This is a genomic window from Streptomyces sp. NPDC058985 (genome assembly GCF_042740985.1).
Lineage (GTDB): Bacteria > Actinomycetota > Actinomycetes > Streptomycetales > Streptomycetaceae > Streptomyces.
Map to the genome: position 1 here is coordinate 1 of NZ_JBHYJX010000028.1, position 107881 is coordinate 107881.

A 107881-nucleotide genomic window follows, 5' to 3' on the forward strand; every position below is an offset into this window, starting at 1 on the left:
GGCCAAGGCCACGCACCCCGCCCGTCGCCGTTCGATCTACCCGTCGGTAGCATCCTGGTCATGGCAGACACGCAGCAGGTGGACACGCAGCAGGGGGACCCGAAGGCCGACCGGCGCGCCGAGCGCCGCGTGGCGCGCCTCGCCCGGTCGATCGACTCCTTCTCCAAGGCGCACGGCGGCGCCGAGGCCCAGGTCGCCTACCTCGGTGAGCGCGGCGCCCGGATCGTCCTGGTGGGCGAGGACGGCGCCTGGGGAGACCTGGTCGCGCGCTCCCACGAGACGGCCCGGCAGGCCGTGGAGAAGTCCGGACTCACCGTCCACGAGGACTTCGACGGCGAGTTCGCCGCGAAGGTGACGACGGGCCGCTACGAGTGGTCGCGCATGGCCGGCATCCAGGTCGGCGGCCCGAGCAACACCTGAGACCGGGTTCCCCCGTTAGGACCGTAGGAAGCCGCACGGCGCACGAGCCGTGACGGCCCGCGGTCCCGTCACGGGGGAGTCCGGATGATCGAAACGCCGTCCCTGGTGGACCAGTACTGCCACGGCGTCCTGAGAACGGAGCTGGGCCTCGGCACCTTCGAGGCCCAGCTGGCCCGCACCGAGGGTCCGCCCGCGCCGGGCACCACCCTCTTCGACACCCAGACCGGCTTCGCGGTACGCCGCTGGTGCCCGCCCCTGCTCGGCCTGGAACCGCACTGCCCGCCCGCCCGCTACCTGGCCCGGCGCCGGGAGCTGGGCGTCATGGAGGCCGACCGCAGGCTGCTGCGCGGCAGCGGCATCACGACGTACCTGGTGGACGCGGGGCTGCCCGGCGACCTGACCGGGCCGGGGGAGATGGCGTCCGCGGCCGACGCCGCCACCCACGAGATCGTGCGCCTCGAACTGCTGGCCGAACAGGTCGCCGACACCTCCGGCACCGTCGAGTCCTTCCTCGCCAACCTCGCCGAGGCGGTGCACGGGGCCGCCGCGGGCGCGGTCGCCTTCACCTCGGTCGCGGGCGTACGGCACGGACTCGCGCTCGCCCCCGAACCGCCCGGCCCCGGCGAGGTGCGCGGGGCCGCCGGGCGCTGGCTGAGCGGGCGCGAGGTGGGCGGGGAACTGAGCGACCCCGTGCTGCTGCGGCACCTGCTGTGGATCGCCGTCGCCTCCGGACTGCCGCTCCAGCTGCACGCGGGCCTCGGTGAGCCGGGCCTGCGCATCGACCGCACCGACCCGGTCCTGCTCACGGACTTCGTCCGGGCCACCGCGGGCCTCGGCACCGACCTGGTCCTCCTGCACGGCTACCCGTACCACCGCCACGCCGCCCACCTGGCGGGCGTCTTCCCGCACGTCTACGCCGACTCCGGCGCCGCGCTGGTGCGCACCGGCGCCCGCGCCGCGACGGTCCTCGCGGAGATCCTGGAGCTGGCCCCCTTCGGCAAGATCCTGTTCTCCAGCGGCGCCCAGGGCCTGCCCGAGCTGCACGTGGTGGCCGCCCGCCTGTTCCGCGAGGCCCTCGGCCGGGTGCTGGGCACCTGGGTGGCCGAGGGGGCGTGGTGCCTGGGGGACGCGCAGCGGGTGGCCGCCATGATCGCGTCGGGGAACGCGGGCCGCGTCTACGGACTGGAGGCGGCCCCGCCGAGCCCCGTCAGGCCCGGGTGAGCGTCGCCTCCGCCGCGGGACCCGGCACCCCGGCCCCCTGCCCGTCGGCGCGCTCGCGCACCGCCAGCAGCACCCGCAGCACCGCGATCCACACCAGGCACGAGCCGAGCATGTGCAGCCCGACCAGGACCTCGGGCAGGTCGGTGAAGTACTGGACGTAGCCGATGACGCCCTGGGCGAGCAGCACCAGGAAGAGGTCACGGGTACGGACCAGCGGCCCCTTGGGCGCGTCGACCGCCTTCAGCACGAACCACAGGGCGAACGTCAGCGTCACCACGATCCACGCCAGCACGGCGTGCGCCTTGCTCACCGTCTCCCAGTCGAGCGGCATCCGCGCGACCTCGCTGGAGTCGCCCGCGTGCGGCCCCGCGCCGGTGACGACCGTGCCGACCGCGATCAGCAGCACGGAGACGACGGTCAGCACCCACACCATCTGCTGCACGGGCTTGCCGACCAGGGGCCGCGGTGCCGCGTCGCCCTCCCGGGTGCGCTGCCACATCACGGTCGCGACCGCGATCAGCGCGCTGGACAGCAGGAAGTGCGCGGCGACCGTGTACGGGTTGAGACCGACCAGGACCACGATGCCGCCGAGGATCGCGTTGCCCATCACGATCCAGAACTGCGCCCAGCCCAGCCGGGTCAGCGAGCGCCGGAACGGTTTCCGCGACCGCGCGGCGACGATCGCCCAGCCGACCGCCGCGCACAGCACGTAGGTCAGCATGCGGTTGCCGAACTCGATGACGCCGTGGACGCCCATCTCGCTGGTGTTGGTCAGCGAGTCCTCGGTGCACTTCGGCCAGGTCGGGCAGCCGAGGCCCGAGCCGGTCAGGCGCACCGCGCCGCCGGTGACCACGATGACCACCGACATGGTCAGGGCGATGAGGGCAGCCCGCCGGACGGTCCGGGGATCCGGGGTCCAGCGCGCGGCGATGAAGGCGAGCGGGTTGCGCACGGCGGCTGCGGCGTCGGCGCGGGTCACGTTTGGCACGCCGTCCATCGTAGGGGGCCGCTTGTGCACGCTTTCACGAGGGTCGCTCCGGGGCGTGCGGCCCTACTCCCAGCGGAAGAACTTCCCGGCGGCCGCGAGCCCCGCGACCGCCCACACGGCGAGGATCGCCAGGTTCCCCCACGGCATCCCGGCACCGTGCTGGAGCACGTCGCGCAGCCCGTCCGACAGGGCGGAGATGGGCAGCAGCCCCAGCACGTCCTGCGCGGCGTCCGGGAACCTGTCCAGCGGCACGATCACCCCGCCGCCCACGAGCAGCAGCAGGAAGACCAGGTTGGCGGCGGCCAGCGTGGCCTCCGCCTTCAGGGTGCCCGCCATGAGCAGCCCGAGCCCGGAGAAGGCGGCCGTGCCGGCGACCAGGAGCAGCAGCACGGAGGCCGGGTTGCCGTGCGGCGACCAGCCCAGCGCGAAGGCGATCACCGTCAGCAGCACGATCTGGAGCACCTCGGTGACCAGCACCGACACCGTCTTCGCGGCCATCAGCGCCCAGCGGGGCAGCGGCGACGCGGCCAGCCGCTTCAGCACCCCGTACCGGCGCTCGAAGCCGGTGGCGATGGCCTGTCCGGTGAACGCCGTGGACATGACGGCGAGGGCGAGCACGCCGGGGGCGAGGAAGTCGACGGCCTCCTCGGTGCCGGTGTCGACGATGTCCACGGTGCTGAACAGGACGAGCAGCAGCGTCGGGATGATCACCGTCAGCAGCAGCTGCTCGCCGTTGCGCAGCAGCATCCTCGTCTCCAGCGCCGCCTGCGCCGCGATCATGCGTCCGAGGGGGGCGGCGCCGGGCTTGGGCGCGTAGGTGCCCGTGGTCGTCGTCATGAGCGCAGTTCCTTGCCGGTCAGCTCCAAGAACACGTCCTCCAGGGTGTGCCGCTCCACCGAGATGCGGTCCGGCATCACCCCGTGCTGGGCGCACCAGGAGGTCACCGTCGCGAGCAGCTGCGGGTCGACCTTGCCGACGACGCGGTAGGAGCCCGGCGTCAGCTCCGCCGCCGCCGAGTCCGGGGGCAGCGCCTTGAGGAGGGAGGCCACGTCCAGTCCCGGCCGGCCGGTGAACCGCAGGGTGTTCTCGGCGCCGCCGCGGCACAGGTCCTCGGGCGATCCCTGGGCGATGACCCGGCCCGCGTCGATGATGGCGACGTCGTCGGCCAACTGCTCGGCCTCGTCCATGTGGTGGGTGGTGAGGATGACGGAGACGCCGTCGCCGCGCAGGTCCCGCACGAGGTCCCAGGTGGCGCGGCGGGCCTGGGGGTCCAGACCGGCCGTCGGCTCGTCCAGGAACACCAGCTCCGGACGTCCGACCACCGCCATCGCCAGGGCGAGCCGCTGCTGCTGCCCGCCGGAGAGCCTGCGGTACGTCGTCCGGCCGCACGACCCCAGGCCGAGCCGCTCGATCAGTGCGTCGACGTCCAGCGGATGGGCGTGCAGTTTCGCGACGTGGCGCAGCATCTCGTCGGCCCGGGCGCCGGAGTAGACGCCGCCGGACTGGAGCATCACCCCGATCCGGGGCCGCAGCTCGGCGCCCTGTCCGACCGGGTCGAGGCCCAGGACGCGCACCGTTCCGGAGTCCGGCCTGCGGTATCCCTCACAGGTCTCGACGGTCGTCGACTTGCCCGCTCCGTTGGGGCCGAGTACGGCGGTGACGCCCGCATCGGCCACCAGGTCCAGGCCGTCCACCGCGGTCTTCGTGCCGTACCGCTTCACCAGGGCCTGCACCTGGACCACGGGCTCGCTTCGCATGGGTCACGAGTCTAGGGAGACGGCGCGGCGCCCGGGCGCGGGGGTACGGGATCTCCCCCGCACGGGGCGGGGGCGGTGCGCTTCCAGGGCGGTGGGGTGCGCCGCCCGGCGGCGCGCCGGGCCGTCAGTCGCGGGGGCGGTGCACGGGCAGCCACCGTTCGGCGTAGGCGACCGCGTCCGGCAGCGGGAACAGGCGTGCGGGGGCCGCGCCGACGGTGGCGCGGGTGACCGGCCGGTCGCGTTCGAAGTCGTGGCCGAGTTCGTCGAAGCGGTCCGAAGTGATCGACACCTCGGTCACCCGTTCCCAGCCCACAGGACCCGGGCGCCCCACCTCCACCGTAGGGGAGGGGATCCGGTATTCGGCCAGGTGGACGGCGGTGCACGCCTCGTAACCCGCGCCGAGCAGCAGGACCCGGGCGCCGAGCCGTTCCAGCGTGGCCAGCGGGCTGCGCTCGCCCAGCCGGCAGTCGGTCGCGTGGCCCTCGACCACCTCGGCGGCGCGCGCCCCGAGGGCCGCGAACGAGGTCTGCGGATGGGCACTGCGCAAGGCGCCGGGCCAGGTGCGGACGGTCTCGGGGATCACCCCGACGCCGCGCGAGGGTGTGATCAGCGGGTCGTAGGCGGGCGTCGCCCTGCGCACGGTGTCCCACCACTCCTCGGGCACCGGAGGGCTGGTCCACAGGGCCGGGTCCGACAGGTCGCCCGTCTGCGTCGGGACCACCAGCGTGCCGACCGGGCCGAGGGCGTCGAGCAGTCCCTGGACCACGGCGACCGGCCCTCCGCAGACCCAGCCGAGTGAGCTGAGGGAGGTGTGCGCGAGGAGGGTGTCACCGGTCCGCACACCCAGCTCGCGCAGCCCCGCTGCGATGGTGCCGCGGGTGACGAGTGGGCCGGTCGGAGGGGGTGTGGGCATGCCGGGGAGTGTCCCGCAGGCCCGCCCGGGGCGCCACCGAATTGATCGATCAAAGATCGTTTCCGCAGGTCAGATTAGGTATACCTAAGTGACGCAGGGCACCGTCGGAAGATCCGGACGCGGCTTGCCCGCCTCCGAGGAATTACGCAACAATGGCGTTGTGAAAAACGTTGGCGAGGCTCCGCAGGAGGAACTCGCGACCGGTGAGCGGTCCACCCGCAACCGTGTCGCGCGCTCCATCCTGGACCACGGGCCGTCGACGGTCGCCGAACTCGCCGGGCGCCTGGGCCTCACCCAGGCGGCGGTCCGGCGCCACCTCGATGCGCTGGTCGCCGACGACGTGGTCGAGGCGCGCGAACAGCGGGTCTACGGCACGCGCACGCGCGGGCGCCCCGCCAAGGTCTTCGCGCTCACCGACTGCGGCCGCGACGCCTTCGACCAGTCGTACGACAAGCTGGCCGTGGACGCCCTGCGCTGGATCGGCGAGCGAGAGGGCGGGGAGCAGGCTGTCGCCGCCTTCGCCCGGGCCCGGATGGCCGCCCAGGGCGGCGCCTACCGCAAGGCGGTCGAGTCCGCCCCGCCCGAGCAGCGCACCGAAGCGCTGGCCAAGGCCCTGAGCGCGGACGGGTACGCTGCTACCGCGCGGAGCGCACCCCCTCCGCAGCAGGGCGAGCAGCTGTGCCAGCACCACTGCCCGGTCGCCCACGTCGCGGAGCAGTTTCCGCAGCTGTGCGAGGCGGAGACGGAATTTTTCGCCGAGCTGCTCGGTACACATGTACAGCGGCTCGCGACCATCGCGCACGGCGACGGGGTCTGCACCACGTTCATTCCGAAGACCTCGCACGCGCCGCCCGCGGCGCACACGTCCAAGAACACCGCTAACGCATCTGCAAGCACGGCCGGGAGGAACCCCGCATGACTCTCCCCACGGAGACTGCCCACCCCGAGCTCGAGGGCCTGGGCAAGTACGAATACGGCTGGGCCGACTCCGACACGGCCGGCGCCTCTGCCAAGCGCGGCATCAACGAGGACGTCGTCCGCGACATCTCCGCGAAGAAGAACGAGCCGGAGTGGATGACCAAGCTCCGCCTCAAGGGCCTGCGCCTCTTCGAGAAGAAGCCCATGCCGAACTGGGGCTCGGACCTGTCGGGCATCGACTTCGACAACATCAAGTACTTCGTGCGCTCCACGGAGAAGCAGGCGGAGTCCTGGGAGGACCTGCCCGAGGACATCAAGAACACCTACGACAAGCTCGGCATCCCCGAGGCGGAGAAGCAGCGCCTCGTCGCCGGTGTCGCCGCGCAGTACGAGTCGGAGGTCGTCTACCACCAGATCCGCGAGGACCTGGAGGAGCAGGGCGTCATCTTCCTGGACACCGACACGGCCCTGAAGGAGCACCCGGAGCTCTTCAAGGAGTACTTCGGGACCGTCATCCCCGTCGGCGACAACAAGTTCGCCTCGCTGAACAGCGCGGTGTGGTCCGGCGGCTCCTTCATCTACGTGCCGAAGGGCGTGCACGTCGAGATCCCGCTCCAGGCCTACTTCCGTATCAACACGGAGAACATGGGCCAGTTCGAGCGGACCCTGATCATCGTCGACGAGGGTGCCTACGTGCACTACGTCGAGGGCTGCACCGCGCCGATCTACAAGTCGGACTCGCTGCACTCCGCGGTGGTCGAGATCATCGTCAAGAAGAACGCCCGCTGCCGCTACACGACCATCCAGAACTGGTCGAACAACGTCTACAACCTGGTCACCAAGCGCGCCGTGGCGTACGAGGGCGCGACCATGGAGTGGATCGACGGCAACATCGGCTCCAAGGTGACGATGAAGTACCCGGCCGTCTACCTGATGGGCGAGCACGCCAAGGGCGAGACCCTGTCCATCGCCTTCGCGGGCGAGGGCCAGCACCAGGACGCCGGCTCCAAGATGGTCCACATGGCGCCGAACACGTCGTCCAACATCGTCTCGAAGTCCGTGGCGCGCGGCGGCGGCCGTACGTCCTACCGCGGTCTCGTCGAGATCGGCGAGGGCGCCCACGGCTCCAAGTCGAACGTGCTGTGCGACGCGCTGCTCGTCGACACCGTCTCCCGCTCCGACACGTACCCCTACGTGGACGTCCGCGAGGACGACGTGTCCATGGGCCACGAGGCGACCGTCTCCAAGGTCTCCGAGGACCAGCTCTTCTACCTGATGAGCCGCGGTCTGAGCGAGTTCGAGGCGATGGCGATGATCGTGCGCGGCTTCGTCGAGCCGATCGCGAAGGAGCTGCCCATGGAGTACGCCCTCGAACTCAACCGGCTGATCGAGCTGCAGATGGAAGGCGCGGTCGGCTGAGGCCCGTCCTTCGCAGCACTCCCCGATTTCTTGACGCAGGAAGAGAGCAGACCGACAGCCATGGCTGAGGCTCAGAACATCCCCGTGGGGTCCACCACCGCGGGCCAGATCGCGGTGGCCGCCGAGTCGACCGTCGCCACGCGCATGAGCGCGCCCGCGTCCTTCGACGTGGCGGACTTCCAGGTCCCCCACGGCCGCGAGGAGGAGTGGCGGTTCACGCCGCTGGAGCGGCTGCGCGGGCTGCACGACGGCACCGCGGTCGCCACCGGCGACGGCGTGAAGGTCGACGTCGACGCGCCCGAGGGCGTCGTCGTCGAGACCGTCGGTCGCGACGACGCGCGCATCGGCCGGGCCGGCACCCCGGTGGACCGGGTCGCCGCCCAGGCGTACTCGGCGTTCGAGAAGGCGGGTGTGATCACCGTCCCGAAGGAGACGGTCCTCACCGAGCCGATCCGCATCGCCGTGCACGGCGAGGGCGGCACCGCCTACGCCCACCAGGTCGTCGAGCTGGGCGCCTTCGCCGAGGCCGTGGTCGTCATCGACCACACCGGTGACGCGGTGCTCGCAGCCAACGTCGACTACGTCCTGGGCGACGGCGCCAAGCTGACCGTCGTCTCCGTCCAGGACTGGGACGACAAGGCCGTGCACGTCGGCCAGCACAACGCGCTGATCGGCCGCGACGCCGGCTTCAAGTCCTTCGTCGTCACCTTCGGCGGCGACCTGGTCCGGCTGCACCCGCGCGTCGCGTACGCGGGACCCGGCGGCGAGGCCGAGCTGTTCGGCCTGTACTTCACCGACGCCGGCCAGCACCAGGAGCACCGCCTCCTGGTCGACCACAACGTCCCGCACTGCAAGTCCAACGTCGTCTACAAGGGCGCGCTCCAGGGCGACGACGCGCACGCGGTCTGGATCGGCGACGTGCTGATCGAGGCCGCGGCCGAGGGCACCGACACCTACGAGATGAACCGCAACCTCGTCCTCACGGACGGCGCGCGGGTCGACTCGGTGCCCAACCTGGAGATCGAGACCGGCGAGATCGTCGGCGCCGGCCACGCCTCCGCCACCGGCCGCTTCGACGACGAGCAGCTCTTCTACCTGATGGCGCGCGGCATCCCCGAGATCGACGCCCGCCGCCTGGTGGTCCGCGGCTTCTTCGCCGAACTGGTCCAGCAGATCGGTGTCCCGGACATCGAGGAGCGCCTGATCGCCAAGATCGAGGAAGAGCTGGAGGCGTCGGTCGCATGACCTTCGTACGCGTCTGTGGAGCGGACGAGCTGGAGGAGGACACCCCCAAGAGGGTGGAACTCGACGGCACGCCGATCTCCGTCGTGCAGACCGAGGGCGAGCTGTTCGCGATCCACGACATCTGCTCGCACGCGAACGTCTCCCTCGCCGAGGGCGAGGTCGACGACTGCCACATCGAGTGCTGGCTGCACGGCTCGCGCTTCGACCTCCGTTCCGGCAAGCCCGACAGTCTTCCGGCGACGCGCCCCGTCCCCGTTTACCCCGTAAAGATCGAAGGGGACGACGTGCTCGTCTCCCTCACCCAGGAGTCCTGAGGCACCCATGGCAACGCTTGAAATCCGAGACCTGCACGTCACCGTCGAGGCCGACAACGCCACGAAGGAGATCCTCAAGGGCGTCGACCTCACCGTGAAGCAGGGCGAGACGCACGCCATCATGGGCCCGAACGGCTCCGGCAAGTCGACCCTCGCCTACTCCCTCGCCGGTCACCCCAAGTACACGATCACCAGCGGCACCGTTCTGCTCGACGGCGAGGACGTCCTGGAGATGTCCGTCGACGAGCGCGCCCGCGCCGGCCTCTTCCTCGCCATGCAGTACCCGGTCGAGGTCCCCGGCGTCTCGGTCTCCAACTTCCTGCGCACCTCCGCCACCGCCGTCCGCGGCGAGGCCCCCAAGCTGCGCACCTGGGTGAAGGAGGTCAAGGAGGCCATGCAGAACCTCAACATGGACCCCGCCTTCGCCGAGCGCAACGTCAACGAGGGCTTCTCCGGCGGTGAGAAGAAGCGCCACGAGATCCTCCAGCTGGAGCTGCTCAAGCCGAAGGTCGCGATCCTCGACGAGACCGACTCCGGCCTCGACGTCGACGCCCTGCGGGTCGTCTCCGAGGGCGTCAACCGCGTCCGCGAGACCGGTGAGGTCGGCACCCTGCTGATCACGCACTACACGCGCATCCTGCGCTACATCAAGCCCGACCACGTCCACGTCTTCGCGAACGGCCGCATCGCCGAGTCGGGCGGCCCCGAGCTGGCCGACAAGCTGGAGGCCGAGGGCTACGAGGCATACACGAAGGGTGGCGCATCCGAGTGACACAGCTGCCGGGCCTCCTCGACACTGAGGCGATCCGCAAGGACTTCCCCATCCTGGACCGCCAGGTCCACGACGGGCGCAAGCTCGTGTACCTGGACAACGCGGCGACCAGCCAGAAGCCGCGACAGGTGCTGGACGCGCTCAGCGAGTACTACGAGCGCTACAACGCCAACGTCCACCGCGGCGTGCACGTCCTCGCCGAGGAGGCCACGGCGCTGTACGAGGGCGCGCGCGACAAGGTCGCGGAGTTCGTCAACGCGCCCTCCCGGGACGAGGTGATCTTCACCAAGAACGCCTCGGAGTCCCTGAACCTCGTCGCCAACATGCTGGGCTGGGCCGACGACCCGTACCGCGTGGACCACGAGACCGAGATCGTCATCACGGAGATGGAGCACCACTCCAACATCGTGCCGTGGCAGCTGCTCGCGCAGCGCACCGGTGCGAAGCTCCGCTGGTTCGGCCTGACCGACGACGGCCGCCTCGACCTGTCCAACATCGACGAGGTCATCAACGAGAAGACGAAGATCGTCTCCTTCGTGCTGGTCTCCAACATCCTGGGCACCCAGAACCCGGTCGAGGCGATCGTGCGCCGCGCCCAGGAGGTCGGCGCGCTGGTCTGCGTCGACGCCTCCCAGGCCGCGCCGCACATGCCGCTGGACGTACAGGCCCTCCAGGCCGACTTCGTGGCCTTCACCGGCCACAAGATGTGCGGCCCGACCGGCATCGGCGTCCTGTGGGGCCGCCAGGAGCTGCTGGAGGACCTCCCGCCGTTCCTCGGCGGCGGCGAGATGATCGAGACCGTCTCGATGCACTCCTCCACGTACGCCCCGGCCCCGCACAAGTTCGAGGCGGGCACGCCACCGGTCGCTCAGGCGGTCGGCCTGGGCGCGGCGATCGACTACCTGCGGTCGATCGGCATGGACAAGATCCTCGCGCACGAGCACGCGCTGACCGAGTACGCGGTCAAGCGGTTGCTCGAGGTCCCCGACCTGCGCATCATCGGCCCCACCACGGCCGAGGAGCGCGGCGCGGCGATCAGCTTCACGCTCGGCGACATCCATCCGCACGACGTGGGCCAGGTCCTCGACGAGCAGGGCATCGCGGTCCGGGTCGGCCACCACTGCGCCCGGCCCGTCTGCCTGCGCTACGGAATTCCTGCGACCACGCGAGCGTCGTTCTATCTGTACTCCACGCCGGCCGAGATCGACGCACTGGTCGACGGTCTGGAGCACGTACGGAACTTCTTCGGCTGACGGGACGAGCGAAGAGCATGAAGCTGGACTCCATGTACCAGGAAGTCATCCTGGACCACTACAAGCACCCGCACGGGCGGGGCTTGCGGGATGGCGACGCCGAGGTCCACCACGTCAACCCGACATGCGGCGACGAGATCACCCTCCGTGTGAAGTACGACGGCACGACGATCAGTGATGTCAGCTACGAGGGTCAGGGCTGCTCGATCAGCCAGGCGAGCGCCTCCGTGCTGAACGACCTGCTGGTCGGCAAGGACCTCGCCCAGGCGCAGCGGATCCAGGAGACCTTCCTGGAGCTGATGCAGTCCAAGGGCAGGATCGAGCCCGACGACGAGATGGAGGAGATCCTGGAGGACGCGGTCGCGTTCGCCGGGGTCTCGAAGTACCCGGCCCGGGTCAAGTGCGCCCTGCTGAGCTGGATGGCCTGGAAGGACGCGACGGCCCAGGCGCTGGACGGCGCCGACGCCGAGAAGGAGACGACGGCATGACTGAGACCGTGGAAATGAAGCCTGCCTCCGAGGAGGAGGTCCGCGAGGCCCTGCTGGACGTGGTGGACCCCGAGCTGGGCATCGACGTCGTCAACCTGGGCCTGATCTACGGCGTCCACATCGACGACGCGAACATCGCGACCATCGACATGACCCTGACGTCGGCGGCCTGCCCGCTGACGGACGTGATCGAGGACCAGGCCAAGTCCGCCACGGACGGCCTCGTCAACGAGCTGCGCATCAACTGGGTCTGGATGCCGCCGTGGGGCCCGGACAAGATCACGGACGACGGCCGCGAGCAGCTGCGGGCGCTCGGCTTCAACGTCTGAGCCGCACCGCTCCTCCAGAACGGCGACGCCCCTCGGGCGTCGCCGTTCGCGTGTCGTCGACCCTCCGTTATGTACGCTCGTACACATGGGATATCTGCTCCTGGCCGGAGCCATCGCCGCCGAGGTCGCCGGAACCACCGCCATGAAGTACAGCGAGGGCTTCAGCAGGCTGTTCCCCTCGCTGCTGACGGCGCTCGCCTACGTGATCTCCTTCACCCTGCTCGCCCAGACGCTGAAGACCCTCAACGTCGGCACCGCGTACGCCATCTGGGCCGGCGTCGGCACGGCGGCCATCGCCGCGATCGGTGTCGTGTTCCTGGGGGAGGGGATGACCGTGGCCAAGGCCGTCGGCATCGCCCTGATCATCATCGGGGTCGTCGTCCTCAATCTGGGCGGCGCGCACTGATGTCCCGCCGCCACGACCCCGAGCGACGCCAGCGCCTCATCGACGCGGCGATCCGGGTGGTCGGACGCAAGGGCATCGCCGGCCTCAGCCACCGCACGGCCGCCGCCGAGGCGGACGTACCGCTGGGCTCGACGACGTACCACTTCGCGACCCTGGACGAGCTGCTGGTCGCCGCCCTGCGCCAGACCAACGAGGGCTTCGCCAAGGTCGTGGCCGCGCACCCGGGCTTGTCCGACCCCGACACCGACCTGGCGGGCGAACTGGCCCGCGTGCTCGGCGAGTGGCTGGCCGGTGACCGCACGGGCGTGGAGCTGGAGTACGAGCTGTACCTGGCCGCGCTGCGCCGCCCCGCCCTGCGGCCGGTGGCGGCCGAGTGGGCCGAGGGCGTCGCCGACCTGCTCTCCCACCGTACGGACCCGCTCACGGCGCGGGACCTGGTCGCGCTGATGGACGGCGTCTGCCTCCAGGTGCTGCTGACGGACACGCCGTACGACGAGGAGTACACGCGAGAGCTACTGGCCCGGATGATCCCACCGACCCCACCGGGCCGGTGACCGCGGGGCGAGACGGCCGCGGGGTCGGCTCGCATCGGTGGGCGGCGGCCGGTTAGGTTGCCCTCATGACCGACACGACTGCTCCCCGCACCACCGGCGCCGTGGCCGCCGGGCTCGCCACCATCGCCGCCGACGGCACCGTCCTCGACACCTGGTTCCCGGCCCCCGAACTGTCCGCCGAGCCGGGCCCGTCCGGCACCCAGCGCCTCACTGCCGAACAGGCCGCCGACCTGCTCGGCGGCGGCGCGACCGCCGCGGTCGGTCCGGACGCCCGCCGCGGCGTCGAGGTGGTCGCGGTCCGTACGGTCATCTCCTCGCTGGACGAGAAGCCGGTCGACACGCACGACGTCTACCTGCGCCTGCACCTGCTCTCCCACCGCCTGGTCAAGCCGCACGGCCAGAGCCTGGACGGCATCTTCGCCCACCTCGCCAACGTCGCCTGGACCTCGCTGGGCCCGGTCGCCGTCGACGACGTCGAGAAGGTCCGCCTCAACGCCCGCGCCGAGGGCCTGCACCTCCAGGTGACCTCGATCGACAAGTTCCCGCGCATGACGGACTACGTCGCCCCCAAGGGCGTGCGCATCGCCGACGCCGACCGCGTCCGCCTCGGCGCGCACCTCTCCGAGGGCACGACCGTGATGCACGAGGGCTTCGTCAACTTCAACGCGGGCACCCTGGGCACCTCGATGGTCGAGGGCCGCATCTCGGCCGGCGTCGTCGTCGGCGACGGCTCCGACATCGGCGGCGGCGCCTCCACCATGGGCACCCTCTCCGGCGGCGGCAACGTCCGCATCGTCATCGGCGAGCGCTGCCTGGTCGGCGCCGAGGCGGGCGTGGGCATCGCGCTCGGCGACGAGTGCGTGGTCGAGGCCGGCCTCTACGTCACCGCCGGCACCCGCGTGACGATGCCCGACGGCCAGGTCGTCAAGGCCCGCGAACTCTCCGGCGCCTCCAACATCCTCTTCCGCCGCAACTCGGTCACGGGCACGGTCGAGGCCCGCCCGAACAACGCGGTGTGGGGCGGCCTGAACGAGATCCTGCACAGCCACAACTGACCCGGCCCGGTCACCGGGCAGCGCCCCCGCGGATGGTCTCCGGGCCGTTCGGGAGGGCGCTCTCGTGGTTCTGGGGGAAGCGTCGGCCGGGGCCGGGGTCCTCTGGGAGGATGTGACGTCCGGTCACATGGGGGAGGGGTGCGTGAAGGAGGAGACGGGTTCCGGGGCGGATTGGACCGCCGCCTACTCGGCGGTGCGGAACACGTACGAGCGGTACTGCGAGAAGCTCCAGGATCTGCTCGCGCTGGTGCTGGAGACGTACGGCATCGAGTACGTGCAGATGGAGGGCAGGGCCAAGGACGTCGCGAGCTTCACGGAGAAGATCCAGCGGAAGGGCGGGAAGTACGGCGATCCGCTGGCCGAGGTGACGGATCTGGCGGGGATCCGCATCATCGCGTACTACGTCGAGGACGTCGAAAGGATCGCGGGCATCATCCGGCAGGAGTTCTCCGTGCTGGAGGAGCACAGCGGTGACAAGCAGGCGGAGCTGGCGGACAACGAGTTCGGGTACGCGTCGTTCCATCTGGTGCTGGAGCTGGCGGAGAAGCGGAGTTCGCTGCTCGAGTGGCGGGAGTTCGCCGGCCTCAAGGCCGAGATCCAGGTGCGGACGGCGCTCCAGCACGCGTGGGCCGCGGTCAACCACAAGCTGGACTACAAGAAGTCCCAGGACAGCCCCAGGGAGCTGCGGCGGCGCCTGTTCCGGCTCAGTGCCCTCTTCGAGCTGGCGGACGAGGAGTTCTCGAAGATCAGGCTCGAGGGGGAGCGTATCTCCGCCGACTACGTCCGAGAGGTGCGCAGCGGCACCTACGACCTGGAGGTCAACGTCGACTCCGTGACGGCGTGGATCCGTGAGGATCCCCTGGTGGCGCGGGTGCGGCAGGTCGCCCACCGGATCGGCTGGCCGCTGCTCGGCGACTCCGACCCCGTACCGCCCGTGGACCGCAGGGACCTGGTGCACTTCCTGAACACGCAGGACATGACCCGCATCGGTGACCTGCGGGACGCCCTGGACCAGGGCGAGAACCTGATCGAGCCCGTCCTGAGACGGTTCATCGACGACGAGGAGGAACCGCTCCCCACCTCCATGGAGGACCTGATGACCCAGTTCCTCCTCGTGTACAAGAAGGTCCCCGTAGAGGTCTGGAACGCCTATTACGTGCCCACGGACGCGTTCTCGGCGGCGCGCGACCTGGTGCCGTAGGGACGGCCGTCTCAGATCACGACGCTCACCGCTTCAGAGCCCGGTACCGTTTCAGCAGCGCGGTGACGCGGGCTTGGTCGGCGGCGCCGTTGAGTTCGGTCAGGAGGTCGTCGGGGCACAGCTCGTAGAGGTCGCCCCACCAGCGGCGGCCTCGGTTGTCCCAGACTCGGTATCCCCCGGGGACGCCCCGGGCCACGTAGCGCCTTCTGCTCATCGCGACGAGCGTGGGGAGCGGGGGCGCGGATCGCCAGCGCGTTTGGGGCGCTCGCGCACGTACGGATGATCTCCCGTGACCTTTCGGTGGTCTTGGCGGATGAACGGGTGGACGCAGAGTCCGATCAGACGCCGATCCGACGAGACGAGGGCCTGGTATGACGAACGAGCGGGCGAGGGGCATGGCGCGTTGGCTGGCCGGGGCTGGGGCCGCCGTGCTGGTGTGCTGGGTTCCGGCGGGGGCCGCGCACGCCGACGAGACGACGACCGGTTCGCACAACGGCCCCCGGGTCGGGCTCCTCAACGTCCACGTCGGGCAGATCGACGACCCCGCCGAGGACGTACTGGAGCACACCCTGCTGTTCGGCGACGGCTACGCCTGGAACTGAGCCGCCCCGGACGTCAGTCCCCGGTATGCCGCCAGCAGTGCGGCGGTCGTCTCCCGGTCCGCGGCCCGCAGCGGTGCGCGGACCGGGCCGGACGGCAGGCCCAGCGCGCCGAGCAGCGCCTTCGCGGTGACCGCGCCGGGCAGGCCCGCCGCCATCATCGGCTCGATCAGGGCGAGCGCCCGCCGCTGGAGGAGTGCGGCCGCCTTGGTGTCCCCCGCGTCGAAGGCGTCGAGGAGGGCGCGGAACAGCCCCGGGACGACGTTCGCGACCGTGCTGACGTACCCGGTGGCGCCGATCGCGTACAGGGCGAGGATCTGTTCGTCGCAGCCCGCGTAGTACGCCAGGGGCGCGCGGGACAGGACCTTCTGGGCGCCCAGCAGGTCGTAGGAGCAGTCCTTGACGGCGACGATGCGCGGGTGGCCGGCGAGGCGGACGAGGGTGTCGGGCTCGATGCGGGTGCCGGTGCGGCCGGGGATGTCGTACAGGGCGAGGGGGAGTCCGCAGGCGTCCGCGACCTCCCTGAAGTGCGCCTCCAGGGCGTCCTGCGGAGGTCGGCTGTAGTACGGCGCGACCACCAGCAGTCCGTCCGCGCCGGCCTTCTCCGCGGCCAGGGCCAGCTCGACGGTGTGCCGCGTGTCCGCCGTGCCCACCCCGGCGACCAGCGCCGCACGGCTGCCGACCGCCTCCCGCACCGCCGTCACCAGCGCCGACTTCTCGGCGTCCGTGGTGGTCGGCGACTCGCCCGTGGTGCCGGACAGCACCAGGCCGTCGCAGCCCGCCGCCACCAGCCGGTCGGCGAGCCGCTGGGCGCCGTCGAGGTCCAGTGCCCCGGATTCGCTGAAGGGCGTGATCATCGCGCACAGGGCACGGCCGAAGGGGGGAGGAGCGGGTCGGGCGGCGTCTGTCGTCATGGGAGTAGTGTCGGCAGCCCGACACTGTAGCTCCACTTAATTTTTCTACGAGGTATGTGTAAGGAATGGTGTAGGGATGGGGTGCGGACCGGCCGGGGACCAGGGCAGGGGTAGTGCCCGGCGGCGCGGGGTACCCGGGGTGCTTCCAACCGAGAGGAGGAGGTACACCGTGACCGGAACCATGCACACCAGGCCGGTGCACGACGAGCACCACTCCGTGGGCGAACTCGTCGGTCAGGCCACTGAGCAGCTCTCCCGGCTCGTGCGCCAGGAAGTGTCCCTCGCCAAGCTGGAGCTGGCGGAGAAGGGCAAGCGCGCGGGGCGCGGCGGCGGCATGCTCGGTGCCGCGGGCGCCGTCGCCTACGTCGGCCTGTTCGCCCTCGCCGGCACGGCCACCGCCGCGCTCTCGCTGGTGTTGCCCGTGTGGGCCGCGGCGCTCATCGTCACGGCGGCGCTCTTCGTGATCGCCGGCATCCTCGCCGCGACCGGTCGCGCCCAGCTCCGTCGAGCCGTACCCCCCAAGCCGGAGGAGGCCCTCGGCAGTGTCAGGGCCGACGTGGACCAGATCAGGGAAAGGGCGCATCGATGACCGACGCGACGAGCGGGGACCGCCCGAGGACCGGTTCCACCGCGCAGCCCACCACCGGGGCCAAGGGCCCCGACGAACTGCGCAGGCAGATCGAACAGACCCGCAGCCAGCTCGGCGACACCGTGGAGGAACTGGCGGGGAAGGCGGACGTGAAGGGCCGCGCCAAGGCCCGGGCCGCCGACCTGCGGGACAAGGCCGGCGCCATGACCGTGCAACTGCGCAGTTCCGCCGCGCACGCGGGCCACACCGCGCAGGACAAGGCGGGCCGGGCCGGTCACTCCGCCGAGGAGCACGTGCCGGACCGGGCGCGCGGCGCCGTGCGGACGGGGCTGGGGCATCCGCGGGTGCTGCTGGCCGTCGGCGCGGCCGCGTGCGCCCTGGCCACGGCGGGTGTGCTGCGCCACCGCCACCAGGGGCACCGCTGAACCACGGCACACGCGGACGCGACGCACGCGAGCGACGAGGGACACCGCCCACGGGTGCCCCTCGTCGCTCGCGTCGTACCGGCCGTCGTGGCGGCACCGGGTCGCACTTGACCTCAATCAAGGTCGAGGTCACAGGGTGGTGCGTGCACCCGACGACCACCGACCCGTGGAGGCCGGCATGACCCGCCGTACCGACGCACACCCCGTACTCGACCGCCCCGACGTCCGGGCGCCCCTCTTCAGCACGTGGCGGGTGGGCACTCCCGAACGGCAGCGCCTCACCGTCGACGCCATCGCCCGCACCTGGGAGCGCCGGCCCTGGCCCGCCGACGGCCTGCGGGGCTACCACGTCTACACGGGTCATGACGGCAGCACACTGCTCCACCACTCGCAGTGGGCGAGCGAGCACGCCTACGAGGCCTTCACGAAGACCCACCGCCAAGAGCGCGTCGACGAGATCGACACCGCCGTGCCGGGCATCGAGCGGGTCGGCCTCGACCGGTACCGGCGTTACCGCAGCGGAACCCGTGAGAACGGGACCGCGCCCGCCCCGGGGTGCGTCGTGATCGTCGACATCGAGTTCGAGAGCCCCGACCCCGACCGGCAGCGCGCCTGGGTCGACGCCGTCTTCGAGGCACTGGAGAGCGATCCGGAGCAGCACCCCGGCGGCATCTCCGCCCACTTCCACCTCAGCACCGACGGCACCCGCGTCCTCAACTACGCGGAGTGGGAGAGCGCCCAGGCCCACATCGACGCCCTCGCCGCACCCGGCGAGGGGATCGGCTCGGCGACGGCCGCGTGGCGGCGGGTCCAGGAGTGGCCGGGCCTGAAGAGCAGTACGGTCGCCCGCTACGACCACGCCCTCGGCCTCGTACCCCGCTGAACCCGCCCCACCACGGCTCAGGTCACGGACGGAACCGCAGCACCTGCGGGTCGTGGTCGCTGACCTGGTCGTGGAACTCGGCGTTCACGTGCACGCTGTCGTACGACAGCCGCCCGGCCCACCGGATCGACGGGCTGACCAGGATCTGGTCGAGGACCTGGCTGTTGCCCTGGTAGACGTACGAGTAACGCTCGCTCCTCGGCAGCGACTTGACCGCCGACCACAGGGCGCCGCCGTCCTCCAGGATGCGCGCGGTCCTCGAGAACTCGAAGTCGTTGACGTCGCCCAGCGCGACCACGTCGGCGTTCCGCTGCGCGGAGAGGATGTCCTTGACGAAGGTGTTCACGGCCTTCGCCTGGAGGTGGCGCTGGGTCTCCGAGGAGCGCGACGGCGGCTGGTACTGCGCCGTCAGGCCCTGGTCGCCGCCCTTGGAGTTGAAGTGGTTGGCGATGACGAAGACGGTGCGGCCGCGGAAGACGAACTCGCCCGCCAGCGGCTTGCGGCTGTTCTCCCAGGCCGGGTTCGCCGGGTCGACACGCCCCGGGGAGTGCGTCAGCTCCGCCTCGCCGCGCACCCTGCGCACGCCCGTCGCGGTGATCGCGTCGCCGCCCGCGCGGTCCGTGAACGAGACCCGCTCGGGGTTGAACAGGAAGGCCTGGCGGATGTTGCCGCCGGGCTCGCCGCCGTCCGCCTTGTCGACGGGGTCGATGCCCCGCCACTCGTAGCGCGGGCCGCCGGCCGCGGCGATCGCGTCGATCAGCCTGCCGACCGTCGCGTCGGCGGCCACCGTGCCGTCGTCCGTGGCGCCGTTGTTGTCCTGGATCTCCTCCAGGGACACGATGTCGGGCGACTTCAGGTGGTGCACGATCGCGTCGGCGTGCGCGGCGAAGGTGTCGTCCGACGGGTCGAGGTTCTCGACGTTGTACGTCGCCACCGCCAGTTCCCGGCCGCTCTGCCGACGGGTCGACTCACGCTCGGTGCCCCCGCTCTCCAGGGCGCCGATCTCGCTCGCCACCAGCGTGTAGCCGCCGTACTGGTTGTAGTCGAGCGGCCCCGCGGTGGTGCCGGCGAGGGTGTCGCCCACGTTGGCGTCGGGGAAGTCGGCCGGCTTGCCGAGCGACTGGATCTGCAGCCGGCCGGTGTTCTGGGCGTCGTAGGAGCCGTAGACGGCGCCGCCGCGGCGGTTCCGGTTCTCCCACGGCTTCACCGTGACCCACAGCTCGGTGTACGGGTCGGAGGCGCCGACCACCCGGGCGTCGGCGACCCGGACGGTCATGCCCTCCAGCGACTCGTAGCGGTCCAGGGCGTACCGGTCGGGGCGCAGCCGCATGCCGTTGACGGACCCGTTCGCCGCTGGGTCGCCCTCGGGGGCGTACGCGCGCGGCACGGAGCGGGCCGAGACGGTCGTCGCCGCGGGGAGCGCGTTGCCGCCGGAGACGACGGTGACCGTCGGGCGGGTGATCTCCGTCAGCGACTGGTTGCCCGAGGACGTGCCGCCCGGGACGTACTCCGAGACCGTGCCCGAGACGGTGACCGCGTCACCCACGGCGACCGCCGGGGCCGCGTTCGTGAAGACGAAGACGCCCTCGCTGGTGGCCGGGTCGGCGTCGGGCCGCGGATCCTGGATCCAGAACCCCTTGGAGGAGCCGTAGCCGCGGACGCCGGTGACGATTCCGGCCACGTCCGTGACCTGCTTGCCCGCGTACGGCGACAGACGGGTGCTGCCCTGGATGTCGTGGACCCGCACCGGGCCTTCGGATGCGGAGCCGGCCCGCGCGGGCGAGGTGAGGACGACGGTGGACGCCGCCGAGCACACTGCGGCGACGGTGAGCGCGGCGAGGCGCGTGGAGGACTTGCTGGCCAACGGGATCCCTCCGGGGACGTGACGTGGCGCCGGGACGAGGGTGGACGGCGGGGGACCACAGGGCGCACGGACCCGCGTCAACACGTGTCCCCCCGCTCTTCCCCCGCTTTCTACGCGCGTCAATCTCGTGCCTGCCCACGCGCGTTGTCAAGGTTTCGGCCATGTACGCCGTCCGACGGGGAGATGAACCGGGCGGCATGGGTGGAAACCCGTCTAGGCTGGGCCGTCGAGCCGTACGGCATCCGGATTCGGCCGTACGGCGGTCAAGGCGCGCGAGGAGAAACAGCCGATGTCAGACAGCTCCACCCTGCCGCCCGCACGGCTGCGCACCGAAGCGGAGCTGGCCCGCGAGGCACTGTCCACGCCGGTCCTCGCCCGGGCCGCGCGGCTGGCCCGCTGGGCCGGGGCGGACACCCGCGTCGACGCCGGGGGCGGACTCGTCGAGGAACAGCTGCCGGCCGCCGCCGAGCACCTCGGACTGACCGGCGACGACGCCGCGGCGTACGCGAGCGAGGCATGGCGGATCGCCGTCGACACCGGGCTCGTCGAGATCACCGACGAGGAGGCGGGCACCGTCGCCGCGGGCGAGGACCTCGCCCTGCTGACCGGCGGCTCGCCGCAGGACGTGCTCGGGCTGTGGGTCACCGCCCTGGAGGCCGTCCTCGCCGACGCGAGCGTCCCCGACCTCGACGACCTGGTCGACGCCATGGCCGAGGGCGGCGAGGTCGACCTGTCCTCCCTCGACTGGGACCCGGAGGCCGAGGCCGAGTTCCTCGACGGCGTGCTCGGCAACCTCTACCTGCTCACCGTCGGCGAGGACGGCCCCGGCGAGGCCCCGGTGCCGCTGCCCGCGCTGGCCGCCTCCGTGATCGTGCCCAGCGACATGGGCGAGCCCAGCAACGAGGTCCTGGAGCAGGTGTCGGACGCGATGATGCGCCTGGACGACCAGTTCCGGCTGCTGGAACCGGTCGGGCTCGTCGAGTACCAGCCGGTCGACGAGGCCCTGATGGCCGACGCCGACGAGGAACCCGCGGCACCCGTCGACGAGACCGACGTCGCCCGCTACGGCATGGTGCGGCTCACCCCGCTCGGACTGTACGGACTGCGCGCCCGGCTGCTGGACGCCGGCTTCGACGCACCCGCCGTCGGGGACCTGGCCGACAAGGGCGCCGACGCGCTCCTCGACGGCACCGCGCCCTTCCCGCCGGCCGCCGCACACGCCGAGACCGAGCTGTGGCTGGCCGGGCGGAGCCCGCTCGACGCCGCCCGCGAACTGCTCGCGGCGGCCCGCGGTTCCGACCCCGGCGCACCCCTGCGCCGGCTCCGCTGCCAGCAGGCCCTCTCGCTGGTCGGCACCGAGGCCGAACCCGCGCTGCGCGAGGTCCTCGACGACGCCGAACTGGGCGGCCTCGCCCGGGTGTGGCTCACCGAGCACGGCGCCCGGGACGTGCCGGCCCCGCCGCAGGAGATGGTCTTCTGGCTGACCGTCGACACCCTCGCCGCACAGCTCGCGGCCGAGGGCAACTCCGAGGAGCTGCGGGCCCTGGTGGAGGGCCTGGCCCGGCAGCACAGCGGGTTCTTCGACACGGCCTGGCGGGTCGAGCACCCCGCCACACCGGACGTCCTGGAGGCGATGGGGCGGCTGCACCCCGACAAGAAGATCGCCAAGGAGGCCCGCAAGGCGGCGTTCAAGGCGCGGTCGCAGCAGGGCGGCTGAGCGGCACGGCGCGGGCGTGCGGGGGAGAGGTCTCCGCCAGTTCAACTCCCGTTCAGGTACGGGCGGGATCCGTGTTCAGGCACGGGCGGAACCGTGACGCCGGACCGAGGTCCGCCACCCTCCACGGCACGCCCACCGTCACAGGAGACACCATGTCGCTCACCCGCAGGGACTTCGCCAGTCGATCCGCGCTCACCGGCGCCGGAGTCGCGCTGGCGGGCAGCGTCGGCGCCCTCGCCACCGCCCCGAACGCCCTCGCGTCCACGGAGGCCGAGAGCGCGGCGGACGAGCACGGCAGCGGGCACGACCACGACCACCACCACGGCGGCGTCGGCTACGGGCCGCTGATCCCCGACCCCGACGGCATCCTCGCGCTGCCCGCCGGCTTCCGCTACGAGATCATCACCTACTCCGGGCGGACCAGGCTGGAGTCCGGCGAGTACACCCCGTCCAACCACGACGGCACGGCCGCCTTCGACGGCCCGCGCGGCACCACGCTCCTCGTCAACAACCACGAACTCGGCGGCCACCGCGACGACTGGCCGCACCCCGTCCCGCTCACCGAGGGCCTCGTCTACGACCCGGCCGCCGCCGGCGGCTGCACCGTCGTCGAGGTCCGGCGCGGCGGCCACGTCGCCGAATGGGTCGGCATCGCGGGCACCGCCACCAACTGTGCCGGCGGCAGCACCCCGTGGGGCACCTGGCTGACCTGCGAGGAGACCGAGGACAGGGCCGGCGAGGAGGGGATGACCAAGGACCACGGCTACGTCTTCGAGGTCGACCCCGAGGACCGGCGCGCCAACCGGAACCCCCGGCCGATCAAGGCGCTCGGCCGCTACGCCCACGAGGCCGTCGTCATCGACCCCAAGCGCGGCCACGCCTACCTCACCGAGGACGCCTCGGGACCCAACGGCCTGCTCTACCGCTGGACCCCGCCGGAGCACTTCCGGCACGGCCGGGGGCGGCTGCGCGGCCTCGCCGACGACGCCGGGGCCCTCCAGGCCTTCAAGTGCTTCGACTCCGGTGGCAGGTTCGTCGACGACCTCTCCCGGGCGACCAGGACCGGCACGGTCTACGGCGTCGACTGGGTCGACGTCCCCGACCGCGACGCGCGGACCACCGCGGTGCGCAGGCAGTTCGCCGCCGGTGAGGTCACCCGGGCCCGCAAGCTGGAGGGTATGTGGTGGGCGGACGGCGGCACGTACATCGTCTCCTCCTACGCCCGTGACGAGAGCCCGGGCCGCCCGCACGACGGGCAGGTCTGGTTCTACGACCCCAAGCGCCGCACCCTGACGCTGAAGGTCCTCCTCGGCGTCAACGCCGACCCGTCCGCCGACGGCGCCTTCGACGGCCCCGACAACATCACCGTCTCCCCGTACGGCGGCCTGGTCATCGCCGAGGACGGCGAGGGCGTCCAGCACCTCTTCGGCGCCACCGACAGCGGGCGCACCTACCCCATCGCCCGCAACGAACTGAACATCGGCGACGAGGACGACCCGTCGTACAGCGAGTTCACCGGCGTCACCTTCTCCCCCGACGGCCGCACCCTGTACGCCAACATCCAGACGCCCGGCATCATGCTGGCGATCACGGGGCCTTGGAAGCGGCAGCGTCGTTAGAACTAGGGGTCGCACGTACGAGTGGCCCTGTCCGATTCTGAAGACGGCCAGGGGTACTGGACATACCGTTCAGCCATGTCCAACTTCGAGGGTCTTGCGGAGGGAACCCCGGTATGGCTTCCGGATGGCACCGTTGCACCCGTGGAGCGTGTTGTAGCGGAAGAGCTCGCAGTACTCGCGTTTGACAAGGAGTGGGACCTTCGGGCGGCCAAGCCCGGGCGGCCGTATCCACCACGGGACCAGACGGTCGGCAACCTGGCTGCTGCACTTCCGGAGCGCTGGATCAGCGACGGGCCGAAGCCTTGCCTCGCCGTCCGGCTTGCTTCGGGCCGGCTGATCGAAGCGACAGGGAACCATCGATGGGCGGTGCGGAGTCGTGAGGGCTCCCGCCGCCCGACCTGGCAGACGACGTCAGAATTGGTGCCGGGGTGTTCCATCCCTGCGCCGCTGACCGCGTCCTTCTTCGGGACTCTCGGTGACGAGTGGGATGGCTGGTTTGTAGGATCGATGCTCGGAGACGGCAACATGACCGGACGTACTCCGACCTGGACGGGGCATGATGACGGAACCCTCCAGCAACTCCGCGACTATGCCGATAAGCATGGCTGTCAAGTCCGAGTGGAAGACAACGGTACCTGGCTGCGAATTCGTCTCACCGATCCCGAGTGGCATCGCAACGCGTTGCGCGACATTCTTGCCGAGCACCAGGTGTGGGGCTTGAAGGGCGAAGAAAAGCGAGTAGCCGGCCTGCCGTACAGTCAGACGTTCGTCTGCGGTCTTACGGCCGGGTTGTTCGACAGCGACGGTTCGGTAGGACTGCGTCAAGTCGAGTTTGCCAACATCTCGGAGCGTCTCGTCCGTCAACTCGGCGACATGCTGCTGCGACTGGGTATTCAGAGCAGCATCAGTAGCAAGAAAAACAACCACAGCCCGAAGCCACTCTGGCGACTTCGTGTGGCTGACGGCCGCTCCATTGCACGATTCGGTGAAATGGTGAGCTTGCGGGCTGACCACAAGGCTGCGGCATTGACATCGTTGGCGGCGCGAGGACGAGCTTTCCGTCGATCCGCGACCGGTCCCCGCGGCTATGCCAGCACCATCATGTGGGATCGCGTCGTCTCCGTTTCGGCGGCTGGTGTGAGAGGGGTCTACGGCATCAAGATCAACCCATCTCATCTGTACATTGCAAACGGTGTTGTGACTGGCGCTTTCGTGTGAACTCCTCTCGAAGGGACCCGAGCCACGCGGTAGGGTGCGGCGACGAACGTCTGTGTGCAGGGAGTACCGGGATGGCGCAGGTCCGGCCTATGCGTGCGGACGCCCGGCGTAATCGGGAGCGATTGCTCGAAGCCGCGGGCGTGGCCTTTGGGGAGTACGGTGAGGGTGCCTCGCTGGATGACATCGCCCGGCGGGCGGGGGTGGGGGTCGGGACGCTGTACCGGCACTTCCCGACGCGGCAGGCGTTGCTGGAGGCTGCCTATCTCGACCGGATCGAGGCGATCGCGGCGCGGGCGGACCCGATCGCCGCCGAGCGCCCGCCGGGTGAGGCGTTGCAGGCGTGGCTGACCGAGCTGGGCGTCGGGATGATCCAGGTCCGCGGGATGAAGGCGTTGCTCGGCACCGCCGTGGACACGGCGTGCGGTGAGTGTGTGCGGGGCGCTGCGGACCGGCTGGTGCGCGCGGCGCAGGAGGCGGGGACGCTGCGCCGGGACGTCGAGCCGATCGAGGTGCTGCGGCTGGTGCACGGCGTGGTGACGGCGGCCGAGTCCGCGGGTGGGGAGGACGGCCCCACGCCCGTCAGGCGGTATCTGTCGCTGCTCATGGAGGGGCTGACACGGCGGTAGGGGGGCGCCCCGCGGACGGGCGCCCCCTTTGCCGTGTGGGCCGCTACAGTGCCTGGCCGGCCGGCTTCACCATGCCCCGGACCGTGCGGGACTTGACGAAGTCGCCCATGGCGGTCATCTCCCACTCGCCGGAGTACTGGCGGATCAGCTTCGCCATCATCACGCCGGTCTGCGGTTCGGCGCTGGTGAGGTCGAAGCGGACCAGCTCCTCGCCGCTCGCGGCGTCGATGAGGCGGCAGTAGGCCTTGGCGACCTCCGTGAACTTCTGGCCCGAGAAGGAGTTCACCGTGAAGACGAGGCCGCTGACCTCCTGCGGGAGCCGGCCGAGGTCGACGACGATCACCTCGTCGTCGCCGCCGCCCTCGCCGGTCAGATTGTCGCCGGAGTGCTTGATCGCGCCGTTCACGATCGAGAGCTTGCCGAAGTAGCAGCTGTCGATGTGGTTGCGCTGCGGGCCGTAGGCGATGACGGACGCGTCCAGGTCGATGTCCTTGCCGCGGTACGCCGGCTCCCAGCCGAGGCCCATCTTGACCTGGGAGAGTACCGGCCGGCCGCCCTTGACGAGGGACACGGTCTGGTTCTTCTGGAGGCTGACCCGGCCCTTGTCCAGGTTGATCTTCCCGGCGCCGGGGGCGGGGGCGGGCGGTGCCGGCGGTGCCGCGGGCGGAGCGGCGGGCATCGTGGGCGCGGCGGCGGGCGGGGGCGGCGGGGCGGCCGCCTGGGGCTGGGCCGGGGGAGCGGCCGGGGCCGGCTCCTCCACCGTGACGCCGAAGTCGGTGGCGATGCCGGCCAGGCCGTTGGCGTAGCCCTGGCCGACCGCGCGGGCCTTCCAGGCGCCGTTGCGCAGGTAGACCTCCACGATCACCAGCGCGGTCTCGGCGCCGAGCTGCGGGGGCGTGAAGGTGGCGAGGACGGACTGGTCGTCGGCGTTGCGGATGGTGGCGGTCGGTTCGATGCCCTGGAAGGTCTGGCCCGCGGCGTCCGGGCTCGCGGTGACGACGATCTTCTCGATGCCCGGCGGGACGGCGGAGGTGTCGACCACGATCGCGTCCGGGGCGGTGCCGCCGCCGGAGCGGTAGGTCACGCCCTGGCCGGCGGGCTGGTTGTAGAAGATGAAGTCGTCGTCGGAGCGCACCTTGCCGTCGGCGGTGAGCAGCAGGCCCGATACGTCGAGCCGCACGGGAGCGGCGACGTCCACCGTCACGCGGGCGGCGGCGAGGGGGATGTTCGAGCCGGGGGTCATAGCTGTCATGCCGGGTGAACGAGCGAGCGCGTTTTACCGTTCCCTTACCCGGCGGCCAATCGGGTCAGCGGCGGTTGCGGGGGTGGTCGCGGGCCGTGCGTTCGTTGCCGCGCTTGTAGTTTCCCGTCCAGCGGGCCATGACCAGCTGGGGGTCGCCGGAGGTGACCTCTTCGAGGAAGCGGGCGGCTCGGGAGCCGCCCAGGGTGGTGGCGGGGCGGTTGTGGTGGGTGATGTGGACGGTGCCGTTCGCAGTGGCGGTGTAGGCGAAGCTGTGGGGTCTGGGCATGCGGGGGATCGTACGGTGGCGTGGGGCGGCCGGCCCAGGGGATTTCGCCCCCGCCGCCCCTTCCCTTCCCGTCCCTGGGGGCTGCGCCCCCAGACCCCCCTTTCGGCCTTCGGCCTCGTCCTCGAACGCCGGACGGGCTAGATGGTCACGGGACGACTACGATCTTGCGGCCCACTCCTGCCGCGAACTGCTCCAGGGCCTGGGGGTAGCGGTCCAGTTCGATGCGGTCGCTGATGAAGACGTCCGGGTCGAGGACGCCGTTCGCGAACAGCTCCGCCGCGCGCTCGTAGCTGTGCAGGACGGCCATCGAGCCGGTGATGGTGATCTCCTGGTTGTAGACGCGGTACGGGTCGATCTGCACGCGGGTCGCGTAGTCGGCGACGCCGAACTGGAGGAAGGTGCCCGCCTTGGCGACCCGGTCCAGGCCGTCCTGGATGGCGGCCGCGTTGCCCGTGGCGTCGATGACGAGGTCCCAGCCCTGGGGGCGGTCCAGCTCGTCGGGCGTCGCGGCCGACCCCGTGACGCCGAGGCCGCGGGCCGTCTCCAGGCGGGCCGGGTTGAGGTCGACCATGTCGACGCTGGCCGCGCCGGTCCGCTTGGCCAGCTCCAGCATCATCAGGCCCATCGTGCCGGAGCCGTAGATCAGGACGTGGGCGCCGAGGCGGGACTGGAGGACGTCGTAGCCGCGGACCGCACAGGACAGCGGTTCGATCAGGGCCGCGTCCTGGGTGCGGACGTGCTCGGGGAGCTTCACGCAGTTCGCCACGGGGGCCACCGCGTACTGCGCCGCGCCGCCCGCCGTCGTGACGCCGATGGCGGCCCAGCGTTCGCAGAGGTTGTTGTGGCCGTTGCGGCAGTAGCGGCACTCGAAGCAGTACAGGGAGGGGTCGACCGCCACCTGGTCGCCGACGGACACCTCCGTGACCTGGGCGCCGACGCCGACCACCTGGCCGGCGAACTCGTGGCCGGGCACGATGGGGAGCTTGGGCGCGAACTCGCCCTGGAGGATGTGCAGGTCGGTGCCGCACAGGCCGCAGGCGGCGACCTCGACGACGACGTCCCGGGGACCTGGCGTCGGGTCCGGGACCTCGGTGACGACGGCGCGGCCCACGGACTCGATGACGGCGGCCTTCATTTCACGGCTCCCAACGACAGGCCCTGGACCAGCTTGTCCTGGGCGGCGAACCCCGCGGCGAGCACCGGCAGGGAGATGACGAGCGACGCGGCGCACACCTTGGCCAGGAAGAGGCCCTGGCTGGTGATGAAGCCGGTCAGGAAGACGGGGGCGGTCTCGGCGACCACGCCCGTCAGCACCCGGGCGAAGAGCAGTTCGTTCCAGCTGAAGATGAAGCAGATGAGGGAGGTCGCGGCGATGCCCGGCAGGGCGATCGGGGCGACCACGCGGACCAGGATCGTGGGCAGCTTCGCGCCGTCCACCCGGGCCGCCTCGATGATCGCGACCGGGACCTCGGCGAGGAAGGACTGCATCATCCAGACCGCGATCGGCAGGTTCATCGAGGTGTAGAGGATGACCAGCAGCCAGATGTTGTCCAGCATCCCGGTGTTCTTGGCGAACAGGTAGATCGGCAGCAGGCCGGCCACCACCGGCAGCATCTTGGTGGACAGGAAGAAGAACAGGACGTCCGTCCACCTCTTCACCGGGCGGATGGACAGGGCGTAGGCCGCGGGCAGGGCCAGGACCAGCACGAAGAGGGTCGAGGCGACCGACGCCACCGCCGAGTTGATCAGCGCGGGCCAGGGGCTGGCACCGCCGCCGGCGCCGAAGAACTCGCGGTAGCCGTCCAGCGTGAGTGACGCGGCGAAGGACGGCGGGTTGGTGGCCGCGTCCGCCTCCGAGTGGAAGGAGGTCAGCGCCATCCACGCGATGGGCAGGAAGAAGACGATGCCGGCCAGCCAGGCCACCAGGCCCAGTCCGGCGCCGGCCTTGCGGCGGGTCCGGGCCGGCTTGGCGGTGGTGGTGGCGGGTCGTACGGCGGTGGCGCTCATGCGCGGCCGACCTCCTCGCGGAACAGGGACGACACCACGCGCAGCGCGAAGGTGGCGATGATGATCGAGCCGATGACGACCAGGACGCCCGCGGCCGAGGCGAGGCCGTTCTCGTGGGCCTGGTAGAAGCTCTGGTAGACGGTGTAGGGCAGGTTGGCCGTGCCCAGGCCGCCGGAGGTGATGGTGAAGACGGCGTCGAAGTTCTGGACGATGTAGATCGAGCCGAGCAGGGCGCCCAACTCCAGGTAGCGGCGCAGGTGGGGGAGGGTGAGGTGGACGAAGATCTGCCAGTCGCCCGCGCCGTCCACCCGGGCGGCCTCGATCTGCTGCTGGTCCCGGCTCTGCAGGCCGGCCAGCAGGATCAGCATCATGAAGGGCGTCCACTGCCAGATCAGTGACAACTCGACGGCGAGCAGCGGGGTGTTGGAGATCCAGTCCGGCTGGGGTCCGCCCACGTAGTGCAGCAGCCCGTTGAGCAGGCCGTACTCGGGGTTGTAGAGGACGTGCTTCCAGAGCAGGGCGGCGGCCACCGGGACCACCAGGAACGGCGCGATCAGCAGGGTGCGGACCACGCCCCGGCCCTTGAACCGCCGGTCGAGCAGCAGGGCGAGGGCCAGGCCGAGGACGAGGCTGGCCAGGACCACCGCCACGGTCAGCAGGATCGTCGTCCACACCGACTGGCGCAGGTCCGGGTCGCCCAGGACGTCGCCGTAGTTGGCGAAGCCGGTGAAGTGCCGGGCGTCCGGATAGAGGGAGTTCCAGTCGAAGAAGGAGATCACCAGGGTCGCCACGAAGGGCAGCTGGGTGACCGCGATCATGAAGATCAGGGCGGGGAGGAGCGGGGCGCGGGTGGCCCAGGCGCGCAGCCGGGAGGACGGCGGGCGGACGGTGGGGCGGGTCTGGTCGGGGGCGGCCGAGGGGGCCGTGGTCGTGGCGGTCATCGTCCCTCGTACTCCTCGGAGATCTTCTCGGCGAGCTGCTGGGACTTCTTCAGGGCCTCGTCGACGGACTGGCGTCCGGCGACGGCCGCGCTGATCTCCTGGGAGACCTTGGTGCCGAGGTCGGTGAACTCGGGGATGCCGACGAACTGGATGCCGGGCGCGGGCCGCGGCTGGACGCCGGGGTCGTTGGGCTTCGCGCCCTCGATGGCCTCCTTGGTCATCTCCTGGAAGGCGGCGGCCTCCTTGACGTAGGCCGGGTTCTCGTACGTCGAGGCGCGCTTGCCGGCCGGGACGTTGGACCAGCCGATCTCCTTGCCGACGAGCTGCTCGTACTCCTTGCTGGACGCCCAGGAGACGAACTTCCAGGCCTTGTCGGCGTTGCGGGAGGCCTTCTGGATGCCCCAGGCCCAGGTGTAGAGCCAGCCGGAGGAGTCCGTCTTCTCGACCGGGGCCGGCGCGTAGCCGACCTTGCCCTTGACGGGCGACTCGGCGGCGTCCAGGGACCCGGCCGCGGAGGTGGCGTCGTACCACATGGCGACCTTGCCCTGCGTCATGTTGTTGAGGCACTCGGCGAATCCCGACTGGGCGGCGCCGGACTGGCCGTGTTCGCGGACGAGGTCGACGTAGAACTTCGTCGCCTTCTCCCACTCGGGCGAGTCGAGGCGGGCCTGCCAGTCCTTGTCGAACCAGGTGCCGCCGAAGGTGTTCACGACCGTCGTCAGGGGTGCCATCAGCTCGCCCCAGCCGGGCAGTCCGCGCAGGCAGATCCCCTTCATGCCGGGTTCGGCGCCGTCCAACTGGGCCGCGAGGTCGGCGATCTCGGTCCAGGTGGGGTGCTCGGGCATCTTCAGGCCCTCTTGGGCGAACACGTCCTTGCGGTACATGAGGAAGGACGACTCGCCGTAGAAGGGCTGGCCGTAGAGCTTGCCGTCGTCGCCGGTGAGGGACTCGCGCATCGGGCCGAGGATGTCCTTCTCGTCGTACGCCGGGTCCTCGGCGACGTAGGGGTCCATCGGCTGCAGCCACTCGTTGCGGGCGTAGATCGGTATCTCGTAGTTGGAGAGGGTGGCGGCGTCGTACTGCCCGGCCTGGTTGGCGAAGTCCTGGCTGATCTTGTCGCGGACGTCGTTCTCCGGCAGCACGGTGAAGTTCACCTTGATGCCGGTCTCCTCGGTGAAATGGTCGGCGGTGAGTTTCTGCAGCTCGACCATCTGCGGGTTGTTGACCATCAGGACGTTGATGGCGTTGCCGCCGGATCCGGCGCCGCCCGCCCCGACCCAGCAGCCGGTGAGCAGCGGGGCGAGCAGCGTCCCTGCGGCGGCCATGGCGAGCGTGGCTCGCGGCCTCCGTCGGCTCTGGGTTCGCATGGATCGCTCCTGAACATATGGGGAGGTATGGGGCATTGAGGGGTGTGGGTGTGTGTGCCGTGCGCGTGAGGGTGTGCCGTGCGGGGAGTGGGTCGGGTTTCAGACGCGAATGACCTGCGGTCCGAGCAGGGAGTAGCGGTGCGCCTCGGCGGTGGGCAGCAGCGTGCTGGTGACGATCGCCTCCAGGGCGCCGATCTCCGCGAACCGGCAGAAGCTCACCGCCCCGAACTTGGTGTGCGCGCCGGCGAACACGGTGCGGCGGGCGGCCCGGATGGCCTGCGCCTTGACCTCACTGACCGCGGGGTCGGGGGTGGTGAGGCCGTGCTCGCGGGAGATGCCGTTGGCGCCGATGTACGCCAGGTCGACGACGAAGCCGGCCAGCATCTTCGTCGTCCAGTGGTCGACGGTGGCCAGGGTGCCCGGACGGACCCGGCCGCCGAGCAGCAGGACGGAGGTGCCGTCGGCCTCGGCGAGGGCGCCGGCGACCGGCAGGGACGCGGTGACCACGGTCAGCGGCCGGTCCCGGGGCAGGGCCTCGGCGATCAGCTGGGGAGTGAAGCCCTCGTCCACGAAGACGGTCTCCGCGTCGCCCAGCAGCTCGACGGCGGCGGAGGCGATCCGGCGCTTCTCGGGCACGTGGCTGGTGGCGCGGAAGGCGAGCGTGGTCTCGAACCCGGCGCTCTCCACCGGATAGGCGCCGCCGTGGGTGCGGCGGACCAGGCCGTGGTCCTCCAGCGCGCGCAGGTCCCGGCGTACGGTCTCCTTGGCGACGCCCAGCTCGGTGGCGAGCGCGGTGACGTCGACCGAACCGGTGGCGCGGGCGATCCGCACGATCTCGCGCTGGCGCTCTTCCGCCGTCCTCGTGCCCATGCCGAACACCCTGCCTCACCGCCTCGTCGCCGTGTCGTTGCCCGTTCGGGCCCGTGGGGGAAGTTCTACAGCGGTCGGGCGGCACTGACCAGGTCTGTTGCGGACCCGATACTGCCCGTGTGTGCCCGCTTCCGGCGTCGGCTGCCCGTCTCGGACCTGGGGCGCAGCAGGGGACGGGGTGAGAACGGGCAGTGCGGATGCCCGCATACGGAAGCGGACGGGCCCGTTCGGTGCCCGTCCGCTTCTCGTGGGGTCGTGTTCCGGTCAGTACGGCCAGATCGGGGGGTCGGTCACGAAGTGGCCGCCGAGGTGCGCGTGTGCCGGGTTGTCCGGGTCGAGCGCGCCCTGTTCCGCGACGAGTTTGTCCGCGTACGGCTCGGAGTCGTCCTGCGGCTCGTAGCCGAGCGCCCGCGCGGAGGTGAGGTCCCACCACAGGCGGGTGTTGGCCGAGGAGCCGTGGACGACGGTGTGCCCGACGTTCTCGGCGGTGAGGGCGGCGTGGAAGAGGCGGGCACCGTCCGCGGGGCTCATCCACACGGAGAGCATGCGCACGCTGGTCGGCTCGGGGAAGCAGGAGCCGATGCGGACGGAGACGGTCTCGATGCCGTGCTTGTCCCAGTAGAGCTGGGCCAGGTCCTCGCCGAAGCACTTGGACAGGCCGTAGAAGGTGTCCGGGCGGCGCGGCGTGTCGACCGGGATGAGGGGGTCGTCGCCCCGGGGGCGCGGGGTGTAGCCGACGGCGTGGTTGGAGGAGGCGAAGACGACGCGGCGGACACCTTCCTCGCGGGCGGCCTCGTACAGGTTGTACGTGCCCTCGATGTTCGCCTTGAGGATCTTCTCGAAGGGGGCTTCCAGGGAGATGCCCGCGAGGTGGATGATCGCGTCGACGCCGCGGACCGCCTCGCGCAGCGCGTCCCGGTCGGCGAGGTCGGCGACGATCGCGTCCGGCTCGCCCTCGACGGGGCGCAGGTCGAGCGGGCGCAGTGCGTAGCCGTGGGCGGGGAGCAGGTCCCGCATCAGGGTGCCGAGGCCGCCGGCGGCGCCGGTGAGCAGGACGGTGCGGGGAGCGGGCATCCTCGGGACTCCTAGGTCTGCTGCGGCGGCAGTTGTGCGGGTGCGTGCCTGGCGTTCATATCCGTGGACACGCTAAGGAATGGGTTGTGCGTCGTCAAGGGGGCGCCCTGCTTGACGGTGTGCACGGGGCGGCTTAGCGTGGTCACGTTCAGAAATATAGACACGAATCATGAGTATGAGAATGGGGAGCGCCCGTGACCTCAGCCCCTCTCGCCGAACGGATCACGGCCCCCAGCGGGCCACTGTTCTTCCCCGTCACGGCGTTCGGCCCCGACGGCGGCCTCGACCTCGACGCCTACCGCACCCATGTGCGCCAGGGGGTCGCGGCCGGGGCCGCCGCGGTGTTCGCCTGCTGCGGCACCGGCGAGTTCCACGCCCTCACGCCCGAGGAGTTCGAGGTCTGCGTCCGCGCGGCGGTCGAGGAGACGGCGGGACGGGTGCCCGTGCTGGCGGGCGCGGGCTACGGCACCGCCCTCGCCGTGCGCCACGCCCGCCTCGCCGAGGCGGCCGGCGCCGACGGACTGCTCGCCATGCCGCCCTACCTGGTGGTCGCCGGCCAGGAGGGGCTGGTGCGGCACTACCGGGAGGTGGCCGCCGCGACCTCCCTGCCCGTGATCGTCTACCAGCGGGACAACGCCGTCTTCACCCCGGAGAGCGTGGTCGAACTGGCCCGCACGGACGGGATCGTCGGCCTCAAGGACGGGCTCGGCGACCTCGACCTGGTGCAGCGCATCATCAGCGCCGTGCGCACCGCGCTGCCCGGCGGCGACTTCCTGTACTTCAACGGCCTGCCGACCGCCGAGCAGACCCAGCTCGCCTACCGCGCGCTCGGCGTCACCCTGTACTCCTCCGCCGCGTTCTGCTTCGCCCCCGAGATCGCCCTCGCCTTCCACCGGGCGCTGCGCACCGGCGACGACGCGCTCGTGCACCGTCTGCTCGACGGCTTCTACCGGCCCTTCGTCGAACTGCGCGCCCAGGGCCACGGGTACGCCGTCGCCCTGGTCAAGGCGGGCGTACGGCTGCGCGGCCTGGACGTGGGGGAGGTGCGGACGCCGTTGCAGGAGCCGGCCGAGGACCACGTGAAGCGGCTCGCCCGGATCATCGAGCGGGGTTACGCGCTGCTCGACGCGGAGCCCGTCGCGGAGTCCGTCGCGGGGGAGGGCAAGTGAAGGCGTCGGCGTTCGTCTACCCGTGGGACGTCAACGGCGACCCCGAAGCCCCCGCGCGCCTGGCGGACCTCGGCGTGCCCCAGGTGACGCTCGCCTCCGCGTACCACTCGACCCGCGCGCTCACCCCCCGTCACCCCCGCCACCGCGTCGTCACCGCCGAGCACTCCGCCGTGCTCTACCCGCCGGACGCCGCGCGCTGGGAGGGCCGCGTGCCGCGCCCGTACCGGGCCGGTGACTGGGCGCCCGGTGACGCCTGGGGCGAGGCGGCCGACGCCCTCGCGCGGGCGGGCCTGGAGGTGAGCACGTGGGTCGTCCTGGCCCACAACTCCCGCCTCGGCGCGGAGCACCCGCACACCTCCGTCGTCAACGCCTACGGCGACCGCTACCCCTGGGCGCCGTGCATCGCGCAGCCCGCCACGCGCGCGTACCTCACCGACCTGGCCGCCGAGGCGGCGGTGCGGCCCGGAGCGCGCGGCACCGAACTGGAGTCCCTCGGCTGGTACGGGCTCGCCCATCTGCACGCGCACGACAAGACCGGCGGGGTCGCCCTCGGGGACGCCGGGCAGTACCTGATGGCGCTCTGCTTCTGCGCGGACTGCCGGGGCGGATACGCCGGTCAGGGCCTCGACGCCGACGAACTGGCCGCCGCCGTGCGCACCGCGCTGGAGCCGGTGTGGCGGCGAACGGAGCCCTCGGACGGGGGATGGGCGGGCGTCGAGAAGCTCCTCGGCGCGGCGGCGGCGAACGCCACGCGCGCGTGGCGGGACGCGACCGCCCGCACGCTCCAGGAGACGGCGGTCGCGGCCGTGCGCGCCGTGGCTCCCCCGGACTTCGAGGTCCTGCTGCACGCCGACCCCGTGTCCCACCACTGCGGCGCCAACGCCGGCGTCGACCCCGCGCACATCCTGTCCGTCGCGGACGGCGTGGTCGTGCCCTGCACGGGCGGCGCGGCCCTGCTGACGCCCTTCGCCGAGCAGGACCGCGCCGGTGCCGTCCTCGCCGCCAACCTCACCGTGGTCTCCGGGATGGGCGGCAGCCCGGACACCCTCGCCGCGGACGCGTCCCACGCCGCCGAACGGGGCGCGACGGAGCTGCGCCTGTACCACGCGGGCCTGGCGTCGGACGCCGACCTGAGGGGGGTGCGGTCGGCACTCGCGGGGCGGTGAACCGGGGGAGCGGCAGAGGCAGACCCCGTGGCTCGGCCCCGGGTTCGGGGGCGGCACCGCCGGTCCGTCACAGCGGCGTGCGCCCGTGATCCTCCGGGGGGCGGCGGGCGATGAGCGTCGCCGTCGTCAGCAGGCCGATGCTCAGGGCGGGCAGCAGCAGGTGCAGGGGCGTCAGCTCCACCAGGGCCGCCCCCGCCGCCAGGCCCACGACGTTGGGGGCGAAGACGAGGGACGTGGCCGTCGCGGTGACCCGGCCCAGGAGCGGTCCGGGCGTCTCGTGCTGGACCGCGGTCAGGGCGGCGATCAGCACCGCGGGCAGCCCCGCGCCGGTCGCCGTGCCGGAGACCAGGGCCACCGCGTCGTCCGGGACCGCCCGCGCCGCGACCGCCACCGCGAGCAGGGCGATTCCGGCGGCGGCGAAGCGGCGCCCGCCCAGTCGCCGCAGGGCGGGCCCGGCCAGCAGCCCCACCGTCACGGACCCGGCCCCCTGGGCGGCGTACAGCGCACCCGCGTACGCGGGGGAGTGCCCGAGGCGGTCCACGACGGCGTAGACCGTGGCGCCGTTGACACCGGCGCACAGCATCGTGGCGCCGCCGGCGAGGACGAGCGGGCGCAGCCGGGGGTGGCCCCACAGCAGGCGGGCGCCCTCGGCCGCCTGCCGCCATCCGTTGACCGCGGGGCGGGGCGGCGGTGCCTCGCGTACCCGCAGGGCCGCGTACACCCCCGCGGCCAGCACGAACGTCGCCGCGTCCAGCAGCGCCACGCCCGGGCCGCCGTACGCCGTGTAGAGGGCCGCGCCGGCCGGTGGCGCCACCAGTTTCATGCCCTCGTTGGCGGTGATGCGCAGCCCGTTGAAGTCGCCGAGCAGCCGCGGCTCGACGGTGGCGGCGACGAGTGCCGCCTCGGCCGCGTCGTGGACGACGCCGGCCGCGCCGTACACGGCCAGTACCGCGAACAGCAGCCACAGCATGCCGGGTGAGTCGACGGCGAACAGCGTGAGCAGGAGGCCGGCCGTCAGCAGGCTCGTGGCGATCAGCAGCGGCCGGCGGCGCACGCGGTCTGCCACGGTGCCCAGCGCCGGGCCGGCCAGGGTCGGCGCCCAGAGCGCGAGCACGCACAGCGCCGCGAGTCCGTCCGAGCCGGTGAGGTCCTTCACCCACACCCCGGACACCAGCCACAGCGCCGAGGTGCCGAAGCCGGACACCACCACCCCGGCCAGATACAGGCCCGCGTCGCGGTCGCGCAGGACCCGGGACACCGCCCAGGGCCCCCGCGTCCGGGTCGTCTTCGTCGTCCTTGGTGTCATGCCTGGTCAGCGTGGTCCTAAGGCCCGGCGCCGGACATCGGGCAGCTGCCCTATCGGCCGCCCCCGCCGCCGATGAGTTCCGCGGCCCGGATCGGTCTACCTCCCAGGAGAGCCGGCCCATCCGTCGCCCGAGGAGCACCCGATGACCCACGACACCACGACCCTCGATCTCGGCCCGCAGACACGGGTCCTGGCCCGCCTCGCCGAGGGCGTGAGCGACGCGCGGCTGGCCGACCCGACGCCGTGCCCCGACCTCGCCGTCCGCAACCTGCTCGGCCACCTGACCGGCCTGGCCGCCGCCTTCCGCGACGCCGCGCGCAAGGACCTCGGCGCCACCACGGACACGGCCCCCGAGGCCTCCGTGCCGGACATCGGGCCCGGCTGGCGCGAGGAGCTGTCCGGAGTGCTCGGCGAACTCGCGGTGGCCTGGCGCGACCCCGGCGCGTGGACCGGCATGACCCGGGCCGGCGGCATCGACCTGCCCGGCGAGGTCGCCGGCGCCGTCGTCGCCGACGAACTGGTCATCCACGGCTGGGACCTCGCCCGCGCGACCGGCCAGGAGTACCGCCCCGACCCGGCCGCCCTCCAGGCGGCGTACGGCCTGCTCAGCGCCGCCGCCGAGGAGGCCGACCGGGACGAGGGCATGTTCGGGCCGGTCGTCGCCGTGCCCGACGACGCCCCGTTGCTGGAGCGCGCGGTGGGTCTGAGCGGACGCGACCCCGGCTGGAGCCGCCCCGCCCGGTAGCAGCCGCAGCATCCAACTTCCTTTGTCAGAAGCATTGACGTGGCCTCGCGCCCCTCTTACCTTCAACGCGTCGTACTCCGTACGTCATATATGAGACGCGATACGCGAGATCGGATATCCGAGACCGGACGTCCGGCGCCCGCGCATCCGACGCGAGACTCCGAGAGGCGCGCATGACCTCTGTGCCCACGCCGATCCCCTCCCGCACGCAGTACGTGCTGGAGGAGATCAAACGCCGCATCCTCACCGGCCGGCTGACGCCGGGCCAGGCCCTGGTCGAGACCGACCTCGCCGCACAGTTCGGGGTGTCCAAGACACCGGTGCGCGAGGCGCTCAAGACGCTGGCCGGGACCGGACTGGTCGTGATGAGCCAGTACAAGGGCGTCACGGTGCGCATGGTGGACGCGGACATGGCGCGCGAGGTCTACGACGTGCGGCTGCTCCTGGAGCCCGAGGCCCTGCGGCGCGCCGTGCGCCGCGGCGCCTCCCTGGACGCCGCCCGCTCCGCGCTGACCCGGGCCGACCAGGCCACCGACACGGCCGAACGGTCGCTGGCCAACCGCGAGTTCCACCGCGCCCTGTACGTGCCCTGCGGCAACCCGCTGCTCGGCCGGATGCTCGACGAGGTCCGCGACCAGGCGGCCCTCGTCTCCGCCGTCGCCTGGGCCGCCGACCCCTCCTGGCAGCGGGAGGCCGGCGAGCACCAGGAGATCCTGCGCCTCGCCCTCGCCGGTGACGCGGACGGCGCGGCCCGCGCCCTGCACGCGCACATCGCGTCCTTCGTCGAGCGGGCCTTCCCCGAAGCGGGGACGCCGGCCCAGGAAGAGGACGGTCAGGCATGACAGCGACGTTCGACACCCAGCGGGCGGCCCTGGCCGACGTGGTGGCGATCCCGGTGACCCCGTTCGCCGAGGACGGCTCCGTCGACCCCGCCACCTACCGGGCCCTGCTGCGTCGCCTCCTCGACGGCGGCGTCACGACGCTCACCCCCAACGGCAACACCGGCGAGTTCTACGCCCTCTCCCCGGCCGAGCGGCGCCTGGTCACCGAACTGACCGTCGAGGAGGCGGGCGATCGCGCCGCGATCCTGGTCGGCGTCGGCCACGACCTGCCGACCGCCGTCGCCTCCGCACGGCACGCCCGGGAACTGGGCGCCTCGATGGTGATGGTCCACCAGCCCGTCCACCCCTACGTCGCCCAGGGCGGCTGGGTCGACTACCACCGCGCCATCGCCGAGGCCGTGCCCGAACTCGGCGTCGTGCCCTACATCCGCAACGCGCAACTCACCGGCGCCCGCCTCGCCGAACTCGCCGACGCCTGCCCCAACGTCCTCGGCGTCAAGTACGCCGTCCCGGACGCCGCCAGGTTCGCCGCCTTCGCCCGCGACGCCGGCCTCGAACGCTTCGTGTGGATCGCGGGCCTGGCCGAGCCCTACGCCCCCTCGTACTTCAGCGCGGGAGCCACCGGCTTCACCTCGGGGCTGGTGAACGTCGCCCCGGCCGTGTCGCTGAACATGATCGAAGCGCTTCGCTCGGGCGATTACCCGGCCGCCATGAAGGTCTGGGAGCAGATCCGCCGCTTCGAGGAGCTGCGCGCCGCCAACGGCTCCGCCAACAACGTCACCGTGGTCAAGGAGGCCCTCGCCGCCCTCGGCCTCTGCCGGCGGGAGGTCCGCCCGCCGAGCAAGCCCCTGCCCGAGAGCGAGCGCGCCGAGGTCGCCGCCATCGCCGCCGGATGGTCCATATGACACCCAGGAAATCCCCCGAACAGCTGCGCAGCCACCAGTGGTACGGCAGCGGCGTCTCCTCGGGCCTGCGCTCCTTCAGCCACCGCGCCCGCACCCGGCAACTCGGCTACCTGCCCGAGGAGCACCTCGGCAAGCCCGTCATCGCGGTCCTCAACACCTGGTCCGACATCAACCCCTGCCACGTCCACCTGCGCGACCGCGCCCAGGCGGTCAAGCGGGGTGTGTGGCAGGCGGGCGGATTCCCGCTGGAGTTCCCGGTCTCCACGCTGAGCGAGACCTTCCAGAAGCCGACGCCCATGCTCTACCGCAACCTCCTCGCCATGGAGACCGAGGAGCTGCTGCGCTCCTACCCGGTGGACGGCGCCGTGCTGATGGGCGGCTGCGACAAGTCCACGCCCGCCCTGCTGATGGGCGCCGCCAGCGTCGACCTCCCGGCGGTGTTCGTCCCCGCCGGGCCGATGCTCCCCGGGCACTGGCGCGGCGAGACCCTCGGCTCCGGCACCGACATGTGGAAGTACTGGGACGACATGCGGGCCGGGCTCATCGGCGACTGCGAGATGCACGAACTGGAGAGCGGTCTGGCCCGCTCGCCCGGCCACTGCATGACGATGGGCACCGCGTCCACGCTGACCGCCGCCGCCGAGGCCCTCGGCGTCACGGTCCCCGGCGCCTCCAGCATCCCGGCCGTCGACTCCGGCCACGACCGGATGGCCGCCGCGGCCGGCCTGCGCATCGTGGAACTGGTCCACCGGGACCGCAAACTGAGCGACATCCTCACCGCGGACGCCTTCGAGGACGCGGTCACCACGGTCCTCGGCCTCGGCGGCTCCACCAACGCCGTCATCCACCTGATCGCCATGGCGGGGCGCGCGGGCGTCACCCTCACCCTCGACGACTTCGACCGCATCGCCCGCACGGTGCCGGTCCTGGCCAACGTGCGGCCCGGCGGACAGACGTACCTGATGGAGGACTTCCACTTCGCCGGCGGCCTGCCCGGCTTCCTCTCCCGCATCACCGACCTGCTCCACCTGGACCGGCCCACCGTCGCGCACGACACGCTGCGGGAACAGCTGGACGGCGCCCTCGTCCACCACGACGACGTCATCCGGCCCCGGGACAACCCCGTCGCGAGCGAGGGCGGGGTGGCCGTCCTGCGCGGCAACCTCTGCCCGGACGGCGCGGTCATCAAGCACATCGCCGCCGAGCCGCACCTGCTCAAGCACACCGGGCGCGCGGTCGTCTTCGACGACTACCGGACCATGCAGCGCACCATCAACGACCCGGACCTGGACATCACCGCCGACAGCGTGCTGGTGCTGCGCGGCTCCGGCCCCAGGGGCGGCCCCGGCATGCCCGAGTACGGGATGCTGCCCATCCCCGACCACCTGCTCAAGCAGGGCGTGCGCGACATGGTCCGGATCTCCGACGCCCGGATGAGCGGCACGAGTTACGGCGCCTGCGTGCTGCACGTGGCCCCCGAGTCGCACGTCGGCGGACCGCTGGCGCTGGTACGCACCGGCGACTCCATCACCCTCGACGTCGAGGCGCGCTCGCTGCGGCTCGACGTGGACGACGAGGAGCTGGCACGGCGCCGGGCGGCGTGGACGCCGCCGCCCGCCCGCGCCGAGCGCGGCTACGGCGCGCTCTACGACGAACAGATCACCCAGGCCGACACCGGCTGCGACTTCGAGTTCCTGGCCCGCCCGGGCGCGGTGCGGGACCCGTACGCCGGCTGACCCCACCGCACGAAAGACCTCCGCACCCCCCTGCACGCCGAGAAAGCGCTTCCTGCACGACCCGCGCACGACGTACCAGAACCAGAACGGAGAACTGTCATGGCCCAAGCCGCAGCCGTGGCGAAACCGCCCGCGCCACCCCGGCGGCGCCGTGCCTCCGCCACCCCGCGCAGGCTCCCCTACCTGCTGATCGGGCCGGCCGTCCTGCTGATGCTGGGCTTCATCGCCTATCCGGTCATCAGCGTCTTCTACTACAGCCTGCAGCACTACAACCCCACCAAGCCGTGGCGCAACGGCTTCGCGGGCTTCGACAACTTCGTCCGGATCTTCACCGACGACCCGGTGTTCCTGGACACCCTCGTCTTCAGCGCCAAGTGGGTCTTCGTCGAGGTCGGGCTGCAACTGCTCTTCGGCCTGGCGCTGGCGCTCATCGTCAACCAGACCTTCGTCGGCCGGGGCATCGGGCGCGCCCTGGTCTTCTCCCCCTGGGCCGTCTCCGGGGTCCTGACCTCCGCCATCTGGGTGCTGCTCTACAACTCCCAGACCGGCATCACCCGGTACCTCGCCGACATGGGCATCGGCTCCTACGGCACCAGCTGGCTCTCGGACACCTCGACCGTGTTCTCCGCGGCGGTCGTCGCCGACCTGTGGCGCGGCGTCCCCTTCTTCGCGATCCTCATCCTCGCCGACCTCCAGTCCGTCTCCAAGGACCTGTACGAGGCCGCCGAGGTCGACGGCGCGAGCCGCCTCAAGCAGTTCTGGCACATCACGCTGCCGCACCTGAAGGACGCCATCATCCTGTCCACCCTGCTGCGCGCGGTGTGGGAGTTCAACAACGTGGACCTGCTCTACACCCTGACCGGCGGCGGACCCGCGGGCGTCACCACGACCCTGCCGCTGTACATCGCCAACACCAGCGTCGACGCACACGACTTCGGCTACGCGTCGGCCCTCACCACGGTCGCGTTCGTGATCCTGCTCTTCTGCTCGATCGTCTACCTGCGGCTGAGCAAGTTCGGAGGCGAGAACAAGTGATCACCAAGGAGGCCATCGCGCCCGCCCCCGCGCCGGCCCGGGCCGACCACGAACCGCCGCGGCCGGCCAGGAAGCGCCGCCCCGCCTGGGACGAGGTCCCCCGCTGGCAGATCTACCTCCCGCTCGGCATCTACCTCGTCTTCACCCTGGTCCCGTTCTACTGGATCCTGCTCTTCGCGCTGCGCCCGGCGGGCTCGACCTCGCTGGTGCCCTGGCCGATGACGTCCGAACACTTCGAGAAGGTGTGGACCGACCGCAGCTTCGGCACCTTCTTCCAGAACAGCGTCTACGTCGGTGTCGCCACCCTGGTGATGACCACCCTCGTCGCCCTGGCCGGCGGCTACGCCCTCGCCCGGTTCGACTTCAAGGTCAAGCGGGTCTTCATGCTCGGCCTGCTCTGCTCCCAGTTCGTGCCCGGCGCGCTGCTGCTCGTGCCGCTGTTCGAGATCTTCGCCGAACTCCAGATGATCAACTCGCTCGGCAGCGTCATCATCGCCGAGACCGTCTTCCAGCTGCCGCTGTCGATCATCCTGATCAGCAACTTCATCAAGAACGTGCCGTACTCCCTGGAGGAGGCGGCCTGGGTCGACGGCTGCGGCCGGTTCCGGGCCTTCCGGATCGTCGTGCTGCCGCTGCTGCGGCCGGGGCTGATCGCGGTGGGTTCCTTCGCCTTCGTGCACTCCTGGAACCACTTCCTGTTCGCCCTGATGTTCCTCAACAACCAGTCCAAGCAGACCATCCCGGTCGGCCTCAACTCCCTGATGAGCGCGGACAGCGTCGACCTCGGCGCGCTCGCGGCGGGCGGCATCATCGCCGCGGTCCCCGTCGTGATCGTCTTCGCCTTCATCCAGAAGTGGCTGATCACCGGCTTCAGCGCGGGGGCGGTGAAGGGATGAGCCCGCTTCCCGTCGTCCTCGCCGGCGCCCGCGGGCACGGCCGCTGGCACGTCGCCAACATCCGGCGCCTGGAGCGGGCCGGACTGGTCCGGCTGGCCGGGATCTGCGAACTGACGCCGCTGACCGAGCAGGAGGCCGGCGGGGAACTCCCCGAGCAGTCCGCCGACTTCGGCGCCCTGCTGGACTCCACCGGCGCCCGGGCCGCGGTGGTCTGCACGCCGATCCCCACCCACACCGACCTCGCGCTGACCGCCGCCCGGCGGGGCGTGCACCTGCTCCTGGAGAAGCCCCCGGCGCCGTCCTACGCCGAGTTCCGCCGGATGGCCGACGGGGTCGCCGCGACCGGCGTCGCCTGCCAGGTCGGGTTCCAGTCACTCGGCTCGCACGCGGTGCCGGCGATCCGGGAACTGGTGGCCGAGGGCGCGATCGGAGAGATCGTGGGCGTCGGCGGGGCCGGGGCGTGGGTGCGGGACGAGGCCTACTTCCGCCGGGCGCCCTGGGCGGGCCGGCGACGGATGGACGGCGCCGACGTGATCGACGGGGCGCTGACCAACCCGCTGGCGCACGCCGTCGCCACCGCCCTCGCGCTCGGCGGCACCACCCGCGCCGAGGACGTCACGGGCATCGAGACCGAGCTGAGCCACGCCAACGACATCGAGGCCGACGACACCTCCTGCGTGCGGATCGGCACCGCGCGCGGGCACCGCGTCACCGTCGCCGCGACCCTGTGCGCCGAGCGGGCCGCCGAGCCGTACGTCCTGCTGCACGGCGGCAGCGGCCGCATCACCTTCTGGTACAAGCAGGACCGCATCCTGCTCCAGCGCGGCGGCCACGGTCCCGAGGAGTACCAGTACGGCCGCACCGACCTGCTGGAGAACCTGGCCGACCACCTCACCACCGGCGCCGCCCTGCTGGTGCCGCCGGACGAGACCGGTGCCTTCATGCGGGTCGTGGAGGCGATCCGCACGGCTCCCGACCCGGACCCGCTGCCCCCGGCCGCCTGGCACCGCGTCCCCGGTGAGAGCCGCCGCGTGGTCCCCGGCGTCGACGGACTCGTGGCCGCCGCCGCCGACACCCTCGGCCTCTACTCCGAACTGGGCGCGCCCTGGGCACCGCGCACCGAGCACGCGCTGAACGAGGTGAGTGCCCGATGACCGTCGACGACACCCCGGTGCTGCGCGTGGCGGGCCGTCCCGTCGCCCGGTACCTCACCCGGCCCGAGCTGCCGTCCCGGCTCTCCCCGCGCCCCTGTCTGCACCCCGTCACCACCCTGGCCGGCACCCCCGTCACCGAGTTCCGCCCCGCCGACCACCTCCATCACCTCGGCGTCGGTGTCGCCGTTCCCGACGTCGAGGGGCACAACTTCTGGGGCGGGCGCACCTACGTCCGCGACCGTGGCCCGACCGAGCTGGACAACCACGGCGCGCAGCGGCACACCGCCTTCCAGCTCCGCGACCCGGACGGCTTCGTCGAGGAACTGCGCTGGGTCGCCGCGGGCACCGAGCTGCTGCGGGAACGCCGCACGGTCGCCGCCACCGAACTCACCGAAACCGCCTGGGCGCTGGACTTCACCTTCTCCCTCACCAACGCCACCGGGGCCCCGCTCACCTTCGGCAGCCCCGCCACCAACGGGCGCCCCGGCGCGGCCTACGGCGGCTTCTTCTGGCGGGCCCGCAAGGAGGACGCGGCCCCACGGGTCTTCACCGCCGGCCGGGAGGGCGAGCCGGAGGTCCACGGCCACCGCGCCGACTGGCTCGCGCTGACGGGCGACAGCTGGACGCTGGTCTTCGCCGGTGCCACCGAACGCACCCGGCGCGACCCGTGGTTCGTGCGCACCGAGGAGTACCCGGGGGTGGGGTCGTCGCTGGCCCACGACGACCGGGTGGCCGTCGCCCCGGGGGACACCCTGGTCCGCCGGATCGTCACCGTCGTCGCCGACGGCCGTCTCGACGGCGACGGCGCCGCGGCCCTGGTACGGAAGGCGGTCGGCCGGTGACCCCCGAGACGGCGCGGACGTACACCAACCCCGTGCTGAACGCCGACTGGTCCGACCCGGACGTCGTGCGGGTAGGCGACGACTTCTACCTGACCGCCTCCAGCTTCGGCCGCGTCCCCGGCCTGCCCCTGCTGCACTCCCGGGACCTGGTCAACTGGACCCTGGTCGGGCACGCGCTGGACCGCCTGGAACCCGCCCACGCCTTCGCGGCGCCCGGCCCCGACCGCGGCGTCTGGGCACCGTCCCTGCGGCACCACGCCGACCGCTTCTGGATCTTCTGGGGCGACCCGGACCAGGGCGTCTTCCAGGTCAACGCCCCCGAGATCCGCGGGCCGTGGACCGCGCCCCGCCTGGTCAAGGCCGGAAAGGGACTGATCGACCCCTGCCCCCTGTGGGACGACGAGACGGGCGAGGCGTACCTCGTGCACGCCTGGGCCAGATCCCGCTCCGGGATCAAGAACCGCCTCACCGGCCACCGCATGCACCCCGACGGCACCGAGGTCCTGGACGAGGGCGAGGTGATCGTCGACGCGGACCGCATCCCCGGCTGGTTCACCCTGGAGGGCCCCAAGCTCTACCGGCACGACGGCTGGTTCTGGATCCTGGCACCCGCGGGGTCGGTCGAGACCGGCTGGCAGGGCGCCTTCCGCTCACGCTCCTTCTTCGGGCCGTACGAGGAGCGGGTCGTCCTCGAACAGAAGGACACCGACGTCAACGGCCCCCACCAGGGCGGCTGGGTGCGCACGGCGTCCGGCGAGGACTGGTTCCTGCACTTCCAGCAGCGCGGCGCGTACGGACGGGTGGTGCACCTCCAGCCCATGGTGTGGGGCGAGGACGGCTGGCCGGTGCTCGGCGACGACGGCGCCCCGGTCACCGAGCACCAGCGTCCCGCGCTGCCGCCGCAGCCGCCCGCCGCGCCGGGCACCGGCGACGACTTCCCCGGAGGCCGCCACGGCCGCCAGTGGTCGTGGACGGCCAACCCCCGCGACGGCTGGGCCACCCAGCACTCGGGGGACGGGTTGCGCCTCGCCTGCGTCCGCTCCGACGACGCGCACGACCTGCGCCGCGTGCCGAGCGTGCTCACGCAACGGCTCCCCGGCGAGCCCCGCGTGGTCGAGGTGGAGCTGCGGCTGGACAGCGAGGAGCCCGGCGCGCGGGCCGGGCTCGCGGTGCTCGGCGACGCCTACCGCTGGATCGGGCTCCAGCGGGACGCGGACGGGACGGCGTACCTGGTGCACCGGTTCGCCGAGCCGGTGGCGCAGGCCGAGCGGGACGCCGACCGGCCCCGCCCCGCACCGGGAGGACGTGCGCTCCTGCGCGTGGAGACCGTCACCGGGGCCCGGTGCCGTTTCTCCTACGACCTGGGCGACGGCCCGCGCCCCACCGGCCGGGACTTCGCCGCCACACCCTGGGGCTGGGTCGGCGCCCTGCTCGGCCTGTTCGCCCTGGCGCCGGCCGGCCAGGGACACGCCGGCGCGGCCACCTTCACGCGGTTCCGCGTCGGTCCGCATCCGCCCACCTACTGAACCACCCGAAGCTCCCCCCTTTGTTGGATCCAGAAGAAGAGAGCCGACCAATGAGGATCAGCATGCTCAGCAGCAGAGGCACAGGCAGGCGCCGCACGTCCGCCGCCGTCGCCCTCGGCGCCGTACTCGCGCTGACCGCCACCGCCTGCGGTGACGACGGCAGCGGGACCGGCGGCGACAAGGGCGCCGAGGGCAGCGGCAAGGGGAAGATCGTCTTCTGGGACAACAACGGCGGCATCCGTACGGCCGTCTGGAAGGAGATCATCGCCGACTTCGAGAAGGCCAACCCGGACATCGACGTGGAGTACGTCGGGATCGCCGCCACCGAGTACCAGTCCAAGGTCGACACCGCCATCCAGGGCGGGGGCCTGCCGGACGTCGGCGGCGTCACCGCCTCGATGCTCGCGGGCTTCTCCGCCCAGGGCGCGCTGGAGCCGCTGGACGGCCGGCTCACGAAGTCCTCCCTGAACGGGCAGCTCAACAAGGACATGGTCGAGTCCCTGAAGGCGGCCGGCGGCGGCGACGGCACCCTGTACTCGGTGCCGACCTCCGCCAACAACGGCGTCCTCTACTACCGCACCGACCTGTTCGAGAAGGCGGGGCTGGACGCGCCCACGACGTGGGACAAGTTCTACGCCGCCGCCGAGAAGCTGACCGACGCGGGCAAGAACGAGTTCGGCTACACCATCCGCGGCGGCTCCGGCTCCATCGCCCAGGCGCTCGACGCGATGTACGGGCAGTCGGGCATCACCTCGTTCTGGGACGCCGGCAAGAAGAAGACCACCGTCAACGACCCGAAGAACGTCGCGGCTCTGGAGAAGTACGCCGCCCTGTACAAGAAGGTCACGCCGGCCGCCGACGTCAACAACGACTTCGCCAAGATGGTCGCGCAGTGGGACACCGGCACGATCGGCATGCTCAACCACAACCTCGGTTCCTACCAGGACCACGTGAAGGCGCTCGGGGTCGAGAAGTTCCGCGGCATCCCGCAGCCGGTCGGCCCCGGCGGCAAGCGGGTCCAGGTGTCCAACCCGGTCGACGGGCTCGGCGTGTTCAAGAGCTCCAAGAACAAGGAGGCGGCCTGGAAGTTCATCGAGTTCGCCATCTCGAAGGAGCAGAACTCGAAGTTCAACGAGTCGGCGGGGCAGGTGCCGTCCAACACCGGGGCCGGGCAGGACGCGTGGATCCAGCAGGCCGAGCCGACGAAGCTGGCCGCGGAGGCGCTGAACGACGGGTCGACGACCATCGTGCAGCTGCCGTACTACCTGCCGGACTGGAACACGCTGTCCAAGTCGGAGAATGAGCCGGCCTTCCAGAAGGTGCTGCTCGGGGACATGAGCGCGGAGTCGTTCCTCGATGGGCTGGCCGAGAAGCTGAATGCCGCGCAGGCCGACTGGGTTGCGCAGGCGGGTTAGTTCTGTCTGCCGGGTTGCGCCGTGGGACGGCCCGTTGTGTTCGGGCTGCGGGCCGTCCCTGGCTTGTCGCGCAGTTCCCCGCGCCCCTGGGGGGCTGGTCTGCCCCCCGTCGTAAGGCCCCGGTGTGTCACCTCAACAACAAGGAGAGCCGCATTATGCATCTGCGCAGAGTTGGCCTGCTGGCCGGCTGTACCACCCTCGTGCTGACCCTGACCGCCGCCACCGCCCAGGCCCGGCCCGGGCATCACCCTCCGCGTGATGCCGCCCGGCAGACGCTGCCGGCGAAGGACGGGTGGGCCTCGGTGGGGTCCGGGACCACCGGTGGGGCCGCCGCCGAGGCCGCCCGCGTCTTCACCGTGACCGACTGGGACGGCTTCCGTGCCGCCCTCGCCGTCGAGGGGACCGCGCCGAGGATCATCAAGGTGAAGGGGACCGTCGACGCCGTCGCCGAGGGGTGTGACGCCTTCGCCGCGCCCGGCTACGACTTCGACGCCTACCTGGAGAAGTACAGCCCCGAGAACTGGGGCATGGAGACCGACCTGAGCGCCGAGCCCGACGGCAGCCCCGAGGGGCTGCGCCGTGCCTCCGCCGCCCGGCAGGACCTGGCCGTCAAGGTGGAGGTGCCCTCCAACACCACGATCATCGGCGTCGGCCGCGACGCCGGTCTCAAGGGCGCCAGTCTGCAGATCAAGGGCGTGGACAACGTCATCGTCCGCAACCTGACCTTCGAGAGCCCCGTGGACTGCTTCCCGCAGTGGGACCCCACGGACGGCGACACGGGCAACTGGAACTCCGAGTACGACAGCGCCGTCGTGTACGGATCGACGCACGTCTGGCTGGACCACAACACCTTCACCGACGGCGACCACCCCGACAGCGCGGCGCCCACCTACTTCGGCATGCTCTACCAGCAGCACGACGGCCAGCTCGACGTCGTACGCGGAGCCGACCTCGTCACCGCGTCCTGGAACGTGTTCACCGAGCACGACAAGACGATCCTGATCGGCAACAGCGACAGCGAGTCCACCGCCGCCGGCGACCGCGGGCACCTGAAGGTGACCTTCCACCACAACCTGTTCAAGAACCTCGTCGAGCGCGCCCCCCGGGTGCGGTTCGGGCAGGTCGACGTCTACAACAACCACTTCGTGGCCGGCGAGGACTACGCCTACAGCTTCGGCGTGGGCAAGGAGTCCCAGCTCGTCGCCGAGCACAACGCCTTCACGCTGCCCGACGGAGTCAGCGCCTCGAACGTGCTCAAGCGCTGGAACGACGCGCCGCTCACCGCCGCGCACAACCGCGTCAACGGCCGCACCGCCGACCTGATCGCCGAGCACAACGCGGCGAACCCGGACACGCCTGTGCGCTCCGGCGCCGGCTGGACGCCCACCCTGCGCACCAAGGTCCTGCCCGCCTGGGCGGTCCCCTTCGCCGTGGACCACGGCGCGGGCGCCGGACGCCTGCGCTGACCCGAAGGAGCATCCGCATGCCCAGACCCGCCCTGTCCCGCAGGGGATTCCTGGCGACGGCCGCCGGCGCGGGGGCCGCCCTCGGCCTCACCGCCCGCCCCGCCGCCGCCGGGCCCCGGCCCCACCCGCGCCCCTTCGGCCGCCACGGCTCCCCGGCCGCCCGGCGCTCCCCGAAGACCCTGTACGTCGACCCGCACGGCCGCGGCGACTTCACCTCCGTGCAGGACGCCGTGACCGCGGCCGCGGGGAGCGGCTGGACGCTGGTCCTCGCCCCCGGCACCTACCGCGAGACGGTCCTGCTCGACACCGACCGCACCGAGGCGACCTGGATCGGCGCCTCCGGGGATCCGCGCGACGTCGTCATCGTGTACGACAACGCGGCCGGCACCCCCAGGCCGGACGGCTCCGGCACGTACGGCACCAGCGGGTCGGCCACCACCACCCTGCGCGCCGACGGCTTCACCGCCCGCCACCTCACCTTCGCCAACGACTGGCTGCGCGCCGACCACCCCGGCATCACCGGCACCCAGGCCGTCGCGGTCAAGGTCCAGGGCGACCGCTCCGCCTTCCACCACTGCCGCTTCCTCGGTCACCAGGACACCCTCTACGCCGACAGCCGCGACCTCTCCCACTTCGCCCGCCAGTACTACGCGCACTGTCATGCCGAGGGCGACGTCGACTTCGTCTTCGGCCGGGCGACCGCGGTATACGAGCACTGCCGCTTCCGCACCCTGGCCCGCACCGACCTCGACGCCGCCCCCTACGGCTTCGTCTTCGCGCCGTCCACGGCGGGCGCCAACCCGCGCGGCTACCTGGTGACCGGCGGCCGCGTCGACAGTGAGGCCCCCGACGGCTACTACAAGCTGGCCCGCCCCTGGGTGCCCAGCTCGGACAGCACCGCCCGCCCGATGCTCACCGTGCGCGAGACCCGCCTCGGCGCGGGCATCGACGCCCGCGCGCCCTACGCGAACATGCGGGACGAACACCCCTGGCAGCGGCAGCGGTTCCGCGAGTACCGCAACACCGGGCCCGGCGCCGTGGTGACCGTCCCGGAGAACCGGCCCCGGCTCACGCGCGCCGAGGCGGCGGCGCACACGCGGGAGGCGTACCTGGGCGACTGGCGGCCGTACCGGCTCAGGCGCTGACGGGGCCCACCGGGTCCGGCGCTTGACCCGCTGTACGGGTCGCCAACGTCGGCGACCCGTACTCCGACCTCCGGGGCGGCCACGCGGATCGCACGTACAAGCTGCCCAACCCGACGTACTTCGTCGAGTAGCGCGAGGGCGTCAGCCGCCCGCGCGTGGCGTGAAACCGCCCTCCACCGAGTGGTGTCCGGACGCCGCGGTGGCCGTCGCCGAGTAGCGGTCGCCGCGCGCGTCCCGGCCACCGCGCTCGTGGTTGTACTGCCCGGCGAACATCCACTCGCCCGCCGGTACGGTGCGGCCCGGCTTGAGGGTCCACCGGTAGACGAGGAAGCCGTCCCGTGCACCGGCCGTGAACGTGAAGTCGGCCTCCGGCAGCGTGCGCCACGCGCCCGTGGAGGTGACCGAGCCGGTCTGCGCCACCCGCAGTTCGACGGTGAGCGCGGTCAGGGGAGCGCTCGTTCTCAGGGTGATGTTGCTCTGCGCCCAGAACTCGTTGCTGTGCGGGTCCACCGCGCCGGCCGACCACAGCGGGCCGGGCTCCCGCGAACCGGGCGGGGCGGCGACCGGGCGCGGTGCGGCAGCGTTCTCGCCCACCGTCGACGCGGCCAGGGACCCCCCGGCCACCAGCACACCCGCCACCGCGACGGTCGCCCCGGCCACCCGTGCCCAGCCCGGCAGCGCACGGGCCCGCCCACGGTGTCCGGTGGTGCCGTCCCCGGCCGCCATGGAGCGCTCCACCCGGGCCAGGATGCGCGCCCGGTCCGGCTCGTGCGCCCCGGCCGCCCGGCGCAGCCGGGCGCGCAGCTCCGCGTCGGCGTCCCGCCGCCCGGTCATCCTGCCCCTCCCGCGGCCTCGCCGCCGCGCGCGAGCGCCGCGCGCACCTGCCGAGGGGCCGCCCGGGTGCCGAGCAGCCGCTGCAGTTCGGCCACGCCCTTCGAGGTCTGGCTCTTGACCGTGCCCACGGAGACGCCCAGGGCGAGCGCCGTGTCCCGCTCGGAGAGGTCGAACCCGTGCCGCAGCACCACACAGGCCCGCTTGCGGAACGGCAGCCGGCGCAGCGCCTCCCGCACGTCGACCACCCCGGCGACGTCCGGGTTCTCCGTCCGCTGCTCGCGCTGCGACCAGAACAGGGCGGCCCGTCTGCGCTCGCGCACGGCGGCGCGGATACGGGAGCGGGCCAGGTTGGCGACGACACCGCGCGCGTACGCCACCGGGTGGTCGGCCGCGCGCACCCGGTCCCAGCGGTGCCACAGGGCCAGCAGGGCGTCCGCCGCGAGGTCGTCGGCGGCGTCCGGCTCGCCCGTCAGCAGCTGGGCGAGCCGGGCCAGTTCGGCGTAGTGGCGTTCGAAGAAGGCGTGGAACTCCGCGGAGGCGGCGTCGTCGACGGCTCTCCCCACGGGCGGACTCTCCTCGCAGCGGCTTCCCGGCCTCCCCGGCGTCGAACACCGTACGGCAGACCGGATCCGCGGGGGAGGGTCAGCTCCCCAGCGCCGCCTCCATCATCGCCTTGGCCACCGGGGCCGCCAGGCCGTTGCCGCTGACCTCGGAGCGGGCCGCGTCGGACTGCTCGACGATGACCGCCACGGCGACCTCCTTGTCCGAGGAGTCGGACTTGGCGTACGAGGTGAACCAGGCGTACGGCGTCTTGCTGTTGTTCTCGCCGTGCTGGGCCGTGCCCGTCTTGCCGCCCACGGTGGCGCCGGCGATCTGCGCGTTCGACCCGGTGCCCTTGTCGACGACGGTCTGCATCGCCGACTGGAGCTGCTCGGCGGTGTCGGAGCCGACGATCCGCTTCGCGTCCGCGTCGGAGTGGTCCTCCAGGGCGTCGCCGCCGCTGTCGGTGACCTGCGACACCATGTGCGGGGAGACCAGCTCGCCGCCGTTGGCGAGGGCCGCCGAGACCATCGCCATCTGCAGCGGGGTCGCCGTCACGTCGAACTGGCCGATACCCGTGAGGGCGGTCGAGGAGCTGTTCATGTCCTTCGGGTACACGCTGGTGTACGCCCGGACCGGCACGTCCTGCGACGCGTCGTTGAAGCCGAACTTCTCCGCCATGGCGCGCAGCTCGTCCTGGCCGAGGTCGACCGCCATCTTCGCGAACACGTTGTTGCACGAGTACTGGAGCGCGGTGCGGATCGTGGCGTTCTCGCAGGGCGCGTCCGGGTTCTCGTTGGACAGGTCCGTCGTGGTGCCCGGCAGCCGGTACGGGTCCGGGCTGTCGGTCTTCTCGTCCACCGACCCGTACAGCCCGTTCTCCAGCGCGGCGGCCGCGACGACCAGCTTGAAGGTGGAGCCCGGCGGCAGCGGCTGGCGCAGCGCGCGGTTGGTCAGTGGCTTGTCCGGGTCCTCGGTGAGCTTCTCCCAGGCCTCGCCCGCGGTGTTGGCGTCGGTGAGCGACGTCGGGTCGTACGAGGGGGTCGACACGACCGACAGGATCCTGCCCGTCTTCGGGTCGATCGCGACGGCGGCGCCCTTCGTCTCGCCCAGGGCGTCGAACCCGGCCTTCTGCACGGCCGGGTCGATGGTCGTGACCACGTTGCCCGGCTCGGCGCGCGTATCGGTGATCGTGTCCATGACGGTCTTGAGCCGCGGGTCCGTGCCGTTGAGCACGTCCTGGTAGATGCCCTCCAGCTGGGTCGGCGCGTACGCCTGCGAGGCGTAGCCCGTCACGGCCGCGTACAGCTTGCCGTTCTCGTACGTGCGTTTGTGGGCGAGGTCGCTCCCCTCCGTGGGCGCCGAGCCGGTGACCGACCGGCCGGCCACGATGATGTTCCCGAGCGGCTCCGCGTACGTCTCGATCGCGTTGCGCCGGTTGTCCTTGCTGTCCGCGAGCGCCCGGCCCTCGTAGAACTGCACCCAGGTCGCCCTGATCAGCAGAGCGAACACCAGGAGCAGCGTGAGGACCGATGCGCGCCTGATCGTCTTGTTCATCCCGCTGACAGGACGAACGGGGCAGGGCCGATCGTTCCATGTGCCCCGTTTTCTCATCGTCCGTTCATGTGGCCGGTCATGGGGCGGTCCTCGTGAAGCCCGCCTCGTAGGCGCGGATCACCGCCTGGGTGCGGTCCCGGCTGCCGGTCTTCGCCAGCACCGACGCCACGTGTGTCTTCACCGTGGCCGGGCCCACCGCCATCCGCGCCGCGATCTCCGCGTTGGTCAGGCCGGTCGCCATCAGGCGCAGCACCGCGCCCTCGCGTTCGGTGAGCCGTGCCACCCAGGCCGGCGGGGCGGGGTTCGCGCGGGCGTGCTCGGCGGCCAGCGTCCGCACCGCCGACGGGAACAGCAGCGTGTCGCTGTGCGCCACCAGCCGCACCGCGCGGACGAGGGTGTCGGCGTCGGCCCGCTTGAGCAGGAACCCGGCGGCCCCGGCGCGCAGGGCGTCGTACACGTAGGAGTCGTTCTCGAAGGTGGTCACGACCACGACGCGGGGCGGCTCGGCGACGGTGGCGAGGATCTGCTCGGTGGCGCGGATGCCGTCGACGCCGGGCATGCGGACGTCCATCAGGACCACGTCCGGCGCGGTCTCCCGCACCACGGACACCGCCTCGGCACCGGTGGCCGCCTCCCCGGCCACCTCCAGGTCCGCCTCGGCGGAGAGGATGGCACGCAGCGCGGTGCGGACCATCCGCTCGTCGTCGGCGAGCACGATCCGGATCGGCGGGCGGGTCACGGGGTCTCCTCGGGGCGGGGGGCGTTCTGGCGTCCTACTGATTCCGGCGGGTATGCGGCCCGAGTGGTTCTTGCGGGGCCCTGGGTCCGGTCGAGGGCCCTCCCGTGCCGGGGTTCGGGGGCCGGGCCCGGCCGGAGCGTGGCTGGTTGGCGATTCTCCGTCCCGGGGCGGCGAGGGTGCTTGCCGTGGTCACCCGTGATCCGGGGACTTCCTCGGGCAGGAGCACCGGCGGTGTGCCGTCACCCGTTCCGTTCACTGTGGCCCGGGGCGGCAGAGCGCTTTCCGTGGGCCGGTCTGTGGTCCGGGACTTCGTGGCCGGGCGGGAGCGCCGAAGTCCGGCGCCGGCGGCCATGTTCTCTCCGGCCCAGGGCGCACGGGGTGCCTGAGCGGTCCGGCCTGTGGGCCGGGACGTTTCTTCGGCCAGGGGCGTCGAACCCCGCCGCCTGCGGCCGACGGCCCCCGGGCCCGGCGCCGGACGCGTCACGTGGTCTCCCTCAGGGGCAGGCGAACGTCGAGGCGCCAGGTGTCTCCCTCGGCGCGGGCCTCGGCCGCGCCGCCCAGCAGGCGGGCGCGGTCGGTGATGCCGCGCAGGCCGTGGCCGCCGCCGGGGCGCGTGGTGCGGGCCTCACCGAGGGGGTTCTCGACGGAGATCCGCAGGTCGTCGTCGCACACGTCGACGCGCAGCGCCACGCTGACGTCCGCGCCCGCGTGCCGGAGCGCGTTGCTCAGCCCCTCCTGCACGATGCGGTACGCCTCGCGCGAGACCAGCGGTGGCAGCGCCCCGGGGTCGGCGGTGACCGCGGCCATCACCCGCAGTCCGCCCGCGCGGGTGCGGTGCAGCAGCCCGTCGAGGTCGGCGGCGAGCGTCGGCGCCGGCGCGGTGCCGGGGGCGTCGCCGTCGCGCAGTACGCCCAGGACGGCGTCGAGTTCGCCGACCGTGCGACGGGTGGTGTCCTCGATCGCGGCCAGCGCCTCGCGGACGAACTCCGGATCGCTGTCCAGGAGCCGGCGAGCCGCGCTCGCCTGGAGGGTGACCGCGCTCAGCGCGTGGCCGACGGAGTCGTGCAGCTCGCGCGCGAGCCGGTTGCGGACGGCGAGCGCGGCGGCGCGGGCCTCGGCCGCCGCGACCCGGTCCTCGGCGGAGGGGCCGAGCAACGCGGGCGCCCAGCGGGCCAGCAGTGTGCCGCAGGCGGCGGCGCACCCGGCGAGCGCGACCAGCATCGCGGCGCCCGCGACCGGCGCGAGCGCGAGCGACCAGCTGTGCTGGAGGACACCGGGCAGCCCCATCCGTTCGTCCCGCAGGGCCGGCACGAACGGCAGCACAATCAGCGCGGCCGCGAACGGCGGCAGCGCGAGCGACATCCCCGCGATGACGCCGCCGAAGCCCAGGTGCAGCGTGAACCAGGCCGCCGTGCGCCCCTTCTCGCCCTTGGTGCGGGCGGGCCCGTGGGCGAGCCGGCCCGGCTCGACCCCGCACAGCGACCGCACGACGCCGGACTCCAGCGGCCGGGTGAGCGGGAAGAGCGAGGTGACGGCGGCCAGCGGCAGTCCGACGGCGAACGAGGCCAGTTGCAGGCGCAGCGAGCCGAAGACGTCCGCGTCCCCGGCGACCGGGCCGACGACGACCGAGGCGACCAGGACGTACGGCATGGCGAGCGCGCCGCCGAGGATCAGGTGGATCCACCGCAGCCGCGCCCGCCGCCCGAACAGCAGCCCCGCGAACGCGGTCACGGCCGGATGCCGAGGGCGGCCGACCGCCGGACGAGGAAGTGGGTGCCGACTGACGCGAGGAGCAGACCGACGGTCATCTGGCCAGCGTAGGTGAGCGTCATCAGCGCTGTCGGCCGGTCGGCGGGATCGTCGGCCGGTGCCAGAGTGGCGAGCAGCACCCAGCCGCCCCAGCAGGCCGCGGCGCCGGAACAGACCCAGGTCGACGCCAGCGGCACCGCGACCGGCAGAACACGGCCGCGGCGGAAGACGAGCAACAGGGCGCCGACGACGGCCCCGACGAGGAACGCGACGTGCGTGCCGTCCAGGACCTGGAAGTCGGTCGTGCGGTTCTCGTCCCCGAGCCCCGCCGTGCCACCGCACGCCCAGTACAGCCGGACGGCGAGCGGGAGGGAGGCGAGGATCGCCGTGGCGACGGCGACGGCCCGGTACGGCGCCCCGACGACGCCGACCGGGAGTTCCCGCAGCCGACCGCGCCACAGATGTCCCCAGCGGTCCCGGGCGTAGAGCACGAACAGCGCCCCGAGGGCGAGCCCCTGCACGATGAACCCCGTGTACACGACCCCGAACACCCATTCCTGGAGGAAGGGTTCGCGCCCCGGACCGGGCGCCGTCGCGGTGTCGCCGCCCAGCGCCCGCGTGAGCAGCTGCAGCGGGAACCCGGCCATGATCGGCGCGAGCAGCCCCGTGGCGACCCACATGGGGAACGCCAGCAGCCACGCGGGCACCCGCAGGCCCCACGGCCGGGTCAGCACCAGGGCCAGGACGATCACACAGCTGTCCAGCAGGACCGAGACCCCGTTGGCGACGATCATGGTCACCCGGTGGTCCAGCAGGGCGCTGCCCTCCGGAACGCCGGTCCGGCTCCCCGCGATCCAGGCGGCCTTGAGCCCGAGGTACGGGAGGCAGGAGAGCACGGCCACCGCGCGCAGCAGCCGGCGGGCCCGGGTGGGCCCCGGCACCGTGGCGGCCGGTGCGGGCGTGGGTGCGAACGTCTGCGTCATGCCTCCACGTTCCCGTGCGGACACCCCCGGGCACGTCACGCGCGGCGACGATCCGCCTCCGCCGCGCGGCGGAGGGGGTCAGCGCGCGAGGTGGAGGACGACCTCGTCGATCTCCTCGCCCCGCGCCGCCGCGAAGCCCCTGGCCCGGGCGGTCGTCTCGAAGCCGCACTTCTCCAGCACGCGCCGCGACCCGGCGTTGTCGGCCGCCGCGCGGGCGTACAGCGGGCGGTCCGGCACCTCGGCGAGCAGGGCCTTCAGCGCGGCCGTCGCCACCCCGCGGCCCCAGTACGCCCGGTCCACCCAGTAGGTGACCTCGCGCTCGCCCGGCTCCCCGTACACCGCCGCGCTGCCCACGACGTCACCGTCGCCGAGGATGGTCCGCACGACGTCGGCGGAGGCCCGGATCCTGCTCCAGTGGGCCGCGAACGCGTCCCAGTCGGCCGGGTCCTTCGGCGTGAAGGCCGCCATGCGCAGGGCCTCGGGATCGTTCATCTGCCGGAAAAACACGGGCAGATCGCTGTCGTGGACGTCGCGCAGTGCGATGAGCATGGCTCAGAGCCTACGCGTGGCCAGTGTCAGCCGGTCCCGGGCGTCGAACAGCGCGTCCTTCACCATCTGTTCGTGCGCGGGCGTCAGCCGCGCCACCGGCACCGAGCAGCTGATCGCGTCCCGCGCGGGGGTGCGGTAGGGCACCGCCACGCCGAAGCAGCGCAGCCCCAGCGTGTTCTCCTCGCGGTCCACGGCGAAGCCCTGCTCGCGCACCAGGCGCAGCTCCTCGATGAGCTTCTCCCGGTCGGTGATGGTGTGCTCGGTGAGCGCGGGCAGCGTCTCGGGCAGCATCTTGCGGACCTGCTCGTCGGTGTACGTGCTCAGCAGCGCCTTGCCCAGCGAGGTCGAGTGCGCGGGCAGCCGCCGGCCGACCCGGGTGAACGGCCGCAGGTAGTGCTGCGACTGCCGGGTGGCCAGATAGACGACGTTCGTGCCGTCCAGGCGCGCCAGGTGGATGGTCTCCGTCGTGTCGTCGGAGAGCCGGTCCAGCGTCGGCCGGGCCGCCGCGACCACCTCGTCGCCGTCGATGTACGAGGTGCCGACCAGCAGCGCCCGTACGCCGATGCCGTACCGCGTGCCCGTGGCGTCCGTCTCCACCCAGCCCAGCTCCACCAGCGTGCGCAGCAGCATGTAGAGACTGGACTTGGGATAGCCGACGGCCTCCTGGACCGACGCGAGGGAGTGCATACCGGGGCGTCCGGCGAAGTACTCGAGCAGTTCAACCGTCCGCACCGCGGACTTGACCTGCGCTCCGCCCCCCGTCTCGCCAGCCGACATCGCCCTTGACCCCTTCGTTCGCCGGGAAATAGTCTCGAACAGCATATTCATCATCAGAGACAGCGTTCAGTATATCGAACGGTCGGACGCAGAGCACGTGGAGGGACCCGCGGTGGCAGCAGCACCAGTCTGGAGTGTCGACCCCCGTACCGGGAAGCAGCGTGAACAGGTCGCGGTGGAGGCCACCGCCCAGGAGGTGGACGACGCCGTCCGCGCCGCGCACGCCGCCCGGAGCGCCCTCGCGGACCGTACCGTCCGCGCGGCCTTCCTGCGCGGTGCCGCCGACGAACTGAAGGCCGCCGAGGACACGCTGGTCGAGGTCGCCGACGCGGAGACCGCGCTGGGGCCGGTCCGGCTCACCGGCGAACTGGCCCGCACCTGCTACCAGCTGCGCGCCTTCGCGGACATCGTCGACGAGGGCGAGTTCCTCGGTGTCGTGGTCAACCACCCCGACGACACCGCCACCCCGCCCATCCCGGACCTGCGCCGCTACAAGGTGCCCCTCGGCGTCGTCGCGGTCTACTCCGCCTCCAACTTCCCGTTCGCCTTCTCCGTCCCCGGCGGCGACACCGCCAGCGCCCTCGCGGCCGGCTGCCCGGTCGTCGTCAAGGCCCACCCCGACCACCCGGCCCTGTCCGAACTGGTCGCCAAGGTGCTGCGCCGCGCCGCGGCCCGGCACGGCATCCCGGACGGCGTCCTCGGTCTGGTGCACGGTTTCGAGGCGGGCATCGAGCTGATCGGGCACCCGCTGGTCGCCGCGGCCGGTTTCACCGGATCCGTACGGGGCGGCCGCGCGCTCTTCGACGCGGCGGCGGCGCGGCCGGTGCCCATCCCCTTCCACGGCGAGCTGGGCTCGCTGAACCCGGTCGTCGTCACGGAGGCGGCGGCCGCCGAGCGGGCGGACGCGATCGGCGCGGGGCTGGCCGGCTCGATGACCCTGGGCGTCGGCCAGTTCTGCGTGAAGCCGGGCCTGGTCCTGGTGCCGGCGGGCGCCGCCGGGGACGGCCTGGTCAAGACGCTCACGGACGCGGTCAGCGACACCGACGCCGGGGTCCTGCTCGACCACCGCATGCGGGACAACTTCGTCGCCGGCGTCGCCGAGCGCGCGGCGCTGCCCGACGTGGACTCGCCGGTGACGCCGGGCGCGGGCGGCGAGCACACCGTCGCCGCCGGGTTCCTCACCGTGCCGGCCGCGCGGCTCGCGGCGGAGGGGGAGCACGATCTGCTCCTGGAGGAGTGCTTCGGGCCGGTCACCGTGGTGGCCCGCTACCAGGACGAGGACGAGGTACGGGGCGTGCTGTCGCGGCTGCCGGGGAACCTCACGGCGACCGTGCAGCTCTCCTCCGGGGAGGTCGCGGGGGAGGGGAGTGGTGCCGAGCTTCTCGGTGCGGTGACGCCGCTGGCGGGGCGGGTGCTGGTGAACGGGTGGCCGACGGGGGTCGCCGTGGCGGCGGCCCAGCATCACGGGGGGCCGTATCCCGCTACGACGTCGACGTCCACGTCGGTGGGTGGGACTGCTGTGGAGCGGTGGCTGCGGCCGGTGGCGTATCAGGGGGTGCCGGAGGCTCTGCTGCCGGTGGAACTGCGGGATGACAATCCGTTGGGGTTGCCTCGGCGGTTCAACGGGGTGCTTGAGCGGTAGCGGTAGCGCCGTGGGGGTGCGGGTTCGTTGCGGGGTGCGGCTCCGTTGTGGCTTGTCGCGCAGTTCCCCGCGCCCCTGGGGCATTCACCGGGCCTGAGAGGATCGATCCATGGATGTTGAACTTCCCGAACTGCCCTTCCCCCTCCGCCCCTACGGACCCGACGGTGACTGGTCCTACGAAGGCGGTGTGCTCACCGGGGTGGCCGGGGCCCGGCAGGACCGGTTCGTGACGCCGACCGGGGAGGCGCTGGACACGCCCTCCGACGCGCCCCGGCTGCTCGGCGCCCCCGACGGGGACTTCCAGCTCGTCGCCAGGGTCACCGTCGGGTTCAAGGGCGCCTTCGACGCCGGGGTGCTCTACGTGCACGTCGGCGAGCGGGCGTGGGCCAAGCTGTGCCTGGAGTACTCGCCGGACGTGCCCACCGTCTGCACGGTGGTCACCCGGGGACACTCCGACGACTGCAACTCCTTCACCGTGGACGGGAGTTCCGTCTGGTTCCGGGTCAGCCGCAGCGGCCGGGCCTTCGCCTTCCACGCCTCGCTCGACGGCGAGTGCTGGACCTTCGTCCGGCTCTTCACGCTCGGCGACGCGGAGGAGACCGGTGCGGCCCTGGTCGGATTCCTGGCCCAGGCGCCGACGGGGGAGGGCTGCGTCGTGACGTACGACCGCCTGGAGTTCCGGCCGGGCTGGCCGGCGGACCTGCGCGACGGCAGCTGACGCAACCGGCGGGGTGGTCGCGCGCGTCCTGCGGTGCATGATCAGCGAACGTGTGACCGGAAGCAGGGTGATCCGCACCGTCCTGCCCGCCGAGGCCGAGACCGTCGCCGCCCTGCACGCCCGGGCCCGGGCGACGTACTACCCCGACGGGCTGCCCGACGACGGTCTCGACTGGGTGGCCCTCTGGCGCACCGCCGTGGAGCGGACCGACGGGCACGTGCTGTGCGCGGTGGAACAGGGGCGCATCGCCGCCATCGCCTCGTTCCGGGTCCCGGAGGACGGAGCGGCGGACACGGTCAAGCTCTTCCAGTTCCACGTCGACCCCGCCCACTGGCGCGCCGGCCTCGGCACCGCCCTGCACGCCGCCTGCGTCGAGCAGTGGCAGGCCGACGGCCGGCGGGCGGCGGTGCTGGACGTGCACGTCGACAACCGGCGGGCGCAGGCCTTCTACGCCCGCCTGGGCTGGGTCCCGGACCCGGAGAACCCGCCCGCCGAGGGCGATCACCACCTGTTCCTGCGGTTCCGGGTGCCCGGGGAATGAGGCTCGCTGCTTGAACGTTCACGTATGGGCGCGGAGAGGGCCTCCGCTTACCCGTACGACCTGGAGAAGAGCCGAGACATGCGCGTCGAGATCTGGAGCGACATCGCCTGCCCGTGGTGCTACGTGGGCAAGGCCCGCTTCGAGAAGGCGCTGGCGGCCTTCCCGCACCGGGACGGCGTCGAGGTGGTCCACCGGTCGTTCGAGCTGGACCCCGGGCGGGCCAAGGACGACGTGCAGCCGGTGCTGACCATGCTCACCGCCAAGTACGGCATGAGCGAGGCGCAGGCGCGGGCCGGCGAGGACAACCTCGGCGCGCAGGCCGCCGCCGAGGGCCTGGACTACCGCACCCGCGACCGCGACCACGGCAGCACCTTCGACATGCACCGGCTGCTGCACCTCGCCAAGGAGCGGGGCCGCCACGACGCCCTGCTGGACGCCCTATACCGGGCCAACTTCGCCGAGGAGCGCTCCGTCTTCAACGACGACGAGCGGCTCGTGGAGCTGGCCGCCGCCGCGGGTCTGGACGCCGACGAGGCCCGCACGGTCCTCGCCGACCCCGCCGCCTACGCCGACGGGGTCCGCGCCGACGAGCGGGAGGCCGCGCAGCTCGGGGCCACCGGAGTGCCGTTCTTCGTGCTCGACCGGGCCTACGGCGTCTCCGGCGCCCAGCCCGCCGAGGTCTTCGCCCAGGCGCTGACGCAGGCGTGGGGCGAGCGCACCCCGCTGAAGCTGATCGACGACGGCGGCGCGGAGGCGTGCGGTCCCGACGGCTGTGCGGTGCCGGGGGCCGAGAACCCCAGGTGAGGGCGCGTACATAAGCGTTGCTTGGAGGAACCGCGTAGAAATACGCAATGGACGGGGAGGTCACGGGGCCGCACAGTGGTGCCATGGAGAGCTTCGAGAATCTCGTCCGTGCCGAGTTCGCCCCGAAGACCACGTACCTCAACACCGCCAGTACCGGCCTGCTGCCCGCCAGGACCCTCGTCGCGATGCGGGACGCGGCGGCGTCGGCCGCGGCCGGGCAGCCGCTCGACATGTTCGCAAGCGTCGAGGCCTGCCGGTCCGCCTACGCCCGGCTCGTGGGGGTGCCCGCCACCCGGGTCGCGGCCGGTGCCTCGGTGGCCACCTACAGCGGCCTGGTCGCCGCCGCACTGCCCGCGGGCGCCGAAGTCCTCACCGCCGAGGCCGACTTCGCCTCGCTGGTGAACCCCTTGCACATGCGGGGCGACCTCAAGGTGCGCAGTGTGCCCCTGGAGCGCCTCGCCGAGTCGGTGGGCCCTCAGACCGCGCTCGTCGCGGTCAGCTCGGTCCAGTCGGCCGACGGGCGGATCGCCGACCTCGCGGCGCTGCGGGACGCGGCCCGGGCGCACGGGGCGCGGACGCTGATCGACGTCTCCCAGGGGAACGGCTGGCTGCCGACGGCAGCGGACGACTTCGACTTCGTGGTCGCCGTCGCCTACAAGTGGGTGCTCTGCCCGCGCGGCGTCGCCTTCCTCGTCGTACCGGAGGACCTGGGGGTGTCGGCCGGGCTGACGCCGCTGTTCGCCGGATGGGCGTCGGGGGAGCGCCCCTGGGACAGCTGCTACGGCCCCGTCCAGGAGCTGGCGCACTCCGCCCGGCGCTACGACGAGAGCCCCGCGCTGTTCTCCTACAGCGGTGCCAGGCACTCGCTGGCGCTGATCGAGGAGCTGGGCGTGGACGCCGTGCACGCGCACGACACCGGTCTCGCCGACCGGTTCCGCGCGGGGGTGCTGTCGCTGGGCCACGAGCCGGTGGCCGCGCCGGGCTCCGCCATCGTGTCCGTGCCCGGCCTCGGCGGGCGCAGGGACGAGGTGAGCCGGGCCGGCGTCGAGGTCTCCGACCGGGCGGGCAACCTGCGGGCCGCCTTCCACCTGTACAACACGGCGGCGGACGTCGACCGGCTGCTGGACGTGCTGGCGGGCTGAGAACGTGCATCGGGCAGGAGCCTCCCGTCCCACACGAAAGGCCCCTGCCCGAGTTCAGACGCGGGTCACCGCACCGGGGTGAAGTCCCGCGCGCCGATGAACTCCGGCCGCCGGATCGGTGCCGCGAACGGCTCGACGGCGGTGTTCTCGACGCTGTTGAAGACGATGAACACGTTGCTGCGCGGGAACGGCGTGATGTTGTCGCCCGACCCGTGCATGCAGTTGCAGTCGAACCAGGTCGCCGAACCGGCCTTGCCGGTGAACAGCTTGATGCCGTACTCCGAGGCCATCTTCGTCAAGGCCTCGTCGGACGGTGTCCCCGCGTCCTGCATCATCAGGGACTTCTTGTAGTTGTCCTTCGGCGTGGCCCCCGCGCACCCGAGGAACGTCTTGTGCGACCCCGGCATGATCATGAGACCGCCGTTGGTGTCGTAGTTCTCGGTGAGCGCGATCGAGACCGAGATCGTCCGCATGTTCGGCAGACCGTCCTCGGCGTGCCAGGTCTCGAAGTCCGAGTGCCAGTAGAAGCCGCTCGCGCCGAAACCGGGCTTGACGTTGATCCGCGACTGGTGGACGTAGACGTCCGAGCCGAGGATCTGCCGGGCCCGTCCGACCACGCGTTCGTCCCGCACGAGGTTGGCGAAGATCTCGCTGATCCTGTGCACCTCGAAGACCGAGCGGATCTCCTTGGACTGCGGCTCCACGATCGAGCGCTCGTCCGCGCGGATGGCCGGGTCGGTCGTGAGCCGCTCCAGCTCCCGCTGGTAGACCGCCACCTCGTCCGGCCCGATGAGCTGGTCGATGGCGAGGAAGCCGTCGCGGTCCAGGGACTGGAGGTCACCCTGCGAGACCGGACCGGGCGTGTCGGGGGAGCCCCAGACGACCGGGTCCTGCCGGGGGGTTGCCACCTCGGTGGCGCCGCGGGTGGGATAGAGATCGGTGACGTTCGTGGTCATGGTCACGATGACTTACACCTCCTCGGTGAGCAGCGGGTAGACGCCGTTCTCGTCGTGGTCCTCCCGTCCGGTCACGGGCGGGTTGAAGACGCACAGGCAGTGGAAGTCCTCCTTGACCTTGAGCGTGTGCCGCTCATGGCCGTTGAGGAGGTACATCGTGCCCGGCGTGATGGTGTACGTCTTCCCCGTCTCGCGGTCGGTCAACTCGGCTTCGCCCTTGGTACAGACGACGGCCTCGATGTGGTTCGCGTACCACATCGACGTCTCCGTACCCGCGTACAGAATCGTCTCGTGGAGGGAGAAGCCGACCTTCTCCTTCGCGAGGACGATGCGCTTGCTCTCCCAGGTGCCGGACGCCGATTTCACGTGCCGGTCGGTGCCTTCGATCTCCTTGAACGAACGGACGATCACGGTGTTGCGATGCCTCCTAGATGAAGGGTGTGCAGGGTCCCCGGCGCCCTCGGTCACGCGGGCCGAAGGCGCCGGAAGCAGTGGTGGTGTCAGGCCGTCTCACGCACGGCCCGGGCGAGGGTCTTCATGCCCTCGTCCAGCTCTTCGGGCGTGATGGTGAGCGCCGGGAGCAGCTTGACGACCTCGCTCTCGGGGCCGGACGTCTCGATCAGCAGCCCCAGCTCGAAGGCGCGCTTGGCGACCTTCCCCGCGCGGTCCTTGTCGTGGAACTCCAGGCCCCAGACCAGGCCGCGGCCCCGGTACTCCTTGACGTCCGCGAGGTTCTCCTCGGTGATGGCGATCATGTGCTGCTCGACCTGTTCACCGCGGGCGCGGGTCTGCTTCTCCATCGCCGACCCGTCGGCCCAGTACGCCTCCAGCGTGGCGGTCGCGGTGACGAAGGCCGGGTTGTTGCCGCGGAAGGTGCCGTTGTGCTCGCCCGGCTCCCAGACGTCCAGCTCCGGCTTGAACAGGCACAGCGACATCGGCAGGCCGTAGCCGCTGATCGACTTGGACACGGTCACGATGTCCGGCGTGATGCCCGCCTCCTCGAAGGAGAAGAAGGCGCCGGTCCGGCCGCAGCCCATCTGGATGTCGTCCACGATGAGAAGCATGTCCTGGCGTGCGCACAATTCCGACAAGGCGCGCAGCCACTCGGGCCGGGCGACGTTGATGCCGCCCTCGCCCTGCACCGTCTCGACGATCACGGCGGCCGGCTTGTTCAGGCCGGAGCCCTGGTCCTCGAGCAGCCGCTCGAACCACAGGAAGTCCTCGACGGTGCCGTCGAAGTAGTTGTCGAACGGCATCGGCGTGCCGTGCACCAGCGGGATGCCGGCCCCGGCCCGCTTGAAGGCGTTGCCGGTCACGGCCAGCGAGCCCAGCGACATGCCGTGGAAGGCGTTGGTGAACGACACGATCGACTCGCGCCCCTTCACCTTGCGCGCCAGCTTGAGGGCGGACTCCACGGCGTTGGTGCCCGTCGGGCCCGGGAACATGACCTTGTACGGCAGGTCGCGCTTGCGCAGGATGATGTCCTGGAACGTCTCCAGGAAGCGGCGCTTCGCGGTGGTCGACATGTCGAGGCCGTGCGTGACGCCGTCCCGCTCCAGGTAGTCGATCAGCGCGCGTTTCAGGACCGCGTTGTTGTGCCCGTAGTTGAGAGAGCCTGCTCCGGCGAAGAAGTCGAGGTACTCGTGGCCGTCCTCGTCGTACATGCGGCTGCCCACAGCACGGTCGAACACGGTGGGCCAGCCGCGGCAGTAGCTACGCACCTCGGACTCGACGGTCTCGAAGACGCTGAGGTCGGGCTGGGTGATGGTCACGACGAATCGCTCCTCGTTGGGTGAGGGTGGGAGAGGGAGTCGTACGAATCCGGCGGGAACCGGTGCGGTCCCGGCGGGAAGTCTGTGGGGCCGGACGGTCAGGGGTGCCCTGCCGTCGGGCGTCCGGCGGGTCAGCCGACTGCGGTCAGGGGACCGATGCGGTACAGGACCTCGGGCTCGTGCGGCCCGTCCGGGAAGAGGTCCGTGTCGAACAGCACCTCGCGATCGAGCCGGGCACCGTGCCGCTCGGCGAACGAGGTGAACAACCGCTGGGACGCGGTGTTGTCGGGGGAGATGGTGGTCTCCAAGGTCGTCGTCGCGCACTCCGCGACAGTGCGGGCGACCAGCCCGTCGAGCAGTGAAGCCGCGAGCCTTCGTCCACGGTACGCCTCGTCCACGGCCACCTGCCACACCAGCAGCGTGTCCGGCCGGTCGGGCCGGATGTAGCCGGTGATGAAGCCGACCGGCACCCCGTGCCCGTCGCGGGCAACGGCCGAGGTGGCGGCGAAGTCCCGGCACCAGAGCAGGTAGCTGTAGGACGAGTTCAGGTCGAGGACCTTGGAATCCTTGGCTATCCGCCACAGGGCGGCGCCGTCGGCCACTCTCGGACGATCGATTTGCAGGTCTGCTTGCGCGGCAGTCATGCAAATTGAATTTACCGAGGGAATTTCAAAATTGCATCGTCGGATGGGGTTACGGATCGCTGCCCCGTGTGTTATCACGCGGGCGCGTACCTCCGCGCGAGCCGACGGCAACTTGTGGTGATTTGACCCGGTCAAACGTCGCGAAGCGGACAGCATGTGGATCGGGTCACAATCTCGTAACCCATGCGCGACGTGTCCGAAATGCGTGGCTCCGCGTTCGTGGAATCTTTGTGTTTAGGTCAAGAGAAAGCGGGCAGAAGAATATGGGATCCTGTGCTGGACGGGAATTCCCCCATTGTGTAGGTGCGGGATAAGGGAATTCCCTTGAATTCAGGCTCCGGAAAGGCCGGCTCCGGCCGGCCGCTCCCAGGCGTCCCCGGCGGCCCGTCGGGCGCCCTCCGGATCCGCCTTCCGCCCCGTCTCCGTCAGCGCGGCACCCAGTGCCGTCAGGCAGCCCTGTACGGCCATGAGCGTCGCGTCCGGACCATAGTGGTTGACCCGGACCATCTCGCCGGCCAGCGCGCCCCCGCCCGCGGCCAGCGGCAGTGCGGGGTCGGCCGCCAGGGCCCGGGCCACCAGCGCGGACGCGTCGACGTCCGGCGGCGTCCGCAGGGTCGTGGCGACCGGCGCCGCCTCCCTCGCCTCGTACACGTACGGCTCCAGGCCGCCCAGCGCGAGGGCGCCGGCCCGGGTGGCCGCCGCGGCCGCCGCGTGCCGAGCCCTCACCGTCCTGGGGCCCTCCGCCTCGATGCGCTCCACGCAGGCCTCCAGCGCGAGCATCTCCAGCTGGGCCGGGGCGTGCAGCAGCGCCTTGCGGCCGCCGTCGATCCAGCGCTCCTTCCAGTCCAGCAGCGAGAGGTACGACCGGCGCGGTGCCGCCGGGTTCGCCGCCATCCGCGCCCACGCCCGCTCGCTGACCGACACCGCCGAGACCCCGGCCGGACCGCCCATCGCCTTCTGCGCGCCGATCACGCACAGGTCCACGCCCCACGCGTCCGGCAGCACCGGCTCGGCGCCCACGGAGGCCACGGCGTCCAGGTAGAAGAGCGCGCCCTGCTCCCGGACGGCCTCGCCGATCTCCGCGACGGGGTTGGTGTTGCCGGTCGCCGCCTCGGCGTGCACCAGGGACACGAAGTCGATCTCCGGGTGCTCGGCGAAGGCCCCGCGGACCTGCTCGGGGGAGACGGCCGTGTGGAACGGCACGGCGAGGTCGTGCACGGTCGCGCCGCAGTCCCGCAGCCAGTTCCCGAAGGTCTGCCCGTACGGCCCGGTGACGATGTTGAGCGCGACGGTGCCCGGCCCCGCGGCTCCACGGATCGCGCCCTCCAGCGGCAGCAGCGCCTCACCCTGCATGACCACGACGTCCTGCGCGGTCCCGAGCAGACGCGCGACCCGGTCCTCGATCGCGGCGAAGCGACCGGCGGTCAGCGGGGGGAGGTCCAGGAGCGGGTGGGTCACGTCGGGCTCTCTTCAGTACGGGCAGGTGTACGGAACGTACGAGTCGAGAGTAACCACGACCTCTCCCACCACTCGCCACCGACTCCATCCGTTGCGACACCCCCACGCCCGGAATTGTGGCTTCCGCTACAGCGGTGGGCAGCTGCGGGCTGATGAACTCCCCTCTGTGTTCGCTGTTCTGACGCTCCTCCTCGTCGCGGGGGCCACGGCCGTCGTCCTCGGCCGGGCCGCCCGGAACGGGGCGCGCCGCGAGGGCCGGGCACCCGCCGCGCCACCGGCCGCCGCTTCCCCGGCCGCCGGTGCGCCGTTGCGGGTGCTCGCCGGATGCGCCGCCGCCGGGGCGGCCCTGCTGTACGGCTGGGGCGCGCTGTGCGTGGCCTTCGCGGTCATGGAGGCGGAGGACGGCGGCACCGGCTCCGCACCACTGCGGCCCTGCCGCACGGGCGAACACCCGGAGCTGTCGGCGCGCGTCGTCGACTACTCGGTCTCCTGGCTGCCCCTCGGCTTCCGCTGCGAGACCGCCGACGGCGACGGCTACGCCTCCGACGAGGTCCCCGGCTACGTCAACCCGGGCACCGCCGTCCTCGCCCTGACCGCCGCGGGCAGCGCCGTCGCGGCCGGGTACGCGACCGGACAGCGGGCTCGCGCCGCGGCGCGGAACGGCGGCGGCGACCGGCCTTCCGAACACCCCCGGGGGCCGGTTTAGGGTGCGAGCATGAGCGATCGCGCGGTGCTGCACGTCAAGGGTCGGGTGCTCGTCGGACCGGACGAGGTCCGCGACGAGGTGTGGGTGATCGACGGCCGGGTCTCCTACGACCGGCCCGCCGGCGCCACCGACGTCCGCACCGTCGAGGGCTGGGCGCTGCCCGGCCTGGTCGACGCGCACTGTCACGTCGGCCTCGACCAGCACGGCGCCGTCCCGGAGGACGTGGCCGAGAAGCAGGCGCTGACCGACCGGGACGCGGGCACGCTGCTCATCCGTGACGCGGGCTCACCGTCCGACACCCGCTGGATCGACGACCGCGAGGACCTCCCGAAGATCATCCGGGCCGGCCGGCACATCGCCCGCACCCGCCGGTACATCCGCAACTACGCCTGGGAGGTCGAGCCGGACGACCTCGTCGCCTACGTCGCCCAGGAGGCCCGCCGCGGCGACGGCTGGGTGAAGCTGGTCGGCGACTGGATCGACCGCGACCTCGGCGACCTGTCGGCCTGCTGGCCGCGCGGCGCCGTCGAGGCGGCGATCGCGGAGGCCCACCGTCTCGGCGCCCGCGTCACCGCGCACTGCTTCGCCGAGGACTCCCTGCGCGACCTGGTCGAGGCCGGCATCGACTGCGTCGAGCACGCCACGGGCCTCACGGACGACACCATCCCGCTCTTCGCCGAACGGGGCGTCGCCATCGTGCCGACCCTCGTCAACATCGCCACCTTCCCCGCCCTCGCCGACGGCGGCGAGTCCCGCTTCCCGCGCTGGTCGGCCCACATGCGGCGACTGCACGAACGCCGCTACGACACCGTGCGCAGCGCCTACGACGCCGGTGTCCCCGTCTTCGTCGGCACCGACGCGGGCGGCTCCCTGGCCCACGGCCTGGCCGCGGCGGAGGTCGGCGAGCTGGTCACCGCCGGCATCCCGCCCCTGGAGGCCCTCGCCGCGACCACCTGGGCCGCGCGCAGCTGGCTCGGGCGACCCGGCCTGGACGAGGGGGCGCCGGCGGACCTGGTGGTGTACGACGAGGATCCGCGCGCCGACGTGCGCGTGCTCGCCGCTCCGCGCCGGGTGGTGCTGAACGGGCGGGTCGTCGGTTAGCCGACGGGAGTGACGGCGGCGAACACCCGTGCCGGAAGATTCGAAAGGGCTCGCCAAAACTCCACGAAGGGGTGAAGTGACCCTGGATCGCTGACGGTTCGGCGTGCGCGGGGACATTCTTTCCGGGTCCCAAGCATGTCGCTCATGCGTGTCCCGCACGCATGTCTCACTGGGGGTCCCACCACCTTGAACGGCAACACCTTCCGCATGCCCGCACGCCGCCTCACCACCGTCGCCGCGGCCACGGTCCTGGCCGCCGGCCCCGCGACCCTGGCCGGCGCGGGCGCCGCCCACGCGACCGGCGACCACGGCCGTGCGAGCGCCACCGTGCTGCGCACCGGGCTCGACGTCTCCCTGCTCAACAAGACCGTGAACGTCCCGCTCGCGGTCACCCTCAACGAGGTGCAGGCCCCCGAGAGCGCCGAGAAGACCGCACTGACCGCCCGGCTGGACGGCGTCGACGGCGGCAGGCCCTTCAGCGTCCTGCGCGCCGACGTGGCCGAGGCCGGGGCCACCGCGGACGCCGGGAAGAGCGAGGGCCGCACCAAGCTCGCGGGCGCCCGGCTGCACGTCCCCGGGCTGCCGCTGCTGTCGGTGATCGAGGTCGAGCAGGTCACCTCCAGGGCGACCTGCGAGGCCGGGAAGAAGCCGGCCGCCGAGGCCAACCTGCTGGGCGCCGTGACGGTCCTCGGCAAGAAGGTCACGCTGACCACGGCCGGGACGACGGACGTGAAGGTGCCCGGCGTCGGCGAGGTGCGGCTCGACCTGTCGAAGACCGAGACCACCTCCCGTACGGCCGCCGCCACCGCGCTCGAACTGAAGGTGTCCGTCAACCCGCTCGACCTGAACGTCGCCGAGGTGCACGGCACCGTCACCCTGGCGAAGGCGACCTGCGAGGCACCGACGGCGCCCGCGGACGAGGCCGAGCAGCCCCCCGTGAAGGCCGAGGAGCCCCCGGCCGGCCAGGAGGCCGAGCCCGCCGCCGAGCCGGCGGCCGACGCCAGGCCCCAGGGCGCCCGCGCCGAGGCCGACCTCGCCGAGACGGGCGGCAGCTCCGCGACCCCGTACGTCGCGGCCGGCGCCGCGGCCCTGGTCCTGGCGGGCGGCGGAGCACTGGTCCTGGCCCGACGCGGCCGCGGCTGACGCGTCGGAGAGACGGCGGCACATGCGGCGACCGGCGTGGCCGGCCGCCGCAGACCCCGTAGGGGCCGGCCTCGGGGCGTGCGTGCGGGGGCGGTCCCGTCGGCGCGCGTCCCGCCCGGGGCGAGCCCTGTGAGGGCGGATGCGCTCCCGTGCCTCGCGGCCGGGGGTGTCATCTCGGGCCGGGTGGGCGGACGGACGGTGCCGGGGGCCGCTGGCGTGCCTTCCGCCCGGGGCGAGGACCGGGGGTGGATGCGCTGCCGTGCTTCGCGGCCGGGGGTGTCATCTCGGGCCGGGTGGGCGGACGGACGGTGCCGGGGGCCGCTGGCGTGCCTTCCGCCCGGGGCGAGGACCGGGGGTGGATGCGCTGCCGTGCTTCGCGGGCGGGGGGAGGGTGTCACCTCGGGCCGGGTGGGCGGTGGCAGGCGGCGGTGTCAGGCCGGGGTCGGTATCGCCCGCTCCAGTGCCCGCAGGAATCTGTCCGACGTGGCGCGGTCCCGGACCGCGAGGCGCAGCCACTCCTCGTCCAGGCCGGGGAAGGTGTCCCCGCGCCGTACCGCGAATCCGAGGCCGCGCAGCCGGTGGCGTACCGCGGCGGCGTGCGGGAGGCGGACGAGGACGAAGGGGCCCTCGGCGGGCTCGACGACCCGCAGGCCGGCCCCGGCGAACTCCCCGAGCCCGGCGACCAGATGGGCCCGGTCCGCGGCGACGCGGTGGGCGGCGTGGGCCGCCTCCGCCAGCGCGGGAGTCGACACACACGCCTCGGCCGCCGCCAGCGCGGGAGTCGACACCGGCCACAGGGGCTGCGCCCGCTCCAGCTCGGCCACCGTGTCGGGCGCCGCCAGGACGTAGCCGATGCGCAGCCCCGCCAGCCCCCACGTCTTGGTCAGGCTGCGCAGGACGACCAGCCCGGGTACGTCGGTGCGCCCGGCCAGCGCCTCCCGCTCGCCCGGCACCGCGTCCATGAACGCCTCGTCCACGACCAGGGTCCGGCCGGGACGGGCCAGCCCCGCGAGCACGCCCGCCGGGTGCAGGACCGACGTCGGGTTGGTCGGGTTGCCGACCACCACCAGGTCGGCGCCCTCCGGGACGGCCGCCGGATCGAGGCGGAAGCCGTCCGCGGCCCGCAGCAGCACCCGGTCGACCGTGTGCCCGGCGTCCCGCAGCGCCGCCTCGGGCTCGGTGAACTGGGGGTGCACCACGACCGGCCGCCGCACCTTCAGCGCCCGCGCCAGCAGCACGAACGCCTCCGCCGCCCCCGCCGTCAGCAGCACCCGCTCCACCGGCAGCCCGTGCCGCGCCGCCACCGCGGCCCGCGCCGCCCGCCCGTCGGGGTAGGCGGCCAGCGAGCCCAGCGAGGCGGCCACGCGCTCGCGCAGCCACACCGGGGGCGTGTCCGCGCGGACGTTCACCGCGAGGTCCACCAGCGCCGAGCCGTCGTCGCGCACCTCGGCGTCGCCGTGGTGCCGCAGGTCATGGCCCAGGGTTCCCGCCTCAGTGCGCATGGGAGTGTGCGTGTCCATACGCGTGATGGTGCCGCACCCCGTCCTCCGCCCCGGCGCCCGGGTCCGCCGTCCCGCCCCCGGACCGGCGTACCATCGCGCAGGTAGCCCGTGCCGGACGCCCCGCCGATCTGCGCTTGGGCACGAGGAGCGCTCCGCCACCCGCCAGCGCCGCCGCCTCGGCGACCGACGCGGTGCCCACGGCGGCGAACGCGGCACCGGAGGGATGGGGCACCCCGACCGCCGCCAGCTCCGCGGCGCTGTAGGTCACCAGCGGCACGCCCAGCCGCTCGGCGGCCCCGGCGATCCCGGGCTCCGCGGCCTTCGTGTCCAGGGTGGCCAGCTCCGTGACCGACGCGGCCGTCAGCCCCGCCTCGCCCAGCACCCGCGCCACCAGCGCGAGCACCTCGTCGACCGGCACGCCCCGGGACGCGCCGACACCGACGACGACCGACGACGCGGGCCGCACCGCACGTCCGGGCACGGAATCCGCCCCCGTCCCGCTCGTCCCGCGCATATTTACCGCCGTCGCCGCTGTCGTGCGCGCGTGAACGCGCCCGGATCGGATAGCAAGGGCCCATGGCGGTCTTCGTCGCGCTCGGCGCGTTCCTGATGACGCTGGCCGGCGGCTGGACGGCACAGCGCGTGACCGACCGGCGCCACCTGGTCCTGGGGCTGGCCGGCGGCCTGATGCTGGGCGTCGTCGGCCTCGACCTGCTGCCCGAGGCACTGGAGGCGGCCGGAGACGAGGTGTTCGGCGTCCCCGAGGCGCTGCTGCTCTTCGTCGCCGGCTTCCTCCTCGCGCACCTGGTGGAACGCCTGCTGGCCGCCCGCCGCGCCGCGCACGGCGCCGACGAGCACGGGCAGCGCTCGCCCCAGGTGGGCCTGACGGCGGCCGCCGCCATGGTGGGGCACAGCGCGATGGACGGCGTGGCGATCGGCGCCGCCTTCCAGGTGGGCGGCGGCATGGGCGCGGCGGTGGCGATGGCGGTGATCGCCCACGACTTCGCCGACGGCTTCAACACCTACACGCTGACCAGCCTGTACGGGAACGCCCGCCGCCGCGCCATCGCGATGCTGGTCGCCGACGCCCTGGCACCCGTGGCCGGCGCGGCCTCCACCCTGCTCTTCACGATCCCGGAGGGCGCGCTCGGCGCGTACCTCGGCCTGTTCGGCGGCGTCCTGCTCTACCTCGCCGCCGCCGAGATCCTGCCCGAGGCCCACCACGAGCACCCGGCCCGCTCGACCCTGCTGTGCACCGTTGCCGGCGCGGCCTTCATCTGGCTGGTGGTGGGGATCGCGGAGTGAGCGGCCGCCGTTCACGACGCCCGGCACCTCTCCACGAAGCGACGGGCGACCGACGGCTCCGCCGCCCAGTGCGTGTGCAGGTAACTCGCGTGCACGCCACCCTCGACGAACCCCTCGACGCGCCGCCGAGGCGTCCGCATCCCCCACGCCGGCGTCGCCCCGGCCCCCGGCTCCACGACGGTCCGGTGGAACTCGTGCCCCCGCATCCGCGTCCCCGCCACGGCCAGCGGGCTGTCGGTCAGCGCCACGCAGTCCCGGTACCCGAGGGTGAGCCGCCCGGACATCCGCGCGGAGGCGTCCAGCACCCCGCACATGGGCAGCCCGTCCAGCTCCCGGCCCAGGTACAGCAGCCCCGCACACTCCGCCGCGACGGGCGCACCCCCGCGCGCCAGCTCGGCGACGGACTTCCGCAGCCCCTCGTTGGCCGACAGCTCGGAGACGTACACCTCGGGGAACCCGCCCCCGATCACCAGCCCCCGCGTCCCCTCCGGCAACTCCTCGTCCCGCAACGGATCGAAGACGACGACCTCGGCCCCCGCCGCCGCGAGCAGTTCGGCATGCTCGGCATAGGAAAAGGTGAACGCGGCGCCACCGGCAACGGCGACCTTGACAGCCGAGCCGGCGTTCTCCAGCCCGTCCGGCGCTTGAGGACGAGGCCGTTCAGGCCGGAAGAGGGTGCCCGGGTCCCAAGCCGCACCCGGCAACGCCCCCGCCCCCCGGGCCAACGCCACCAGCCCCTCCAGATCACACCCGTCGGAGACCAACGCCGCCATCGCCCCGACGGCGTCGACCGCCGCCGCGCCCCGCTCGGCGACCGGCACCAGCCCCAGATGCCGCGACGGCGTCTCCACCGGCGCGGCCCGCCGCAACGCCCCCAGCACCGGCACCCCGACGGAGTCCAACGCCTCCCGCAGCATCACCTCGTGCCGGTCCGACCCGACCTTGTTCAGGATCACGCCACCGACCCGCACGTCCGGATCGAAGGACACGAACCCGTGCACCAGCGCCGCCACCGACCGCGACTGCGCCGACGCGTCCACGACCAGCACCACGGGCGCCCGCAGCAGCTTGGCCACGTGGGCGGTGGAGGCGAGTTCGCCTTCCCCGGCCGCCCCGTCGTACAGCCCCATCACGCCCTCGATCACGGCGATGTCGCTGCCGCGCGCCCCGTGCAGGAACAGCGGCTCCACCAGCTCGGGCCCGCACATGTAGGCGTCGAGGTTGCGTCCCGTCCGCCCGGTGGCCAGCGCGTGGTACCCCGGGTCGATGTAGTCGGGCCCGACCTTGTGGGGGGACACGGCCAGCCCCCGCGCGGCGAGCGCGGCCATCAGCCCGGTGGCCACGGTGGTCTTGCCGCTGCCCGAGGAGGGCGCGGCCACGACCAGCCTGGGGACGGAGGCCGGGGTGGAGGCCGTCACCACTCGATGCCCCTCTGCCCCTTCTGGCCGGTGTCCATCGGGTGCTTGACCTTGGACATGTCGGTGACCAGGTCGGCGAAGTCCACCAGCTGCTGCGGAGCGTTCCGTCCGGTGATCACGACGTGCTGGGTGCCGGGCCGGTCGCGCAGCACGGACACGACTTCGTCGGTGTCGATCCACCCCCAGTGCAGCGGGTAGGCGAACTCGTCCAGCACGTACAGCTTGTACGTCTCGGCGGCCAGGTCGCGCTTGACCTGCTCCCAGCCCTCCCGGGCCTTCTCCTCGTTGTCCTGCTGCTGGTCGCGCTGGACCCAGGACCACCCCTCGCCCATCTTGTGCCAGTCGACGGTGCCGCCCTCACCGGATGCGCCGAGCACCCGCAGGGCGTTCTCCTCGCCGACCTTCCACTTGGCCGACTTGACGAACTGGAACACCCCGACGGGCCATCCCTGGTTCCAGGCGCGCAGCGCCAGCCCGAAGGCGGCGGTGGACTTGCCCTTCCCGATCCCCGTGTGCACGAAGACCAGCGGCCGGTTGCGCCGCTGTCGGGTCGTCAGTCCGTCGTCCGGTACGACACTCGGCTGTCCCTTGGGCACTACGCGGCCCTCCTTGTCCCGGTATCCCGCACATCCTTGACCAGCCCCGCGATCGAGTCCGCCCGCAACTCGTCGAGGGTCACCGCCGTACCGCCCAGCTCACCCGCGAGCTGCCCGGCGAGCCCCAGCCGGATCGGCCCCGACTCGCAGTCCACGACCACGGAGGCGGTGCCCTCGGCGGCGAACAGCCGGGCCGCGCGGCCCGCCAGCGCCACCGGCTCGACGCCCCCGGTGGCCCGCCCGTCGGTCACCACCACGACCAGCGCCCGGCGTGCCGGGTCCCGCAGCCGCTCCACCCGCAGTACCTCGTGCGCCTTGAGCAGCCCGGCCGCCAGCGGCGTGCGCCCGCCGGTCGGCAGCGACTCCAGCCGGGCCGCCGCCGCGTCCACCGACGACGTCGGCGGCAGCGCCACGTCGGCGGCCGAACCCCGGAAGGTCACCAGACCCACCTTGTCCCGCCGCTGATAGGCGTCCAGCAGCAGTGACAGCACGGCTCCCTTCACGGCGCTCATCCGCTGCCGCGCCGCCATCGACCCGGAGGCGTCCACGACGAACAGCACGAGGTTGCCCTCACGCCCCTCGCGGGTCGCCTGCCGCAGGTCGTCCCGGCGTACCACCAGACCGCGCCCCGCCCGGCCGCGCTCCCGCTGGTGCGGAGCCGCCGCCTGCACGGTCGCCGCCAGGTGCAGCTTGGTCAGCGCGCCCCGCGGCCTGCGGGCGCCGGTGGTCCGCCCGTGCTCGGTCCGGGCCCGGGAGCGCCGCCCGGCGGCCCCCTCGCCGAGTCCGGGCACGCTCAGCACCTTGGTCCGGAACGGCTCGGCGGCCCGTACGGCGGACCGCTCCCCGGCGCCGCCCCCGGCGGGTGCCGGCCCCGGTTCGTCACCGGTGCCGGCCTCGGGCGGGACGCCCGCGTCGTCCGCACCGCCCTGCGGCCCCTCCTCGGGCGGTCGTCCACCGCCGCCACCGGGACCGTCGGGGCCGGGGTCGGGGTCCGGGTCCGGATCGGGGTCGTCGTCTCCCTGGTCGCCGAACTCTTCCAGCGTCTCGTCGAGCTTGTCCTCGTCGAGGCCGGGCGCGTCGAAGGGGTTGCGCCGCCGCCGGTGCGGCAGCGCAAGGAGCGCCGCCTGACGGACGTCCTCCGCCAGGACGTCGGCCCGCCCGGCCCACGCCGCCAGCGCGGTCGCGGTCCGGGCCATCACGATGTCGGCCCGCATGCCGTCCACCTCGAAGGCGGCGCAGGTCGCCGCGATCTGCCGCAGCGCAGCGTCGCCGAGCGTCACCGACGGCAGCAGCTCCCGGGCCGCCACGATCCGCGCCCGTACGGTTGCCTCCTCGTCCGCCCAGCGGGCCACGAAACCGGCCGGGTCGTCGTCGTGCGCGAGCCGGCGCCGTACGACCTCCACCCGCTGGTCGGGCTCGCGCGAGGCGGAGACCTCCACCGTCAGCCCGAACCGGTCCAGCAACTGCGGGCGCAGCTCGCCCTCTTCGGGATTCATGGTGCCGACCAGCAGGAACTTCGAGGCGTGCCGCACCGACACGCCCTCGCGCTCGACGTACGAGGCGCCCATAGCGGCGGCGTCGAGGAGCAGGTCCACCAGGTGGTCGTGGAGGAGGTTGACCTCGTCCACGTACAGGATGCCGCGGTGCGCGTCGGCCAGCAGGCCGGGCTCGAAGGCCTTCACGCCCTCCGCGAGCGCCCGCTCGATGTCGAGGGCGCCGACGAGCCGGTCCTCGGAGGCGCCGACGGGGAGTTCGACCATCCGCGAAGGACGCTCGGTACCGGTCCCGGGCTCGTGCGGACCGTCGGGGCAGCCCGGGTCGGGCGACCCCGGGGAGCAGGAGAAGCGGCAGCCCGGGACCACGGCCACGGCCGGCAGCAGCGCCGACAGCGCGCGGACGGCCGTCGACTTGGCGGTGCCCTTCTCGCCGCGCACCAGCACGCCGCCGACCGCCGGGGAGACGGCGTTCAGCAGCAGCGCGAGGCGCAGGTCGTCCTGGCCGACGACGGCCGTGAACGGGAACGGGGTACTGGTCACTTGTTGTCGTCCTCCACGTCGCGTTCGAGTTCCTGCGGGGGCCGCACCGCGCTCATGCGGGCGCCCCCGGTGGCACGAAGGGCAGCCCGGGCGGCGCGCCGGACTCGATGAGCCGCCACAGCGCGTCGGTGTCCGCGTGCTGTTCGATCAGGTCGCCGAGCCGGTCGAGCTGCTCCTCGCGCAGCGCGGCGAACGAGGTGTCGGGGGCCGGCACGAAGCGGCGGCCCGCGGCGGCGGCCACCTCGCGCAGGAACGCCCGCCGGAAGCCGTCCGACTCCAGCGAGCCGTGCCAGTGCGTGCCCCAGGTCTGGCCGACCCGGCAGCCGTCCAGGAAGGGGGCACCGCCCAGGACCTCGGCGACACCGTGGTGGATCTCGTACCCCTCGACGCGCTCGCCGAGGGCCTCGCCCACCGGGCGCGTCAGGGTCTTCTCGCGGGCGAACCGCACCCGCACGGGCAGCAGTCCGAGCCCGTCGACGTGCCCGGCGCGCGACTCGACGTCGTCCTCGATGTGCTCGCCGAGGAGCTGGAACCCGCCGCACACGCCGAGCACGGGCCGGCCCTCGGCCACCCGGCGCGCGAGACCCTCCGCCAGCCCCCGCTCACGCAGCCACTCCAGCGCCCGGACCGTCCCGCGGGTCCCCGGCACGATCACCAGGTCGGCGTCGGCCAGTTCCTCGGGCCGGTCCACGAACCGCACCACCACGCCCGGTTCGGCGGCCAGCGCGTCCACGTCCGTGAAGTTGGACATCAGCGGGACCGCGCAGACGGCGACCCGCAGCACGTCCTCGCCGACCGGCGGCGCGACCGCGGACTCGCGCACCGTGCCGCGCAGCGAGACCCGCAGCCCGTCCTCCTCGTCGATGCCGAGCCCGTGCCGGAAGGGCAGCACCCCGTACGTCCGCCGCCCGGTCAGCCCGTGCAGCATGTCGAGGCCGGGCTCCAGGAGCGACACGTCGCCGCGGAACTTGTTGACGAGGAAGCCGGCGACCAGCGCCTGGTCCTCGGGCGCGAGCAGCGCCACCGTGCCGAAGAAGGAGGCGAAGACGCCCCCGCGGTCGATGTCGCCGACGACCAGCACGGGCAGCCCGGCGCCCCGCGCGATCCCCATGTTCACGATGTCGGTGCGGCGCAGGTTGATCTCGGCCGGGCTGCCCGCGCCCTCGCAGATCACCGCGTCGTAGGTGCCGCGCAGCTCGGCCAGCGAGTCGAGCACCGTGCCGAGCAGCCGCTCCTGCCGCCCGCCGTGGTAGCCACGGGCACTCATCTCGCCGACGGGCCTGCCGAGCAGCACCACCTGGCTGCTGCGCTCACCGCCGGGCTTGAGCAGCACCGGGTTCATCAGCGCGGTCGGCTCCACCCGGCAGGCCTGGGCCTGCATGGCCTGCGCCCGCCCGATCTCCGCGCCCTCGCGCGTCACGAACGAGTTGAGCGACATGTTCTGCGCCTTGAAGGGCGCGACCTTCACGCCCTGGCGCACCAGCCAGCGGCAGATCCCGGCCGTGACGACGCTCTTGCCGGCGTCGGAGGTGGTGCCGGCGACGAGCAGGCCACCGTTCATGACGTACGTCCCTTCCTGACGGCCCCGCGCACCAGCAGCCGCGCGCCCGCGCACACGACGAGCGCCAGCCGGCCCACGCGCCGGGAGAGCCGTGCGGCCCGTTCGATGTCGCCGGAACCGGCCCGGACGGCGCGCCCCGCCGCCCCGTTCAGCACGGGCCGGTGCTCGACCCGCCCGCCGTAGGAGAGCGTCCCGCCGAGCCGCACCCCGAGGGCGCCCGCGAAAGACGCCTCCACGGGACCGGCGTTGGGGCTCGGGTGCCGTCCGGCGTCCGCGCGCCAGGCCCGTACGGCGCCCCGCGGATCGCCGCCGGCCACGGTGGTCAGCAGGGCGGTCAGACGGGCGCCCGGCCAGCCCGCGAGGTCGTCGAGGCGGGCCGAGGCCCAGCCGTACCGCCGGTAGCGGGGCGACTTGTGGCCGACCATGGCGTCCAGGGTGTTCACCGCCCGGAAACCGAGCAGCCCCGGCACTCCGCCGACGGCACCCCACACCAGGGCGCCCACCACCGCGTCCGAGGTGTTCTCGGCGACCGACTCCACGACCGCCCGCGCGATCCCGTCGGCGTCCAGCGACTGCGGGTCCCGCCCGCACAGGTGCGGCAGCCGCGCCCGGGCCGCCTCGACGTCCCCGGCCTCCAGCGCCCGGCCGACGGCCAGGGCCTCGCGCGAGAGCGACGTACCGCCGACCACGGCCCAGGTGGCCGCGCCGGTCAGTGCGACCGAGGCGGCGGGGGAGCGGCGCACGGCGTGCGCGGCGGCCGCGCCGAGGGCGGTGGCGCCTCCGGCGCACACGAGGGCGTGCAGCGCGCCCCAGCCCCGGTGGTCACGCCACAGCACCCGTTCCACGGCACCGGCGGCGCGGCCGAACGCGGCGACCGGATGCCCGCGGCGGGGGTCGCCGAGGAGGAGGTCACCGAGCAGGCCGGCGGCGGCGCCGTACGCGAAGACGCGTCCGCCACGCACGGGTTCAGCCGGTCACACGGGCGTGGGAGCACCTGGTACTGAACGTCGATCGGCAGCCGGGCATCGCGTCGCGTCCTCACTCAGGGTGTCCACGCCCTGGTTCGAAGAGTCCGGCGGTGAGAGTTCCTGGCTACCGGGGTCTGCTCCCCGGTCACAGTGGCGGGACCGCGCCGGAATCGCACCGGGCTTCCTCTCCTGCCGCCGTAGATGGCCCCGGAAGTCCACCACGGCGCGAGAACACCCGTCAACCTGGCGTTGACCTGCGGCGGGGGAGTGTGCGAAGCCCCACACACGGGTGGTGTGCGCCGGTACACGAAGGGCGGGGCGCGGGACGGTCCGAGTCCGTCCCGCGCGCCGCCCCCGGGGTGTGCGGCGGGTCAGGCGACGATCAGATAGATGCCGTACGCCACCGCCGCCGCGCAGGCCGCGAAGCACGCGTACGCGCCGGTGACCGCGAGGGCCGCGGAGCCGCCCTCGGCGGTGGCCCGCTCCTGGCGGCTGAGTCCGACGATGCCGAGGGTGAACAGGCCCACCAGGGCCACGGTGGCCACGAGGCTGACGCCGAAGACGGAGCCCAGTGCTGCCCAGTCGATGCTCATGGGGGTTCGCTTCCTTCGTACCCGGGACGCGGGCTCAGACGGTGGTGGCGGCCGACGGGGTCTTGGCCTCGGACGGATCGGCCGGCAGCTCCTCGGCCAGGTGCGCCGGGGGCGGCGAGACGGCGGCCATCGCCGTGGTGACCACACCGGCCGACTCGGGCTCGTGGGGGTCGACGACGTTGGTGTGGTCGACGACCTCGCGCCGGGAGAGCTTCCAGATGGCGGCGCTGGAGGCGACCAGGAAGACCGCGACGCAGGCCGTGCCCCAGTCGCCCATGCGGCAGACCCACTCGGCGATCGCGGCGACCAGGGCCGCGGCCGGCAGCGTCAGACCCCAGGCGACGAACATCCGGGTGGCCGTGGACCAGCGCACCACGCCGCCCTTGCGGCCGAGGCCCGCGCCCATCACCGCACCGGAGACCGAGTGCGTGGTGGAGAGGGAGAAACCGAGGTGCGAGGAGGCCAGGATGACCGTCGCCGCGCTGGTCTGGGCGGCGAAGCCCTGCTGGGGCTGGAGGTCGGTCAGGCCCTTGCCCATGGTGCGGATGATGCGCCAGCCGCCGAGGTAGGTGCCGAGCGCGATGGCGATGCCCGCGGAGAGGATGACCCACATGGGCGGGTCGGAGTCGGGGGCGAGCGCGCCGCCGGCGACCAGGGCGAGGGTGATGATGCCCATCGTCTTCTGGGCGTCGTTGGTGCCGTGGGCCAGCGAGACCAGCCCGGCGGAGGCGATCTGCCCGGCGCGGTAACCCTTGGCGGCGGCCTTGCCGTCGGCCCGGCGGCCGAGCCGGTAGGTCAGCCGCGCGCCCAGCAGCGCCGCGACACCGGCGACCAGCGGGGCGGCGATCGCGGGGATCAGTACCTTGGTGACGAGCGCGTCGCCGTTGACCGCGCCGACGCCGGCCGAGGCGACCGCGGCACCGATCAGACCGCCCATCAGGGCGTGCGAGGAACTGGACGGGAGGCCGACCAGCCAGGTCAGCAGGTTCCAGAGGATCGCGCCGACCAGGGCGGCGAAGATGACCTCGGGACGGATGCCGGTCTCGTCGACGAGACCCTTGGAGATCGTGTTGGCGACCTCCACCGAGAGGAAGGCGCCTACAAGGTTGAGGACGGCGGACATCGCCACCGCCACCTTGGGCTTGAGCGCACCGGTCGAAATGGTCGTTGCCATCGCGTTCGCGGTGTCGTGGAAACCGTTCGTGAAATCAAACGCGAGTGCGGTTACCACCACAATCGCGAGGATCAGCGAGAAGCTTTCCATTTACCCAGGCAATCGTTCGAGGTCATTGGCTGGACGAACGTAGGTAACCATGGTGAACGGAAGATGAACTGGGCAGGGCGTCACGGTGACCGGAAGCGGGGCCGCCGCGTCCCTGTGCGTGGCCGTCCCGGTGCTCTCCGGAGACGTCCCTGGCAGGATCACCGCCAGACCGGTCGGCGACGTGCCGGGAGAGGCGCGGGAGCGCTCGTGAGGAGACGGTGACTGTGACGTATTCGCGGGCCGGACGGGCTGCCCGTCCGGACGAGGAGCGGGCCTGGACGGAACTCGTCGCGGCGGCCCGGCGCACGGTCGCGGACGGGCTCGTGGTCGGTACCTCCGGCAATGTCTCGGTGCGCGTCGGCGACACGGTCCTCGTCACCCCTTCGGGTGTGCCGTACGACCGTCTGGCCCCGGGTGACGTGACCGGCGTCGCCCTCGACGGACGACAGGTGCTCGGCACCCTCGTCCCCACCAGCGAACTGCCCCTGCACCTCGCCGTGTACCGCGCGGACGACGCCGCCCGGGCCGTCGTCCACACCCACGCCGTGCACGCGACGGCCGTCTCGCTGCTGGTGCCCGAACTGCCGCCCGTGCACTACATGGCCGCCGCGCTCGGCGGCCCCGTCCGGGTCGCGCCCTACGCCGCCTACGGCACCGACGAACTGGCCCGCTCCGCGCTCGACGCCCTCACCGGCCGCACCGGCTGCCTGCTGCGCAACCACGGCACGCTCACCTACGGCACCTCCCTCGACCAGGCGTACGACCGCACCGCCCAGCTGGAGTGGATGTGCCGGCTCTGGCTGACGGCCTCCTCGGTCCCGGGCCGCACCCCGTCGCTCCTGACGCCGGGGCAGTTGGCGGAGGCGGCGGAGCGGCTCCAGGGGTACGGGCAGCAGGGCTGACACGGCGCGTGCCGGTCCGTTCCGGGGTGGTGGCGGGGCGCACCGTGTTCCCGGTTACGGCGGTGGCGGGGCGGGTGCCTCTGAGGGGTGTTGTCGGCTCCGGGTCGCTGTCGGTCGGTTGCCGGGGGGCTCGGAGGGGCCGAGTGGGCCGGCGGAGCGGCAGGGTGGCCGGCCGGGCTGACGCGGCGCGTACCCGGGCCGTTCCGGGGGGACCGTGTTCCCCGGTACGGCGGTCGCGGGGCGGCGGGGTGGCTGCGCGGGTGGCCGGCCGGGCTGACGCGGCGCGTACCCGGCCCGTTCGGGGGTACCGGCAGCGGGACCGCACCATGGCTCCCGGCCCCGGCGGACAGGCGGAAGGCGTCCCTGACGGAGCGCCGTCACCCCCCGTCCACCGCCCACTGGCCGCCCGAGGACTCCACCAGGAGACTGGCCCCATGCGCACTGTCACAGCAACGGCCGCCGCCCTCACCGCTGCCCTGGCGGCCGGCGCAGCGAGCGTCGCGGCCGGCCGGCTCGCCAGCGACGCCGCGCTCAAGGCGCCCCCCGGCCGGCCGCTGCCCACCGAACCCCGGCTCACCGTGCACGGCACCGCGGCCGGCCGGATCACCCTCACCCGGGACCTGGCCGCGCTGCGCCCCGGCCGCTACGGGCTGGCGGGCGACGGCTCCCACGCGGTCGTCGGCCCGGTACTCGACGCCGCCGAGCACGGCGCCGACACCGTCGTACGCCGCCTCGAACGCGTCACGCACGGCACGCTGGAGGCCGGGGACCGCGCCTGGTTCACGCCGAACCTCTACGTCGGCAACCCGGGCAGCGCCCTCGACCTCGACCACACCGACGTCCAGATCCCGGGCGAACTCGGCCCGCTCCCGGCCTGGTTCGTGCCCGGGGCCCGCCCGACCTGGATCATCGCCGTACACGGGCTGGCCGCCACCCGCGAACACGTCCTGAACCTGCTGGCACCCCTGCACGACCGCAGCGTCCCGGTGCTCGCCCTCGCCTACCGCGGCGACGTCGGCGCGCCGCCCTCGCCCGACGGGCTGCACCACTTCGGCGAGACCGAGTGGCGCGACCTGGACGCGGCCGTCCGCTACGCCCTCGACCACGGCGCCCGCCAGGTCGTCCTGCTCGGCTGGTCCACCGGCGCCACCATGGCCCTGCGCACGGCCGCCCTCTCCGGCGTGCGCGGGCGCATCGCGGGGCTCGTCCTGGACTCCCCGGTCCTCAGCTGGGAGACCACCCTGCGCGCCCTCGCCGCAGCCCGCCGCACCCCCGGCCCACTCCTGCCGCTCGCCGTCCGCGCCGCCCAGGGCCGCGCCGGACTCCACGCCGACCACGACACCGGCACGGCGGGCCTGCACCGCCCCGCCGTCCCCACGCTGATCTTCCACGGCCCCGGCGACGCGGTGGCCCCCTGGCGGCTCTCCCGGCGGCTGGCCGAAACCCACCCGCGGCTGGTCGCCCTGCACACCGTCCGGGACGCCCCGCACGGCGCCATGTGGAACGCCGACCCCGACGACTACGAAGAGAAGCTCCGCCGCTTCATGACCCCCCTGGTGTGACCCGGCACTGCGCCGTCGCAGCGGGTGATCCTCCGGTTCCGTTTAGCGCCGTACCAGTGGCCTGATCCGGTGCCCGGGCAGCGCGCCCGACCCCCGACTCCGCCCTCCCCGGCGGCCGTCGGGGCATTCCGTTTGGGTTTTCGGACCGTCAACCGGAAGACTGCACCCGTGACGTCCCGTATCCCGCGCGACTCCAGGCTTCGACTCGTCCGCCCACGACCCCTGGCCGCCGCCCCCCAAGCGATCAACCAGCGGCGTCCGCGCCGCCCCGCACCGCGCCCCCCGGAGGGCACACCGGCCCGGTCGGAGCTGGCCCGCATGGCGCGTTCCGGTCTGGCCGGCGCGGCCCGCGTCGCCCGCTGGGCCGACTCCGCGCTCGGCCCCGGCCGCGGCAGCGCCACCGCCGACGGCAAGGCCACCCTCTCCGACGCCACCGCCGACCAGGCGGCCCGTGAACTGGGCCTGACCACCGCGCAGGTCCGTGCCGACTGGGACACCGCCCGCCTCGCCGGACTGATCGAGGTGCACGGCGGCACCGCCCGCCCCGGCTGGCGGCTGCGCGCCTGGAACCGTGACGACAGCGCGGTGCTGCGCGGCTGGGTCGCGCTCTTCGACGCCTGGTCGCTCGCCCACCCCGAGCCCGCCGGTGAGGAGCCCGCCGCCGTCGCCGAGGTCGTCTCCGCGATGCCCCAGGTGCTCTCCTTCCTCCAGCTCTCCGCCGGGCCCGTCTCCGTGGACCAGCTCCTCGACCTGCTGGAGCAGCGCGTCACCGAGCTGCGCACCGAACGCTGCGAGGTGCCCTACGGCCCCCGCCTGGAGCCCGGCACCGAACCGGCCCCGGACGTCACCGCCGACACCCCGCTCGCCCCCCTCCTCGACTGGGCCCTGCACGCCCTCGCCTCCGTCGGCGCCCTCACCTGCGGTGACGGACAGGCCACGCTCACCCCGCTCGGCGACTGGGCGGTCTGGGTCAAGCTGGAGCAGATCTGCGTGGCCGCCCAGAGCCCCGCCGGGAACATCGAGCAGTCCGCCGAGGGCATGCTCCGCGGCTGCGCCCGACTCCGGCCCAACGCCGCCCGCGCCGAGTACCGCGCCTGGCTCGCCGCCCGGCCCGTCGGCAGCGCCGTCGCCGAGCTGCTCGCCGCCGCGCGCGGCGAGGACGCCCTGCTGCGCGGCCTCGCCTTCGACGCGCTGCGGGTCGTCGGCGCCCCCGCCGAGCCCGATGTCCGCGGCGTGGCCGACGAGCCGACGCTGCGGCCGTACGCGCTGCTGTGGCTGGCCGAGCACGACGGCGCCGACCCCGAGGACGCCCACGAGGTCCTCACCCGCCGGGAAGCGACCTGGCTCTGGGTGGACACCGCGGCCGCCGTCGCCGACCACGGGGAGGCACCGCTGCTCGTCCGGCACCTGGAGGCGGCGGTCCAGTTCACCGTCCCGGCGCTGCTCGACGAGGTCCGCGCGGTCGGCCACCCCCGCACCGTGCAGGTCCTGGTGGCCCTCGCCGCCGCCCATCCCGACCCCGCCCTGGCCAAGGCCGTACGCCGGGCCGCCTTCCAGGTCCACACCGGCGGCAGCTGACCGACGGGGCGTGCGCGGCCGAAGGGCTAGCCGCGCACCTGCGGCGCGTACGTCCCAAAGCTCCACACGTTGCCCTCCAGGTCACGGGCCATGTAGTCGCGCGAGCCGTAGTCCTGGTCCGTCGGGGGCATCAGGATCTCCGCGCCGTGTTCCACGGCCTGCCGGTGATGGGCGTCGACGTCCTCCACGACGACGTACACCCCCGTCGTGCCGGAGTTCTTCATCGCCTCGTCGAAGCGGCTGCCCGTGCCCTTGGAGCCGAGCATGACCGCGCCGTTGCCCTGGGCCAGCTCGGCGTGGGCCACCGTGCCGTCCTCGCCCTCGTACACCGCGAGCTGCCTGAAGCCGAAGGCCTCGGTGAGCTGCCGGACCGCCGCCTTGGCGTCCGCGTACAGCAGCGTCGGGAAGATGCTCGGGCCTGCGCCGTCGGAGCCTGCCATGCGGATCACTCCCTCGTGAGCCGGTGGTCGATGGACCCTCGGTTCAAGTCTGGCACCGCCCGCCGCCACCGGAACCGGGGAAAAGGGGTTGCACCGCCCCGTTAGACTGGCCCCCATGGCCATTCTCCTCGCGCATTAGACGGCGGGAAACGTCCTCAGCCGCCCATCCCGCCCCCACCCGCCCCAGGAGTCTGACCGTGATCTCCGCCTCCGGCATCGAGCTGCGCGCCGGTGCCCGCGTCCTCATCGAAAGCGCCACCTTCCGCATCGCCAAGGGCGACCGCATCGGCCTGGTCGGCCGCAACGGCGCCGGCAAGACCACCCTCACCAAGGTGCTCGCCGGCGAGGGCCAGCCCGCCGGCGGCACCGTCACCCGCTCCGGCGAGGTCGGCTACCTGCCGCAGGACCCGCGCACCGGGGACCTCGACGTGCTCGCCCGCGACCGCGTCCTCTCCGCCCGCGGCCTGGACGTACTGATCCGCAAGATGCGGGAGAACGAGCAGCGCATCGCAGGCGGCCAGGGCGCCACCCGCGAGAAGGCGCTCAGGCAGTACGAGCGCCAGGAGACCGAGTTCCTCACCAAGGGCGGCTACGCCGCCGAGGCCGAGGCCGCCACCATCGCCGCCGCGCTCAACCTGCCCGACCGGGTCCTCGGGCAGCCCCTGCACACCCTCTCCGGCGGTCAGCGCCGCCGGATCGAGCTGGCCCGGATCCTCTTCTCGGACGCCGACACCCTGCTGCTCGACGAGCCGACCAACCACCTCGACGCCGACTCGATCGTCTGGCTGCGCGACTACCTGAAGACCTACCGCGGCGGCTTCATCGTGATCTCCCACGACGTCGACCTGGTCGAGACGGTCGTCAACAAGGTGTTCTACCTGGACGCCAACCGCTCCCAGATCGACGTCTACAACATGGGCTGGAAGCTCTACCAGCAGCAGCGCGAGGCCGACGAGAAGCGCCGCAAGCGCGAGCGGCAGAACGCGGAGAAGAAGGCGTCCGCGCTGCATTCGCAGGCCGACAAGATGCGCGCCAAGGCCACCAAGACCGTCGCCGCGCAGAACATGGCCCGCCGGGCGGACAAGCTGCTGGCCGGTCTGGAGTCCGAGCGCAAGTCCGACAAGGTCGCCAAGCTCCGCTTCCCCGAGCCGGCGCCCTGCGGCAAGACCCCGCTGACCGCCGAGGGCCTCTCCAAGTCGTACGGCTCCCTGGAGATCTTCACCGACGTCGACCTGGCCATCGACAAGGGCTCCCGGGTCGTCATCCTCGGCCTCAACGGCGCCGGCAAGACCACGCTGCTCAGGCTCCTCGGCGGCGTCGAGAAGCCCGACACCGGCCAGGTCGTCGAGGGCCACGGCCTCAAGCTCGGCTACTACGCCCAGGAGCACGAGACCCTCGACCCCGAGCGCACCGTCCTGGAGAACATGCGCTCCGCCAACCCCGACCTCGACCTGGTCGAGGTCCGCAAGACGCTGGGCTCGTTCCTGTTCTCCGGCGACGACGTCGACAAGCCCGCCGGCGTCCTGTCCGGCGGCGAGAAGACCCGCCTCGCGCTGGCCACCCTCGTGGTGTCCTCGGCGAACGTGCTGCTCCTCGACGAGCCCACCAACAACCTCGACCCGGCCAGCCGCGAGGAGATCCTCGGCGCGCTGCGCACCTACAAGGGCGCGGTCGTCCTGGTCACCCACGACGAGGGCGCCGTCGACGCCCTCCAGCCGGAACGGATCATTCTGCTTCCGGACGGCGTCGAGGACCTGTGGGGCGCCGACTACGCGGATCTCGTCGCCCTCGCTTGATCGAAAGAATGATCCACTGAGTATGGATCATTCGGCCGAGCCGTGATCCACCATCTGTGTGAGATCTCCTCATCAAGAGGTGCGTCCTACATCCAATTCGCGGCCGGACCCCCATTGCCGGGGGCCCGGCCGCGACACCTTTCTGACCTGGAACTACGCGCGGAAACCCGTTCGGCGGTACGGGCGCGGATCTCTGGAATTCCGCATTCCACATGTGGGGACACGCTCCTGTCGTCACATCCTTGACTCATCGACCTTGCCGAATGGGTGGCCAGGAGGCGCGGAAGGGGTGATCATGAGGAGACCAGAGCGCACTTCCTTGAGGAGGCACGGGTGGCCGAGACTCTGAAGAAGGGCAGCCGGGTTACCGGCGCCGCGCGCGACAAGCTCGCGGCAGACCTGAAGAAGAAGTACGACGCCGGTGCGAGCATCCGGGCGTTGGCCGAGGAAACCGGCCGCTCGTATGGCTTTGTGCACCGCATGCTCAGCGAGTCGGGCGTCACGCTCCGAGGGCGTGGCGGGGCTACCCGGGGCAAGAAGGCCACTTCGGCCTGACACCCCGGCGGCCTCTCGACTCCGACAGTGAAGGTGGTCACCCGGTCGGTCGTCCGGCCGTCCGGGTGGTTACTGTGCAGTCACTTAGCTCTGCCGTCACACGGCTTCCGGGCCTGCGTACGGCGGGGACGACGACCGCACCTTTCGGAGGCGCCCCATGGCTTCGCCCGCCCACGACACCGGTCCCGTACTCGACCGGGACGGCGTGCGGCTCACCGTCGACGACGCGATCGCCACGGTGACGCTGACCAACCCCGCCAAGCGCAACGCGCAGAGCCCCGCTCTGTGGCGGGCGCTCGCCGAGGCCGGCCGGCTGCTGCCCGGTTCCGTCCGCGCCGTGGTGCTGAAGGCCGAGGGCAAGTCCTTCTCGGCCGGTCTCGACCGGCAGGCGTTCACGCCCGAGGGCTTCGACGGCGAGCCGTCGTTCATCGACCTCGCGCGGGGCGGCGACGCCGAGCTGGACGACGCCATCGCCGAGTACCAGGAGGGTTTCACCTGGTGGCGGCGCGGCGACATCCTGTCCGTCGCGGCGGTGCAGGGGCACGCCATCGGGGCGGGCTTCCAGCTGGCCCTCGCCTGTGACCTGCGGGTCGTCGCCGACGACGTGCAGTTCGCCATGCGCGAGACCAGCCTGGGCCTGGTGCCGGACCTGACCGGCACGCACCCCTTGGTGTCCCTCGTCGGCTACGCCCGCGCGCTGGAGATCTGCGCGACCGGGCGCTTCGTCATGGCCGAGGAGGCCGTGAACAGCGGCCTGGCCAACCTGGCCGTACCCGCGGACCAGCTCGACGGCGCCGTGCACGACCTGGTGTCGGCGGTCCTCGCCGCGCCCCGCGACGCGGTCGTCGAGACCAAGGTCCTGCTCCAGGGCGCCCAGCACCGCGACTACGAGACCCAGCGCACCGCGGAGCGGGCGGCGCAGGCACGCCGGTTGCGCGACCTCGCGGGGCTGGCGGAGTAGTCCGGATCCGGGAGCACGCGGTGGGAGCCGCTCGGGCCGGGCGCGCGGCGGCTGGTCCGGGCTCGGAGCCGGTGGGGCGCATTCCGTGAAACCGGAGCCGGGGACGGCCCTGGCACGGTCGGCAGGCGGACCTGGCGCGGCCGGCCGCATCCCACGGCGCGCGGTCGGCCCGGTGCCTCAGCCGACCGCCGTCACCACCACCGCCACCGACGGACGGTCCGGCAGCGCCTCGGACACCGCCGCACGGACCCGCCGGGCCACCTCCGCGGCCCGGTGGTCCGCCGCCACCGCCAGCTCCAGCCGGACATGACGGCGCGGCAGCGCACCCTCCCGCGCCGGCGGCTCCGTCACATGGACCGGACGGCCCAGGACGCCGGTCAGCCGGACCACACCCGGTACCCCCAGCGCGGCCCCGGCCACGCGCCCTTCGTCCCCGTCCCCATCTCCGTCCCCGCCCTCGTCATCGTCGGGGGTGGCGTCGGCCGGCTGAGACCCGCGTGGCTCCCGCCCGGGAGCCGCGTCCGCGGGTGCGTCCAGCAGGCCCGTCGCCCGCAGGTCCACGTCCGTCACCGCGAGGCCGAGCCCGTCGGCCGCCGCCTCCGCCAGCGCCGCCCGCAGCCGCGCGGCCGTCACCCGCAGTGGCTCCGTGGTCGCCGCCGCGCCGCCCACCGTCGCCGTGAAGTCGGCCGTCACCCGCAGAGGGCCGGGCGGCAGGGCGCCCAGCGGCGGCGGTACGGCCGGCTCCCGCGTGTCCCGCGGGTCCGCGAGCCCGACGCGCAGAACGCCGGGGCGCACCCCGGCGACGTCCCGGGCCGCCGCCAGCAGCACGTCCCGGGCGGCACGCTCCGCGGTCCACGCCCCGTCCCGGGCCCCGCCCAGCGGCAGCAGCCTGCCGAGCCCCAACCGCTCCCGCATCGTGCGCGTCCACCGGTCCGCCGTCGTCATTCCTCCACCCTGCCGCATCCGTGGCGCGCCGCGTCCCAACCAGAACTACCGTTGTCATGGGGACCACGACCGGAAGGGACGTACGGCCATGACCGACATGGAGAGCCACCGGACCGGGCAGGACACGATCGAGAGCCCCGGTGCGGGCAAGGGCCAGATCCGGCGCGGCGGTGGAGCCCCCGGAAGCCGGGGAAGGACCACCATCGCCGACGGCGTCGTCGAGAAGATCACCGGAATGGCGGCACGCGACGTCTCCGGTGTGCACGCCATGGGCAGCGGCATGTCGCGCACCTTCGGCGCCGTACGCGACCGGGTGCCCGGCGGGACCAAGTCCGGTGTGACACGGGGAGTGAAGGCCGAGGTCGGGGAGAAGCAGACCGCCCTCGACCTGGAGATCGTCGTCGAGTACGGCGTGTCGATCTCGGACGTGGCCCGGGACGTGCGGGAGAACGTGGTGACCGCGGTGGAGCGGATGACCGGTCTCGAGGTCGTCGAGGTCAACATCGCCGTCAGCGATGTGAAGCTGCCCGACGAGGAGGACGAGGAACCGGAGCCCCGGATCAAGTGACGTGGCGGACGAGGCAACGGTGAACGAGGGGAGCGCACCATGAGCATGGCCGTGGTCGGCCTGATCGCCGGCATGGCGCTGGGGTTCGCCGGGTACTTCGGCGGCTTCGGCGCCTTCCTGCTGGTGGCGGCCCTCGGCGCGGTCGGGTTCGTCGTCGGCCGCCTCCTGGAGGGCGACATGGAACTCGGTGACTTCTTCCGCACCCGCGACGACCGACGGCGGTGACCGGCGTGAGTGGTGGGGCCGGCGAGGTCCTGGAACCCCCGGCGGCCGTCGCACCGGGCGAGCGCGGTGCCACGCGGATCGCCGACAAGGTGGTCGCCAAGGTCGCCGCCCAGGCGGCCCGCGAGGCGGTCGGTCCGCTCCATCCGGACGCCGCGCGTCCGCACGCGAGCGTGGCCGTCCACCACGACATCGCCCACGTCCGGGTCCACCTCGAACTCGACTACCCGTGCGACATCGGCGCCCGCTGCGGCCAGGTGCGTCACCAAGTCGTGCAGCGGGTGAGGACGTTGGTGGGCATGGCGGTGCCGGAGGTCGCCGTCCAGGTGGAGCGGCTGCACCTGGCGCGGGAGTACGGCGCGAGCCGGGGGAGGACGCGATGAGCGAGTCCCAGGGCCCCGAAGCGGCCGAGGGCAGCACCCGGCGCCTGCCGGTCGTGGAACCCGGCCCCGAGCAGCCCGGCCCGCCCGCCATGGAGAAGCACCTCCCCGAGCCGCCGGCGAGCGGAACGGCCCACCGCTTCTGGTCCGCGCGCCGCGTCCCCGCCGGCATCGTCGCCCTCCTGGTGCTGCTCCTCGCGGGGGCCTTCCTCTACGACGTCGTCGCCGTCCGCACCGGCCGCGACGCCCTCGGCTGGCGCCGCGACCTGGCCCGGCAGCTCGCGGAGCGCCCCCTCGACGACACGTGGGTGCTGGTCGGCGCGGGAGTCGCCGCGGCCCTCGGGCTCTGGCTCCTGCTGCTGGCGCTCACCCCCGGACTGCGCAGGGTGCTGCCGATGCGGCGCACCCACCCGGACGTACGCGCCGGGCTGCACCGGGACGCGGCCGCCACCGTGCTGCGCGACCGGGCCATGGAGGTCGCCGGGGTGCAGGCGGCCCGGGTGCGGATGCGCCGCCGCAAGGCACGCGTGCGCGCGCTGTCGCACTTCCGTGAACTGGACGACGTACGGGCCGATCTGGACGGCGTGCTCGACGACGCGGTGCGCGGGCTCGGCCTGGCCCGGCCGCCTGCCGTGTCCCTGCGGGTGGCGCGTCCCGGCCGGAAGGGGTGAGGGCGGTGCTCAGGACCGTCGACCGTGTGCTGACCGCTCTCGTGGGCCTGGTCCTGCTCGCCCTCGGCGGCGCCGTGCTCGCCGTCGGCTTCGACCTCCCCGCGCCCTCCTGGTGGGTCCACCAGGGTCCGCACGACGTGCTGCTCACCACCGCCGAGCGGACCCGCTGGCGGGACGCCGGCTGGTGGTGGCCGGTCGTCATCGCGGCCCTCGCCGTGCTGTTGCTGCTCGCCCTGTGGTGGCTGGTCGCGGTCCTGCGCCGCCGCCGGCTCACCGAGGTCCTCGTCGACACCGGGGACGGCGAGGCCGCGACGCTGCGCGGCCGGGCGCTGGAGGGCGTCCTCGCCGGGGAGGCGGACCGGGTGGACGGGGTGGAGCGGGCCGCGGTCCGGCTCACCGGACGCCGCGACGCCCCGACGACCCGCGTCCGGCTGCTGCTGGCCCCCCACGTCGATCCCGGCACCGCCCTGCACGACCTCACCACCGGGGCCCTGACCCACGCCCGGGACTCGGCCGGCCTCCCGTCCCTCCCGGCGGAGGTCCAGCTCCGCGGCGTCAAGCACCACGCCGAACGCGTCAGCTGACCGACACGTCCGGCGTGCCGCCGGCACCGGTGCTGCTAGAAGCCGTGCCGCACCCCGCCGTCCACCGGCAGCATCACTCCGGTGAGATACGACGCCGCCGGGGAGAGCAGGAACGCCGCCGTGCGGCCGAACTCCTCCGGGGTGCCGTAGCGGCGCAGGGGGATGCGGGACTCGGCGGCCGCCCTGGTCGCCTCCGGGTCGGCGGACAGCCCGTCCAGCTCGCGTACGCGGTCGGTGTCGACGCGGCCCGGCAGCAGGCCGACGACGCGGATACCGCGCGGTCCCAGCTCGTCGGCGAGGGACTTGGCGAAGCCGGCCAGCCCCGGCCGCAGGCCGTTGGAGATGGTCAGGCCCGGGATCGGTTCGTACACCGAGCCCGACAGCACGAACCCGACCACCCCGCCCTCCTCCAGCTCCGCCGCCGCACCGCGGGCCAGCCGTACCGCGCCGAGGAACACCGACTCGAACGCCGCCTGCCACTGGTCGTCCGTGTTGTCGGCGACGAACCCGGGCGGCGGCCCGCCCACGCTGATCAGTACGCCGTCGAAGCGGCCGAAGCGCTCACGCGCGGCCGCGATCAGCCGCTCGGGTGCCTGCGGGTCCGCGTTGTCCACGGCCACGCCCACCACGTCCGGGCCCAGCGCGGCCGCGGCCTGGGCGACGCTCTGCTCGTCCCGCCCGGTGACGACCACCTTCGCCCCGTCGGCGACCAGTTCGCGCGCGGCGGCGTTGCCCAGGCCCCGGGTGGCTCCCGTGACGACGTACACCCGGTCCTTCAGTCCAAGATCCATGGTCCTATCCTGCCCCTTCCTCCCCGAACAGGGCGAGGGCGGTGTTCACCAGACCGACGTGGCTGAACGCCTGCGGGAAGTTGCCGAGCTGACCTCCGGCCGCCGGGTCGTACTCCTCGGCCAGCAGCCCCACGTCGTTGGTGAGCGCCACCAGCCGCTCGAACAGTGCCCGGGCCTCCTTCGTCCGGCCGGTGGCGTGCAGCGCGTCCGCGTACCAGAACGAGCACACGAGGAACGTCCCCTCGCCGCCCGGCAGCCCGTCGACGGGCTCCCCCTCGGTGCTGTAGCGGCGTACCAGGCCGTCCCGGGTCAGCTCCGCGCCGATCGCGTCGACCGTGCCGACCACCCGCGGGTCGTCCGCGGGCAGGAAGCCCACGCGCGGAACCAGCAGCAGCGAGGCGTCCAGCTCCCGCGAGCCGTAGGACTGGGTGAAGGTGTTCCGCTCCGGGTCGTACCCCTTCTCGCACACCTCGCGGTGCACCTCCTCGCGCAGCGCGCGCCAGCCCTCCAGGTCACCGCCGCCCAGCTCGGGATGGTCCTCCAGCGTGCGCACCGCCCGGTCCAGGGCCACCCACGTCATCACCTTCGAGTGCACGAACTGCCGGCGTCCGCCGCGCACCTCCCACAGCCCCTCGTCGGGCTCCCGCCACGCGGTGGCCAGGAAGTCCATCAGCGCGCACTGCAGCTCCCACATCTGGGGCTGCGGATGCATGCCGGCCCGCCGGGCCAGCGACAGGGAGTCCATGACCTCGCCGTACACGTCCAGCTGGAGCTGGTTCACCGCGTCGTTGCCGATCCGTACGGGGGCGGCCCCGGCGAAGCCGGACAGCCACGGCAGCTCGAACTCCGGCAGCCGCCGCTCGCCCGCGAGGCCGTACATGATCTGGAGGTCCTCCGGGCTGCCCGCGACCGCGCGCAGCAGCCAGTCGCGCCATGCCTCGGCCTCCTCCAGGTACCCGGCCGACAGCAGGGCGCCCAAAGTGAGCGTGGAGTCGCGCAGCCAGCAGAAGCGGTAGTCCCAGTTGCGCACGCCGCCCGGCTCCTCGGGCAGCGAGGTGGTGGGGGCGGCCACGATGCCGCCGGTGGGCTGGTAGGTGAGCGCCTTGAGCGTGATCAGGGAGCGGACCACGGCGTCCCGGTGCGGACCGTCGTAGCGGCATCGCGCGGCCCACTCCCGCCAGTCCTCGACACTGTGCTCCAGCGCGACGAACGGGTCGATCAGCGGCGGACGCTGCTCGTGCGAGGGGTGCCAGGTCAGCACGAACGCGACCTTCTCGCCCGCGGCGACCGTGAACTCCGAGTGCGTTCCGAAGTCCTCGCCCCAGCTGCGCACCTCGGGTTCGCTGCGCAGCCACGCCGAGTCCGGCCCGGCGACGGCCACCCGGTGCCCGTCGGACCTGCGCACCCACGGGACGACCGAGCCGTAGTCGAAGCGCAGCCGGAGCACGCTGTGCAGCGTGACCTCGCCGCTCAGGCCCTCCACGACACGGACCAGGTCCGGGGCGCGGTCCCGCTGGGGCATGAGGTCGGTGACCCGGACCGAACCGTCCTCGGTCTCCCACTCGGTGTCGAGGACGAGGGTGTCCGGGCGGTAGGCGCGCCGGGTGCAGCGCTCGGCGCCCTTGGGCGCGATGCGCCAGTGGCCGTTGTCCTCGTCGCCCAGGAGCTTGGCGAAGCAGGCCGCCGAGTCGAAGCGGGGGAGGCAGAGCCAGTCCACGGAGCCGTCCGTGGAGACCAGGGCGGCGGTCTGCTGGTCGCCGATGAGCGCGTAGTCCTCGATGTCGGTGTGCACGGGAAACGTCTTCCCGACCGGGAGGGGCGCAATCGGCCCCGCCGTCCGGCTGCCGTCCGGCTACACCGCGGCGGGCTCCGCGGCCTCCTCGGTCTCGTCCTCGCCCTCGTCGCCCTCGCCGTCCTGGGAGGCCCGGTCCCGGACCTCGCGGCGGGCCAGCACGAACCAGCCGATCGGCACACCGGCGGCGAACAGCCACCACTGGACGGCGTACGCCATGTGGTTGCCGATGCTGTCGTGGTCGGGCTCCGCGATCAGCTCGGGGGTGTCGCCCGCGGGCTTCGGCTCGGTCATCTCGACGTAGCCGCCGAGGACCTGCTTGCCGAGGCGCTCCGCCTGCTGCTCGCTGTTGATGAGCATGACCTGGCGGTCGGGCAGACCCGCGACGTTCTTGATGCCGCTGTCCTCGGTCGTCTGGTCGGGCATCAGCCGGCCGGTGACGGTGGTCTCGCCCGCCGGGGGCGCCGGAATCTCGGGGAAGGCGGTCTGGCTGGCGCCGTTCGAGGGGATCCAGCCCCGGTTGACCATCAGCACCTTGCCGTCGTCCAGCACGAACGGGGTGAGGACGTGGTAGCCGACGCGGTCGTCCGCGTTGGTGCGGCGGCGCACGACGACCTCCTCGGCGGTGTCGAAGTGCCCCTTGGCCGTCACCCGGCGGTAGAGGTCGTCGTCGCCGACCCTCGCGCCGGGTGAGGTCATGGTCTCGGCCGGTACGGGCCGGGCCGCCAGGGAGTCGGCGATCACCTTGTTCAGCGCGACCCTGTGCTCATGGCGGTGCAGCTGCCAGAAGCCCAGCTCGATCATCGTCGGGATGAGCGCGAGCGCCACGAGGGTGAGGATCACCCACTGGCGGGACAACAGGAACCGGTACACCCCACGACGGTACAACTCGGTCGTGGGGCGCGACGCGGCGGGTGGGGCTTGCGCGGGCCGGGGCTCAGACCTTGTCGACGATCCCCGCCCTCCCCTCCGCGCGGGCGCAGTGGGCGCCGCAGTACCAGTGGCCCTCGACCTCGACGCCCTGGCCGATGATCTGTACCCGGCAGTGCTCGCAGATGGGTGCCATCCGGTGGATCGCGCAGGAGAAGCAGTCGAAGACGTGCACCGCTCCCTGGGCGTGGACCTCGAAGGTCATTCCGTAGTTGTTGCCGCAGACTTCACATGTCGCCATGCGCCACAGGGTGGGCCGTCGTCGCCACACGGGCGAGCGGACGCCGGGCGAGTCGCCGGGAATCACCCGTCCGTACGGCCGGTCAGTGCCCCCGTCCCGGGGCCGCGTCCGCCGCCTCGACGTCCGCGAGCAGCTGTCCGAACGCCGCCTCGTCCACCACCGGCGTGCCGTACTGCCGGGCCTTGACCACCTTGGAGGTGCCCGAGTCCGGGTCGTTGGTGACCAGCAGGCTGGTCAGCCGGGACAGGCTGGTGGCGACGTGCAGCCCGGCCTCGGCCGCCCGGTCCTCCAGCAGGTCGCGCTCCACGGAGGTGTCACCCGAGAAGGCGACCCGCATGCCCTGCTTGAGTCTTTTGCCCGCTTCGTACCGGCCCGGGTTGGGATACGGGCAGGCGGGCCTCTTGCGGGAGGGGCGCCAGCTGTTCGGCCGGTAGGAGCCGTGCCCCGCCTGCTGCCCGATGCGGGGCGCGGGCCGGTCCGACCACTCGGTCAGCGGCCGGCACTCGTGCAGCGGCAGCCGGACGCCCCCGGCGGCCGCCGCGGCCAGGCTCGGCCGGAACGCCTCCGCCAGCACCCGCGCGTCGTCCAGCGCGTGGTGCGCCCGCTGCTGGACGACGCCGTAGTGGGCGGCCAGCGACTCCAGCTTGTGGTTGGGCAGGGGCAGGCGCAGTTCCTTCGAGAGCGCGATGGTGCACAGCCGTTGACGCACCGGCGCCTCACGCCGCGCGCGGGCGTACTCGCGGGCGATCATCTGCCAGTCGAAGACCGCGTTGTGCGCGACGAGGACCCTCCCGTCGAGCCGGGCCGCGAACTCCTCGGCGACGTCGGGGAAGAGCGGCGCGTCCCGCAGTACGTCGCTCGTCAGACCGTGTATCCACACCGGACCCGGGTCCCGCTGCGGGTTGACCAGGGTGTACCAGTGGTCCTCGACGTCGCCGCGCGCGTCCAGCCGGTACACGGCGGCGGAGATGATGCGGTCGTCGCGGGCCAGGCCGGTGGTCTCCACGTCGACGACCGCGTATCCCCGCGGATACGCGGCCGGCCAGGCAGTCGCGGACGGCGCCGCGGTCGTACGGTCTTCGAGCATGGTCACTGAGGATACGGGCCGCGACCGACACCGCGGTGCCGGAGGTGCCGCCCGGGACACCGGCGAAACGGTTCCTCCGTCAAGTTCTCCACCGCCGGGCGGGGTTGCTCACCACCGGATCGGTACCGGAAGGGCCGTCAGGAGACCCGACACCGCGACCACCGCCCCCAGCGCGACGACCTCCGCGCGCGCGGGGGAGCAGGCCGTCAGCGGGTCCGCCGCGCGGCTCAGCCGGATCCTGGCCCACAGGGCGAGGGCGGCGACGGCGGCCACCAGGAGCACCTTGGCGAGCAGCACCCGCCCGTACGCCGTGTCCGTCAACTGGTCCACGATCGTGCCCGGCTCCATCCGGCGCAGCGAACTGCACACCCCGGTCGCCGTGAGGGCGGCGAGCAGAACGGCCGCCACGCGCGCGTAGAGCCCCAGCAGCGCCGGACCCGTCTCGGTGCCCCGCCACCGCCGCAGCGTCCGCAGGGCGTACAGCAGACCGCCCGCCCACAGCGAGGCGCACGTCAGATGGACCAGGGTGAGGGCCGAGCCCAGCAGCGGGCTGTACTCGGTCGTGGGGTGGGCGCGCAGCGCCTCCGCGACGACCACGGCGGCCAGCGGCCAGACCTGCCTGCCGGGGCGGCGCGAGGCGGCGCAGAGACCCGCCGCGAGGAACCCGTTGACCTCCAGCAGCGCGAGCTTGCCGTCCCGGGAGGCGTAGAGACCGCCCACGTCGATGTCGGCGGCGCCGTCCGGCACCAGGTTGCCCGTCGCCACGACCGACGCCAGCCCGAGGGCGGCGACGAAACCGACCGCGGCCGCGTACGGCGACCAGCTGCGGGGCCGCTTCGGGGGCGCGCCGGGCAGCGACCGGGCCAGCCGGTTCACGAGCAGTTCGCCGAGCGGCACGCTCAGCGCGGCGAAGAGCACCGCGCGCAGCAGCGCGATGCCGCCGGTGCCCGGTGCCTCGGCCTCTCCCGTGCCGCGCAGGGCGGGGGAGGGGCCGAGCACCGGTATCAGCGCGGCCAGCGCCACCAGCGCGAGTACGGCCGCGGTCCGGCCGGTACCGGAGGGCGTCGCGTGCCGTCCGGTACCGGTGGTCCGGGACTTGGGTCGGGTCGGGGTCACCCCAGGATCTTCACCAAGTCCCCAGATCCGGGCAAGTTCCCCGGTGGATACCCGCTACCAGCGCACCGCGTCCAGCGCGTCGGCCATGCCCCACCCGTAGAAACCGTTGCGGTTCTTCGAGCCCTCGCACACCGCGTCGACCTTGCCGTCGCCGTCGATGTCGTACGGCTTGGTGCACGGCGTGGCGTCGGCCTGCGCGTACAGCAGCGCCTTGACCAGGGCCGGCGGGGCGTACGGGTGCGTCGACTTGATGAGCGCGGCGACGCCCGCGACGTGCGGCGAGGCCATCGACGTACCGGCCATGTAGCCCCACTTGCCGCCGGGCAGCGTGCCGAGGATCAGGCCGCTGGTGGCGGGCGGCGCCGGCGTCTGGTACGCCGTCGAGTCACCGCCGGGCGCGGCGATGTCGATGACGCCCAGACCGTGGTTGGAGAACGACGACTTGAGGCCCTTCGCGCCGGTCGACGCGACCGTGACGACACCCGGCAGCTGGGTCGGGATGTCCAGGCACTCGGACGGGTCGACGGTCCGGTCGCCGGGCGTCGTGTCGTTCGGGGAGGACGGGTCGGTGATCTCGTCGGCGGAGAGGTCGTAGTTCTCGTTGCCCGCCGCGGCGACGTTGACCGCGCCCTTCTTCTCCGCGTACCGCGACGCCCGGGTGACGGCCTCGACGAGCGCCTTCTGGTCCGGGTCGTCCTTGCAGTTGAAGTACCAGGGGTCGGTGTAATAGCTGTTGTTGGTCACGTCGACGCCGTGCTCGGCCGCCCACACGAAGCCGCAGACCACGGCCTCGGTGTAGAAGAAGCCGTCGGGGTTGGACACCTTGATGCCGGAGACCTTCACCCCGGGCGCCACACCGGTCATGCCGACGCCGTTCTTGGCGGCGGCGATCTCACCGGCCACGTGCGTGCCGTGCGGGCTCTCCGCCGCGCCCGGCCGCCAGGCGCCGTCGGTGGTGTCCGGCTTGCCCGAGACGCAGTTGACGGACGCGTCCCGGTCGAAGTTCGGGGCGATGTCCGGGTGGGTGTCGTCCACGCCGGTGTCGATGACGGCGACGGTCACCTTCTTGCTGCCCAGCGTCTTCTCGTGCGCCTTGTCCGCCTTGATGGCGGGCAGGTCCCACTGGAGGCCCTGCAGCGGGTCCTGGCCCTCGGCGGCCTCGGCGGCGGCGATCTCCTTGCCGCTGAGCACCTTCGGCGCGCCCGTGTCGGTCGTGGCAGCCGAGGGCAGCGGCGCGGTACGCGTGGCACCGGCCGACTGCACACCCCGCACCTTGCGGACGGACGTGGCGAAGTCCGGGTTCGCGGAGTGGACGACCACCACGCCGATCCGGTCGTACGACGTCACGATCGTGCCGCCGGCCCTGGCTATCGCCTTGCGCACGGACGCCGAAGGCCCGTGCCCGGGGGAGACGTTGACGACGTAGCTGAGCGAGGTCGCGTCCGTCGCGGAGGAGGGGGCGGCCTCCGCCGCGGCGGCCGGGTTGCCCGGCAGGAACGCCAGCGAGGCGGCCACGGCCAGGCCGGCCGGGATCGCGAGGGCGCGGCGGTGACGCGTGAGTGGTGCTGTCATGTGCGGTGTCTCCAGTTCGTTGCTGAAACCGGTGCGTGACGGGAAGGAAGGTGGAGGGGGGCCGGTGCCGGGCGGGTCACTTCACCGCGCGGAGCGCGTTGACGATGCCGAAGCCGTAGAAGCCGTTGACGCGCCCGCCGCCCTCGCACGTCGCGTCCTGCGCGCCGTCGCCGTCCTGGTCGTAGGAGTCGGGGCAGCCCGGGTTGTCCGCCTGGGCCTTCAGCAGCCACTGCAACTGCGCGGGAGACGCCCAGGGGTGCTTCGACTTCAGCAGCGCGGCCACGCCCGCCGCGTGCGGCGAGGCCATCGAGGTGCCCTGGAGGTAGCCGTACGCGTTGTTCGGCATGGTCGACAGGATGCGGCCGTTCTTCGACGGCGTGTCCGGGATCTGGTAGCGCCCGTCACCACCCGGCGCGGCGACGTCCACGACGCCCTCGCCGTACGAGGAGTAGTACGACTTCTCCTTGTCGACACCCGTGGCGCTGACCGTGACGATGCCCGGCAGCTGGGTCGGCACGTCGTAGCACTCGTGCGGGTCGATCGTCCGCGTCACCGGCGTGGAGTCGTCGGGGCTGGAGTCGTCGACGATCGCGTCGGAGTCCAGGTCGTGGTTGGAGTTGCCGGCGGAGGCGAGGTGCAGGGTGCCCTTGCGCTGGGCGTACAGCTGGGCCCGGTTGACCGCGTCGACGATCGCGCGCTGGTCGGGGTCGTCCATGCAGTTGTACAGCCACGGGTCCACGTAGTAGCTGTTGTTGGTGATCTCCACGCCCCGGTCGGCGGCGAACATGAACGCGCACACGACGTTCTCGGGGTAGAAGAGCCCGTTGTCCGGGTCGCTCACCTTGATGCTCGACACCTTCACGCCCGGTGCGACACCGGCGACGCCGATGCCGTTGCGGGCGGCGGCTATCTCACCGGCCACGTGGGTGCCGTGGTAGTCATCGGCGGTGTACGGCCGCCAGGCGCCCGCGCTGGTGTCCGCCTTGCCGCCGACGCAGTTGGCGGACTGCGAGGCGGAGAAGTTCGGGGCGAGATCGGGGTGGGTGTCGTCGACGCCGGTGTCGATCACGGCGACGGTGACGCGGGAACTGCCCGGGTTGATCTTCGCGGCCTTGTCGGCGCCTATCGCGCGCAGGTCCCACTGGTCCGCTTCCAGCGGTTCGCCCGCTCCCGCGGCCCCGGACGCCCGCGCGGTCCGCGCGGCCTGCTCGGCCGTGAGCGGCTGGGCGGCGCCCTGGTCCGTCGTCGCGGCGGCGGTCAGCGGCGCCGTGCGGGTCGCGCCCGCCGACCGCACGCCCCGGACCTCGCGCATCGCGGCGGCGAAGCCGGGCTCGGCCGAGTGGGCGACGATCACGCCGATCCTGTCGTACGCGGCGACCACGGTGCCGCCCGCCCTGGCTATCGCGCGCTTGACGGACGCGATCGTCCGGTGGTCCGTGCGGGTGTTGACGACGTACGCCAGCCTCGGCGCCTCGGCTGCCGCGCTCTGGCCGGCCCGCGCGTCCGGGGCCGCCTGCGCGGCCGCGGGCAGGAAGCCGAGCGACGCGGTGAGCGAGAGCACGACCGGCACGGCGAGGGCGAGCCTGCGTCTGGAACGCGGGGAACGCAGATGATCCATGGGGTCTCCACATCATCCGGTAACGAGAACCGGCCCGAGACACGGGTTGTGCTCGGGCAGGTACATGACGGAGTGGTGCAGGGCGAAGCTATCCCCCCGAGTCGCTGGCCAGCAATGACCCACCGAGGGTGACTTCGGAAAGTGGCCCGGGCGTTGAACCGGTCCCCGTGGGGCGCCGTGTCGTTGGGCAGGGAGCCCGAGCACCACCAGCTCCCAGTGAGAACACCGAGGTCCAAGCCGTCATGTCCGTCGTACGAGGAGACTCCGTGGCCACCGACGCACCACCCCCCTCGAAAGAGGAGCCCCCCTCGCAAGAGGAACACCGACTCCCCTCCGCCGAGGAGTTCTCCGAAGTGCAGCAGAGCGCTGAGTTCGCCGAACTGCGCCGCTCCTTCCGCTCCTTCGCGTTCCCGCTGACGATCGCGTTCGTCGTCTGGTACCTGCTGTACGTGCTGCTGTCGAACTACGCCGGCGGCTTCATGGGCACCAAGCTGTTCGGCAACATCAACGTCGCCTTCGTCTTCGGCATCGCCCAGTTCGTCACCACGTTCCTCATCGCCTGGTGGTACTCGCGGCACGCCGCCGCGAAGCTCGACCCCAAGGCCGAGGCCATCAAGTCCCGGATGGAGGGCGGCGCATGAGCCCCGCACAGACCGTTCTCGCCGCCGAGCTGGCCGCCAACGAGGCCAGCGAGCACCGGCCGCTGATCATCACCCTGTTCGCGGTCTTCGTCCTCGCCACCCTCGGCATCACCGTCTGGGCCGGCCGCCAGACCAAGGACGCCGCCGACTTCTACGCGGGCGGCCGCCAGTTCAGCGCCTTCCAGAACGGCCTCGCCGTCTCCGGCGACTACATGTCCGCCGCGTCCTTCCTCGGCATCGCCGGCGCGATCGCCCTCTTCGGCTACGACGGCTTCCTGTACTCCATCGGCTTCCTGGTCGCCTGGCTGGTCGCCCTGCTCCTGGTGGCCGAGCCGCTGCGGAACTCCGGCCGCTACACCATGGGTGACGTCCTCGCGTACCGGATGCGCCAGCGCCCCGTGCGGACCGCCGCCGGCACCTCCACGATCGTCGTCTCGATCTTCTACCTGCTGGCCCAGATGGCGGGCGCCGGCGTCCTGGTCTCGCTGCTGCTCGGCATCACCTCCGACGCCGGCAAGATCCTCATCGTCGCCCTCGTCGGCATCCTGATGATCGTGTACGTCTCCATCGGCGGCATGAAGGGCACCACCTGGGTCCAGATGGTCAAGGCCGTGCTGCTGATCGGCGGCACCATCCTGATCACCTTCCTGGTGCTGCTGAAGTTCGACTTCAACATCTCCGACCTGCTCGGCAAGGCCGCGGAGAACAGCGGCGCGGGCGCCGCCTTCCTGGAGCCCGGCCTCCAGTACGGCACGAGCGGCACCACCAAGCTGGACTTCATCTCCCTGGGCATCGCCCTGGTGCTCGGCACCGCCGGCCTGCCGCACATCCTGATCCGCTTCTACACGGTGCCCAACGCCAAGGCCGCCCGTAAGTCCGTGAACTGGGCGATCGGCATCATCGGCGCCTTCTACCTGATGACCATCGCCCTCGGGTTCGGTGCCGCCGCGCTGGTCGGGAAGGACGAGATCATCGCGTCCAACCCGTCCGGCAACACGGCCGCCCCCCTGCTCGCGCTGCACGTGGGCGGCGTCGACTCGGCCTGGGGCGCGATCCTGCTGGCCACGATCTCGGCGGTGGCCTTCGCCACCATCCTCGCCGTGGTCGCCGGCCTCACCCTCGCCTCGTCCTCGTCCTTCGCGCACGACATCTACGCCAACGTCATCCGCAAGGGCAAGGCCACCGAGCGGGAGGAGATGCGGGCGGCCCGCTGGGCGACCGTCTTCATCGGCGTCGTCTCCATCGGACTGGGCGCCCTCGCCCGCGACCTGAACGTGGCCGGCCTGGTCGCCCTGGCCTTCGCCGTCGCCGCGTCCGCCAACCTGCCGACCATCCTGTACAGCCTCTTCTGGAAGCGCTTCACCACCCAGGGCGCCCTCTGGTCGATCTACGGCGGCCTGATCGTCGCCGTCGGCCTGGTGCTGTTCTCGCCGGTGGTCTCCGGCGACCCGAAGGCGATGTTCCCGGACGTCGACTTCGCCTGGTTCCCGCTGAAGAACCCGGGCATCATCTCCATCCCGTTCGGCTTCCTGATGGGCTGGCTCGGCACGGTCCTGTCCAAGGAGGAACCCGACAAGGCGAAGTACGCCGAGCTGGAGGTCCGCTCCCTGACCGGCACCGGAGCGCACTGATCAGCCTCGTCCGCGGCCCCGTCGTAGATCCCTACGACGGGGCCGCGCCGCACGTCGTAGGGATCGGGCCCCTGTGGATGTCGGACCGGTCACGTAGGCTCGCAGGTGTAGCAGGAGCCAAGCGCTCCGCCGATCCGCGTCGAGGGAGGGGGCCCACGTGCTCATCGACACCTACGGCCGAGTGGCCACCGACCTGAGGGTCTCGCTCACCGACCGGTGCAACCTGCGCTGCACCTACTGCATGCCCGAAGAGGGCCTCCAGTGGCTCGCCAAGCCCGACCTGCTCACGGACGACGAGATCGTCCGCCTCATCGACATCGCGGTCACCTCCCTCGGCATCGAGGAGGTCCGCTTCACCGGCGGGGAGCCGCTGCTCCGCCCCGGCTTGGTCGGCATCGTCGAGCGCGTCGCCGCCCTCGCCCCGCGCCCCCAGATGTCCCTCACGACCAACGGCATCGGCCTCAGGCGCACGGCGACGGCCCTGAAGGCCGCGGGCCTGGACCGGGTCAACGTCTCGCTGGACACCCTGCGCCCCGACGTCTTCAAGACCCTCACCCGCCGGGACCGCCACAAGGACGTCCTGGAGGGCCTGGCGGCCGCCCGCGACGCCGGGCTGACCCCGGTGAAGGTCAACAGCGTCCTGATGCCGGGGCTCAACGCCGACGAGGCCCCCGACCTGCTCGCCTGGGCGGTCGAGCACGACTACGAACTGCGGTTCATCGAGCAGATGCCCCTGGACGCCCAGCACGGCTGGAAGCGCGACGGGATGGTCACCGCCGGTGACATCCTGGAGTCCCTGCGCACCCGCTTCGAGCTGACCGCCGAGGGGTCCGAGGAGCGCGGTTCGGCCCCCGCCGAGCGCTGGGTCGTGGACGGCGGCCCGCACCGCGTCGGCGTCATCGCCTCCGTCACCCGCCCGTTCTGCTCGGCCTGCGACCGCACCCGCCTGACCGCCGACGGCCAGGTGCGCACCTGCCTGTTCGCCCGCGAGGAGACCGACCTGCGCGCCGCACTGCGCTCCGACGCCCCCGACGAGGAGGTCGCCCGTATCTGGCGCCTCGCCATGTGGGGCAAGAAGGCCGGCGCCGGCCTCGACGACCCGACCTTCGTGCAGCCCGACCGGCCGATGTCGGCGATCGGGGGCTAGGGCCTGTCTGACCATTCCCGTCGTCGCCCGGAGGGCGGCCTCGCGGCGTCAGGTGCGTGCTCTCGCCGTGCCGGGCGTAGAGCCTCGTACTGGATGTACTTGGCTCTGCGCCCGGTGCGGCGAGAGTGCGTGCATGGCGTCGCGAGGCAGACGGGAATTGTCGGACAGGCCCTAGCGGCGGTGTCGGACGCGGGGACCTAGGAGGGCTCCGGGGGCTCCCACTCGGTCAGCGGGACCACGTCTTTGAGGAAGCCCCGCACTCCGAGGAACTGCGACAGATGCTCCCGGTGCTCGTCGCAGGCGATCCACGTCTTGCGCCGCTCGGGCGTGTGGATCTTCGGGTTGTTCCACGCCAGCACCCACACGGCGGCCGTGCGGCAGCCCTTGGCGGAGCAGATGGGGGCGGCCTCCGGAGCGTTGTCCGGGGCGGTGTCGTCACTCACAGGCTCGTCTCACAGGTTCACACAAAAGGCGACGCCGAGCAGCCACGGGGGGAGCTGCCCGGCGTCGGTCCGTCGCTCCGACGGGGGATGCGGAGCGCCTAGGAAGTATGTCATGGGTCACCCATGGCCCGGCACCGGAACAGCACGATTCATCTCAGCAGTTCTTCGGCCTGGCGCGGAATGAACGCCCCCGCCGGAGGGCGCCGCGAGGTCACGGCCGGCCGCGCGACTCGCCCGCCGCCCCCGGCGACGGATCCGGCACAGCGTCCTCGGGGACGGACTCCGCGGAGGCGTCGTCCGCCCGCGGCGGCAAGATCATCGGTGGCGTCTGGGGCGTCACGAACGTCGACGGCAAAGATGGCGCGTTCTCGCGCCCGGCGTTGGCGATCACGACCGCGATGTACGGCAGGACCACACCGAGGACCAGCGCCACGATCGCGACGTGGCGTTCCACGTTCCACAGGCAGGCCGCGAGGACCACCGACACGGTGCGCACCGACATCGAGATCACGTACCGGCGCTGCCGCGCGCGCACGTCCTCCTGGAGGCCCGTCCGGGCACCGGTGATCCGGAACACCTCGACGCCGCCGGCACTGTGCTTCCGCATCTGGTTCCACCATCCGCCCGATCGGACCGTCCCCGCCCCGCTCCCGTCCGTGGCCGCTCGGGGACACCGGTCCCGGACAAGTCACCACGTTACGCCGCCCCCGCGCCGCCCACGAGACCGGGGCACCCACTCGGCGCGCGGCCGGTCAGCGCCGGCCGGCACGGCCGCGGGGCCCCGTTCGGCCGTATCCGGCGTGCGCCGTTCGCGGTACGGCCGAAGACTGGCGGCAATGCTCGCGTGGAGCCGTACGAGGAGGCAGTCATGGGCTGGTTGTGGGCGATCATCGTCGGATTCGTGCTCGGAATCATCGCCAAGGCGATCATCCCCGGGAAGCAGCACAGCCCGCTGTGGCTGACCACCATCTTCGGCATCCTCGGCGCGATCGTCGGCAACGCGGTCGCCCGCGCGGCCGGGGTGGACGAGACCTCGGGCATCGACTGGTGGCGGCACCTGTTCCAGCTGGTGGCCGCGGTCATCATCGTCGCCCTCGGCGACGCGGCCTACATGGCGGTGCGCGGCAACAAGAAGCGCGGACGCGCCTGACGGCAGGCACCCCGTACGGCACGGCGGCGGGGGCCGCCCCCCCCGGCGGCCGCGGCCCGCCCCCGACCCCGCCCGTCCAGCCCCCGGTCGCTCCACCCGCCCCCGGGGGGGTTGTAG

109 protein-coding genes, 2 pseudogenes and 1 riboswitch are annotated in these 107881 nt (G+C 72.7%); of the genes and pseudogenes, 61 read left to right on the forward strand and 50 right to left on the reverse strand.

The features are described 5' to 3' along the window. Nucleotides 1-60 precede the first annotated feature (60 nt). Complete coding sequence (locus tag ACFW01_RS23135; protein ID WP_161332850.1) at nucleotides 61-420, forward strand: hypothetical protein; 360 nt, start codon at nucleotides 61-63, stop codon at nucleotides 418-420. Between the two features lie 84 nt (nucleotides 421-504). Further along, nucleotides 505-1641 (forward strand): amidohydrolase family protein, encoded by a 1137-nt coding sequence (locus tag ACFW01_RS23140; RefSeq protein ID WP_234953444.1) that lies wholly within the window; start codon nucleotides 505-507, stop codon nucleotides 1639-1641. Here the strand turns inward: ACFW01_RS23140 and ACFW01_RS23145 are convergent. The 4 genes from ACFW01_RS23145 to ACFW01_RS23160 form a co-directional block, all read right to left on the reverse strand. After that, a complete protein-coding gene (locus tag ACFW01_RS23145; protein WP_234953442.1) occupies nucleotides 1628-2638 on the reverse strand; it encodes a COX15/CtaA family protein in 1011 nt (336 codons plus the stop codon). The genes ACFW01_RS23140 and ACFW01_RS23145 overlap by 14 nt on opposite strands. 54 nt (nucleotides 2639-2692) lie before the next feature. Beyond that, on the reverse strand, nucleotides 2693-3466 hold the full coding sequence (locus ACFW01_RS23150) for an ABC transporter permease (RefSeq protein ID WP_384506211.1): 774 nt from the start codon (nucleotides 3464-3466) through the stop codon (nucleotides 2693-2695). Then, complete coding sequence (locus tag ACFW01_RS23155; protein ID WP_234953439.1) at nucleotides 3463-4386, reverse strand: ABC transporter ATP-binding protein; 924 nt, start codon at nucleotides 4384-4386, stop codon at nucleotides 3463-3465. The genes ACFW01_RS23150 and ACFW01_RS23155 overlap by 4 nt, the downstream gene beginning before the upstream one ends. Nucleotides 4387-4510: 124 nt before the next feature. Further along, a complete protein-coding gene (locus tag ACFW01_RS23160) occupies nucleotides 4511-5299 on the reverse strand; it encodes an aminoglycoside N(3)-acetyltransferase (protein ID WP_384506214.1) in 789 nt (262 codons plus the stop codon). A 160-nt stretch (nucleotides 5300-5459) separates the two neighbouring features. On the opposite strand from ACFW01_RS23160, the gene ACFW01_RS23165 reads away from it, so the two are divergent. The 12 genes from ACFW01_RS23165 to ACFW01_RS23220 all read left to right on the forward strand — a co-directional run bounded on the left by ACFW01_RS23165 (nucleotide 5460) and on the right by ACFW01_RS23220 (nucleotide 15253). Further along, nucleotides 5460-6218, forward strand: a complete 759-nt coding sequence (locus ACFW01_RS23165; RefSeq protein ID WP_234953435.1) for a metalloregulator ArsR/SmtB family transcription factor — start codon at nucleotides 5460-5462, stop codon at nucleotides 6216-6218. Next, entirely contained in the window at nucleotides 6215-7636 is a 1422-nt protein-coding gene (sufB, locus tag ACFW01_RS23170) for a Fe-S cluster assembly protein SufB (protein WP_030184595.1), read from the forward strand. Before ACFW01_RS23165 ends, sufB begins: the two co-directional genes overlap by 4 nt. A 60-nt stretch (nucleotides 7637-7696) precedes the next feature. Beyond that, nucleotides 7697-8881 (forward strand): Fe-S cluster assembly protein SufD, encoded by a 1185-nt coding sequence (gene sufD, locus ACFW01_RS23175; RefSeq protein ID WP_234953433.1) that lies wholly within the window; start codon nucleotides 7697-7699, stop codon nucleotides 8879-8881. Further along, nucleotides 8878-9195, forward strand: coding sequence for a non-heme iron oxygenase ferredoxin subunit (locus tag ACFW01_RS23180; protein ID WP_114531888.1), 318 nt, complete (start codon nucleotides 8878-8880; stop codon nucleotides 9193-9195). The genes sufD and ACFW01_RS23180 overlap by 4 nt, the downstream gene beginning before the upstream one ends. Before the next feature lie 7 nt (nucleotides 9196-9202). Continuing rightward, nucleotides 9203-9967 (forward strand): Fe-S cluster assembly ATPase SufC, encoded by a 765-nt coding sequence (gene sufC / locus ACFW01_RS23185; protein ID WP_114531887.1) that lies wholly within the window; start codon nucleotides 9203-9205, stop codon nucleotides 9965-9967. Then, the gene (locus tag ACFW01_RS23190; protein WP_234953431.1) at nucleotides 9964-11220 is read left to right on the forward strand and encodes a cysteine desulfurase; all 1257 of its coding nucleotides are present in this window, start codon (nucleotides 9964-9966) and stop codon (nucleotides 11218-11220) included. The genes sufC and ACFW01_RS23190 overlap by 4 nt, the downstream gene beginning before the upstream one ends. 17 nt (nucleotides 11221-11237) lie before the next feature. Beyond that, a complete protein-coding gene (sufU, locus tag ACFW01_RS23195; protein ID WP_161329142.1) occupies nucleotides 11238-11708 on the forward strand; it encodes a Fe-S cluster assembly sulfur transfer protein SufU in 471 nt (156 codons plus the stop codon). After that, the gene (locus tag ACFW01_RS23200) at nucleotides 11705-12037 is read left to right on the forward strand and encodes a metal-sulfur cluster assembly factor (protein ID WP_125493824.1); all 333 of its coding nucleotides are present in this window, start codon (nucleotides 11705-11707) and stop codon (nucleotides 12035-12037) included. The genes sufU and ACFW01_RS23200 overlap by 4 nt, the downstream gene beginning before the upstream one ends. Nucleotides 12038-12122: 85 nt before the next feature. After that, the gene (locus tag ACFW01_RS23205) at nucleotides 12123-12443 is read left to right on the forward strand and encodes a multidrug efflux SMR transporter (RefSeq protein ID WP_234953429.1); all 321 of its coding nucleotides are present in this window, start codon (nucleotides 12123-12125) and stop codon (nucleotides 12441-12443) included. Then, a complete protein-coding gene (locus ACFW01_RS23210) occupies nucleotides 12443-12997 on the forward strand; it encodes a TetR/AcrR family transcriptional regulator (RefSeq protein WP_384506221.1) in 555 nt (184 codons plus the stop codon). The genes ACFW01_RS23205 and ACFW01_RS23210 overlap by 1 nt, the downstream gene beginning before the upstream one ends. 65 nt (nucleotides 12998-13062) lie before the next feature. Beyond that, on the forward strand, nucleotides 13063-14052 hold the full coding sequence (gene dapD, locus ACFW01_RS23215; RefSeq protein WP_234953425.1) for a 2,3,4,5-tetrahydropyridine-2,6-dicarboxylate N-succinyltransferase: 990 nt from the start codon (nucleotides 13063-13065) through the stop codon (nucleotides 14050-14052). 142 nt (nucleotides 14053-14194) lie between these two features. Further along, entirely contained in the window at nucleotides 14195-15253 is a 1059-nt protein-coding gene (locus ACFW01_RS23220; protein WP_384506224.1) for a GTP pyrophosphokinase family protein, read from the forward strand. 25 nt (nucleotides 15254-15278) lie between these two features. On the opposite strand, the gene ACFW01_RS23225 is transcribed toward ACFW01_RS23220, so the two are convergent. Next, complete coding sequence (locus tag ACFW01_RS23225; RefSeq protein ID WP_234953421.1) at nucleotides 15279-15467, reverse strand: hypothetical protein; 189 nt, start codon at nucleotides 15465-15467, stop codon at nucleotides 15279-15281. 157 nt (nucleotides 15468-15624) lie between these two features. Between ACFW01_RS23225 and ACFW01_RS23230 the strand changes: the two genes are divergently transcribed. Next, complete coding sequence (locus ACFW01_RS23230) at nucleotides 15625-15855, forward strand: hypothetical protein (protein WP_234953419.1); 231 nt, start codon at nucleotides 15625-15627, stop codon at nucleotides 15853-15855. Here the strand turns inward: ACFW01_RS23230 and dapA are convergent. Continuing rightward, complete coding sequence (gene dapA / locus ACFW01_RS23235; RefSeq protein WP_234953417.1) at nucleotides 15840-16766, reverse strand: 4-hydroxy-tetrahydrodipicolinate synthase; 927 nt, start codon at nucleotides 16764-16766, stop codon at nucleotides 15840-15842. The two genes, ACFW01_RS23230 and dapA, sit on opposite strands and share 16 nt — an antisense overlap. A gap of 169 nt (nucleotides 16767-16935) precedes the next feature. Between dapA and ACFW01_RS23240 the strand changes: the two genes are divergently transcribed. The 3 genes from ACFW01_RS23240 (at nucleotide 16936) to ACFW01_RS23250 (ending at nucleotide 18663) form a co-directional block, all read left to right on the forward strand. Beyond that, complete coding sequence (locus ACFW01_RS23240) at nucleotides 16936-17355, forward strand: phage holin family protein (protein WP_234953415.1); 420 nt, start codon at nucleotides 16936-16938, stop codon at nucleotides 17353-17355. Beyond that, nucleotides 17352-17780, forward strand: a complete 429-nt coding sequence (locus tag ACFW01_RS23245; protein ID WP_234953413.1) for a DUF3618 domain-containing protein — start codon at nucleotides 17352-17354, stop codon at nucleotides 17778-17780. The genes ACFW01_RS23240 and ACFW01_RS23245 overlap by 4 nt, the downstream gene beginning before the upstream one ends. A 178-nt stretch (nucleotides 17781-17958) precedes the next feature. Continuing rightward, a complete protein-coding gene (locus tag ACFW01_RS23250; protein ID WP_384506229.1) occupies nucleotides 17959-18663 on the forward strand; it encodes an antibiotic biosynthesis monooxygenase in 705 nt (234 codons plus the stop codon). 22 nt (nucleotides 18664-18685) lie between these two features. Here the strand turns inward: ACFW01_RS23250 and ACFW01_RS23255 are convergent, their stop codons facing one another. Continuing rightward, the gene (locus tag ACFW01_RS23255) at nucleotides 18686-20527 is read right to left on the reverse strand and encodes an endonuclease/exonuclease/phosphatase family protein (RefSeq protein ID WP_384506232.1); all 1842 of its coding nucleotides are present in this window, start codon (nucleotides 20525-20527) and stop codon (nucleotides 18686-18688) included. A gap of 289 nt (nucleotides 20528-20816) precedes the next feature. Between ACFW01_RS23255 and ACFW01_RS23260 the strand changes: the two genes are divergently transcribed. From ACFW01_RS23260 to ACFW01_RS23275, 4 genes are all read left to right on the forward strand, one after another. Next, nucleotides 20817-22244 (forward strand): hypothetical protein, encoded by a 1428-nt coding sequence (locus ACFW01_RS23260; protein ID WP_234953407.1) that lies wholly within the window; start codon nucleotides 20817-20819, stop codon nucleotides 22242-22244. A 152-nt stretch (nucleotides 22245-22396) separates the two neighbouring features. Then, nucleotides 22397-23863, forward strand: a complete 1467-nt coding sequence (locus tag ACFW01_RS23265) for a PhoX family protein (protein WP_384506235.1) — start codon at nucleotides 22397-22399, stop codon at nucleotides 23861-23863. Nucleotides 23864-23938: 75 nt separating this feature from the next. Beyond that, nucleotides 23939-25081, forward strand: coding sequence for an LAGLIDADG family homing endonuclease (locus ACFW01_RS23270; RefSeq protein ID WP_384506238.1), 1143 nt, complete (start codon nucleotides 23939-23941; stop codon nucleotides 25079-25081). A 71-nt stretch (nucleotides 25082-25152) separates the two neighbouring features. Beyond that, nucleotides 25153-25707, forward strand: coding sequence for a TetR/AcrR family transcriptional regulator (locus tag ACFW01_RS23275; RefSeq protein ID WP_234953401.1), 555 nt, complete (start codon nucleotides 25153-25155; stop codon nucleotides 25705-25707). Nucleotides 25708-25750: 43 nt separating this feature from the next. Here the strand turns inward: ACFW01_RS23275 and ACFW01_RS23280 are convergent, their stop codons facing one another. From ACFW01_RS23280 to ACFW01_RS23315, 8 genes are all read right to left on the reverse strand, one after another. Further along, the gene (locus ACFW01_RS23280; protein ID WP_384506354.1) at nucleotides 25751-26950 is read right to left on the reverse strand and encodes a TerD family protein; all 1200 of its coding nucleotides are present in this window, start codon (nucleotides 26948-26950) and stop codon (nucleotides 25751-25753) included. 64 nt (nucleotides 26951-27014) lie between these two features. After that, the gene (locus tag ACFW01_RS23285; RefSeq protein ID WP_384506241.1) at nucleotides 27015-27236 is read right to left on the reverse strand and encodes a hypothetical protein; all 222 of its coding nucleotides are present in this window, start codon (nucleotides 27234-27236) and stop codon (nucleotides 27015-27017) included. Between the two features lie 145 nt (nucleotides 27237-27381). After that, on the reverse strand, nucleotides 27382-28371 hold the full coding sequence (locus ACFW01_RS23290) for a zinc-dependent alcohol dehydrogenase family protein (RefSeq protein WP_234953397.1): 990 nt from the start codon (nucleotides 28369-28371) through the stop codon (nucleotides 27382-27384). Continuing rightward, a complete protein-coding gene (locus tag ACFW01_RS23295; protein WP_384506244.1) occupies nucleotides 28368-29243 on the reverse strand; it encodes a carbohydrate ABC transporter permease in 876 nt (291 codons plus the stop codon). Before ACFW01_RS23295 ends, ACFW01_RS23290 begins: the two co-directional genes overlap by 4 nt. Further along, nucleotides 29240-30184 carry a carbohydrate ABC transporter permease gene (locus tag ACFW01_RS23300; RefSeq protein ID WP_234953393.1) on the reverse strand — a complete coding sequence of 315 codons (945 nt, stop codon included), beginning with the start codon at nucleotides 30182-30184 and terminating at the stop codon, nucleotides 29240-29242. The genes ACFW01_RS23295 and ACFW01_RS23300 overlap by 4 nt, the downstream gene beginning before the upstream one ends. Further along, entirely contained in the window at nucleotides 30181-31551 is a 1371-nt protein-coding gene (locus ACFW01_RS23305) for a sugar ABC transporter substrate-binding protein (RefSeq protein WP_234953391.1), read from the reverse strand. The genes ACFW01_RS23300 and ACFW01_RS23305 overlap by 4 nt, the downstream gene beginning before the upstream one ends. A 99-nt stretch (nucleotides 31552-31650) precedes the next feature. Further along, nucleotides 31651-32421 (reverse strand): DeoR/GlpR family DNA-binding transcription regulator, encoded by a 771-nt coding sequence (locus ACFW01_RS23310; protein ID WP_234953389.1) that lies wholly within the window; start codon nucleotides 32419-32421, stop codon nucleotides 31651-31653. Nucleotides 32422-32685: 264 nt separating this feature from the next. Continuing rightward, the gene (locus ACFW01_RS23315) at nucleotides 32686-33495 is read right to left on the reverse strand and encodes an NAD(P)-dependent oxidoreductase (RefSeq protein WP_234953387.1); all 810 of its coding nucleotides are present in this window, start codon (nucleotides 33493-33495) and stop codon (nucleotides 32686-32688) included. A 194-nt stretch (nucleotides 33496-33689) separates the two neighbouring features. Between ACFW01_RS23315 and ACFW01_RS23320 the strand changes: the two genes are divergently transcribed. Both ACFW01_RS23320 and ACFW01_RS23325 read left to right on the forward strand, forming a co-directional pair. After that, nucleotides 33690-34664, forward strand: a complete 975-nt coding sequence (locus ACFW01_RS23320; RefSeq protein ID WP_234953385.1) for a 5-dehydro-4-deoxyglucarate dehydratase — start codon at nucleotides 33690-33692, stop codon at nucleotides 34662-34664. Next, on the forward strand, nucleotides 34661-35830 hold the full coding sequence (locus tag ACFW01_RS23325) for a hypothetical protein (protein ID WP_384506250.1): 1170 nt from the start codon (nucleotides 34661-34663) through the stop codon (nucleotides 35828-35830). The genes ACFW01_RS23320 and ACFW01_RS23325 overlap by 4 nt, the downstream gene beginning before the upstream one ends. A gap of 67 nt (nucleotides 35831-35897) precedes the next feature. Here the strand turns inward: ACFW01_RS23325 and ACFW01_RS23330 are convergent, their stop codons facing one another. Then, nucleotides 35898-37136 (reverse strand): MFS transporter, encoded by a 1239-nt coding sequence (locus tag ACFW01_RS23330; protein ID WP_384506253.1) that lies wholly within the window; start codon nucleotides 37134-37136, stop codon nucleotides 35898-35900. A gap of 142 nt (nucleotides 37137-37278) precedes the next feature. Here ACFW01_RS23330 and ACFW01_RS23335 point away from each other — a divergent pair, with 142 nt between their 5' ends. The 13 genes and pseudogenes from ACFW01_RS23335 to ACFW01_RS23395 form a co-directional block, all read left to right on the forward strand. Continuing rightward, complete coding sequence (locus tag ACFW01_RS23335; protein WP_234953379.1) at nucleotides 37279-37881, forward strand: TIGR03086 family metal-binding protein; 603 nt, start codon at nucleotides 37279-37281, stop codon at nucleotides 37879-37881. 173 nt (nucleotides 37882-38054) lie between these two features. Further along, nucleotides 38055-38723, forward strand: coding sequence for a GntR family transcriptional regulator (locus ACFW01_RS23340; RefSeq protein WP_161326117.1), 669 nt, complete (start codon nucleotides 38055-38057; stop codon nucleotides 38721-38723). Beyond that, on the forward strand, nucleotides 38720-39628 hold the full coding sequence (locus tag ACFW01_RS23345; RefSeq protein ID WP_234953377.1) for a dihydrodipicolinate synthase family protein: 909 nt from the start codon (nucleotides 38720-38722) through the stop codon (nucleotides 39626-39628). Before ACFW01_RS23340 ends, ACFW01_RS23345 begins: the two co-directional genes overlap by 4 nt. Beyond that, a complete protein-coding gene (gene araD, locus ACFW01_RS23350) occupies nucleotides 39625-41364 on the forward strand; it encodes an L-arabinonate dehydratase (protein ID WP_384506257.1) in 1740 nt (579 codons plus the stop codon). The genes ACFW01_RS23345 and araD overlap by 4 nt, the downstream gene beginning before the upstream one ends. A 99-nt stretch (nucleotides 41365-41463) precedes the next feature. Next, a complete protein-coding gene (locus ACFW01_RS23355) occupies nucleotides 41464-42399 on the forward strand; it encodes a carbohydrate ABC transporter permease (RefSeq protein ID WP_234953373.1) in 936 nt (311 codons plus the stop codon). Next, nucleotides 42396-43295 carry a carbohydrate ABC transporter permease gene (locus ACFW01_RS23360; RefSeq protein WP_234953371.1) on the forward strand — a complete coding sequence of 300 codons (900 nt, stop codon included), beginning with the start codon at nucleotides 42396-42398 and terminating at the stop codon, nucleotides 43293-43295. Before ACFW01_RS23355 ends, ACFW01_RS23360 begins: the two co-directional genes overlap by 4 nt. Continuing rightward, on the forward strand, nucleotides 43292-44449 hold the full coding sequence (locus tag ACFW01_RS23365; protein ID WP_384506262.1) for a Gfo/Idh/MocA family protein: 1158 nt from the start codon (nucleotides 43292-43294) through the stop codon (nucleotides 44447-44449). The genes ACFW01_RS23360 and ACFW01_RS23365 overlap by 4 nt, the downstream gene beginning before the upstream one ends. Beyond that, nucleotides 44446-45291: a PmoA family protein gene (locus ACFW01_RS23370; RefSeq protein WP_234953367.1), complete on the forward strand. Its 846-nt coding sequence runs from the start codon at nucleotides 44446-44448 to the stop codon at nucleotides 45289-45291. The genes ACFW01_RS23365 and ACFW01_RS23370 overlap by 4 nt, the downstream gene beginning before the upstream one ends. After that, the gene (locus ACFW01_RS23375; protein WP_384506265.1) at nucleotides 45288-46817 is read left to right on the forward strand and encodes a family 43 glycosylhydrolase; all 1530 of its coding nucleotides are present in this window, start codon (nucleotides 45288-45290) and stop codon (nucleotides 46815-46817) included. Before ACFW01_RS23370 ends, ACFW01_RS23375 begins: the two co-directional genes overlap by 4 nt. Nucleotides 46818-46867: 50 nt before the next feature. Beyond that, complete coding sequence (locus ACFW01_RS23380; protein ID WP_234953363.1) at nucleotides 46868-48232, forward strand: sugar ABC transporter substrate-binding protein; 1365 nt, start codon at nucleotides 46868-46870, stop codon at nucleotides 48230-48232. 155 nt (nucleotides 48233-48387) lie between these two features. Then, entirely contained in the window at nucleotides 48388-49698 is a 1311-nt protein-coding gene (locus ACFW01_RS23385; RefSeq protein WP_384506268.1) for a polysaccharide lyase family 1 protein, read from the forward strand. A 17-nt stretch (nucleotides 49699-49715) separates the two neighbouring features. After that, nucleotides 49716-50843 (forward strand): pectinesterase family protein, encoded by a 1128-nt coding sequence (locus tag ACFW01_RS23390; protein WP_234953359.1) that lies wholly within the window; start codon nucleotides 49716-49718, stop codon nucleotides 50841-50843. Nucleotides 50844-50881: 38 nt separating this feature from the next. Continuing rightward, a pseudogene (locus ACFW01_RS23395) lies at nucleotides 50882-50974 on the forward strand (Secreted acid phosphatase); the annotation flags it as partial. A gap of 10 nt (nucleotides 50975-50984) precedes the next feature. On the opposite strand, the gene ACFW01_RS23400 reads toward ACFW01_RS23395, so the two are convergent. The 8 genes from ACFW01_RS23400 to ACFW01_RS23435 form a co-directional block, all read right to left on the reverse strand. Continuing rightward, entirely contained in the window at nucleotides 50985-51677 is a 693-nt protein-coding gene (locus tag ACFW01_RS23400) for a hypothetical protein (protein ID WP_384506271.1), read from the reverse strand. Further along, the gene (locus tag ACFW01_RS23405; RefSeq protein ID WP_234953355.1) at nucleotides 51674-52240 is read right to left on the reverse strand and encodes a SigE family RNA polymerase sigma factor; all 567 of its coding nucleotides are present in this window, start codon (nucleotides 52238-52240) and stop codon (nucleotides 51674-51676) included. The genes ACFW01_RS23400 and ACFW01_RS23405 overlap by 4 nt, the downstream gene beginning before the upstream one ends. A 79-nt stretch (nucleotides 52241-52319) precedes the next feature. After that, nucleotides 52320-53774, reverse strand: coding sequence for a peptidoglycan D,D-transpeptidase FtsI family protein (locus ACFW01_RS23410; protein ID WP_384506275.1), 1455 nt, complete (start codon nucleotides 53772-53774; stop codon nucleotides 52320-52322). 76 nt (nucleotides 53775-53850) lie between these two features. Next, on the reverse strand, nucleotides 53851-54513 hold the full coding sequence (locus ACFW01_RS23415) for a response regulator transcription factor (protein ID WP_234953351.1): 663 nt from the start codon (nucleotides 54511-54513) through the stop codon (nucleotides 53851-53853). Between the two features lie 480 nt (nucleotides 54514-54993). After that, on the reverse strand, nucleotides 54994-56244 hold the full coding sequence (locus tag ACFW01_RS23420) for a histidine kinase (protein WP_234953349.1): 1251 nt from the start codon (nucleotides 56242-56244) through the stop codon (nucleotides 54994-54996). Next, on the reverse strand, nucleotides 56241-57245 hold the full coding sequence (locus ACFW01_RS23425) for a hypothetical protein (protein ID WP_234953347.1): 1005 nt from the start codon (nucleotides 57243-57245) through the stop codon (nucleotides 56241-56243). Before ACFW01_RS23425 ends, ACFW01_RS23420 begins: the two co-directional genes overlap by 4 nt. 78 nt (nucleotides 57246-57323) lie before the next feature. Then, complete coding sequence (locus ACFW01_RS23430; protein ID WP_384506280.1) at nucleotides 57324-57794, reverse strand: GNAT family N-acetyltransferase; 471 nt, start codon at nucleotides 57792-57794, stop codon at nucleotides 57324-57326. A gap of 3 nt (nucleotides 57795-57797) precedes the next feature. Next, complete coding sequence (locus ACFW01_RS23435) at nucleotides 57798-58571, reverse strand: IclR family transcriptional regulator (protein ID WP_125494587.1); 774 nt, start codon at nucleotides 58569-58571, stop codon at nucleotides 57798-57800. Between the two features lie 112 nt (nucleotides 58572-58683). Between ACFW01_RS23435 and ACFW01_RS23440 the strand changes: the two genes are divergently transcribed. From ACFW01_RS23440 to ACFW01_RS23460, 5 genes are all read left to right on the forward strand, one after another. Beyond that, nucleotides 58684-60213 carry an aldehyde dehydrogenase (NADP(+)) gene (locus ACFW01_RS23440; RefSeq protein ID WP_234953343.1) on the forward strand — a complete coding sequence of 510 codons (1530 nt, stop codon included), beginning with the start codon at nucleotides 58684-58686 and terminating at the stop codon, nucleotides 60211-60213. Between the two features lie 109 nt (nucleotides 60214-60322). Beyond that, nucleotides 60323-60931, forward strand: coding sequence for a DUF1349 domain-containing protein (locus ACFW01_RS23445; protein WP_384506283.1), 609 nt, complete (start codon nucleotides 60323-60325; stop codon nucleotides 60929-60931). Between the two features lie 37 nt (nucleotides 60932-60968). Continuing rightward, entirely contained in the window at nucleotides 60969-61472 is a 504-nt protein-coding gene (locus ACFW01_RS23450) for a GNAT family N-acetyltransferase (RefSeq protein ID WP_234953339.1), read from the forward strand. Nucleotides 61473-61550: 78 nt separating this feature from the next. Further along, entirely contained in the window at nucleotides 61551-62276 is a 726-nt protein-coding gene (locus ACFW01_RS23455) for a DsbA family oxidoreductase (RefSeq protein ID WP_234954625.1), read from the forward strand. 47 nt (nucleotides 62277-62323) lie between these two features. After that, a complete protein-coding gene (locus ACFW01_RS23460) occupies nucleotides 62324-63418 on the forward strand; it encodes an aminotransferase class V-fold PLP-dependent enzyme (protein ID WP_234953337.1) in 1095 nt (364 codons plus the stop codon). Nucleotides 63419-63483: 65 nt separating this feature from the next. Here the strand turns inward: ACFW01_RS23460 and thpD are convergent, their stop codons facing one another. From thpD to ACFW01_RS23485, 5 genes are all read right to left on the reverse strand, one after another. Further along, on the reverse strand, nucleotides 63484-64383 hold the full coding sequence (gene thpD / locus ACFW01_RS23465) for an ectoine hydroxylase (protein ID WP_234954623.1): 900 nt from the start codon (nucleotides 64381-64383) through the stop codon (nucleotides 63484-63486). 3 nt (nucleotides 64384-64386) lie between these two features. Further along, nucleotides 64387-64785, reverse strand: a complete 399-nt coding sequence (locus ACFW01_RS23470) for an ectoine synthase (RefSeq protein ID WP_121746346.1) — start codon at nucleotides 64783-64785, stop codon at nucleotides 64387-64389. 89 nt (nucleotides 64786-64874) lie between these two features. After that, a complete protein-coding gene (gene ectB, locus ACFW01_RS23475; protein WP_234953335.1) occupies nucleotides 64875-66146 on the reverse strand; it encodes a diaminobutyrate--2-oxoglutarate transaminase in 1272 nt (423 codons plus the stop codon). Between the two features lie 131 nt (nucleotides 66147-66277). After that, complete coding sequence (gene ectA / locus ACFW01_RS23480) at nucleotides 66278-66790, reverse strand: diaminobutyrate acetyltransferase (protein WP_384506287.1); 513 nt, start codon at nucleotides 66788-66790, stop codon at nucleotides 66278-66280. Nucleotides 66791-67120: 330 nt separating this feature from the next. Further along, nucleotides 67121-68248, reverse strand: a complete 1128-nt coding sequence (locus tag ACFW01_RS23485) for a pyridoxal-phosphate-dependent aminotransferase family protein (RefSeq protein ID WP_384506290.1) — start codon at nucleotides 68246-68248, stop codon at nucleotides 67121-67123. Between the two features lie 166 nt (nucleotides 68249-68414). On the opposite strand from ACFW01_RS23485, the gene ACFW01_RS23490 reads away from it, so the two are divergent. The 3 genes from ACFW01_RS23490 to ACFW01_RS23500 all read left to right on the forward strand — a co-directional run bounded on the left by ACFW01_RS23490 (nucleotide 68415) and on the right by ACFW01_RS23500 (nucleotide 71198). Then, nucleotides 68415-68954, forward strand: coding sequence for a hypothetical protein (locus tag ACFW01_RS23490; protein WP_384506292.1), 540 nt, complete (start codon nucleotides 68415-68417; stop codon nucleotides 68952-68954). 9 nt (nucleotides 68955-68963) lie between these two features. Continuing rightward, nucleotides 68964-70055 (forward strand): amidohydrolase family protein, encoded by a 1092-nt coding sequence (locus tag ACFW01_RS23495; protein WP_384506295.1) that lies wholly within the window; start codon nucleotides 68964-68966, stop codon nucleotides 70053-70055. Between the two features lie 186 nt (nucleotides 70056-70241). Further along, nucleotides 70242-71198, forward strand: coding sequence for an SCO1860 family LAETG-anchored protein (locus ACFW01_RS23500; RefSeq protein WP_234953328.1), 957 nt, complete (start codon nucleotides 70242-70244; stop codon nucleotides 71196-71198). A 431-nt stretch (nucleotides 71199-71629) separates the two neighbouring features. Here ACFW01_RS23500 and cobC read toward each other — a convergent pair whose 3' ends face one another. Further along, a complete protein-coding gene (gene cobC / locus ACFW01_RS23505) occupies nucleotides 71630-72718 on the reverse strand; it encodes an Rv2231c family pyridoxal phosphate-dependent protein CobC (RefSeq protein WP_234953326.1) in 1089 nt (362 codons plus the stop codon). A gap of 22 nt (nucleotides 72719-72740) precedes the next feature. After that, nucleotides 72741-73214, reverse strand: a pseudogene (locus tag ACFW01_RS23510) (cobalamin biosynthesis protein); the annotation flags it as partial. 62 nt (nucleotides 73215-73276) lie between these two features. On the opposite strand from ACFW01_RS23510, the gene ACFW01_RS23515 reads away from it, so the two are divergent. Further along, nucleotides 73277-74005 (forward strand): ZIP family metal transporter, encoded by a 729-nt coding sequence (locus tag ACFW01_RS23515; protein WP_234953324.1) that lies wholly within the window; start codon nucleotides 73277-73279, stop codon nucleotides 74003-74005. Nucleotides 74006-74016: 11 nt separating this feature from the next. Here ACFW01_RS23515 and ACFW01_RS23520 read toward each other — a convergent pair whose 3' ends face one another. From ACFW01_RS23520 to ACFW01_RS23550, 7 genes are all read right to left on the reverse strand, one after another. Then, nucleotides 74017-75423, reverse strand: a complete 1407-nt coding sequence (locus tag ACFW01_RS23520) for a cobyrinate a,c-diamide synthase (protein WP_384506299.1) — start codon at nucleotides 75421-75423, stop codon at nucleotides 74017-74019. After that, nucleotides 75420-76019 (reverse strand): cob(I)yrinic acid a,c-diamide adenosyltransferase, encoded by a 600-nt coding sequence (cobO, locus tag ACFW01_RS23525; protein ID WP_122614793.1) that lies wholly within the window; start codon nucleotides 76017-76019, stop codon nucleotides 75420-75422. Before cobO ends, ACFW01_RS23520 begins: the two co-directional genes overlap by 4 nt. Further along, complete coding sequence (locus tag ACFW01_RS23530; protein WP_384506302.1) at nucleotides 76019-78055, reverse strand: putative cobaltochelatase; 2037 nt, start codon at nucleotides 78053-78055, stop codon at nucleotides 76019-76021. The genes cobO and ACFW01_RS23530 overlap by 1 nt, the downstream gene beginning before the upstream one ends. A gap of 52 nt (nucleotides 78056-78107) precedes the next feature. Beyond that, nucleotides 78108-79616 (reverse strand): cobyric acid synthase, encoded by a 1509-nt coding sequence (locus tag ACFW01_RS23535; protein ID WP_384506305.1) that lies wholly within the window; start codon nucleotides 79614-79616, stop codon nucleotides 78108-78110. Beyond that, on the reverse strand, nucleotides 79613-80578 hold the full coding sequence (locus ACFW01_RS23540) for a cobalamin biosynthesis protein (RefSeq protein WP_384506308.1): 966 nt from the start codon (nucleotides 80576-80578) through the stop codon (nucleotides 79613-79615). Before ACFW01_RS23540 ends, ACFW01_RS23535 begins: the two co-directional genes overlap by 4 nt. 100 nt (nucleotides 80579-80678) lie before the next feature. Continuing rightward, a riboswitch (cobalamin riboswitch) is annotated at nucleotides 80679-80819 on the reverse strand. 136 nt (nucleotides 80820-80955) lie between these two features. Next, nucleotides 80956-81177, reverse strand: a complete 222-nt coding sequence (locus ACFW01_RS23545) for a hypothetical protein (protein ID WP_234953312.1) — start codon at nucleotides 81175-81177, stop codon at nucleotides 80956-80958. A 34-nt stretch (nucleotides 81178-81211) separates the two neighbouring features. Beyond that, nucleotides 81212-82441 (reverse strand): inorganic phosphate transporter, encoded by a 1230-nt coding sequence (locus tag ACFW01_RS23550; protein WP_234953310.1) that lies wholly within the window; start codon nucleotides 82439-82441, stop codon nucleotides 81212-81214. 224 nt (nucleotides 82442-82665) lie between these two features. Here ACFW01_RS23550 and ACFW01_RS23555 point away from each other — a divergent pair, with 224 nt between their 5' ends. The 3 genes from ACFW01_RS23555 to ACFW01_RS23565 all read left to right on the forward strand — a co-directional run bounded on the left by ACFW01_RS23555 (nucleotide 82666) and on the right by ACFW01_RS23565 (nucleotide 86483). Beyond that, complete coding sequence (locus tag ACFW01_RS23555; protein WP_234953308.1) at nucleotides 82666-83343, forward strand: class II aldolase/adducin family protein; 678 nt, start codon at nucleotides 82666-82668, stop codon at nucleotides 83341-83343. Nucleotides 83344-83777: 434 nt separating this feature from the next. After that, nucleotides 83778-84905, forward strand: a complete 1128-nt coding sequence (locus ACFW01_RS23560) for an alpha/beta hydrolase (protein WP_384506312.1) — start codon at nucleotides 83778-83780, stop codon at nucleotides 84903-84905. Nucleotides 84906-85073: 168 nt separating this feature from the next. After that, nucleotides 85074-86483 carry a hypothetical protein gene (locus ACFW01_RS23565; RefSeq protein ID WP_384506315.1) on the forward strand — a complete coding sequence of 470 codons (1410 nt, stop codon included), beginning with the start codon at nucleotides 85074-85076 and terminating at the stop codon, nucleotides 86481-86483. Between the two features lie 26 nt (nucleotides 86484-86509). Here ACFW01_RS23565 and ACFW01_RS23570 read toward each other — a convergent pair whose 3' ends face one another. Next, the gene (locus tag ACFW01_RS23570; RefSeq protein ID WP_234953302.1) at nucleotides 86510-86923 is read right to left on the reverse strand and encodes a VOC family protein; all 414 of its coding nucleotides are present in this window, start codon (nucleotides 86921-86923) and stop codon (nucleotides 86510-86512) included. A 197-nt stretch (nucleotides 86924-87120) separates the two neighbouring features. Here ACFW01_RS23570 and ACFW01_RS23575 point away from each other — a divergent pair, with 197 nt between their 5' ends. From ACFW01_RS23575 to ACFW01_RS23585, 3 genes are all read left to right on the forward strand, one after another. Then, nucleotides 87121-88719 (forward strand): ABC-F family ATP-binding cassette domain-containing protein, encoded by a 1599-nt coding sequence (locus tag ACFW01_RS23575; RefSeq protein WP_234953300.1) that lies wholly within the window; start codon nucleotides 87121-87123, stop codon nucleotides 88717-88719. Nucleotides 88720-89052: 333 nt separating this feature from the next. Continuing rightward, nucleotides 89053-89274, forward strand: coding sequence for a helix-turn-helix domain-containing protein (locus tag ACFW01_RS23580; protein ID WP_003976983.1), 222 nt, complete (start codon nucleotides 89053-89055; stop codon nucleotides 89272-89274). 157 nt (nucleotides 89275-89431) lie between these two features. Then, complete coding sequence (locus ACFW01_RS23585; protein ID WP_384506319.1) at nucleotides 89432-90235, forward strand: enoyl-CoA hydratase/isomerase family protein; 804 nt, start codon at nucleotides 89432-89434, stop codon at nucleotides 90233-90235. 177 nt (nucleotides 90236-90412) lie between these two features. On the opposite strand, the gene ACFW01_RS23590 is transcribed toward ACFW01_RS23585, so the two are convergent. After that, nucleotides 90413-91180, reverse strand: a complete 768-nt coding sequence (locus ACFW01_RS23590; protein ID WP_384506322.1) for a nucleopolyhedrovirus P10 family protein — start codon at nucleotides 91178-91180, stop codon at nucleotides 90413-90415. An 88-nt stretch (nucleotides 91181-91268) separates the two neighbouring features. Here ACFW01_RS23590 and ACFW01_RS23595 point away from each other — a divergent pair, with 88 nt between their 5' ends. Genes ACFW01_RS23595 through amaP form a run of 5 tightly spaced genes read left to right on the forward strand, consistent with a single transcriptional unit; the run spans nucleotide 91269 to nucleotide 93605 of the window. Next, nucleotides 91269-91748 carry an Asp23/Gls24 family envelope stress response protein gene (locus tag ACFW01_RS23595; RefSeq protein WP_234953294.1) on the forward strand — a complete coding sequence of 160 codons (480 nt, stop codon included), beginning with the start codon at nucleotides 91269-91271 and terminating at the stop codon, nucleotides 91746-91748. A gap of 39 nt (nucleotides 91749-91787) precedes the next feature. Then, nucleotides 91788-91973, forward strand: a complete 186-nt coding sequence (locus ACFW01_RS23600; protein WP_122614781.1) for a hypothetical protein — start codon at nucleotides 91788-91790, stop codon at nucleotides 91971-91973. Then, a complete protein-coding gene (locus tag ACFW01_RS23605) occupies nucleotides 91970-92353 on the forward strand; it encodes a hypothetical protein (RefSeq protein ID WP_234953292.1) in 384 nt (127 codons plus the stop codon). The genes ACFW01_RS23600 and ACFW01_RS23605 overlap by 4 nt, the downstream gene beginning before the upstream one ends. Then, a complete protein-coding gene (locus ACFW01_RS23610) occupies nucleotides 92350-93021 on the forward strand; it encodes a DUF6286 domain-containing protein (RefSeq protein WP_384506327.1) in 672 nt (223 codons plus the stop codon). Before ACFW01_RS23605 ends, ACFW01_RS23610 begins: the two co-directional genes overlap by 4 nt. Next, nucleotides 93018-93605: an alkaline shock response membrane anchor protein AmaP gene (gene amaP, locus ACFW01_RS23615; RefSeq protein WP_234953288.1), complete on the forward strand. Its 588-nt coding sequence runs from the start codon at nucleotides 93018-93020 to the stop codon at nucleotides 93603-93605. Before ACFW01_RS23610 ends, amaP begins: the two co-directional genes overlap by 4 nt. A gap of 35 nt (nucleotides 93606-93640) precedes the next feature. Here amaP and ACFW01_RS23620 read toward each other — a convergent pair whose 3' ends face one another. From ACFW01_RS23620 to ACFW01_RS23655, 8 genes are all read right to left on the reverse strand, one after another. Continuing rightward, the gene (locus ACFW01_RS23620) at nucleotides 93641-94396 is read right to left on the reverse strand and encodes an SDR family oxidoreductase (protein WP_361366021.1); all 756 of its coding nucleotides are present in this window, start codon (nucleotides 94394-94396) and stop codon (nucleotides 93641-93643) included. A gap of 4 nt (nucleotides 94397-94400) precedes the next feature. Beyond that, nucleotides 94401-96188, reverse strand: a complete 1788-nt coding sequence (locus ACFW01_RS23625; RefSeq protein ID WP_384506331.1) for a glycoside hydrolase family 15 protein — start codon at nucleotides 96186-96188, stop codon at nucleotides 94401-94403. Between the two features lie 60 nt (nucleotides 96189-96248). Further along, nucleotides 96249-97061 (reverse strand): SURF1 family protein, encoded by an 813-nt coding sequence (locus ACFW01_RS23630; RefSeq protein WP_384506334.1) that lies wholly within the window; start codon nucleotides 97059-97061, stop codon nucleotides 96249-96251. Nucleotides 97062-97125: 64 nt separating this feature from the next. Beyond that, nucleotides 97126-97359 (reverse strand): hypothetical protein, encoded by a 234-nt coding sequence (locus ACFW01_RS23635; protein ID WP_071528763.1) that lies wholly within the window; start codon nucleotides 97357-97359, stop codon nucleotides 97126-97128. An 82-nt stretch (nucleotides 97360-97441) separates the two neighbouring features. Continuing rightward, nucleotides 97442-98446, reverse strand: coding sequence for a DEDDh family exonuclease (locus tag ACFW01_RS23640; protein WP_384506337.1), 1005 nt, complete (start codon nucleotides 98444-98446; stop codon nucleotides 97442-97444). Between the two features lie 108 nt (nucleotides 98447-98554). Continuing rightward, nucleotides 98555-99562, reverse strand: a complete 1008-nt coding sequence (locus ACFW01_RS23645; RefSeq protein ID WP_384506340.1) for a CopD family protein — start codon at nucleotides 99560-99562, stop codon at nucleotides 98555-98557. A 54-nt stretch (nucleotides 99563-99616) separates the two neighbouring features. Further along, on the reverse strand, nucleotides 99617-101134 hold the full coding sequence (locus tag ACFW01_RS23650; protein WP_384506343.1) for a S8 family serine peptidase: 1518 nt from the start codon (nucleotides 101132-101134) through the stop codon (nucleotides 99617-99619). Nucleotides 101135-101210: 76 nt separating this feature from the next. After that, nucleotides 101211-102752: a S8 family serine peptidase gene (locus tag ACFW01_RS23655; protein ID WP_384506346.1), complete on the reverse strand. Its 1542-nt coding sequence runs from the start codon at nucleotides 102750-102752 to the stop codon at nucleotides 101211-101213. 266 nt (nucleotides 102753-103018) lie between these two features. On the opposite strand from ACFW01_RS23655, the gene ACFW01_RS23660 reads away from it, so the two are divergent. The 3 genes from ACFW01_RS23660 (at nucleotide 103019) to moaA (ending at nucleotide 106171) form a co-directional block, all read left to right on the forward strand. Continuing rightward, nucleotides 103019-103393, forward strand: a complete 375-nt coding sequence (locus ACFW01_RS23660) for a DUF485 domain-containing protein (RefSeq protein ID WP_234953273.1) — start codon at nucleotides 103019-103021, stop codon at nucleotides 103391-103393. Continuing rightward, the gene (locus tag ACFW01_RS23665; protein ID WP_234953271.1) at nucleotides 103390-105024 is read left to right on the forward strand and encodes a cation acetate symporter; all 1635 of its coding nucleotides are present in this window, start codon (nucleotides 103390-103392) and stop codon (nucleotides 105022-105024) included. Before ACFW01_RS23660 ends, ACFW01_RS23665 begins: the two co-directional genes overlap by 4 nt. Nucleotides 105025-105181: 157 nt before the next feature. Further along, nucleotides 105182-106171, forward strand: coding sequence for a GTP 3',8-cyclase MoaA (gene moaA / locus ACFW01_RS23670; protein ID WP_384506349.1), 990 nt, complete (start codon nucleotides 105182-105184; stop codon nucleotides 106169-106171). Nucleotides 106172-106368: 197 nt separating this feature from the next. Here moaA and ACFW01_RS23675 read toward each other — a convergent pair whose 3' ends face one another. Then, on the reverse strand, nucleotides 106369-106614 hold the full coding sequence (locus tag ACFW01_RS23675) for a hypothetical protein (RefSeq protein ID WP_384506352.1): 246 nt from the start codon (nucleotides 106612-106614) through the stop codon (nucleotides 106369-106371). Between the two features lie 211 nt (nucleotides 106615-106825). Beyond that, the gene (locus ACFW01_RS23680; protein WP_234953265.1) at nucleotides 106826-107221 is read right to left on the reverse strand and encodes a DUF3099 domain-containing protein; all 396 of its coding nucleotides are present in this window, start codon (nucleotides 107219-107221) and stop codon (nucleotides 106826-106828) included. Between the two features lie 261 nt (nucleotides 107222-107482). Here ACFW01_RS23680 and ACFW01_RS23685 point away from each other — a divergent pair, with 261 nt between their 5' ends. Next, the gene (locus tag ACFW01_RS23685; RefSeq protein ID WP_161330252.1) at nucleotides 107483-107764 is read left to right on the forward strand and encodes a GlsB/YeaQ/YmgE family stress response membrane protein; all 282 of its coding nucleotides are present in this window, start codon (nucleotides 107483-107485) and stop codon (nucleotides 107762-107764) included. Nucleotides 107765-107881: the final 117 nt, after the last annotated feature.

Bases quoted from the DNA above. Each gene is read 5' to 3' on its own strand.
- ACFW01_RS23135 (WP_161332850.1), top strand. From the start codon at position 61: ATGGCAGACACGCAGCAGGTGGACACGCAGCAGGGGGACCCGAAGGCC.
- ACFW01_RS23140 (WP_234953444.1), top strand. From the start codon at position 505: ATGATCGAAACGCCGTCCCTGGTGGACCAGTACTGCCACGGCGTCCTG.
- ACFW01_RS23145 (WP_234953442.1), bottom strand. From the start codon at position 2,638: ATGGACGGCGTGCCAAACGTGACCCGCGCCGACGCCGCAGCCGCCGTG.
- ACFW01_RS23150 (WP_384506211.1), bottom strand. From the start codon at position 3,466: ATGACGACGACCACGGGCACCTACGCGCCCAAGCCCGGCGCCGCCCCC.
- ACFW01_RS23155 (WP_234953439.1), bottom strand. From the start codon at position 4,386: ATGCGAAGCGAGCCCGTGGTCCAGGTGCAGGCCCTGGTGAAGCGGTAC.
- ACFW01_RS23160 (WP_384506214.1), bottom strand. From the start codon at position 5,299: ATGCCCACACCCCCTCCGACCGGCCCACTCGTCACCCGCGGCACCATC.
- sufB (WP_030184595.1), top strand. From the start codon at position 6,215: ATGACTCTCCCCACGGAGACTGCCCACCCCGAGCTCGAGGGCCTGGGC.
- sufD (WP_234953433.1), top strand. From the start codon at position 7,697: ATGGCTGAGGCTCAGAACATCCCCGTGGGGTCCACCACCGCGGGCCAG.
- ACFW01_RS23180 (WP_114531888.1), top strand. From the start codon at position 8,878: ATGACCTTCGTACGCGTCTGTGGAGCGGACGAGCTGGAGGAGGACACC.
- sufC (WP_114531887.1), top strand. From the start codon at position 9,203: ATGGCAACGCTTGAAATCCGAGACCTGCACGTCACCGTCGAGGCCGAC.
- sufU (WP_161329142.1), top strand. From the start codon at position 11,238: ATGAAGCTGGACTCCATGTACCAGGAAGTCATCCTGGACCACTACAAG.
- ACFW01_RS23200 (WP_125493824.1), top strand. From the start codon at position 11,705: ATGACTGAGACCGTGGAAATGAAGCCTGCCTCCGAGGAGGAGGTCCGC.
- ACFW01_RS23205 (WP_234953429.1), top strand. From the start codon at position 12,123: ATGGGATATCTGCTCCTGGCCGGAGCCATCGCCGCCGAGGTCGCCGGA.
- ACFW01_RS23210 (WP_384506221.1), top strand. From the start codon at position 12,443: ATGTCCCGCCGCCACGACCCCGAGCGACGCCAGCGCCTCATCGACGCG.
- dapD (WP_234953425.1), top strand. From the start codon at position 13,063: ATGACCGACACGACTGCTCCCCGCACCACCGGCGCCGTGGCCGCCGGG.
- ACFW01_RS23225 (WP_234953421.1), bottom strand. From the start codon at position 15,467: ATGAGCAGAAGGCGCTACGTGGCCCGGGGCGTCCCCGGGGGATACCGA.
- ACFW01_RS23230 (WP_234953419.1), top strand. From the start codon at position 15,625: ATGACGAACGAGCGGGCGAGGGGCATGGCGCGTTGGCTGGCCGGGGCT.
- dapA (WP_234953417.1), bottom strand. From the start codon at position 16,766: ATGACGACAGACGCCGCCCGACCCGCTCCTCCCCCCTTCGGCCGTGCC.
- ACFW01_RS23245 (WP_234953413.1), top strand. From the start codon at position 17,352: ATGACCGACGCGACGAGCGGGGACCGCCCGAGGACCGGTTCCACCGCG.
- ACFW01_RS23250 (WP_384506229.1), top strand. From the start codon at position 17,959: ATGACCCGCCGTACCGACGCACACCCCGTACTCGACCGCCCCGACGTC.
- ACFW01_RS23260 (WP_234953407.1), top strand. From the start codon at position 20,817: ATGTCAGACAGCTCCACCCTGCCGCCCGCACGGCTGCGCACCGAAGCG.
- ACFW01_RS23265 (WP_384506235.1), top strand. From the start codon at position 22,397: ATGTCGCTCACCCGCAGGGACTTCGCCAGTCGATCCGCGCTCACCGGC.
- ACFW01_RS23270 (WP_384506238.1), top strand. From the start codon at position 23,939: ATGTCCAACTTCGAGGGTCTTGCGGAGGGAACCCCGGTATGGCTTCCG.
- ACFW01_RS23275 (WP_234953401.1), top strand. From the start codon at position 25,153: ATGGCGCAGGTCCGGCCTATGCGTGCGGACGCCCGGCGTAATCGGGAG.
- ACFW01_RS23280 (WP_384506354.1), bottom strand. From the start codon at position 26,950: ATGACCCCCGGCTCGAACATCCCCCTCGCCGCCGCCCGCGTGACGGTG.
- ACFW01_RS23285 (WP_384506241.1), bottom strand. From the start codon at position 27,236: ATGCCCAGACCCCACAGCTTCGCCTACACCGCCACTGCGAACGGCACC.
- ACFW01_RS23290 (WP_234953397.1), bottom strand. From the start codon at position 28,371: ATGAAGGCCGCCGTCATCGAGTCCGTGGGCCGCGCCGTCGTCACCGAG.
- ACFW01_RS23295 (WP_384506244.1), bottom strand. From the start codon at position 29,243: ATGAGCGCCACCGCCGTACGACCCGCCACCACCACCGCCAAGCCGGCC.
- ACFW01_RS23300 (WP_234953393.1), bottom strand. From the start codon at position 30,184: ATGACCGCCACGACCACGGCCCCCTCGGCCGCCCCCGACCAGACCCGC.
- ACFW01_RS23305 (WP_234953391.1), bottom strand. From the start codon at position 31,551: ATGCGAACCCAGAGCCGACGGAGGCCGCGAGCCACGCTCGCCATGGCC.
- ACFW01_RS23310 (WP_234953389.1), bottom strand. From the start codon at position 32,421: ATGGGCACGAGGACGGCGGAAGAGCGCCAGCGCGAGATCGTGCGGATC.
- ACFW01_RS23315 (WP_234953387.1), bottom strand. From the start codon at position 33,495: ATGCCCGCTCCCCGCACCGTCCTGCTCACCGGCGCCGCCGGCGGCCTC.
- ACFW01_RS23330 (WP_384506253.1), bottom strand. From the start codon at position 37,136: ATGACACCAAGGACGACGAAGACGACCCGGACGCGGGGGCCCTGGGCG.
- ACFW01_RS23335 (WP_234953379.1), top strand. From the start codon at position 37,279: ATGACCCACGACACCACGACCCTCGATCTCGGCCCGCAGACACGGGTC.
- ACFW01_RS23340 (WP_161326117.1), top strand. From the start codon at position 38,055: ATGACCTCTGTGCCCACGCCGATCCCCTCCCGCACGCAGTACGTGCTG.
- ACFW01_RS23345 (WP_234953377.1), top strand. From the start codon at position 38,720: ATGACAGCGACGTTCGACACCCAGCGGGCGGCCCTGGCCGACGTGGTG.
- araD (WP_384506257.1), top strand. From the start codon at position 39,625: ATGACACCCAGGAAATCCCCCGAACAGCTGCGCAGCCACCAGTGGTAC.
- ACFW01_RS23355 (WP_234953373.1), top strand. From the start codon at position 41,464: ATGGCCCAAGCCGCAGCCGTGGCGAAACCGCCCGCGCCACCCCGGCGG.
- ACFW01_RS23365 (WP_384506262.1), top strand. From the start codon at position 43,292: ATGAGCCCGCTTCCCGTCGTCCTCGCCGGCGCCCGCGGGCACGGCCGC.
- ACFW01_RS23370 (WP_234953367.1), top strand. From the start codon at position 44,446: ATGACCGTCGACGACACCCCGGTGCTGCGCGTGGCGGGCCGTCCCGTC.
- ACFW01_RS23380 (WP_234953363.1), top strand. From the start codon at position 46,868: ATGAGGATCAGCATGCTCAGCAGCAGAGGCACAGGCAGGCGCCGCACG.
- ACFW01_RS23385 (WP_384506268.1), top strand. From the start codon at position 48,388: ATGCATCTGCGCAGAGTTGGCCTGCTGGCCGGCTGTACCACCCTCGTG.
- ACFW01_RS23390 (WP_234953359.1), top strand. From the start codon at position 49,716: ATGCCCAGACCCGCCCTGTCCCGCAGGGGATTCCTGGCGACGGCCGCC.
- ACFW01_RS23400 (WP_384506271.1), bottom strand. From the start codon at position 51,677: ATGACCGGGCGGCGGGACGCCGACGCGGAGCTGCGCGCCCGGCTGCGC.
- ACFW01_RS23410 (WP_384506275.1), bottom strand. From the start codon at position 53,774: ATGAACAAGACGATCAGGCGCGCATCGGTCCTCACGCTGCTCCTGGTG.
- ACFW01_RS23425 (WP_234953347.1), bottom strand. From the start codon at position 57,245: ATGACGCAGACGTTCGCACCCACGCCCGCACCGGCCGCCACGGTGCCG.
- ACFW01_RS23430 (WP_384506280.1), bottom strand. From the start codon at position 57,794: ATGCTCATCGCACTGCGCGACGTCCACGACAGCGATCTGCCCGTGTTT.
- ACFW01_RS23435 (WP_125494587.1), bottom strand. From the start codon at position 58,571: ATGTCGGCTGGCGAGACGGGGGGCGGAGCGCAGGTCAAGTCCGCGGTG.
- ACFW01_RS23445 (WP_384506283.1), top strand. From the start codon at position 60,323: ATGGATGTTGAACTTCCCGAACTGCCCTTCCCCCTCCGCCCCTACGGA.
- ACFW01_RS23450 (WP_234953339.1), top strand. From the start codon at position 60,969: ATGATCAGCGAACGTGTGACCGGAAGCAGGGTGATCCGCACCGTCCTG.
- ACFW01_RS23455 (WP_234954625.1), top strand. From the start codon at position 61,551: ATGCGCGTCGAGATCTGGAGCGACATCGCCTGCCCGTGGTGCTACGTG.
- ACFW01_RS23460 (WP_234953337.1), top strand. From the start codon at position 62,324: ATGGACGGGGAGGTCACGGGGCCGCACAGTGGTGCCATGGAGAGCTTC.
- ectA (WP_384506287.1), bottom strand. From the start codon at position 66,790: ATGACTGCCGCGCAAGCAGACCTGCAAATCGATCGTCCGAGAGTGGCC.
- ACFW01_RS23495 (WP_384506295.1), top strand. From the start codon at position 68,964: ATGAGCGATCGCGCGGTGCTGCACGTCAAGGGTCGGGTGCTCGTCGGA.
- cobC (WP_234953326.1), bottom strand. From the start codon at position 72,718: ATGGACACGCACACTCCCATGCGCACTGAGGCGGGAACCCTGGGCCAT.
- ACFW01_RS23515 (WP_234953324.1), top strand. From the start codon at position 73,277: ATGGCGGTCTTCGTCGCGCTCGGCGCGTTCCTGATGACGCTGGCCGGC.
- ACFW01_RS23535 (WP_384506305.1), bottom strand. From the start codon at position 79,616: ATGAACGGTGGCCTGCTCGTCGCCGGCACCACCTCCGACGCCGGCAAG.
- ACFW01_RS23545 (WP_234953312.1), bottom strand. From the start codon at position 81,177: ATGAGCATCGACTGGGCAGCACTGGGCTCCGTCTTCGGCGTCAGCCTC.
- ACFW01_RS23550 (WP_234953310.1), bottom strand. From the start codon at position 82,441: ATGGAAAGCTTCTCGCTGATCCTCGCGATTGTGGTGGTAACCGCACTC.
- ACFW01_RS23560 (WP_384506312.1), top strand. From the start codon at position 83,778: ATGCGCACTGTCACAGCAACGGCCGCCGCCCTCACCGCTGCCCTGGCG.
- ACFW01_RS23570 (WP_234953302.1), bottom strand. From the start codon at position 86,923: ATGGCAGGCTCCGACGGCGCAGGCCCGAGCATCTTCCCGACGCTGCTG.
- ACFW01_RS23585 (WP_384506319.1), top strand. From the start codon at position 89,432: ATGGCTTCGCCCGCCCACGACACCGGTCCCGTACTCGACCGGGACGGC.
- ACFW01_RS23590 (WP_384506322.1), bottom strand. From the start codon at position 91,180: ATGACGACGGCGGACCGGTGGACGCGCACGATGCGGGAGCGGTTGGGG.
- ACFW01_RS23595 (WP_234953294.1), top strand. From the start codon at position 91,269: ATGACCGACATGGAGAGCCACCGGACCGGGCAGGACACGATCGAGAGC.
- ACFW01_RS23600 (WP_122614781.1), top strand. From the start codon at position 91,788: ATGAGCATGGCCGTGGTCGGCCTGATCGCCGGCATGGCGCTGGGGTTC.
- ACFW01_RS23610 (WP_384506327.1), top strand. From the start codon at position 92,350: ATGAGCGAGTCCCAGGGCCCCGAAGCGGCCGAGGGCAGCACCCGGCGC.
- ACFW01_RS23620 (WP_361366021.1), bottom strand. From the start codon at position 94,396: ATGGATCTTGGACTGAAGGACCGGGTGTACGTCGTCACGGGAGCCACC.
- ACFW01_RS23635 (WP_071528763.1), bottom strand. From the start codon at position 97,359: ATGGCGACATGTGAAGTCTGCGGCAACAACTACGGAATGACCTTCGAG.
- ACFW01_RS23640 (WP_384506337.1), bottom strand. From the start codon at position 98,446: ATGCTCGAAGACCGTACGACCGCGGCGCCGTCCGCGACTGCCTGGCCG.
- ACFW01_RS23650 (WP_384506343.1), bottom strand. From the start codon at position 101,134: ATGACAGCACCACTCACGCGTCACCGCCGCGCCCTCGCGATCCCGGCC.
- ACFW01_RS23655 (WP_384506346.1), bottom strand. From the start codon at position 102,752: ATGGATCATCTGCGTTCCCCGCGTTCCAGACGCAGGCTCGCCCTCGCC.
- ACFW01_RS23665 (WP_234953271.1), top strand. From the start codon at position 103,390: ATGAGCCCCGCACAGACCGTTCTCGCCGCCGAGCTGGCCGCCAACGAG.
- ACFW01_RS23680 (WP_234953265.1), bottom strand. From the start codon at position 107,221: ATGCGGAAGCACAGTGCCGGCGGCGTCGAGGTGTTCCGGATCACCGGT.
- ACFW01_RS23685 (WP_161330252.1), top strand. From the start codon at position 107,483: ATGGGCTGGTTGTGGGCGATCATCGTCGGATTCGTGCTCGGAATCATC.